We start from the raw sequence: 115,343 nt of genomic DNA on the forward strand, positions 1-115,343 counted from the left end.
GCTGGGTGATACCGGGCATTAATCCCTTTAGCTCGTTAAATCGTTTTGTGCCTTCTTTACCTAAATGCCATAAAATAAGCATCTTCCATTTTCCGCCGATTACATGCAGTGTGAGTTCTTTTTCACAATTAAAATCTTTGGCGCAAGTGTGTCCCATTTTAAGTCCTCCTTAAAGTAAATGGCTAATGATGCTTTTCAATATATAACTCAGAAGCAGGCCGTGGCAAAAAAATTACAAAATAAATGATCATTAACTACAAACAAATACTTCTTCACGATACTTGTTGCAGCCCTGCAGTATATTTTAGGACACTATATGAATTTAAAGTGCGTACTTATAACGGAGATATGGAGCCACTATACTAAGGGGGTAGAAAGAACAAACCAATTGAATCAAATGCAAGGAGGGGATTGAATGAAAACCATGACAATGCCTGCTAGTCTCCAAGTCGAAAAAACTGCTCTTGAAGCCATTCAGGAAACAAGGTTGAGCCCAATGACGTTTGTTTTGTTTGGGGCAACAGGGGATTTAGCCAAAAGAAAAATTTTCCCCGCACTGTACAATTTGTTTTTAGATCATAAGCTGCCAAATACTTTTTCGATTATTGGCTTAGGAAGAAAAGAAAGCTCTGATCAGGATTTTCAAGCTCATATAGAGAGAGCGGTCAAAACATTCTCGAGAAGAACTGTACAGGATCACGCTAAGTTAAACGAATTCCTGCTTTACTGCCATTATCAGCAGCTTGATGGAACGAAAAAAGAAGATTATGCTGCCTTGCTTAAAAGCGTTCAAAAGTATGAAGCGGAATTGAATCTGCCGGAAAATCGGCTGTTTTATTTGTCTGTATCGCCGGAATTCTATCATGATATTGCTTCAAACATTAAAGAAAGCGGGCTGGATGCTGTTCAGGGCTGGAAACGCCTTATTGTAGAAAAGCCTTTTGGCCATGACACCATTTCTGCGCAAGCATTAAACAAAACATTAAGCCAGACATTCAAAGAAGAAGAAATCTATCGAATTGATCACTATCTTGGAAAGCCAATGGTTCAAGGTCTTGAATCACTAGAATTTGCAAACCCAATCTTGAAAGCGATATGGAATAACCAATATATTTCGAATATTCAAATAACAGCTAGCGAAACGGTCGGGGTTGAAGAAAGAGCGGCCTATTATGATCAGGCAGGTGCTATCAGAGACATGGTTCAAAACCATCTATTGCAGCTTGTGATGATGACAGCCATGCATCTAACGGAAAAAGTAAGTGCAAAAGAAGTAGTCGAAAAGAAAAAAGAAATTATGCATGCTCTGCGGCCGCTGCAGAAGGAAGACGTAGCAGTTAATGTAATTCGAGGCCAGTATGGACCGGGAGACATACTTGGTGAAAAGGTGATCGCTTATAACGAAGAGCCAGGCGTCGATGCTTCATCGAAAAACGATACCTTTATTGCAGCCCGCTTATGGATTGATGATGACTTTTGGGCAGGCGTCCCTTTCTATATTCGAACTGGTAAAAGAATGAAAGAAAAATCAACAAGAATTGTGATTGAATTTAAAAATCAGCCAGCCAAAGCAGACGCGGATCAAAAGAAAACAATGCCGCCTAATCTTTTAACGATTGAAATCAATCCGTGTGAAAATGTTTCCTTACGTTTAAATATGAAAAATCCGCTGACAAACCGGATTGAACCTGTTTCTATTGATCTTTCATCGGGGAATGAAAATCTGCCGGAAGCGTATGAGCTGCTTCTATTTGATGCGATTGGGGGCAACTCCACATTTTTTGCCCATTGGCAGGAAGTCGAACTTTCCTGGAAGTGGGTTCAGCCTATATTGGAAGCATTTGAAGAAGATAGGGTTCCTTTGTACACGTATCCGGCTGGTTCGATGGGTCCAGATGCTTCAGAAGAGCTGCTGGAAACAGGCGGTTTTCATTGGTGGGAGCCGGAAAAAGCTAATTGGTAATAAAGAATTCGGTAAAGAAGAGGAGATATGAATATGAGAATAGGTTTAGTTGGTTTAGGAAAAATGGGGATAAATCTTGGCCAAAATCTTATTGATCATGATTATGAAGTCGCAGCATTTGATCTTAATCCGGATGCCACTGATGAAATGAGAAAGTACGGGGCTAATGCGTTTTCCAGCTTGCAGGAACTTGCAGCATTTCTACCCCAGCCCCGGATCCTCTGGCTCATGGTTCCACATTCAGCAGTCGATTCTGTTCTTGGCGAACTGACGCCGCTGCTAAGTAAAGGGGATATTGTGATCGAAGCGGGCAATTCCCATTATAAAGAATCGATTCGCCGCTACGATGATTTGAAAACAAAGGGTATTTATTTTATAGACGTCGGGACTTCCGGCGGTACGGCAGGAGCTCGTCATGGAGCCTGTTATATGGCAGGAGGAGATCTGGAGGCGTGGACAATAGTAGAGCCAATTTTTAGGGATACAGCCGTTGAGAAAGGCTTTTTATACGCAGGAAAAGCAGGTAGCGGCCACTACTTAAAAATGATTCACAACGGTATAGAATATGGCATGATGGCAGCGATTGGAGAAGGGTTTGAAATTCTCGAAAAAAGTGAATTCGATTATGATTATGAAAAGGTGGCGAGTGTATGGAACCATGGGTCTGTGATTCGTTCCTGGCTGATGGAATTAACCGAAAATGCTTTTTCGAAAGATGCCCATTTGGATGAAATAAAAGGCGTTATGCATTCCTCGGGTGAAGGAAAATGGACGGTGGAAGAAGCGCTTAATCTGCAAACGGCTGCACCTGTCATTGCCATGTCTTTACTCATGCGCTACCGATCTTTAAACCATGACACCTTCACAGGAAAGGTAGTAGCAGCTCTTCGTAATGAATTCGGCGGCCATGCGGTAGAAAAAGTAAAAGTGTAAGATCCTATCCTGATTTACAGGCATTGAGTAAGAAAATATTTCTTCCAGCAAAAAAGAATATTTTATAACTGGAAATAATGGATGTTTAATAGATTTACAATTGGATGATTTGCCAAAGTACATGAGCTTAGGGGCTTTGAACAGGAGGGACTCATTTGTCGGAAGTGATTCGAAAATCTGCTATGCTGCTTCATGCGCTTCGTTCCGCAGATTATATGGAGAAGGAAGAATGGAGCGCCACCGAAATGGGCTGCAGGCTTAATATGAGTGTTCAAACTGTACACCGATTGCTTTCCTCTTTAGAAGAGTATGGCTTTGTCGCGAAAAACCCAGAGACAAAAAAATTTAGATTAGGTCTCTCCCTGTTAAAGCTAGGAATGTCTATCAAAGAAAATTCGTCTATTAGAAATAGTGCGATTTTAGCTATGGAAAAATTAATGAGCCAGACAAAGGAAAAGGTATATTTAACAGTTCCTGAAGGTAATGAAGGAGTTTTTATTGACTGTGTTCAGCCAGGCTTCACAGCGCTTGATGAGTATATTGGCGTAAGAAGTCCTTTAAGCCTGGGGGCTGCCAATAAAGTAATGTTAGCTCATGAAAGCAGAGAAAATCGTCAAAAAATCATGCAGAACCTATACAAAAAGGGAGAAATCATTGATTTAAAACAATTGGAAAAAAACATAAACATCATAGCCAAATGTGGTGTCTCTATATGTTTTGAAGAAATAAAAGAAGGAAATACAGAGATCGCTGCACCTATTTTTTCCTGGGATAATCGTGTTGCTGCGTCTATAAGCGTGATAAGTCCATCATCTAGGTTAGATGAACAAGAAATTTATATGACTATACAGTATGTTCAAGATGCTGCAGAGGAAGCTTCGAGAAATTTAGGGTGGAGAGCAAAAGAATATAAAGTTTATTCTATTTAAAAGTTATACTGACTGTTATTGATTTTTAATAAAAAGCGAAAGAGCCATCTTTTAAGGTGGCTCTTTCGTTTTTATTCTCTAAAAACAGCTGCTCATTACTAGTATCTGTTTTCATATTAAGTAAAAGGAAGGGAGTCGGCAGGCTATAGCCAATACCCTGCTGCTTTTTCATAAAAAAAAAGAGAAGGGGAGGTCAGCTGTACTGAAACAGGCTGCCAAAATAAAAAACGCCTGTCAGTATTCATACAACGTGGCAAAAACAGTTTTTAGACGAAGATTGTTATTTGTAAGAAATGTTTACAACAAATATTATTTTCTCTCATTTATTAAGAAGACAATATTTTAATAGAAAACTCGTTATGTAAAGATGTTTTCATACCCCATTTCCAAAGTAATTATTAGAATATTCAGAATTATATTGTTTGGGAAACGGTGGGTTAAAAAAATGCGCTGAGGTGAGGAACATGAGTAAAGAAACATTGATCAAAACAGAGTTTAACTATTTAAACGAAAAACCGGGTGTACAGCTGATAAAAGCTGGTACGTATCAAAAAAAAGAATTAAACAGCCTCCTTGGAATTTCAGCGTTAAAAAGTCAAATTATTGATGTTCCGGTTTGTACGAATGAGCGAGCACTGTCAATGGGTTACTTTTCAATGCAGCCTTCAGAAGAATTTGAATTTACTTATACGTACCTGGAAATGAAAACAGTCATTAAAGGGAAAATCGTGGTCCGGGATGAGCGGGGAACCAAATTTGTAGCTGAAGCCGGCGATGTATTGATTTTTTCGCCTGAAACTACCGTTGTGTTTGATAAAGAAAGTGACGGAGAAGCCATTTATACAGCTCACCGTTTGCCTGAACCCTTATTTATGTAGAAACAATCATTTGGCGGATATCAAGGTTTAAAAAAGGAAAGCTGAAGTTTTGCAACTTCTGTTTTTATAAAAATAGAGGAGAGTGAAGCAATCATGACAATTAATCAAGCGGTCGTAGATGAAGGAATCATGCAAATCCCAAGCTGGTGGAAGTGTCCGCCTGGATATGAGGAACTGCAAACAAAGGCTCATGAAATTGGAAAAACAGAGCTGCTTCCACGTACTTCTCTTTCTGATCAGGAAAGTCGGTATCCGCGTGAAAGCCTTAAAGCCATTGCACAAGCCGGCTATGGAGCCGTTACGATCCCTGCGCAAGAAGGAGGCATCGGCGCAGGATATATGGGTTTTGCTGTATTGGCAGAAAGTTTTGCTCATTACTGTTCGTCTTCCACAATGTGCTGGGTCATGCATACGGCTGCAGTGCAGACGCTATATTCAGCAGGCTCACCTGAACAGCGCCAGCGTTTTATACCAGGTGTATTAAGCGGAGAGGTTGGTGCGCTTGCCTTTAGTGAGCCGGCAACAGGAAGCCATTTCTGGAATGTGGTAAGTTCAGCTCCCAGAAGCGGCGAGGGCTATCTTTTAAACGCCAGCAAGTCTTTTGTGACAAGCGGCGGCGAGGCAGACTGGTATGTCGTCTGTACAAACTATCCTGACAGTATTGAAACAGATAAACTTATGTTTTTACTCGTAGAAAAAAACCAGGAAGGTGTTGAAAGCTTCCCGTTTTCTGCAATGGGACTGCGCGGCAATTCAAGCGGTCCTATGAAGTTTACGAATGTGTTTGTTCCTGCTGAAAACCGCCTCGGCAGTGAAGGCGGCATGAATTCCTATAATGATAATGTCATTGATCCATTGTTTTTGCTAGGAACCAGTGCCTGCTGGATTGGGATTGCCCAAGGAGCACTTAATGCAGCTATTGACAGTGCAAAGAAAAAAGTTCACCAGGATACTGGAAAGTCTGTTTCTGGTTATCAGGTTATTCGTCATGAATTAGCAAAAGCACAGATCTTAATTGACAGCGCTAGAAACATGCTGTACCGCACAGCCCAGGGAATGGATGAATGCAGCGAAAAAGGGCTTGCTTTATCAAGTTGCCTTTACCCTTTATGGGAACTGAAAACACATGCAGCGGATATTGTTATTCAAGTAACCAATCAAGCATTACAGGTATCGGGTGGCAGGGGCTATCTGACAGGGCAGGTAGAAAAGTACCTTCGTGATGGCCGGGCTGGAGCACTAATGGGCCCAACCAATGAAATCCTGCGAGAATGGGTTGGCCGCACCTTGGTTGAAGTTCCGTGGTTTGAATAAGCGAAGGGCTGGCTTGAGACAATGTGGCAGTAGAAATTTGTAAGTAAACAGTTAATAAAAAAGGATTAGAAAGAATTGAGATGGAAAAGAAACCATTTTGGATTGGCTAAAAGTATTGGTCAATCCAAAATAATCTTTATCCTTTTCTCATCATACCGGAGGAGGATTTCAATGAACAGAACAATGAATAGTATCGCTTTGTTTTTAGCAGTAGTTGGATGTTTGATAGGTTTTCCCTTGAATTCATTTGCCGCGGAAACTTCTGTAATCGATACAGGAGATACTGCTTGGATTTTATCTGCGAATGCTATCGTTGTCTTTATGCTTATTCCCGGGCTGGCCCTTTTTTATGGCGGGCTGATGAGTAATAGAAACGTTCTTTCTACGATGATGTACAGCTTTTCCAGTCTTCTTGTTGTAAGTATCGTTTGGGTATTATGGGGATACAGTCTTACTTTTGGTACTGATATTGGAGGACTTATTGGAGGCATGGATTATCTAGGGTTTAAAAATGTAGGGGAAGAAGCTGCATTTGGTACCTTAACCATTCCGCATTATCTTTATGCTGTTTTCCAAACTTGCTTTGCAGCCATTACTGTAGCCATTGTTTCCGGGGGAATAGCAGGCCGCATCTCTTTTCCTGCTTGGATTCTTTTTTGTATTCTATGGCCTACTGCAGTCTATGCTCCAATAGCGCACTGGGCATGGGGAGGGGGCTGGCTTTCAAAAATAGGGGAGCTTGATTTTGCTGGGGGAACAGTTGTTCACATCCTGGCAGGTGTGAGTGCCCTAGTGGCTGCTCTCATGATTGGACCGAGACGTTTAAAAAATGAAGAATCACCGCACAACATTGTGTATTTTTTAATTGGGGCAGCTACTCTTTGGTTTGGCTGGCTGGCTTTTAATGGCGGCAGTGCCCTGGCAGCTGGCGGATTAGCTTCTCTCGCTTTTATGAATACACACATTGCGGCATGCGCAGGAGGGATCGGCTGGCTTGTAATTGAATGGGCAATTAGAAAACGTCCGACACTAGTAGGAACGATGACTGGAGCGATTGCAGGACTAGTGGCTATAACTCCAGCTGCGGGTTATGTGACGGTTTTGTCCGCTGCTCTTATTGGCCTGCTGTCAGGTCCAATTGGATATTACGCTATTCACTTTATCAAAACACGGTTTAAATATGACGATACGTTAGATGCTTTTGGAATCCATGGAATTTGCGGGATTTGGGGCGCTATGGCTACCGGAATTTTTGCTACAAAAGAAGTAAATGAAGCCGGAAACAATGGCTTGTTGTACGGCAACCCTGAACAGTTGGTGAGCCAGGCTATTGGAGTAGGGGTTACAGTTCTGCTTGCTGTTATTGGAACGTATGTAGTGTTACAGGTGATACGTTTGTTTGTTCCGTTGCGTGTAAGTGAAGAAGATGAAATTCTTGGACTTGATTTAAGTATTCATGACGAGTCAGCGTATCTGAAAGAAGAAGAGGTTCCGCCTGGGCGAATTCAAATGGAAAACTCTTAAGCTTTGGCTTCCGTGACCAATGGATACAATAGACGCCTTCATTCCAAATAAACGAATGGAGGCGTAACTAAAAAATACCAGGAAAGGGGCGGCCAAAGGTGGAAACGATCTATCTTTGTCACACAGATGCTCCACAGTATATTTCAGACGAGCCTGTTGTTATGGCGTTAGGTTTCTTTGATGGAGTGCATGCCGGCCATCAGCGTTTAACTCAAACTGCAAGAAAAATAGCAAAAGAAAAAAGAATGAAATTGGCTGTTATGACTTTCTATCCTCATCCTAGTGAAGTGATCCAGGGTTTAGAACCTATTAAATACTTATCACCCCTTTCAGTAAAACAGAAGAAATTTGAAAAACTGGGTGTAGAAAAATTATTTGTGGTGAAGTTTGATCGGATTTTTTCTAGGCTTTCCCCTGAAGAATTTATTAAACAATATATTGTAGGAATAAAATGTAAGCATGTAGTAGCAGGATTTGACTTTACCTATGGCTACAAAGGAACTGGAAATGCGATAAAGATGAAGGAAGAAGCATCAGGTGGAAAATTTGATGTATCCATTGTACCGAAAGAAGAACGGAACGGGTTAAAAGTCAGTTCTACCCTCATTCGTCGTTTTATTTCAACGGGCAGTGTTCATGTAATTCCGAACTACCTTGGTGATTATTATGAAGTCATGGGTAAGGTCGAACAAGAAATGATTGAGAGAGAAGAAAGCCTTCTCTATAAAATTTCCACAAATAAAAAATACATCCTTCCAGAAACCGGTGTATATCAAATTGAGGTTGAAAGTGACAACAAACGATTACAAGGCATTTGCCTAAAAATTGACCAATGTGATGAAAAAAATATATTAACCGTTAAGCTGCTTCATTATCTTGAAAATAAAAAAGAAGAACATATTCAAATTAGATGGTTGAAAAAAATAGCTGCTGATCAGTCCATTTCAAATCATGTGCAAGAGCAAACAATATTCATTTAAACCTTGAAAGGAGTGTCCTGATGCATTCAATGACGATGTTATCCTGCTCTGATTTTTCAATAGAAATTCAAAATCAGCGAGCTTCAATAGATGACTTATTCCCTGGATTGAATGAAAAAGACCGGATTGGATTTATTGTTCATCAAGCTGGCGGGAGTGTAGGTGCAAGTGCTCTTCTGTTAGCTTCAGTCACAAGATTCTATGAATTTTACCGTGAGAAGCTGGGGGATGGACCAGGACAGCTGAGAATTTACCCCGAAATATTTATGTTCCATATAGGAACGCAGCACTTAAACCATTACTGGCTGGATGTATGGCCACCTCATAAAGAAGTGGTTGTAGAAGACGACCCAGAACAAATCTTGGAAGCAGTAAATGACCGGGGTATTACTCGTTTAATCGTTGAAGACCTTCCTGCTGTGTCCAAGATCGAACTAAATAAACCGATGTCCTTTCATAATATCCCTTCGTCAACGGCCATTTTTTTGCGAGAGACGTTGGCCAGTGCTGAGCAGCGGATCATCACGGCCTTGGCGTATTCTCATACGGGAAGAGTGGACCAGCCAGACGTTTCTTTTTTTAGTTGTCACAATGCAGAAAAATTGTTATCGGCCTCTTTGGAAAGTTCAAACATGCTGACGGAAGAAATAAAGGAGAAGCTATGGCTTAACCGGCAGGCCCTTCAAAAGGATGGACGCATCAAAGAAACGTTTAGGCGCATCAAGGTAGCCGATGCTCTCTGTATGTTAACTCAGACTACTCGAGTAAGTGAAGCTACAAGACAATATATTTCCATGCTGGAAAGCTAAAATTGTTCACAGCCCTTTCGCATGCAACACACTTAACCGTGTTATTTTTTTAAAACTATTAAATGTCAGGGGAGTTAATACGGAATGAAAAAAGTGACAATTTTATCGGGTAGTCCATCTACGATCTCCAAACTAAATGAGGTTTTGAAATACATGGTAATCCAGTTAGAACAAAGGGAAGTCCAGGTGGAATTTGTTTCAGTTTGTGATTTGCCAGCAGAAGATCTACTACACGCACGGTATGAAAGCGATAGTATTCAAACAGTGAATGCTCTGCTGGCAGAATCTGATGCGGTCATTGTTGGAACTCCTGTTTATAAAGGTTCATACAGCGGGATCTTAAAGACGTATTTGGATTTGCTGCCGCAAAAAGGTCTGGAAAACAAACTTCTTTTACCAGTAGCTGTCGGAGGGACCATGGCTCATCTTTTAATGCTGGAATACAACCTTAAACCCTTGTTGTCGGTGCTTGGTGCAACTCGGATAGAAAAAGGCCTTTTCATTCAGGACACACAGATTATTTGGAATGAGCAAAAGCAAGGAGTAATTTCGGAAGAGATTATAGCTCGATTAACTGCGTGTATTAATCAATTTTCAAACAAATTAATGAAAGACGAAGCAGTTTGCTCCATTGAGGTGAGCTAGTCGCAGCATATTGGCAGATGACTAATTTGAACGTAGGCACGGCAGCAGTAATACAGAATGGGAAGGCAGGCAGGAATCAATACTGTAGATTGAAAAACATCGCCGTATTATTGGATGAAACAATCCATGAAATTCGGCGTTTTTTGTGCTGTTCCATTCTGTAATACAAAGAAATAAATATGAACAGCCTGATCCGCTGTCAATTATTTTTAGTTAAATTCTTTTCATTAGAGAAAGAAAGGCAGAATTTAGTCGGACAAACAGAGGGAAAAGGTACATAAATTCTTGGAATAAACCAACTTCATGCAATTTAAAGGCGGATCTTTTTAGAAGTTTAGAATAGTGTTCACCTATCCGATGGGGAGCATAATTCCTTAAATTTTCTGTTCTCATTGGAGAATACGAAGGGAAGAGGTTTGATAAACTTATTATCCTTTTTCAAATGATATCAAGCATTCTGGGGAGATTAAATTTCTCTTCCAAAATGCTTGATAAGTCATTATAAAATCTTAATTGAAATTCCTTTCATCGGTTACCTCCTACATAAACATGGGTTCTGGAAGACGGTGCCCTGTGTAAATAGCCTCTCCATCACTTTCTTTATCAAACACAACGGTTGTGTCAGGAGTAAATACTAATACATCACCAGCTTCGGCTATGTATTTGGTGCCCTGATCATCCCGCACAATAATTTTTCCATTAATAACGACTTTGATTTCCAGGTACGTATAAGTAAATTCAAATTCTTCGGATGGCTGCATAGAGAAATAGCCCAATTGCACGGCATTTTCCTTGTCTGTAATAGGGACGTCAATAATTTGACTTTTTAATGCAGGTATATTTAGTGCGTCATTCAATTCTTTCTTTTTATACGTTCCGGCTTTAATTAACTGAACACCTGGTTTTTGACTTAAAAAAGTGTACGCTGTTTGGATCATTGTGTTTTCGCTCATTTTCTTCACCTCATAAATTATTTTTTATAAAATCAATTGACGTCACTTTTGATGTAACTCAATCAACTTTATATGTATTTCGATTTCTATCATCACATAAATACAAAATGAAACCCAGATTGATATCCTGAATAGTGGGAAAAATCAGAAAATTTTGTTATATAATCTTACGGGTTATTTTATGTATGAAATTATGTTTAAAGAAAGGTTCGTTTCTTACAATAAAAGTTTAATAAGCAGGCATTATGATGATAAAAATTGTATGTTCCTTTATTTAAAAGAAACCCATTTATAAAAAGTCAGCTTGCTGCCAAGCCGGTTTAATACAGGCATTGGAAAGGGGAGAACAAAGTGTCTGAAGTGATAAGAAAGTCTGTTTTATTGCTGCACGCCATGAAGCCAACGGAAGAAAGAGAAGAATGGAGTGCCACAGAATTAAGCAGGGATTTAGGCATTCCCGTCCAAACTGTGCATCGGCTTCTTTCCTCTTTAGAAGAACAGGGTTTAGTATATAGAAGCGCTGAAACAAAAAAATTTCGGCTGGGGCTGTTGATTTTACAATTAGGCCTGGCTGGAAAAAACAATTTGTCTGTTCGAAAGCAATCTGTTGATATAGTGCAGGAGTTAGTGAGAAAAACAAAAAATCCAGTTTTTATTACAGTCCCAGAGGGAGAAGAAGGGGTGCTCATTGAGTATATAAGTCCAGGCACGCCCAAATCGAAAGAACTGACAGGAACTCGATTTTTTCTGTTTGAAGGTGCTTTTAACAAGGTGATGTTAGCTTTTATGAAAAAGCAGAGGCAGCTGAAGATGTTTGAAATGCTCTCTGGAACGCAAGAAAGTAACAAATTAAAAGAACTGGAAGATGAATTAACGATCATTCAAAAAAAGGGCTGGGCTGTGTCATTTAATGAAATTCAGCCAGGAGCGGTTTGTATATCAGCTCCTATTTTTAATTGGGAAAATGAGGTTGTAGCTTCTGTAAGTATGATGGTTTGGGAAGAAGCTTTTGCAGAAGATACAAAAGGAACGAATATAAAGAGTATAAAAAAAGCAGCAAAAGAAATTTCATCAGAATTAGGATGGCTCCAAAACATCCGGCAAGTTTTTTAAGCTCATCAGCACAAACTGTTTCATCATTTCGAAAATGAAAAGAGAGCCCCTCATTTATTTTTTGTACAGATGAGAGGCTGTTTTTATTTAGCTGTATCGTGAAACTGAAAAGGATCTTATCCATTAAAAAATGATAATTGTGCCTTCTGTTAAGCAAGGTTAGAGTACATGGCGAGTGTTTCTTTATACTGCTTTGGGGTAACGTTCATTAGTTTTTTAAAATCTTTTATGAAATGCGGCTGGTCATAGTAGCCATTTTCATGTATAACATCATGCACATCTACATGATCCATTTTTAAAATGCAGCTCAAAGAATTTTGAAACTGGACGACTTTACAAAACTGTTTTGGTGAAAAACCGATATACTCTTCGAATTTCCGGCGGATATACTGCTCCGAATATCCGATTTCCGCAGATAATTGCTTGATATTCAGCATTCCTCCGGACAAATAAATTTTTTTAATTGAATAATCGATGAGATCAAGCCCATTGCCCGACATCTCTGCACTTTTATGTATAAATTGTTTAAACAGCGTGATTCGTTCGCCAAATGAGGCTGCTAAGCTGATTTGTTCAATAAGAGATGGATCAAAGAGTAAAACATCCGCTAGCGGAATAAGCTGATTTAAAAGCTCTTTCATCGGGTAGCGAAGCTTCAGCAGACTTTGTTCTGGAAAAAAACGAACCCCAAAATAATCACAGCCATCTACAAATTCCGGTTGTTTCAGCCTGGAGACCGGGCTGGTCCAAAGAAAAGCCGAAGGAGTATTGGCATCACAGCAAAAAATGATATCAAAGCATCCATCCGGGATGAGTGAAAGAGACGTTTTTTGTCCTTTTTTCGTTTCAAATTGATAAAAAAGTGCAATGTTTTTACTTTTAGAGTAATTAGCTGGCATCAATTCTCGATAGCCGGTTGTGGTCATTGGAATTTCAGGCTGAAAAGGAAAGTAGATGGTTTCTTTCATAATGCTTACCCCTTTACTCTTAATTTGTCAGGAATAGTAACATTATGAGGAGTATTTCAAGTTAAAAACAATTTATTTGTAAGATAATGTAACAAGTTTTCTGAAAATTTAAACTTTGTTTCGTTTTTTACAATAAAAATATTGAAAATCTGACTACTCTATGGATAGTCAAAGCAAAAAGAAACAGATTTGATGCTTTAAAGATCATTTCTTTAGCGATACAAAAGAAGGGAGGATTATAAAATAAGCATATCTTTAGAATAAAATCCTGATTAGTTGACGTTTAGTTTCCAGGGTGAATCGCTTTATGTATTGAGAATAATACATAAAAGTTTTGATGATTAAAATCAATAAAAGGAAATAATTTCATTAATTTTCAGTTGACTTACATGGTACATGGTAAAAACAGGGGCGAGAAGCATGTATAAATGAATTTTACAATGAAAAAGCTGCTGAGTCTTAAAACTTACTGCTAGAAATTAAAAACTTTATAATTTTCTTTTTAAGAAATTATTGACACATGTATGCGCTTACAGATAAAATTGCATTAAATCTTGCATGGTACATAGTACATGCAACAGATGAGATGTGAGGTGATTATTGAAATAGGTTCTTTTAATAACACAGAGTGCTTATACACGGAACACTAATGTGAGGGAAGCGAATTTTAAACGAGAGATTAATGAAAAGATTAAAACAGGAAGTTTAACGATGATCAGCTTGTCTGAAAACGGTGTTTCCATTTCTATTTCACTAAATGAAATAAAAAGGACATTGAGGAAAATGATCAAAGAGAGACTTGGAGGGGAGGTATGGTTGAATATGTTATTCACATAAAACATGTGCATTAACAAGTATGAAAAGCCGTCATACACCTCAAGGGATTTAAATTTTAAACTGAGACAAGGATAATATGATTCATTCCGTAAGTGTTAAAACTCATCTTTCACTGGAATATGTCTAATCCAGCACAGTGTTGTAGTAGTTGTTTCATTAAGGTGCAGGTTATTATGCTGAAAAGGCAGGTAGCTAAACAGGAACAGCATCCCTTTTAAGATACGGCAGTGTTCCTCTTGCATTAAGTAAGTCTTACAATGTAACAATTACGGATCAAAGAAAAGATAAATATGTTAATAGTTTTCTGATATTTCGTAATATTTTGTTTGCATTTACTGTCAAACTGCGGATTAATAGGGAGCGTTTAGTTTGGAATAATTGGTGAGTAAGAAAAGTTTATGAAAACCTAGCAAACTATTTCATATAGCCTTATACACCTGTCCACCGAAATACTTCTAATTACAAATTCACTTAAAGGGGGAAATTCAGTGAAAGTTGAAACACGTACTATTGAGTATATCCCAGCAGAAGAAAGGCATGGAAAAGCTAAAGATTTATTCCCAATTTGGTTTGGAGCAAACATGCATATCACAACCCTTGTAACAGGGGCATTGCCAATCAGTTTAGGGCTTAACTTGTTTTGGAGCTTTGTAGCCATCATTATTGGTACCTTATTAGGCGCCATTTTTATGGCTTCCCATTCTGCTCAAGGACCTAAGCTAGGAATCCCGCAAATGATTCAGAGCAGAGCGCAGTTTGGAGTTATTGGCGCTATTTTCCCGTTATTTCTTGTTATGTTTGTTTATTTAGGTTTTTTTGCCAGCAGCGGCTTGCTTGCGGCTCAAACTTTAAGCAGTTTAGTATCTATTGATCAAACATGGAGCATTTTAATTTTAAATATTCTTTGTTTTGTAGTAACTATTTTTGGACATGACTTAATTCACAAAATGCAAAAAATACTTTCTTGGTCATCACTTATCATTTATCTTGTGGCGACGGTTATTATTTTCCAGCTGCCGCTTCCATCGGGTATTTGGTCAGCTGGCAGCGTCGATTGGCCTGTATTTTTATTAGCGGTTAGTATTGTGGCTACGTGGCAATTAGCCTATGCCCCATATGTTGCGGATTATTCCCGCTATCTTCCGGTTACAACCTCGACGGCTCAAACATTTTGGTACAGTTATGCGGGTACAGTAGTTGGAACTATTTGGATGATGGTGTTAGGTTCAACGCTAACTGTTGCGATTCCAAACTTTCTTGATCATTCAGGAAGCAATTTGGGACAGCTGTTTGGAAGTTTTGCCATAGTGATGTATCTCATCATCATCTTTGGACAGCTTTCCATTAATGTGTTTAATTTGTATGGTGCATTTATGTCAACAATTACAACGATAGAACCTTTCGTTAAATTGAAGGTTACACCAAAGGTGCGCGTGGGAATGATTTTTGGTGTGACCGTAATGGGCACTATACTATGCTTGTTAGGACAAAGTAATTTTCTTGCGTTTTTCTTAAATTTTATCTTTTTTATTAGTTATTTCTTAATTCCATGGACTTCCATTAATCTTGTTGATTATTATCTGCTGCGCCATGGTCAATACAATGTAAAAGATATTTTTGACATAAATGGCCAATATGGAAAAATCAATTGGATCACAACCATCGCATTTCTTGTATCAGTCATTGCAGAAATTCCTTTTATAAACACCTCTTTCTACGTAGGACCTATAGCTACGGCTTTAGAAGGTGCGGATATTGCTTGGTTAATTGGATTGGTTGTCCCTGCTGCTTTGTATTATTTCCCAATGAAACGGAAGTTAAATAACTCTATGTATACGATTGAAAACCAAGAAACAGCTGTTGTAGAAAACTTGGATAATTTGAATAGCAAATCCTAGTTAACTTCAGTTCATGTGAGTTGCTGCTAAAAATAAACATGTCTCAGTACAAAAAATATTTATATTGCATTGAAACCATACAAAATATAGTATAAGGAGCTTTAAGAATGCACTCAAAAAAATTTGATGAGGGACTCGAGGTTCGCAGAGCAGTTCTAGGCGCTGACTATGTTGACAATTCTATTAATAATGCTACAGACTTTAACCGGCCTTTACAGGAATTAGTAACTGAGTATTGTTGGGGTGAGATCTGGACAAGACCGGGGCTGTCAAGGAAGAGCCGCAGCATGATCAACCTTGCAATGATAACAGCATTGAATCGTCCGCATGAACTTAAACTGCATATACGTGGAGCAATTACGAATGGTTTAACTATTGAAGAAATCCATGAGATCTTTTTGCAATGTGCCATTTATTGTGGTGTACCAGCGGCCATTGACAGCTTCAGAACCGCACAGGAAGTATTAAAGGAAATGGAGCAAAGTGAAGTTTAATATGCTGTAGAGGGGTACTTTGATTTCTTGATTGTATGGAGATAAAAATGAGTGTTATCTAAAAGGAAGTTTTTATTTTTTGAAAAAACATAAAATATTTTCTAAATTTTCTGTAACTTTCATTGACAAAGATTACTAATATAAGTAGAATTAAGCCAACAAATAACTTGCATGGTACATGGCACAGAAGGAAGAACAAATATAAAAATTCTTAAAATTTTTATATTTGTTCGCCATTGCACCATGCCCCATATAGGGAGGCGGAAACAACTACCATGATTTTAACAACAAGTATAACCACACAAGTAACAAATGCGATCCGTGAAGCAATTGTGACCGGAGAATTTGAGCCAGGCAGAAAATTATCAGAATTTGAACTATCAGAACACTATAAAGTAAGCCGGACTCCTGTTAGAGAAGCATTTAAGCAATTGGAAAGAGAAGGTCTTGTAGAAATTATTCCACGGGTTGGCACCTGTGTGACAAAACCTACAGAGAAAGAGATTGCAGAGCTATTTACAGTAAAAGAAGTGCTTGAAGGACTCGCAGCCGGCCTTTTGGCCGAAAACAGACATGTGAAGGAAATTGATGATCTTCAAAAAGCGGTTCAATCAATGGAAAAAGCAGTTCAGTCCTCTGATCATAAGCAATTTGTTGAAGCAAACAATGCTTTTCACGAAGCAGTGATTAACGGAGCTAACAATTCAAAATTAAGCTTTATGCTCAATATGTTGATCAATCAAATTCCATATAACCGCTATGTTTACTTGAGTATTGAGGTGCCGAATCGCTTAGAAAAGTCACTTAAGGAGCATCAATTTATCCTTGAAACCATTCTAAGCGGAAACCGGGAAGCTGCAGAAAAAGCTATGCGAGAGCATGTAAGAGCAAGCGCGATGCAGCTTCAAAAAGGAATCAGTCAAAAATTACGAGAGATCAATCTAAAGGAGGAAAATATATGAAATTTGGAATTTTTGCTAACCTGGCAGGACCTGGTCGTATTGAAGACTATGCAACAGTGCTGGATGAAGCTCGCGAGCAAGCAGTATACTGTGATGAAAACGGTTACGACTCTATCTGGTACACTGAACATCATTTTGGACATGAGGGAAATGAACTAATTACCAACCCTATTTTAATGGGGGCAGATATTGCAGCCCGGACAAAGAATATTCGAATTGGACAAGCTGCAAATGTCGCAACATTTTGGCATCCGCTTCGTTTAGCAGAAGACATTGCCATGCTTGACCAGTTAAGCAAAGGGCGTGTAGAAGTTGGGCTGGCGCGTGGATTATATGGAAGGGAAGCGGCTAATTTAAACACACTTTCTGACCCAACCAATCAAGCGCAAAATCGGGCTTTGTTTGAAGAAACAGTTGAAATTATGAAAAAAGCCTGGTCTAATCGATTCTTCTCACACGAAGGAGATATTTATCAATTCCCGCCAAAAGGATTAAAGTGGAATCATCCGATGAGCCCTCCTTCTGAAGAATACATGGATATGGAAAAAGGCGAAATCAGCAAAATTTCTTTAGTGCCTCAGCCGTATCAAAAACCATTTCCACAACTTTGGCAAACCATTGATTCACCGCGGTCGATTGAGCTGGCAGCTGAAAACAACATTAAGGGAATTTTCTGGATGCCTACCGTGAAAGAATTAAAAGGCCGTTTTGAATTGTACCGGGAAAAAGCATCTGCAGCACGTGGATACGATGTACCGCTTGGAGAGGGTATTGCACTTGTGCGGGATGTATATGTGGCGGAAACGATGGAGCAGGCAAGAGAAGATGCGGCAGAAGCTGTACTCAATACGTATCGTTGGATTTGCCATTGGCGTGGACTGGGCAACTTAATGGATCCAGGTGAAGCTGTGAAAGAAGGCCAGGAATTAAACTATGATTTTCTTCATCCGCGTAACTTATTATTTGGAACACCAGAGTATGTAACAGAGAAAATCAAAGAGCTGCAGGAAGAATTAAACTTGCAAAATCTTTTGTTATGGGTGAACCACAGTCACCTGCCTCATGAAAAAGTAATGAAAAGCTTGAAATTATTTACAGAGCAAGTAATGCCGAACTTTACAAATACAAATCAGGAGGTATACCTATAATGCTAGAAGTGAGAAAAGTGTACACAGCGGTTGAAGAAACTCGGATCGATGGCGGAAAAAAACTTGATACTCCAATTAAAATGATTACTACAATGCTGGTGATGAAAAATCCTTGGGCAGGCAGAGGGTACGTGGAAGATTTGATGCCGGAAATTAATGCCTACGCTCCTGAAATCGGTGAAATTTTAGTGTCGGAACTATTCAAGCATATTGATTCGGCAGCGGATGTAGAGGCATTTGGAAAAGCGGCTGTCGTAGGTGCGGATGGAGAAATGGAGCATGCCTCGGCTTTTATCCATACATTGAAATTTGGAAATAAATTCAGAGATGCTGTGCAAGGAACAAGTATTTTAACTTTCACCAATAAACGCGGCGGACCGGGAACAGCTGTAACGATTCCAATGGTGCATAAAACTGATGAATCAGAACGGTCTCACTTTATTACATTTGAGGCAGCGATTCCTGATGCGCCACGAGCTGATGAAATTGTAGTAGCTATCGGTGCTTCCACAGGCGGGCGTCCTCATCCGAGAACAGGAAACCGTCACCTGGATATGATTGAGATGGGGCTTGTCTGATGCCTATAGCAGGGACTACTTATTATAAAGAAATAGGGCAGGGTGAGCCGCTTATTCTTATTCATGGAGTAGGTCTAGACCATTCTATGTGGGAAAAGCAGGTTGAAGCTTTATCCAGCCAGTTTCGTGTCATTGTGTACGATATGGTTGGGCATGGAGGATCAGAGCATCCTCCAGCCCCTTATTCTATTTCCCAGTTTGCGAAACAGCTGTCTGATTTAATGGAGCATTTAAACATTAAGAAAAGCCACATTGTTGGGTTTTCAATGGGCGGCATGACGGCTCAAGCCTTTGCCTTAGCGTATCCTGAAAAAGTCAAAACATTAACGATTATGAGTGCAGTGGCAAACCGAACGAACGTGCAGCGGGCGGCAATATTAAGTAGAGTTCAAGAACTAAAAGCCAAAGGACCTTCAGCTACGATTGAACCAGCTATCCAGCGCTGGTTCAGCAAAGCGTTTCAAGAGCAAAACCAACGCATAGTTCAACAAATAAGACAGAGGCTTCAGCATAATAACCCCGAGTCATACTTGGCAGCATATACGCTTTTCGCAACCGCTGACGAGGAATTATGGACAAATTTTCATGAAATAAATGTCCCCGTTTTCATCATAACGGGAGAAGAAGATGTGGGTTCAAACCCACAGATGTCAGAGCAAATGCATGAAAAATTATCACAATCCAAGCTTACCATTGTACCGGGCATGAAGCATATGCTGCCCGTAGAAGGCGCAGCTCTTGTGAATGAAGCGCTTTCTTCATTTATTCATTCGCAAGCAGCAGTAAAATAAAGGAGGAGTCTCATGGAACAGACAGTAAAGGGAATGAGCCTCGATCGTTCTACTGACTTGAAAAAATACAATTTATATATAAACGGAGAATGGGTGGAGCCAGCGAGTCATGAATATTTTCCAAGCTATAACCCTGCAACGGGTGAAGCATGGTGTGAAGTCGCAAAAGGAACAGCTGAAGACGTTGACAAAGCTGTACAGGCAGCTCACCATGCTTTTTTGCATTCAGACTGGGCAAGCATGACGTTCACTGAAAGAGGACGCCTTGTTTACAGGCTGGGGGAGCTAATTGCCGAAAATATCGAAGAATTGGCACGCTATGAATCTATTGATAACGGTAAATTAATCAGGGAAATGCGCGGACAGCTCCGTTATTTACCAGAGTTTTTCTACTATTACGCCGGACTTGCTGATAAGATTCATGGCCATACACTGCCGATTGATAAACAAGATATGTTTACCTTCACATCAAGAGAGCCGCTTGGAGTCGTTGCGGCCATCACACCATGGAACTCGCCTCTATATTTAACAACCTTAAAGCTGGCTCCTGCACTTACTGCGGGAAATACGATTGTTATTAAACCTTCTGAAATGACATCTGCTTCATTACTAGAACTTGTTAAGCTTGTTGAAAAAGCAGGTTTCCCGCCTGGAGTCGTAAACGTTGTGACTGGGTTTGGGATGCCTGTAGGAAATACGTTAACTGCTCATCCGCTTGTTCGAAAAGTAGCGTTTACCGGAGGTGCTGAATCGGCCCGCCATGTGGTACGGAATACAGCGGAAAATTTTGCGCAGCTTTCCTTGGAGCTTGGCGGTAAGTCACCCAATATTGTTTTTAAGGATGCCGATTTAGACAATGCGGTCATGGGCATCATTGCAGGCATTTTTGGCGCTTCTGGACAAAGCTGTGTAGCGGGATCAAGAGCACTTTTACACGTAGACATTTATGATCAAGTAATAGAAAAGTTGATTGACCGGATTTCCCGCATTAGAATTGGTGACCCGCTTCATGATGACAGCGAAATGGGCCCTCTTGCCACTCCAGCTCAGCTAAAGCGTGTAGAAGAATTTGTTGCGCTTGGTTTGGCAGAAGGCGGAAAAATACTGTATGGCGGCAAAAGACCAGAGCATTTACAGAATGGCTGGTATTTTGAACCCACTATTTTTGAATATGCGGACCAAACTTCCCGCCTGACACAAGAAGAAATATTTGGACCTGTTCTCAGTGTCATTCCTTTCAGGGATGAAGCAGAAGCCATTGCCCTTGCAAACGGTACAGAATACGCGCTTGCAGCCGGCATTTGGACAAGCGACTTAGCAAAAGCACATCGTGTAGCAAAAGCAGTGCAAGCTGGCATCGTCTGGGTGAATACATACCGCAGCATTTCACCAATGGCGCCAATAGGCGGATCAGGTCTAAGCGGGTACGGACGGGAAGGCGGCTATGAAGCGATTTATGAATATACGCAAAGCAAGACGGTTTGGATAAATTTATCTCAAGAGTCAATGCCTGATCCTTTCATTATGCGGTAATGTGACGAGAAAGCGCGATCATTTACTAAAGGAGGAAGAATTCATGAAATTGCTAGGTATCTCAGGAACGATTACGGGCTCAAAAACACGGGTTGTCATCCAAAAAATGCTGGAAGACATTAAGCACAGCCATCCGGAGGTTGATATTGAACTGCTGGATTTAAAAGAATATAATCTTCAGTTTTGTGATGGGCGCAATCCGGCAGATTACACGGGCGATACTAGAAAAGTCATTGATATGGTTTCCTCAGCTGATTTTTATCTGATCGGTACGCCAATTTTTCAAGGATCTATCACAGGGGCATTAAAAAATTTATTTGATTTAATCCCGCCTCAACATTTTCGCAATAAAGTCATGGGTTTCGCAGCAACAGGGGGCACGTACCAGCATTACCTTGTTATCGAAAATCAGTTAAAGCCGATCGCCAGCTATTTCCGTGCTTTTGTGGCACCTGGCTCTGTCTACGCCCATAATGACCATTTTAATGCTCAAAATGAAATTGTTGACCCAGAAGTGTTGAAACGAATGGCCAGCCTTAGTGAAGAATTGGTTTTCATGCAAAAAATGCTGAAAGAACCTCAATACAGCTAAAGGTGGCTCACTATGAAAAAACAAAGCAGCATGTCCAAAACGTTTTGCGGCAAAGTGGTTTCTGGAAATCAAATCGGGCGAACGATCGGGTTTCCAACGGCTAACCTTTCCATTGATTCGAGCACACCGTTCTTGGAAAAAGGTGTATACGGTGTCAAAGTAAAGTATCGGGATCAGGATTATTACGGAATTATGAACGCTGGAAATCGTCCGACGATTAATAAAGAAAATCTTCAGCTTCATTATGAAGTGCACATATTTGACTTTTGTGAAGAAATATATGATCAGGAATTAACGGTGGAAACATGCTTTTTTATAAGAAAAGAAATGTCTTTTCAGTCTCTTGAAAAGCTTGTCCGGCAAATTAACCGAGATGTTCAATATGCCAAATGGAAATTTAGTATAAAGCATGATATAGAAAATATTTTTTGGGGCTAGGAGAGATAAAATGAAGCGGCATGTCGAAGAAATTATTCATTTGCCTGATCTGGCATTTATTCATTTTTGCTGCGAGCATTATGGTATTAATAGAGGCGTTTATAATACTATTGATTCCTGGTTCTACGAGCAGGGGGTTGAACATGTCATTGAGCGCCGCAGACAAATCCTTTTATGTCTTAGATTTATCAAAGAAAAACAGGAAGATAAAAACGGTCGGTGTAAGTTTGGGAATGGAGGCTTGAAGATAAAGCTGCAGGAATACATCGCAAGCGAAAAAGAAGTCTCGAAGAAAGCAGTAACCGTTTAATCTTTGCTGAGAAAGGAGTGTCTATCTACGATGCCAAATATTAAAAGTTTAATAAAAAAAGATTTAATCATTAATGGAGAACAAATTGAAACAGAGAAGTATACAACGCTTTACGCTCCTTATTCAGGAGAAGCTATTGCAGAAATTGCATCTGCCACGGGAATCGAAACAGAGCAAGCCATAACAGCAGCTTATAAGGCGCGTGAAACGATGGCATCTATGCCAGCCTGGAAGCGTGCAGAAATTTTAGAAACGGCAGCACAGCTTTTAAAGGATCGGACAGAAGAAGCTTCCAGCATCATTGCTTTAGAAGCAGCCAAGCCTTTAAATACAGCTCGGCAGGAAGTGGCACGGACTGTAGAAACATATAAATTTGCGGCAGAAGAAGCAAAACGAATTCATGGAGAAACGATACCGCTCGATGCAGCGCGCAGTGGAGAAAACAAGCTTGCTTATACAGTTCGTGAACCAATTGGGGTAGTAGGTGCGATTACACCGTTTAATTTTCCAATGAATCTAGTTGCTCATAAAGTAGGTCCGGCTATCGCAAGTGGAAATACGATCGTTTTAAAGCCCGCTTCGCAAACACCACTCTCTTCTTTTTTTATCGCAGAGCTTTTTGAAGAAGCAGGGCTTCCGGCAGGCGTGTTAAACGTGATAACGGGAAGCGGCCGTATCGTTGGGGATCAGCTTGTAACAGACGAGAGAGTCAGCATGATCACTTTTACGGGCAGTCCGGCTGTTGGTATTGGCATCCGCAATAAAGCAGGATTGAAGAAAGTCACATTGGAGCTTGGATCTAACGCTGCTGTTATAATTGATCAGCATACAGCACTTGATCAAATTGCTTCCCGCTGTGTTACCGGTGCATTTTCCAATCAGGGCCAAGTATGCATATCACTTCAGCGCATTTATGTACATGAAAAAGTTTATGAAGAATTTGTTGAAAAATTGATCATTGAAACAAAAAAGCTGGTTCTCGGTGACCCCCTTTGCTCAGAAACCAATATTTCTGCGCTCATTTCGCCGGAAGAGACGAAACGTGCGCTCAGCTGGATTAAAGAAGCCGTAAAAAGTGGTGCAAAACTAGTAACGGGAGGAGAGGTTGAAGGAACAGTGCTTCAGCCAACGATCCTGTTAGAAGCAGGCCAGTCCATGAAAGTTTCCTGCCAGGAAGTTTTTGCGCCAATCGTGATCGTCAACAAAGTAACAACAATAGAGGAAGCGATTGAAAAAGTAAATGATTCCCGATATGGCCTCCAAGCAGGCATTTACACAAATGATGTGCAAACCGCTTTGACTGCAGCAGATCAATTACACGTTGGCGGTGTAATGATCAATGATATTCCCACATTCCGGGTAGACCATATGCCGTATGGAGGAGTAAAAGAAAGCGGAACCGGGCGGGAAGGATTAAAATACGCGATTGAAGAAATGACGGAAATGAAACTGGTTGTCTGGAGCCGGCAGTAAGGAGGAGTGTTATGGCTTATTATGCGGCCTTGCTTCATATGATGGACCCAGAAAAAAACCAAGAAGTACTCCCGCGTCATATTGAATATTTAAACCATCTTGATAAAGAAGGAAAAATCCTAGCGAGGGGCCCTTTTGGAGACGGCTCTGGCGGACTTGTGATCTATCAGGCAGACTCTTTTGAAGAAGCAGCAGTGCTTGCGGAAAAAGATCCGCATGTGCTTGAAAAAGTGCGCCGCCTTGAACTAAAAGAATGGAAAGTCTGGACGCCCCCTGATAGGGCTTAAACAAAGGGATGTGGAAGGTTTCTTAAGCAGCCGGCTGCTCGCCGCCAATGGGCAGCTGGCTGTTTCGTGTGGGTTTAAAGACAGGTCTTCACAGCGGGCCAGCTTAAAACGACCAAATAAAGACATGAACCTGGGTATCTCCAGGTTCATGTCTTTATTTTTTGGGGGCTTGATCAACGCCAGCCCAGCAAAACTTCCAGGATGAAGTCTCAGTCGGGAAAAAGGGTTTTTATCTATTACTTGAAAGTCTATTTTCTCTGTCAGAAAAGTTAACAATCTCCCTTAAATTAGTCAATTTGTTTCGTTTTTTACAATCAACGAGTCCGAAAACGGCGTATTCTATGGATAAGCAAAGTGACAAGCGAACGATTAGTCATTTTGAAAGAAAAATATTCGGAACGAATTAAAGGAGGATTTATTTATGCAAACACCTGAATTGAAAACTCAAACAATCTTACATCCACTTGAGCCCCTAACAGCTGAAGAAATAAGAGAAGCGGTGGCGCTGATTAGACAAGATAAAAGTTTGACAGAAACGTATAAATTTGTTCAGGTGGTGTTGTATGAACCATTGAAAGAAGAAGTAGCCAGCTTTAAAGAAGGCGACCCGATCGACCGTAAGGCATTTATCATTCTGCTTGACAGCGCTGAAAACAAAACATATGAAGCGATTGTATCGATCACAAACGAGCAGGTGCTCTCTTATGTACATATTCCAGATGTACAGCCAAACTTCTTGCTGGATGATTTTGAAATTGAAGAGCTGATTAAAAATGATCCTGAATATCAAAAAGCCCTTTTAAAAAGAGGCGTTACCGATCCAAGCCTAGTCATGATCGACCCCTGGTCAGCCGGCCATTTCAATGATCTGGATAATCCAGACACACGTGTAACACGGGCGCTTGCCTGGGTTCGCAAATCGGAAAAAGACAATGGCTATGCATATCCATTAACGGGTCTTTACGCAATCGTCGATTTAAATAAAAAAGAAATTGTCCGTATTGAAGATTACGGCGTAAAACCGCTGCCGCCAACAGCTGGCAATTACGTGCCGGAATTAAATGAAAACATTCAGGTGCGTACAGACGTAAAGCCGCTGGATATCATTCAGCCGGAAGGCCCGAGCTTTGAAATCAACGGCCATCATATCAAGTGGCAGAAATGGGATTTCCGCATCAGCTTTACGCCGCGAGAAGGGCTTGTTATTCACTCTGTCGGATTCGAAGATAAAGGAAAAAGAAGACCGATTTTATACAGAGCTTCCTTGTCTGAAATGGTTGTTCCATATGCAGATACATCGGAAATGCACGGCCGTCAAAATGCGTTTGATGCCGGAGAGTACGGAATGGGCCAGCTGGCGAATTCATTAGAATTAGGCTGCGACTGCGTTGGGCATATTCATTATTTTGATGCGGTCATGGCGGATCATAAAGGAGACGTCCGCACGATTCCAAATGCGATCTGCCTGCACGAAGAAGATTACGGCATTGCCTGGAAACATACGGACTGGAGAACAAATGAAGTGGAAGTGCGCCGCTCACGCCGTTTGGTCGTTTCCTTCTTCTCGACTGTAGCCAACTATGATTACGGCTTCTTCTGGTCCTTCTACCAAGACGGCACAATTGAACAGGAAGTGAAGCTGACAGGAATGCTGAATACCGGCGCGCTGGATGAAGGCGAAGTTCCGAAATACGGAAATTTAGTAGCGCCGCAGTTAAATGCAACGTTCCACCAGCACTTCTTTAACTTCCGTCTCGATATGGAGCTTGATGGAGCGAAAAACTCTGTTGTAGAAACGGAAACTGTGGCGGAAGAAAGAGGGGAACACAATCCGTTCAATAATGGATGGTACCCTGTGTCCAAAACGTTTAAAACGGAAAAAGAATCGGTCCGTAAAATGAATTTGGAAACCGTACGCACATGGAAAATTATTAACCCAGAATCAAAGAATTTTGTCGGACAGCCGGTGGGCTACAAAATTGTAACGGGCGAAAACTGCCTTCCGTTTGCGAATGACGATTCCAGCTTGATCAAACGGGCCGGCTTCTTGAAAAACCACCTTCATGTCACGAAGTTTGACCGTAACGAGCAATTTGCATCTGGCGCTTATCCCAATCAGCATCGTGGTGGAGACGGCTTGACGAAATACCTTGAAGCGGACCGCAATATTGAAAATGAAGATATTGTCGTCTGGTACACAATGGGTCACCATCACATCACTCGTCCGGAAGACTGGCCGGTTATGCCGACTGCGTATACAAACTTCCAGCTGAAGCCGGTTGGATTCTTTGATCACAATCCAGCGCTTGACCTGCCGCGTCCAGAATCAAAAACCAAGTGTCAATCAAACACAAGTGCTTCTTCCTCTTGCGGGCATTCAACAGAGATTTAAATCGTTTTTGGAGGCGGGCTCTTGAGCCTGCTTCTTTTTTATAAAAAATGGAGGTGCAGCAAAATGATCCTGATCAGCAGCTTTATTGTCCTTATGTATACCGTCTTTTTTGCTCTCAGCCTTTACCCGGTCAAGCAGCAGGTAAGCGCGGTGTCCGGAAAATGTATTGTTATGGCTTTCAGCATGGTGACTGCTACCCTTATCGGGCTGCTGCTTGCTTTTTCCATGCAGGGCCAGCTGGCGGTTTCCACCATTTTGTCCATTGTAATCAGCAGTATTTTCGCTTATGTAATTGGGCGCCCGTTCGGATTAATGGGGATTGTAGAAGCGCTGATGTCGGGTTTTATGGGCGGCATGATGGGAGCCATGCTTGGTGAAATGATTCCTGTAAACCAAATGACGATTATGATGGCTGCCATGGACCTTTTTTATTTTTTTACAGCAGCCGTGATTATTACGATGATCCGCCGGGAAGTTTCCGCACAAAAAAAGGGGTTGTTCAGTACGCGCCGGCTTCCTTTTGCTTTGCTGACCACTTTATCAATCTGCATTATAGGCGGTGCCGCTTTATTTGACAGTGTGAAAGCAGCTGGCAGTGAAGCGGAAGAAAACGTACAGACCCATGATCACCATAACCATTGAATGGATTAATAGGACGAGTGAGACAGCTTCCAAAAAAGGAAAGCATGACGGGTGATTCCTCACCCCTTTTTTATTGCACGGTATATAAAGAAAGAAGCTCGAAAACTGATGAATAAGAAAGGCGGAAGAAACATGACCCGACATTATGAAAAAGAAGTAAATTGCGACAAAGAATTAACCTTATCCCTAATCAGTGGAAAGTGGAAAATGTTTATCATTTGGACACTGAATGAGAAAGGAACGGTTCGCTTTAATGAAATGAGAAGGCTGATTCCAGCCATTACGCAGCGTATGCTCGTGAATCAGCTGCGGGAACTCGAGGCAGATGGAGTGATTCAGCGGAAAGTATATCCTGTTGTGCCTCCGAAAGTTGAATACTCGTTAACGGAAATCGGCCACAGCTTAATGCCTATCTTGAAGTTAATGTACGACTGGGGGAAAAATTATCGGGCAACAATGGATCAGCACAGCCCGACTTCATTAACCTCCATCTCACAATAATGGACTCAAAAAAGCATCCTCCTCTCAGGGTGCTTTTTTGTTTAAAGAGAAAGGGAAATTTTTATCTTTTCTGTTGAGAACTTCTGTGCTTTTTTAAAGAGAGAAAAAGAAGGCTGCCCAGCCAGACTACAGTAATGCTTGCAGTGCTAATTAAAAGGAAGTACCAGCCATCTCAACGGTTAATGGCAGAGAAGAGAAAATATGTAAGGCAAGGTGAGGCATGATACATTGATAAACAAGGAGAGCTGAGGCTCTTAACAGCCGGCAGTTTGGGTCCTCTAAAAACCAGCTGCCATGTTACATAGTCAGCTGGTTTTCTTAATGAAGACCTGTTTTTTTCCTTGTTGCTTGCTTTGAGAACTATTTAATATCACAATACCGGCAATCGTAAAAAGCAAGCCCGCCGCTTTTAAGCTATCAATGCTTTCGTGAAACAATAAGCTTCCTACAACAGCTGTACAGACTGTACCAGTGCCTGCCCAGGTTGCATAAGCGATGGACAAGGGGATTGTCTTAAGGGCAAAACTTAAACAAGTAAATGTAGCAAGAAAGCCGATTGCAGCCCCGACAGACGGCCATACAATCGTAAAGCCGTTCGACAACTTCAGCATAGTAGAACCAAACACTTCAAACAAAATAGCGGCTCCTAAAAACACCATTCCTTTCAAGGCACTTCCTCCTTTATTCAGTGATATTCAGCAACACAAGCCCCATAAGTAACAGGCCAATGCCTGCAGCGCCTTGCTGGCTGATTTTTTCCCGAAACAGTAAAATGCCAGCTAAAGCGGTTAACATGATGCCAAGTCCGCTCCAGGTAGCGTAAACGATACTGAGAGGAATTGATTTCATCGTAATCGATAAACAGTAAAACGTAATGGTATAGCCGGCAATAGTTCCTGCAGCCGGCAGCCATTTGGTAAATCCATTTGAATATTTCAGCATCGCAGCAGCAAATACTTCAAAAATGACGGCTGTTACTAAGAATAAATAAGGCAGCATACGCAATGTCCTTTCTGTTTGAAAAATAAGGAAGGAAATAAAAGAAAACAAGAAAACAGCCCGGCTTCTCACATGAAAGGTAAAATGCCGGGCTGGCCTTATCTCGTTATAAGTCCAAAACAAGACAGTCTGTCTTAGCACGGGATACACAAGTGAGCATCACATTTTCTTCAGCTTTTTCTAAGTCGGTTAAAAAGAAATCACGGTGGTCTACTTCCCCGCCGCTCACGGGAACAAGGCAGCTTCCACATCCTCCGACTTTACATGAATAGGGAGCCTTCACTCCATGAGCAAGCAGTGCATCGAGTACAGTTTCGTTTTCAGAAACAGGGATTGTTTCCCCGCTTTGCTTCAGCTTGACCTGAAGAGGATGAGACGGACCAAAATCAGGAGGAGAAAAACGTTCAAAATGAATGCTTTTGTCCAGGTAGCCGTATTTTTTGGCTGCTTCCGCAAATTCGTTCATCATGGCTTCTGAACCGCAAAAATAAACGTGCGTGCCGATCGGCTGCTGTTTCAATAAGCTGGTATGCATTCTTTGCTGTCGGTCCGAAAAGTAAAAATGGGTTTGCTCCGGATAAGCCTGTTTTAAAAAAGAATAAAATGCGCACTGTTCGTTTGAAGGCGCAGCATAGTGCAATTCAAACGATTTTTCTTTTCGTTTTAAATCTGCTGTCATCGCTAAAAACGGTGTAATGCCGATGCCGGCTGCAAAAAAGACATGATGTTTTGCCTGAAAACTGAGCGGAAAATGATTTTTGGGATAGCTGATCTGCAGCCGTGCTCCTTTTTGAACCTTGCTATGCCAGTAAACAGAGCCTTCTTTTGAAACGGCCTGACGCCGAATCGCAATTTGGTAAGCTGACGTATCAGCTGGATGGCTTGTTAAAGAATAGTGCCGCTCCAGCACTCCATCTTCTTTGGGGAGAAACGTTGTAATATGCGAACCCGCACTAAATCTTGGCAGGGGAACGTTTTCTGCTGGTACAAGTGTAAAACTTTTAACAGAAGGCGACTCTTCTTTTATATCAGCCACAAAAACATCGATTACAGCATTCGTCATCCTCATCATCCTTTCAAAAAAATCAAACACGGATATATCCTAAATAAGCATCATGCCGTTTGGAGTAGTGGGAAGAAACATCCAATTCAGTACGGCAGCTTGGACAAACAAAAAATTCTTTTTCATTTCGGTCATGGCGTGAATAGCATTTTACACAGAAGACAGTATCTTTTTGAGAACCGATGACTTTTAGCTGCATTTCTTCATCTGAAAATCCGGCTGTTTCTGCTTCACTTCGAACTGTTTTAACAAAAGACGAACTTCCGGATACCACCAAGCGGGTGCCGATAAATTGAATGCGTAATATGGATAAAAGTCTTTCCGAAGAAACGGTTACCAGGCAGTCGAGCGGGTGAGAAGAAAGCTCCGGGTAAGAGGAAAGGATTTGTTTCTTTTTTTGTTTTGTTTGAACAATAAAATGCACTCGGATATCAGTTGAAAAAAAAGGCTGTAAAGATGAAAAGCCCTCTGACAGGGCCGCTTCATCTAACACGATAAGCAGTTTGGCTGTATGGGACGGGATGGAAAAATAATTGATTTCTTCTGCTTCTATTATTTCGAATAAAGGGGTCATTTTATTGCCTCCTCCTGTATGGATAGATGTTTCTCCAAAAAAGCTAGCAAACTTCCTTTATAGGAAATAAAGCCTTTGTACTCAGCAATGTAGTCCGGCAGGTCACTTAATACCCGGTAAAAGCGCTCGGTCCATTCGGGCTTTTCGAGAAGAGCATTTAAAGATATCAAGTGGCTGTGAATACTAAACAAAAGTCCATTGCTTTCAGGTAGGCGAAATAAACGCTGGTCTTCTGTACGCAGATAAACGAGCTCTCCGGCTGTTTCGGCTGTCACTGCTTCTTTTTTGCTGCCCCAGTCACTGAATGTTTCTGGAAATGTATCAAGGATAGGTTCAACTGTTAACGTCCAATTCAGCCGTGTCCAGGGTTTGCCGGCTTCCATGCGCATTAGGAACGACCGTACTTTTTCCGCTAACCCGCTGTCAGAAAAAACAGGGACAGGGGAATGGAATTCCAGGTAAGACATCCCCAGGTTAAAGTGGATAGACCAGTTGGCAGGAAAGCAAAGCTGGCCGGCATCCATAAAAAGATCACTGTCTTTTTGTGAGATGTAAATTAAGTCTTCCTGTACATGGCGGCCGATAAAGTCTAATGGTTCATAAGGGAGGGTGGAAGCATCTCCAAAACGAAACACTTCTTTTTCTTGAAGCAAATAGTTGTGAAACGTCCAGGTATCTTCTTTTTTGGCTACGTGAAAGTAATCGGGATAATGGGCGGTAAGCTGGTTGACGACAAGCTCTAATATTTCCCACTGAGCATTGATAGAATGGGAGAAAGATTGAAAAGCCCGTTCAGGCGTTTGAGATAAAATGCGCCGTTTTAATTGGATTTCCTCATAATATTCTGGCGTAATCGTAATGGCGGGTGAGGAAGCTAGCGTTTCGGAATTATTAGAATAGCGGTATGAATCTTCTTTGAACGGAAACGGAAAACGATTGACTAAAGGGCTGTTTGGAATATCGACCATATGGTTTGACATGATTTTATCCCTCCAATGAAATAAGATAGCGGTATTTAATCGATTTACCTGTACGCCGATCATGTCATAAAACGCAAAAACCAAGCCAGACCCTTTTCTTGACTATCGGGAAAAATGATACTTTTATGTAAGAAAATATATCATTAAAAAGAAAACAACAAAAAATCTTGTCAGATAATTTTCCAATTTGCTTTGAAAGAAGAATTTAGTTTCGTTTTATACAATTGATAAAAGAAAAAAAGAATTATTCTGGAGGAAATATAACAAGAAAGGAGAGAGAATAATCTGAAGCATTCCATAAACCCCTGTTTTCACCAGAAGCTGTTTGGCCAAAAGAAAGTGGATAGAAAAAATGGACATGGTGATGACGGTCGCTTGTCTATTGACTGTTTAACGGATGACCAATTGAATGATTTGGTTGAATCAATCAAAAAAGCAGCCTGGAACGTTTCCAAAAAACTTGGCTGAATCGGGCTTGCCAAGAGACTGCTAGAAGAGATATTAGAAGACACAATCAAGTTCTCCTTATTGGTAAAAACAGATGGGCTTGTATCAGTATCTGCAGAATGTTAAAAGAAGCAGGCTAATCAGGTGAAACGTCAGAAAAGAAGGCGATTAAATTTCTGAAAATTCAATTAAATAGAAAGGGGTTTTCTTCATGAATCTTTTCGGAAAACGATCAAAATGTACTTATTTGTTTTTTCTTTTGCTGTTGTTGATTCCGGGTAATGCGCTTGCGGCAACCGAAACTCCGGCTATAGATACGGGGGATACGACCTGGGTTTTAATTGCAACAGCCCTTGTTCTTTTTATGCATGTGCCAGGACTTGCGCTTTTTTACGGCGGGCTTGTAAGTGAACGAAATGTCGTATCGACCATGATGCACAGCTTTGTCAGCCTGCTGATTGTCAGTATCGTCTGGGTATTATGGGGCTATACGTTAAGCTATGGAACAGATCTTGGCGGCGGCTTAATTGGCGGCTTGGATTATCTCGGTTTTAAAGATGTAGGCGGGGAAGCAGCCCTTGGCAGCTTGACCATTCCGCATTACTTGTTTGCGATGCTGCAGATTGTTTATGCAGCGATCACCGTTGCCATCATTTCAGGCGGTATTGCCGGCAGAATTTCTTTTAAAGCATGGGTCGTTTTCGCAGCAGTGTGGCCGACTCTTATTTACGCACCGATGGCTCACTGGGTTTGGGGCGGCGGCTGGCTGTTTCAAATGGGAGAGCTTGACTTTGCCGGCGGGACGGTCGTTCATATTTTGTCAGGTGTCGGAGCGCTTGTAGCGGCGTTGATGATTGGTCCAAGACGGGGGTATTTAGAAGAGGAGCAGCGTCCGCATAACATCGTATTGTTCTTGTTTGGTGCTGCGACACTGTGGTTCGGCTGGTTTGGCTTTAATGGAGGCAGCGCTCTTGCATCAGGCGGCATTACATCACTTGCTTTTATCACGACACATACTGCAGGAGCAGCAGCCGGTCTTAGCTGGCTGATCATCGAATGGTCGCTGCGCAAGCGTCCGACGTTAATTGGAACAGCAACAGGGGCCATTGCCGGGCTGGTTGCCATCACGCCTGGAGCAGGATTTGTTACGGTTCCTTCCGCTTTAATCATTGGCTTGCTGGCAGCACCTGTTTGTTATTTCAGCATTCACTTTTTAAAGGCCCGTTTAAAATATGATGACACACTGGATGCATTTGGCGTACATGGTATGGCAGGGATCTGGGGGGCTATTGCCACTGGGCTTTTTGCAACCAAGTCAGTGAACCCGGCGGGCAATAACGGTTTGTTTTACGGAAATCCGGAGCAGCTTCTTCACCAGCTGACGGGGGTGGGCACGGCCGTACTTTTATCTGGCATTGGCACGTTTGTGATCTTAAAGGTAATGGGTATGTTTATGCAGCTTCGTGTAAGCGAAGAAGAAGAAATGATGGGGCTTGATTTAAGCTTCCATGAAGAACCTGCGTATAACAACGAGAACCTAGAAAAAGTGGAAGAACATAAAAATATCTCAGGTATGTGAAGAAAGATGTACTCTATAGGGTACGATTCCAGCTTGCAGCTACTCTTCAACTTGAGGAGTGCCTGCGGGCTTTTTTTGTGCTATCTATTGTAAATATCTGGACAAAATGCTGAACCTAAACCGTATTTTCACTTTAAAGGTCTGTTAGTGGAAAGAATACTTTTTAGGTTATCCACCGAAATGCCAACGTGAATTTACGAAGAAAATATTTTGTATGATCCTTCATATGTACAGGCACTCATAAAATTTCTTTATAAAGAAATGCAAAGAAATCCTTTTTTTAAACAAACGCCCATACCAGCTGTCATCCACTTGAATACAGTAAGGAGAAAGTCAAATGGATGGAGGGTTTAATGTTGGAAGATCAAAATGTATATCCGGAAGAATTTTTCTCTCATGAACAGGGCGAGTTTGATGAAGCACTAGAGGTACAGCAGCCGTATCACTACTATCCAAGACCACGGCAGCCGCGTTACCCGTACTATCCATTGTTCCCTTTGTTTCCATTTTATCCGTATTACCCGTACCCTCGTTATCCGCGCTATCCGCGCTACCCGCGTTACCCTCAGTACCCTGGATACGGCGGCGGATATGGTTACGGTGGAGGACAGTCAGGTGGATATTCTGGCGGCGGATATGGCTACGGTGGAGGGCAGTCAGGTGGGTATACTGGCGGCGGAGATGACTATGATAGAGGGCAGGACAGCTAAAAATACTGTATGTAAAGTAAATTAGAAAATGAGCAAGCATCCATGAAGAAATTCATGGATGCTTTTGTTGTGTTAAATGTCTGTTTTTCTATAAAGGAAAATGAATAAAGTTATTTACCGAATGCTTTTTTCGGCGATTCGCTACAGAGGGGGTCATATAGAGATGTTTCATCATACAGGCATAACCGAGATTGTATACCGAGTTAATGCAGGTGAAGATACATTTCCAAGCGGGAATTTAAAAAAAACGAATAAGTGCTAATCGTGTTTGTAAAAATAACTTAAAGGCAGGTGAGGCGAAATGAACTTAACGGAAAAGCAAAAGGCGTTCATCAGTCATTATTATGCCACCTTAGGTGAAAAAAGCGAGATTGCAACCGTTGAACAAATGGTTGAAGTATTCGTTGTTCTGTACTTAGAAGCGAATGATAATTATGAAAGAGAAAAAGCGGCGTATTCTATTTTGATGATCCATCCTAAGGAAAAGCTGACCGCCTTCGAAGAACTGATCGACGTTCAGGAGTTATACAAGTATGCTGCAGCTAAGCAAAAGAGAGTGAAGAATGGAGCAAAAGAGGCGCAGGAGAGAAGGCACCGGGAGCGGGGCGATTTTTCTTTGACAGATTCCGAGTGGGAGAAAGCCGTCCATCATTTCGGCAATGAATGTGCGTATTGTGGAAAAAGAAATAAATTAACCTTTGAACACGTTGTTCCGTTTTCAAAAGGCGGCAGTTTTGACAAGAAAAATATTATTCCGGCTTGTACCGTATGCAATTCCAGTAAAAACGATATGGACTTTTCTGTTTGGTATCGAAATCAGCTGTTTTACGATGAAATAAGAGAGCAAAGAGTCATAGCATATTTAAATCAGGTAAATGAGCTAAGTTCTTCGTTGAGCAGTTAATTGAATAATTATAGAGAGAGCTGCTTAGAGTTCTCTTTTTTTCATTTGTGTAAAACGTATCCCTGCTAAATGAGGGGTAGGCTTTATGTGAGTTTATATTAAAGACATTGCAACAATGGTGTGACGACTAACCCGATCGTTACGGGCGCCAGATTTCTTCTCGCGAGCTCCAACAGGTCAACACCGCAGATAGCAGCTGCAGAGATCAGCGCCCATGACAACAGTGTGCCGCCGCCGACCCATATACTGCTTACAGAATATGAAGTGAATGAAGCTCATCTGGAGCGCCAGTGGACACATAAATGGATTATGTTTTATGTATCGGACCAGTTAACTGAAAGTGTGATGTGTGAGCGTTGCGGTGAACGAGAAGATAATATTAGAGCATTCTTTTCGGACAAAGAAATGGGAAAGGACGAGCAGCGGCTGTGCTGGAGCTGTTATGAAGAAATGACAGCAGTTAAATCTGACTGGTCGTTTAGTGAATGGTATATGTATACGCAAGAAGAACAGTGGTCAGTAAACAGCAAGCTAACAGGAGAATTAAAAGAGGGATATGAAGCTTACTGCAAAGGTGAAGGAGTTGTTCCTTACTGGAATGATAGAGTACTGCAGGAAGAGAAAGACGAGCAGGACGGATGCTTAACCGATACGGGAGGGTTTCTCTTCCTTAACAGTATACCGAAACTATTAATTGATCAAACAAAAAAGGAGACATTGCTGGTCTCCTATAAATTAAGATTAATCCCATTCTTCGGGTTCGTGAATGATCTCTATTATTTGTTTCATTGTATTTATTTTTTGCTTGAAATCGAAGGTATTGCTATGAGTTTCGAAAGTGTCTTTCTCGATTGAAAAAGTTACGACGGCTTCATTTTCGTGATCTAAAACAGCGAATTTATTGTTGTTATCTTGACTTGCATATAATGAATACGATTCGTGGATTACAAGTGTCCACCCATATGGTAACGAAACTTTTTTTGTTGTCATTGTTTCTCTCCTGAAATTTAAAAATTTATTGATGCACAAAGCGACTAAAAGGGGAAAAGCGACAAAGCTTACTAGACTCAATAAAATATTAGTCTCATTAAAGGCATAACGGAACAATCCATAATACAAAGGACCAATTGTCACAATAAGAACAACAGTGATAAAAATGCTTCTGAGAGGTTGAGGCATATCATCAAGCGTATCATCACCACTGTAATATTTACTATTAAAGCTAAAAATGACATCCCAGAGCAAAGCACCGACGAATACAAACTTCCATACTAACGGAGTGAGAATTTGATCGTCTGTTACATACCCAAATAAGCCAATCCAAGTAATGACGGAAATCACAAAATCAATTTTAGCAGCTGTAGTCTTATAACTACCTTTAACAAGAAATCCAAGGGAAGAAACAGCTAAGATCCCTAAGTAGATTATCCAAAAAATTTGCAGCATTATTCAAATCCCTTTTCTTAAGATTAAACCAATTATACAAAATCTAAAATCAAATGGAAGTGTGTTGTCGAATTAATAGAAATTATTTACTAGAAAAGTGTAAGTTGCTAAACAGTACGTCTAAAAAATTGAATAAAAGGGGTCATAGTCTTGATATAAGGGGGAGGATGGGAAAGTTCTGTAGAAAAAGGAAGAAAATCGAGATGGTGATGTTTAATTAATAAGGAGGGACCTTCCCTCCTTAACATTTTACTTGCTGGTCAATCTGCCATCTACAAAAGTGAATTTTACACCTTTTAAATGGGGCTCTGCATCTAGCCAGTAGAACTGAGTTTTTCTTACTTGTCTAACTTTGTATGGATCTGGACCAACAACTAATTCACCTTCTGAACCGATAATTTCGACGATCTCCGGATATGTCATTCCACGTTCAATTTGATCGTATTTTTCTTGTATGAGGGTGCCTTCCGAATCTTTCTCAGAAGTTTCAGTTGGTTCCTCAACGCTTTGAGTAGATGAAGTATCTATATTCCTCTTTCGGCTGATCACAGGCGGTAAGAGATAAGGTTAAAAATAACAGAGTAAAAGAAATTTTAAGATGCATTTGTTTGTGAAACGTCCTTTCATCGAGATGTAATAACCTATTTTTTACAGTCCTTTATACATTACCCATACAGAAGTAGAAAAAACAAAATGAGGAAAGCACCTTGGAGAATGGATGCTTAGTTACTTAATAGTTCATCCAAAAGCTACATGTAGAGGTGTATGCATCAGCAAATTTTAAACATATGTTAGGCTGCTACCTCATACATTGGTTTGAAAATTTAGAGGTCATCGAATGTGGAGTAAAAATCGTAACGGAAGAAACCTTGCCAGACTAGGTGCTCGAAGAAGAAATTCCCGCCAAGCCAGAAGAGCCGCAATTATCCGGTCAGGTAAAACTTTTCTAAAGGGGTGGCAGAGTTGCGATTTTTAAAGGGAGATTGGGTCATTGCTGATGTCAATGGAGGATACAGCAAAACAGTCGGTTATGTAACAAAAGTGGGTTATTGGGGTGAATACATTCAGATTATGCAAGTAATCCGGCTCACAAACAACCGATGGGAATGGATTAAGCCAAAGGTGAGTTCCTATATGTCGGGCCAACTAGTATCAGCCGTTGAGTTATTTGATCAATATCAAGACAAAACAACACTTATTGACTTAGCACTTCAGACAAAAGACAAAGAATGGTTTGAAGAATTGACGGGAGGATTTAAAAATGTCATACCGTAGAGCGGTAATTGTGCAACAGTGGACGCCAGAAGAAGTATAGGCTTATTGCGCTGAAAAGTTTGGTTCAAAGTGTCCAATATATGTAAAGAAGGCAGAGGAGGAAGATGATCTTCGTTTTTCTAAAAACCGTGAGAGAAAAAGAAATGATCTTTGTCTGACAAGGCCGAATAAACAAAACGGTATCTGAAACAGGGTTTAACCGAAGAAAATATTATTAACCGATATCTTCAGCTTCCATCTGGCGGGCTACAGGAATCAAAGAAACGATGGGGATTTGCATAAAAAAATCCCGGGGTACGCCCGGGTTTAGAGTTAGTATAGTGAACTGAGGTGCCTGCTTGGAGTAGGCATTAATAAAGTGTATTTTATCCCAAGAAAAAATATGCGTGATAGAAATTGAAAACAAAAAAGCAGCCAGGTGTGAGTGACCGGCCAAAGAAACTTCAATATGTATGATTAGTCAGCTATTTTGAAGCTGAAACTGAATAAATAATTTATCTAATTCCTGACTATAAGCCAAGACTTCTTTACTTTCAATATGAATGTTCCGGTTGTAGGTTTTACATAGTACTCTAATCCATAAATGTTAGATTAACGGTGAGCCGACAAGCAAGAAAAATTCTAATAAATAGAGCGTTCGAAAACTGGATAACTTGATATTAGGCAAAACCACTGCACATTTTCCTTTCCTATCTATACCTTATAGGGAGGAAGGAGTGTTGGAATGTATGATAAACATGTATCCAGTAGTTATTGAAGGAAAACAGTTTACCGCCGTAACGATTAACTTTCCGAAAACATATTTCTCGGCTGTTACAAATGAAAAAGGCTATATTATGTGCGGAGCTTTAGATGTGGAAATACTGAATAAGAAAAAAGAGAGAGGCATTATTGCAGGCCGTGCATTAGGTGTAACCACAATTGAACAATTGTTGGAAGCACCGTTGGAATCGGTCACTGATGAAGCGAAAAAGCTCGGCATTGCGGCAGGGATGAAAGGGAAAGATGCACTGCTCCTGATGGCTGAGGATTAATGTTGCACATGGATAAAATCATGACTAAAACAAGATAAGAGCACACGAAAAGGACACAGATATCCGTGTCCTTTTTCTGCTTTACAGCGATACAGGTGCCAAAAAAGCGCCTGTTTCTGTGTTTCGTATGATTCCAAATAAAAGTGCCAGAATGGCTGCGCTGACCATTAAGCGTTCAGCCCATACTCGATTCCCCTTGTAAGACCAGTATATATAAAGTCCAAAGAAAGGGATTAGGACATAAACGAGCATATTATAGCGGAAAGATTGATACAGATTCCCATCAATCAGGGCTAAAGATGCTCTTGTAACACCGCAGCCGGGGCAGTAAAAGCCTGTTACTTCCCGGAACAAACAAGGAATATGCAGACCCCATTTTGGAGAAAGAACTTTAAGGTAAATAAGGGCTGCTATGAGAAATGCGGCCCCTATCAAAAGTTTTCTTTCCCACGCTTTTCTATTAGTCCACGAGCTTATTAATCTCTGCCTGAGCGATTGCCATGGATATAATCCCAAATCCAAACACCCCTAAAATGACAAATAGAACGCCTTGATCCGAAGAAGAAACGCCTTTCGTTTCTTGTGCTGCTCGTAAAGCCCGGCCGATTTTATAGTACCAGTATAACGTATAAAGTCCACACGTAATCAGCCCTAAAAGAATGGCCATTCCTCCAGATAAAGAGTAATCGCGGCTGAGTTCACGAAGATCTTCTGACAATGTGTACTGCCAGTACAAAGTGTACAGACCGCATGTAATTAAGCTAAGAATGATTGCAATTGCAACGCTGCGTTGCTTTACCATGATGACACGTCCTCTTTCAGCAATTTTATAGCAAGTTCATTCCTGCCAAGCAGGTAAGGGTGAACGACTATACCTCAAACTCATGTCCTTCAATCTTTTCTGTTCGAAAGAATATGTACAAAATAAAAAAGCAAACTGGGATAAAAAGATTGATTCAACAGACCTAATCTATAATAAATGAAACAAAACTATAAGTAAAATGGAATTTTGAAAAGAAAAGTATGAAATAGGAAAAATTGAATTTGGGTGCTCTACAAACTTCTTTTCCTCCAGATTAAGCCGATTCGTCCTCTTTAAAATTCAGTAGTCCATTCGCTAAATATCCCTATTTAAAGGGGGATAAAAAGTAAAAAAAAGAAGCATAAAGCTTTGCTTTAGACTTTTAAACTATAATTTCATTTAAGGTTAAGCTGTATATTTTCGTCATTTCAATTGAAGGACAGCCATTAAAAATATTAAAGAAAAATCAAATAGGTATAAATGAGTAATAACGCCATTGACACTCATATAAAGAATACCTATAGTAATTATTATAATAACTACTAATTAAGGGAGAAGCTAATGGAGGAAATCTACAAAGAATTGCAAAAACTAGGCTTTTCCCAATACGAATGTAAAGCCTATATTAATTTGTTGAAAAATTCACCTGTAACAGGATACGAGGTCAGCAAGCGATCTGGTGTGCCCCGCTCTATGATTTATGAGGTTTTAGGCAAGTTGCTGGATAAAGGTGCTATTTATACTGTTCCTTCAGAGCCGGTGAAGTATGTGCCTCTTCCGGCGAAAGAATTAATCCAGCGCATGCGGAAAAGCTTTGATGAGTCTTTCGATTTTCTAGAAAAGAATCTGCTAACGTTAGAAAATGAACAAGAAACAGATGTAATTTGGCGTGTAAATAGTGACGAGAAAGTGATGACTGAAATTATAGAAATGATTGATGAGGCTCAAGAAGAAGTCTGGTTATCCATTTGGAACCCTCAAGCCGCAGCTGTTAAGAAAGTGATAGAGAAAAAAGTTAGTGAGAAAATCAAGGTATTTTCAATGCTTTTTTCAGAACCAAACACGAAACTAGGTATCACGTACCATCATGATTTTATGGCTCACGATATATCAGAAAAACGAATGGGCGGACACTTAACGATTGTTGTCCGGGATAAGGAAGAAGTATTAATTGCCAATTTCTCTCCTGATACAGCTGCTTGGGCAGTTAAAACAAAAGACCCCGCCTTGGTTTTAGTGGCAACCGAATATATCAGACACGATATTGCATTTGGGGAGCTTGCAAAAGAAGTAGGAATCGATAAAGTACAATCTTTTTGGAGAAATGACCCAGATCTGTACTACGTAGTTACAGGAAAACGGTTCGAATAATGAGCCGTCTTTTCTTTGCTTTTTTAAATAGACGTTAGGCTTATAACACCTAAAATGAATACGGAAAAGAATTAAAGAGGAAAGGACTGAGAAGAGTGATGACCCATACTATATCAATTCTTGTACAAAACCAGCCGGGCGTTTTGGCTCAATTATCGGAATTGTTTAGAAGCCATGGTTATAATATTGAGAAGATTAAAGCGGGGAAGAGTAAAAAAACAAGCCTCACTAAAATTAAAATTGCTGCTACGGGAAGCGATGAGTCATTCGAATCTCTTGCTGTACAATTAGGGGACATATCACATGTAGTAGATGTAGATATATCTAGACAACGACATTACTCTTTTTGGCTAGTAGCCTATTGCTTGTGTATTACGTTACTTGGCACTAATCTTCCCGCTCCTCTTTATGCGGTATACCGATCAGAATGGCAAATGTCTTCAGGAATTATTACTTTTTTGTATGCACTCTATGCGCTCATTGTAATTCCAACTATTATTATTGTTGCGCAGTTTTCTAAACAGTGGGGAAGAAAAAATGTATTATTTGCAGGTGTCATCTTTTCTATTTTAGGTTCTGTTGGTTTTGCCTTATCAAGTGGTGTAAGTGGATTACTTATCGCCCGTTGCTTTCAAGGACTATCAGTTGGAATTCTAAATGGGATCGCCGTTACGTATATGACAGATTTTCATCCTAAACATGACAAGGTGAAAAGTGCATTTGTTGCTGCTATTGCCGGAACCCTAGGAAATGCGGTGGGGCCGCTTGTTTCTGGTTTCCTTGGAGATTATTCACCCTATCCTATGCAATTTTCTTACGCTGTCCATGTTTTACTTGCTGTTGCAGGGCTTTTGGGCCTGAATTTTATGTTGGATAGCAAAACTGCTACAAAACATGTAACCGTCCTTCAAATACCAGTCATTTCAAAATCTTTAAGAAAGCCTTTCTTGCTGGCAGCTTCTGCCTCTTTTCTCTCCTGGGGCGTTATGAGTTTAATGCTGTCGGTTATACCGACCTATCTTAATCTTTTCTCCAACCAGCCTAGTCTTAGTTTTTCAGGGGCCATGGTGGCTTTAGTTCTAGGTTTGTCAACTATTCATCAAGTCATATTGAGAAAACAGCCTGTATTTCGTTTAATCGTAATAGGTTATGTTCTTTTAATTCTTGGATTACTGTGTTTATTTCTCACCTTATGGTCAAAATCCTTATTATTGCTCGTTTTAACGACTATTTTTATCGGATTGGGGAATGGACCGAGTTATGCAGGCAGCTTAGCTTACCTTAATCAAATTTCCACAGACGACAATCGAGCAAATATGACTTCTTCTTTTTTCGTGGTGACATATTTAGGAGTCAGTATTCCGGTCATAACGCTTGGTTACGTTGGACAATGGCTGGGTCTTACTCATGCCATTCAGGGGTACTCTTGTATTATGATTGCTTTAATTGTTATCAGTCTTTTTAGTTGGTTGAGAAAAAACAAAAGTGAAAATTAAGATGTACACAATTCTGAATAGTTCAATTGGGTGTTTTCCTTCATTCTTTCTAACCATTTAATAGCCCAACAAGTTCCATATAGTGCTGCAATCTTATCGGAATTATAAACACGTAATAAGCAAAAAAAGAACCTAGGCTCAATCCAAGGTTCTTTTTTATCATCTTCGGCGAGAACACCCCTACTTCAAGCTTGCTAAGTGGGGGATGAATCGCTGCTCTTTCAGTCATTCTTTTTCCTTGAACGCTCTATTGCTAAAATGGTGTAATTAGGTATAGAACAAACGTTCAGGGATGGGGGAAATGATGAAAACCAAAACAGATGAAACAAAGAACCTTCATTTTAAAGCCTTTCGGTTTAAAATCCATCCAAGTGACGAGCAAAAACAACGGATTAACCAAACGATCGGCTGCTGCCGGTTTGTCTACAATTATATATTAAATGAAAACATCAAGAGTTTCGAAAAAACAAAAAAACGGTATACAGAAACAGCTGCCAAAAAGCTTCTCCCCGGGCTAAAAGAAACATTCAAATGGATGTCTGGTCCTGATAGTATTGCTCTTCAGGCAAGCATCGAATATCAGTACGAAGGATTCAAAAAATATAAGGATCAGCCGAAAAAAGAATTAAAAAAACGAGCCGCTAAAAAATGTGCAGAAGGCTATACGCCAACGGCGTATGACTTTAAGGGCCATCCGACATTCAAAAGCAAGAAAAACCCGGTCCAAAGCTACACAACCAAAATGACAAATAACAATATTAAAATCGTGGACAATCGCATTCAGCTGCCAAAACTCGGCTGGATTCGTTTCTCCAAGTCCCGAAACATCGAAGGCGACATTAAGCGTGTCACCGTGCGCCGAAGCAGCACCGGCCGGTATTCTATTTCGGTCATATGCGAGATGCCTTATTCTCCGTACAAACCAAGCACCAGCGATGCCGTTGGCATTGATCTAGGATTAAAAGAGTTTGCCGTGCTCTCCAACGGTGAATCCATTGCCAACCCGAAATACTATCAAAAATACGAAAAACGGTTAGCCTTTCTTCAGCGTGCGTTTGCACGTAAAAAAGAAGGGTCGAAATCGTGGGAAAAAAATAAAGCCCAGATTGCTAAACTGCACGAAAAAATCAAACACACAAGAGAAGATTTTCTTCACAAGCTGACGACCAGGCTCGTTCATGAAAACCAAGTGATCGCAGTGGAGAATTTGTCAGTGAAGAATCTCGTCCAAAACAAAAAGCTAAGCAAGGGGATTCACGATGCGTCATGGTCGAGGTTCAACGAAATGCTCGCCTACAAAGCGAAGTGGTACGGACGGACGATGATAAAAGTCGATCCGTTCTTCCCATCAAGCCAGCTCTGTTCCGGGTGTGGCCACCAGCATAAGGATGTAAAAAATCTTGCTGTCCGGGTGTGGGAGTGTCCTTCCTGCGGCGTGCGTCACGACCGGGACCTGAATGCGAGCCTGAATATTAAAAGAGAAGCCCTTCGGCTTCTTTCACTTCAGTCTATTTAAGCTTAATCATAAAACCGTTGGAATACGGGATTAGCCTGATTACTGAGGGTCGAAGATCCTCTTGCCCAGGAATCCCCCACTTCAACCGTCAGGTAAGTGGGTGGTAGTTCAATGATCTATTTACCAACCATAGCTATAGAGACTCTTTTTTACTCGTTTAAAAATCACAGCAGTATGATTAAGCTTATGAAAAAATTATACTTCTAAACCGGCAATTCCGAAGGCACCAGGACCGCCATGGGTGGAAATAACGGCACCAGCTTCGATCCATGTAACATGTTGAAAACCCGCTTCTTCAGCGATGTTATCCATCTGCTTCTTAATACTCTCATCAAGCCCGATTGAATAAAGAAAATAGAGCTGTCCTTTATCGATATTATACTTATTTAAATAATCATGCATCATTTTCACTGTGACGCGGCCCATACTGCCACGATATTTCTTTGTTGATACAAGTTTACCATCTTCTAATTCAATGAGTGGTTTAATTTTCAATAAAGATCCGCTGAGATAAGCGGCATTTGAGACACGGCCGCCCGCTCTTAAAAAATCAAGGCTGCCAGGAAGAAAGGCAAGACGCGACTTGGGAACCTGTGATTCGATTTTTTCGATCAAATGAGCAGGGTCTATAGCAGGTTCTGCTTCCAGCAGGGCAACCGCATACATGACAATCGCCATAAGGCCGCCTGACACATTTAAAGCATCAATCAAAAAAATATCGTCAAATTCCTCGGCCGCGATAACCGCGTTTTGAAAGGAAGAAGAGGCACGTGATGTGTAGCCGATATGAATAATAATGCAGCCGGGAAAATCTGATTGGATTTTCGTGAAAAATTCGTGATATTCATTGGAATTGACAGAGGTGGTAGAAGGTATTTTTTTTGTACGTTCATAATAGTCATAAATATCACGAACAGGAATGAGGCCATCCAAGTAATCCTGTCCGTCCATAATGACATGCATGGGCACGACTTGAACACCGCACTTTTGTGCTACATGAACTGGTAAATCGGCTCCGCTTTCAGTAGAAAAAATAACTCTTCTCATTAATATCTCCCCTTTTCCGTTCTGCGGCCACTTTTTTATGTTTATTCTATTTTCCAGCTATATCATATGGTGAAAGTATGAGATGATTAATAAAAAGTGTATATGATTTTGAATGTTTTTTAAAGATGAACAGTCACTGGCTGTTCATTTTGCTCTACATTAGCGCCCGCTTACATGATGATTTCCATAGAGATTTTTATCAACCATTGATTAGTGAACTGTCTCTTGTGCCTGCTTTTACTGTTCAGAATGGCAAAGGCGTATCGCTACAGGTTCGCCAGTCTGAAGAAAAAGACTTTATTTTCATGATAAATTTTACAGAAGCAGAACATCAAATAACGCTTGAAACAACAGTAAAAGATATAGTGACCGAAAAAGAGCTGGCAGGGGAAATCACCCCGGCAAAATATGAAGTGAAAATAGTGGAGAAGATAAAAGTTCATTAAGCTTTAGAAGCATCCAATTTATGCGGTAAAACCGCTAAAGTGGATGTCTTTTCGCATTTTTTAGAAGATGAGCACATTTTCTTGCAAGCGATTACTTGAGAGAATTGTCGCTTTGAGAGATACTAATGAAAGGTGTGAAAAAGGAATGAAAAGAAAAAGCCGTAAACTTTCAGTTTTAATTATGCTATATGTACTTGTCGTGACATTTACTTTAAGCGGATTTCAGACAACAAGCGGCCTTGCTGCTGGGGTGGCAGAATCCCCTAAAGCTGCTGACATCTTTGTGAAAAAAGTAGAATTGAACAATCTATCTATGTTTTTGCAGGGCAGGGATGCACACAAATCGAATATGTATGTATGTGCCCGGAGAGGTGAAAAAGAATATTAAGTACATAAGACTGTACAAGGTTGGACAAACTGGAACAGCCTTATAGTGAATAATATTCTTATTGAGGATGGAGCAGTTACAATTGGCGCCAGAATAAAGTATCAGTTTTTGGCAATGAATAAATCAAAGAAATAGACAGAAGACAGCGTGGATACAGCCATGCTGTCTTTTATATAAATCAATGATTAAAATCTGTATAAAAAGTAGATCATAATAAAAAAAGTTGATTAAGTGCTCCTTGATTCATTATGGATGAATAAATATGAATTTTTCAGAAGTAATAATAAGAAAATAAAACAGAGGGGTAAGAAAATGAAAAATAAATTACGATTTCAAGTCGGTCAATGGGTGGAAGGAGAAACGTGGGACAAACAAAGAATTTACGGTTATGTGGTAAAGGTAGGAAAACCTGCAGATATCACAAAAGTATATATTGTCGATTCAGCCAATGAAGAATTACGTGGAAGAATGATTCATGTTTTGTCCAAATCGCTTCAAAAAGTTCCCGAGCAGACACCAGTTGAAGCGGCAATTGAACAGCTGATTGACCTGGCACTTTTAACAAAGGACCAAGGCTGGTTTGAGCATTTGTCAAAGCAGCTTTGTCAGTTGAGAATGCAATATTCATAGCTGTATCTATTTTCCTTTATATTGAAAAATCAATTTTAAACAGAGAAGTGGAGTATACAGCCAATGAAAAGGAGCTCACTGTGAAAATAAATAATGATCAGATTTAAGCAGCATCCACTTTGCACATTAAAAGGGCTGGAGTGGATGCTTTTATTATATTAAAAAGGCGATGAAACAACGGGATCTAAGCTGTTTTTATACCTATGTTTACAGCATTTCTCTTCTAGTTATGAAAAGTGATTGAAGATGAATTGTTTAAATTGAAGCGCTGCAGGTGATAAATATCTTCCTTCCACCCAGGCAATGCCAATGTTCCGCTCACAGCGCGGCTGTGATACGGGTATTTGCGCGATTTGGCTTTGATCGGTTCCTTTTAAATCAGGCAGAATCGAAACACCCAGTCCTGCGGCGACAAGCCCCGCTACCGTGTCCGCTTCTTCTCCTTCAAAAGTAATCCTGGGCGTAATGCCTGCTTCTTTGCATAATTGTTCAATCGCAATCCGAAGAGAGTATCCTTGTTTCAGCATAATAAAGGATTCATCTGCAATTTCGTTTAATGTAATGCTTTTATGCCCCGCTAACGTATGGTTTTTTGGCACAATTACAAAAAGTTCTTCACTCCAGAGCTGTCTCCACTGAACAGGAGATTTAACTTCCGCTGGAGCTATTAAACAAAGATCCAATTCTCCTGATTGTAATTGCCGAAGAAGGGTGTGAGAAGAGCCCTGTGTAAGCTGAAAGTCAATTTTAGGATAATGGGTACGAAAGGAAGCGATAAAATCCGGAATGAGATTGGTACTTAAAGTATGAAGAAAACCGAGCGATACCTGGCCTTGATCAGGCTCAAGCAAATCCTGAATTTCTTGTTTTCCTTCTTGAAATTCTGCCATAATCCGGTCTACCCGCTTTAAAAACAAACGGCCATATGAGTTTAACTTGATTGAGCGTCCTTGACGTTCAAACAAAGGAACCCCGATCTCCTCTTCAAACCGGGCAATGGACCGGCTGAGAGCAGGCTGGGAAATGGAAAGAGCCTCTGACGCCCGTGTTACATGCTGCATACGGGCAAGTGTTTGAAAATATTCGAATTGCTGCCATTCCATTGGGTAACACCTCTTTTACTATTGCTGTCTTATTACATAAATGTATTAAAAAAATGATTATAATCAATTATACATTATAAATGATCGGTGATACCATAGGAAGCGAAAACACACTCGAGGACGTTTTTGCACAAAAAAGGGAACAGGCCTGTTTCAATCTATTCTTTTACTACCGAAAAAAGAGGCATGATTTAATATGAAAGATAGAAGAAGTATAAACATGAACGAGCTGATGCTATGAGTTATATAGGGGAGGGAACCCCGGTTTTTCGCAAAACCAGTTTTGCTTTTTTTGCAGCTGGTTTTAATACGTTTGCGATTCTTTACTGCACACAGCCTTTAATGCCTGAATTCACAAAAGAATTTGCAGTTTCTCCCACAGGTGCAAGCCTGTCGCTTTCCATTACAACGATAGCGCTGGCGGTAAGTATGCTGGTCTTTGGTTCCTTATCAGAAGTCTGGGGACGCAAGCCGGTTATGGTTTATTCCATGCTGACAGCTTCAATCCTTTGTTTATTGACTGCCTTCAGTCCTACGTACCCTTTCTTACTAGTACTTCGAACCGTTACAGGTGTTGCTTTGGCGGGTCTGCCTTCAGTAGCGATGGCCTATCTTGGAGAAGAGATAAAGCCTGGCAGCCTCGGGTCGGCAATGGGTTTATATATTAGCGGCAATGCGATTGGAGCTGTATTTGGACGGGTATTCTCGGGCTTGCTGAGCCACCACCTTGGATGGCATATCGCTATAGGAGGAATAGGGGTCATCAGCCTGGCTGCTACCCTGATTTTTTGGAAGAGTCTTCCGCCATCACGACATTTCAGGTCCAGTCCACTGCAAATTGGACAGCTGGGAAAATCATTAGCGTACCATTTAAAGGATCCAGGGCTGATTTGTTTATTTGGATTAGGTTTTTTGCTTTTGGGAAGTAATGCAGCCCTATTTAATTACATAGGGTATCTTTTAACTGACCAGCCTTACTCATTAAATCCATCTCTTGTAAGCTGGATATTTATCATTTTAACCATTGGCATGTTTAGCTCTATATGGAATGGAAAGCTGGCAGACCGTCATGGCAGGCAAATGATCCTGCTATTGAATCTGTTCCTGGCATCCTGTGGTGTCCTTTTAACGTTAGATCCTCATTTGCTTAGTAAAATATTCGGCTTAGGACTATTCACGTTTGGCTTTTTTGGCGGTCATTCCATTGCAAGCAGCTGGGTGGGGCAGCGTGCTTTAAGAAATAAAGCACAGGCTTCTTCACTATATTTGTTTCTGTACTACACTGGATCAAGTATAGGAGGCACGGCTGGCGGCATGTTTTGGACCTCTTTTGGATGGAGAGGAATTGTCACCATGATTATGGGCTTTTTACTCTTTGCTTTCATCCTATTAGCCTACCTTTCAAAAATGGATGTTAAGTCGAAGCAGGTCGCAGAATATAAAATTTAAGTTGAAAAAGCCTCCTGCCAGTGACAGGAGGCTTTTTTTGAATTAAGAAGAAAGAGATAAAGCTTCGCTTTGCACACTTGCTTCGATATTGCGCAGCATGGAAAACAAAAACTTTTGGGAAGCCCGGCAGTTTTGCCAGGAAGACAGCATAGCTTGAGGGGATTGAATAAATGGGCCTTCTTTCAAAGAAGGATGCAGATGTTTTGCAATATATTGTACGCTTTCAGGCGTGAATTCTGGATGAAATTGAAGACCAAGCACCCGGTTGTTTACAGAAAACATCTGCCTTGTGCATGCCATGCTGCCAGCTAAGAGAACCGCTTTGTCCGGTAGTTCAAATGTATCTTGATGAAATTGAAAGAAAAACTCAGGGATCACAACATCTCTCAAAAACGGATGCTTCCGGGCGTGTGGATGAAAAGCGACCGGCCACCAGCCTGCTTCACTATATGTGTGCTGCCGTACTTCTGCGCCAAGTGTTGAGGCGATAAGCTGGGCTCCCAGACAAATGCCAAGCACATGTTTCCCGCTGTCAATGACGTTTTTCAGCCATTGTTTTTCTGTTTTAAGCCATGGATACTTGTTTTCTTCATAGACAGACATGATGCCGCCGAGCAAAATGACTAAATCAAATTCAGAAGGGTCGGGGAGGTGTTCTCCTTTATGCAGCCGTGTAGATGTAACCAGCTGATCGGTTTCTTCAAGCCATTGATGTATTGATCCTAGTCCAAGCAAATCCATATGTTCGATAATGTGTACTCTCACAGCCCTCACCCCTTTTATATTTCTTTTTATTATAAGAATTTCAGGTGGAAAGAGGAAAGAAAGGGTTAGATTTTCTGACAGGATTCTTAAAAATAATTTTAAAACGAGAAAGTCAGAAAGGAACTAACTGAAAGAAACTTGAATTGGCTTATTACAATACCATTTTTATTGCATAATGATCTTCAGGAGCATATGTAACAAAAGCAGATTCTCTTTTTGGTTATATCAACCAAAAACTGGCAACGTGCACAAAAAATAAAACCGAAATTTCGTCACTTTGTTACATAACATATTTTCTGAAAATTTAATAAACTGAAACTCATCAAGATTGAGGAGGTAATACTTTGGCAGAACTTAAACTAAATCACATTTATAAAGTGTATGATGGAGACGTTACAGCAGTACAAGATTTTAACTTAAGCATAAAAGATAAGGAATTTATTGTTTTTGTAGGGCCCTCAGGCTGTGGAAAATCTACAACACTGCGTATGATTGCTGGACTCGAAGACATTTCAAAAGGTGATTTTTTTATGGATAACAAAAGAGTAAATGATGTGGCGCCAAAAGATCGCGATATTGCTATGGTATTTCAAAATTATGCACTATATCCGCATATGACAATTTACGATAACATGTCATTTGGTCTTAAGCTTCGTAAAACACCGAAAGCAGAAATCAAACGGCGTGTGGAGGAAGCTGCACGCATTCTTGGTCTTGAACCGTATTTGGATCGAAAGCCTAAAGCTCTATCTGGAGGTCAAAGACAGCGTGTGGCGCTTGGACGCGCAATCGTTCGAGATGCAAAAGTGTTTTTGATGGATGAGCCGTTATCAAACCTGGATGCTAAACTTCGGGTTCAGATGCGGTCTGAAATTTCTAAGCTTCATCAAAAATTGCAGACAACCACAATTTATGTCACTCACGACCAAACAGAAGCAATGACAATGGCAACCCGTTTAGTTGTAATGAAGGACGGGGTTATTCAGCAGGTTGGAACACCGAAAGAAGTCTATAATCGTCCAAACAATGTTTTTGTTGCAGGATTCATTGGATCGCCTGCCATGAACTTCTTTAAAGGAAAACTTGAGAAAGACTTTTTTGTGGTGGGTAATGTTCAAATTAAGCTGCCTGATGAGAAGTCAAAACGCTTAAAAGCACTAGGCTACGCTAATAACGACATCATACTCGGTATACGGCCAGAAAGCATCTATACCAACCCCGATAAATCTCCCGCTGGCTCCGTTGTCGATGTAAAAATTGAAGTGGCAGAATTACTGGGTGCAGAAACACTTGTATACTCATCTATAGGAGGAACCAACTTTGTTGCAAGATTAGGTGCAGACATAGCAGTAAAGGCTGGTGAAATTATGCCGTTAGTGCTTGATATGAAAAAAGTGTATTTTTTCGATTCTAGTAGTGAGGAGTGTATAGATTTAAAAACAGCTCATACACCTAACTTACTGGCAGAATCAATTTAAAAGTGAAAGGAGAGAGACACTTAATGAAAAGACAGCGTTTCGGACTATGTACAGGCAGCCAGCTGACTTATAGTAGTTTCTTCTTCAGTTAGAAATAAAGCAAAATAATACTCAATTCAGGCAGAGAGAACACAGTGAGATTATATAATAAATAATTTTTAGAAAATTTAAATAAATAGTAGACAAATTAATCATTCTCTTTTACTATAAAGGAGAAGTTACGGATTTAAAGATTTGGATTATCGTTTTGTAGGGGGTGCTTGAAAAAGTTTAATAGAGGAGTTTCTTGCCGTATAATAAAGTTCCTTTATTTATATTCAAATTTATGACGTCATATGATGTATACAAATTGTCTTATTTTTTTAACCTAATATATGACGTCGTATGATGTCCTAAAAATATCACTTACTCTAGGGGGAATAGATCAATGCCAATTAACGTACCGAATTTAAATGAAAACGTAAAAACCATATTAAATGGATTGGAAAACCGTAATATTACTGATGTGTTTTTTGTAGCATGCGGTGGATCGCTTGCTGTGATGTATGCGAATAAATACTACCTTGATCGTTATTCTAGAGCTTTGAGAGCCAATTGCTATAATTCTGATGAATTTGTTTACCGCAATCCTGTTGCTTTATCGGAACATTCTTTAGTGGTTTTATGCTCGCAAACCGGTACAACGAAGGAAACAGTAAGAGCAGCTGCTTTTGCTAAGAGTAAAGGGGCAATTACGGTAGGAATGACAGTCGATAAATTTTCTCCACTTGCCAAAGAGGTTGATTATATTCTTGAATACGAAGCATCCTATACGACTGGCATTCCTATTGATGCAGTAAAGAGTAATTATTCTGTGATGTACCAGTTAGATGCAGGTCTTGTAAAGCTCTTTGATGGTGTAGACCGGGTGTCTAAAACCGTTGAAAGTTTAATGAACCTTCAAACGGTGATTGATAAAGCCCAAGAGCAATACGACGAAATGGGAACTGATTTTGCCCATGCATTCAAAGATGAAAAAGTGATTTATACCATCTCAAGCGGCTTAAGTTATGGATCAGCCTACTCTTATGCTATTTGTGTACTGATGGAGATGCAGTGGATCCATTCCCAAGCAATTCATGCCGGTGAATTTTTCCATGGGCCATTTGAAGTGTTAGATGAAAGTGTACCATTTATTCTCTTAAAGGGGATTGACGAAACAAGACCTATAGAAGACAGAGCTCATGACTTTTTATCAAAATACGGCGGCAAACTGATGGTTTTAGACGCCAATGAGATTGATTTTTTAGGAATCGATGAAGAGATGCGGGCATATGTAACGCCGCTAGTTTTCTTTGAGGTTCTATGGAAGTTTTCTTATAAACTGGCGGATCTCAGAAATCATCCAATGCTTGAAGGAAGAAGATACATGAAAAAGTTTGCTTACTAAGCATCGGTTTAAACAGCTTGTATAACAGAGCAAGGGGGATGAGTGGTCAATGAAAAAAGTTTTAGCTAGTTTGGTATCGATCTTGATGATAATCAGTATGTTGGCAGGGTGCTCCGCAGGCAGTTCTTCTGGAAACGGCTCAGGGCAAGAAGATGGCATTACATTAACCTTGCTGCATCGGTGGCCTAATGAACCCTTTAAAGGATACTTTGATGCTGCTATTGAAGAATTCAAAAAAGAAAATCCAGAAGTTAATTTTAATGTAATAAGTGTTCTGAACGAGGACTACAAACAAAAAATTAACGTTCAATTAAGCAGTGATACACCACCAGATATTTTCTTTACATGGGCAGGTGAATATGGAGACAAATTCATCCGTGACGGAAAAGCCCTGGATATTACAAAATACATGCAAGAAGATGGGGAATGGAAAGAGACAATTATTCCTTCTGCTTTAAAACCATTTACTTCAGAAGAGAAAATTTACGGTGCACCTGTGCTGATGGACGTTCGAATGATGGCCTACAATAAAGACATTTTTAAAGAACTGAATCTGACTCCGCCTAAGACGTGGGATGAATTTATCAAAGTGTTAAAAGTGATCAAGAAAACTGAAACGACTCCTCTTGGCTTAGGAAACAAAGCTCCATGGAATGGCGGTTTGTATGTTACAAGTTTAAATCAGCGGATGGTAGCGCCGGAAGTATTAGCAGCTGACAATAACCGGGCTACTGGAGAGTTTACAGACCCAGGATATGTGGAAGCGCTTAAAAAATTGCAAGAACTAGTTCCTTATATGAATGAGGATCCAAATGCATTAAGCCGCGAAGAAGAAAGAAGTTTATTTGTAAATGGCCAAATTGCGATTATGCCATTGCATACGATTGAATTCCCTTACGTTAAAGATGCTCCGTTTGAATGGGGAACGTTTAATTTCCCAACGATTGAAGACGGCAAGGGGAAAGAAGCAGTGGTAACAGGAGCTCCCGAAGGATTTATGGTTTCATCCGAAACGAAACATCCAGAAATGGCAGCTAAGTTTCTAAAGTTTTTAACGTCTAAAGAAATGGCAGAGAAGTGGGTAGAGACAACAGACGTAATCAGTACAACAAAAGGAGCAGTCAATGAGAACAACTCTTCTCCAATTATGTTGGATGTAACAAAAGAGGTAGAAGAATCAGACGAGATGGTAATCTGGCTTGATACAGCTCTCGAAGGAAAAGTGTTCCAGCCTTACTTGTCTGGTATTCAGGAATTGCTGAATGAAGAAAAAACGCCAAAAGAAGTTATGAAAGAAGTACAAAGCGCCGCCAAGGAAGTCCGAGAAGCAGCAAAATAATAGAAATAAAAGGTGCAGCGGTCCGCGGCATGCTGCTGCACTTTTATTATTATAAAAGGGAGGTATAAGGTAAAAATGAAGACAAATCCGGCAGTCCCTTACTTGTTTGTGACCCCTGGTCTTCTGATTGTCTGCTTGTTTATTTACTATCCTGTAATCGATAATCTTCAATCCAGTTTTTATAGCTGGAATTCCTTTTCACCAAACCGAGAGTTTCTGGGGATTGCTAACTATACAAGAATCTTTGAGGATACAGTTTTTCAAACTGCATTAAAAAACAATTTAATTCACGCCTGTATTTCTCTGATCATTCAAGTGTTTGGAGGATTGGTTATTGCCGCTGTTTTAGAAGATACGATTTTCAGAAAAGTGGCTCCGCTTCTTCGTACCGTGTATTTTATTCCAGTTCTCATTTCTATCACGGTCATCGGCCTACTCTTTTCATTTATTTATAATCCGCAAATAGGGCTGTTAAATAAGTTTTTAGAAGTGATTGGCCTGGGCGAATTGGCAACAGGGTGGCTTGGAAACAGTGATACAGCTTTTTATGCGGTCGTTGCGATGGGCCAATGGATTGGAACGGGATATATTGCTATGTTATATATTGTGGCTATGCAAAAAATTCCTGGTGAGTTGTATGAAGCGGCAAAAATGGATGGGGCAAATAAAATTCAAACCTTTTTCAATGTAACCGTTCCACAGGTTAAGGAAATGACTTTTGTAGCCGTTATTTTCACGCTGAGTCAGTCTATGCTGACTTTTGCCGATGTGTATGTTTTAACACAGGGGGGTCCCGGAAATTCTTCGCAAGTCTTAAGCACTTATCTTTATGATAAGGCTTTTGTGGATAATGAAATGGGCTATGCTTCAACGATTGCAAACGTTATTTTTGCGATTTCAATTATCTTTTATATCACTCAATCCAAAATTCTTAAAACGGGCAAAGGAGATTGAAGATGGCAAATAAACTGGTTCAATATAATGTCGTCGGAAAAAAAGAAACGGTCAGAAGCCTTACGAAAAGCGGCAAAAAAAGCTGGCTTTCCTGGTCAGGTATTGCCATTACTTCAGCTCTGTTGCTGCTTTACTTTTTAGCGGTAGCTTACCCTTTATTTTGGATGGTCATTAATTCGTTTAAAGAAACAAACGAGATCTTTCGCAGCAGCTGGGCGCTCCCTTCAAAATGGATGTTTTCCAATTATCAAGAAGCATGGGCTACAGGTGTATCAAAATTCTTTTTAAACAGTGTATTCGTAACCGTTATGACTGTTCTATTTACTGTTATTCTCAGTGCACTTTGTGCATTCGGTCTAGCAAGGTTTGAATTCAAAGGAAAGCTGATCATCTTAGGGCTTTTGACTGCTGGTTTAATGTTTCCTCCACAGGTAAGCTTAATCCCGCTCTATAAATTAGTTCAGCTGATGGGGATTTATGATACACATTGGGCATTGATCATTCCTTATGTTGCGTTTAGAATTTCGCTGATCATGCTTCTTATTCGATCTTTCTTTCTTCAAATTCCGAAAGAGCTGGAAGAAGCGGCTTATTTAGAAGGGTGCTCCATATTTGGCGTGTTTTTTAGAATTTATCTACCGCTGAGCAAACCTATTTTGGTTACTTCGATGCTTTTGACAGCGTATTGGGCATGGAACGAATTTTTATTTGCCAACTTGTTTATTGACAGTGATGCACAAAAAACGATTACAGCAGGACTGCTGGCATTCCGTGATGCACTTTATACAAACTGGGGTGTTTTAATGGCTGGACTGGTTATTTCTTCTCTTCCGCTGATTATTTTATTTTTGTTTATCCAAAAATCTTTTGTTCGCGGGCTTGCAGACGGCGGTGTGAAAGGATAATCCGGCTTACAGATTGGACAGTTTACAAGACAAGGAGATTCTATTATGAAGATATTAGGTATTGGGGATGGAGTAGTTGACTACTATCAAGAACAGGCACTGTATTATCCCGGGGGAAGTGTCGTAAATGTAGCCGTTTTTGCTAAACAAAATGGAGCTGAACAAGCTGGCTACATGGGGATTTTAGGAACGGATCAAGAAGGGGACCATATTCTTCATTCTTTAGAAAAAGAAAAGGTAAATACTGAACGGGTCAGACGGGTACATGGCGTGACCGGAAAAGCCGTTGTCACATTGGATGAAGAAGGGGACCGAGTATTTGTCGGTACAAATAAAGACAAGAGAGTTCAATCGCTGGTTTCCCTTCGCCTGAATCAAGACGACCTAAGCTATATTGATCAGTACGATTTAGTTCATGCTACGATCAGTATCAATCATGGCATTGAAGAAGAATTGCCCAAAATAAGCAGCAAAATGATTTCTTTTGATTTTTCTACAAAGGAATACTGGACAGAAGAGTACGTGAAAAAGGTTTCTCCTTATTTAGATTTTGCTTTTTTTTCAGGCAGTGATTTAACAGTTGTTGAAATTCACCAGCTGATTCAACAAGTCCATGCGTTAGGCGTGAAAGTGGTCGGCGTCACAAGAGGAGCACAGCCGGTCATTTTTTCAGAAGACGGAATGATTTTTACTCAATCACCCCTTGAAGTTGAAGCAGTCGATACGATGGGAGCTGGGGATTCATTCATCGCTTCCTTTTTAATGTCCTATACTCAATCAAAAGACATGGGGGCGGCCCTTCGAACAGCGTCCGAGTTTGCTTCAAAAGTATGCGGGCACTATGGTGCTTTCGGATACGGAGCAAAAAAATAAAGGGAAGAGGGAACGGAGAAATGAATTTTGCAAACATGAACCTGGCCTACCAGCGGTATCCCATTGATTATTTTTTAGACTCTACCGTTCAGCTTGACCTGCAGGCAATTGAACTTTGGGGAGGGGAGCCGCACTTACATGTGGAAAAGGTAACGGCTTCAGAAGTTCAGTCCCTTTTTAAAAAAATTAAATCAAGAAATTTAGAAATCATATGCTTTACACCGGAGCAGTGCAGCTACCCGGTCAACTTAGCGGCTCCAGACAATGAAACACGAAAAAGCAGCATCCGCTACTTTGAAAAAAGTTTAGCGATTACAGATTCCCTGGAGTGTCCATATCTTCTGATTTCAGCTGGATACGGTTTTTTTAACGAACCTGAAGAAAATGCTTGGAAAAGAGCCCGAGATTCTATTTATCAGATCGCCCAATTAGCGGAAAAGAAAGGAATCACTTTGCTGTTAGAACCCTTTTTTTATCCTTATTCAAATGTAGTCATCAATGCAAGAACAGCAAAACGAATGCTGGCGGAAATAAAAAACCCCTTTTTAAAGGTGATGATCGATATACCATGTATGATAGTTGCTGGCGATACGATTGAAGATTATAACACCTTATTTGCGGATGATTTGGTACATATTCATTTTGTTGATGGACAATGGAACAATTCTTCCCACCTTGCTTTAGGAAAAGGGGAATTTCCTTTAGGTTCATTGAAAGAAAGCTTGGAGAATATAGGGTATAATGGGTATTTAACCTTGGAAGTCTTCGGAAACCAATATAATGCGGATCCTGAAAAATGCGTGCAGGCCAGTTTGGACTATGCAAGGAAAAAGTGGGGCAGTGTAAATTGATGGACAGGAATTTAGGAAGTCTTTATGATTAAATTGAAAGGGGTTGCTCATGATGCGGATTTCTAATCGTGCTGTTAAAATGCTTATTTCAAGTAGGAATGATAACACTATTGTATCGTCTAGAAGATTAAAGAGAGCTAACCCCAAAGGCTCTTTGACAGTTGAGGTTGTAATATGAAAACTAAAGTTAAAAGATATGCAAAACCACTATATGTTCAATTAAAAGAAACAATCAAAAAAAATATTGAGAATGAACAATACACCATAGGAAGCCAGCTGCCGACCGAAGCAGAATTGTGTGAACTGCATGGGGTTAGCCGTATTACGATACGAAGAGCGATTGCAGAGCTCGAAGAAGAAGGGATTGTTCAAAAGCAGCACGGTATCGGAACTTTTGTAAAATCTGCTGGGAAAATTAAACGGGAGCTTGTCTCAGTGGGTGGGTTTTCAGAGTTTCTGGTCCAGTCAGGTAAACAGCCTAAAACGAAAATTCTTTCGACTGCCGTGGTGACGATTGCAGATGTAAATATTGATTCCTTGCATGTAGAGCTGGAAGAACCGATACTAGAAATTAACAGACTGCACTTGATTGATGATGAACCTATTCATTTAGAAAGCAGTTATTACTCATTAAAAAAATTTCCTGATTTAGATAAGCATCTGGAAGAATCAAGCTCTATTTATAGCATTATTAAAAACAGATATAAGGTTGACTTAGTGAAAAATCAAAAAACACTAAATGTCATTAATCCAACCATGGAACAAGCCGCCTTACTGAAAAGTTCCCCGGACCATTCATTTTATGAAATTGAGAAAGTAGCATTTGATCAAGACGATATTCCGATTCATTTTGCTAAATCCTATCTGCCGACACATAAAGTTACGTTTACTATTACAACTGAATGATCAATCTGGAGTGTAAGAATTCAGCTTTAAGGTACCGGTCACCCGCCGCTTTTTTGTAGCTGCCGTTTTGTCCCGGACGAAACGGTTGAATAATTTTACTTGTACTATATAAAGTTACTTGAATACATTGTCTCTGATCGGATCATCAACTATTCTCCCCGCTTGCTGAACTGCATAAAGTGCTGTGAACTATTTAAGGTTTCGGCTGAAATTTGTAAACAAACATTTAATACTTCCTTATCAAATCAGATATATCCCAGCTTCTCTCTAATAGAGTCGTATTTATCTTGTCTGTTGAAAGGCATGTTATAAAGGACTCTATTCTGATTCATTAAAAGTAGTTAACATGGATGATGTAGATATTAAATGAATACCGGCAAAACCGGTTTCAATTATATGGACTTATCCTTTTAATCTAAACTGCAATAAGTAAAAAGTAACTGTCTATAATATACAAATGAAGCCGCTAATCCATTCGGGATCAGCGGCTTTTTAATAGTGAATCTTTTTTTCTATTTAAAAGATAAAAAGGTAGTCATAAAAGCACGCTGCTCTGAATAATAATAGATTTTATAAAAAGGGTTTGGTAGATCTGCAAAGAAAGGAGAGGGTTGAATGTTTTTAAATAATGGGTATACAATCAGGTGATTCTGTTCTTACATTTAGCTGGCTGGAAACTAGCATCCTATCCTATAGAGCAACTTATTAGGAATTTATATGAACTGGGTAGGTTGATTAAATTGGAAAATATTTTATAAGATTTAGTGCAAAAAGACTACTAGTAAGATATAATTCATTTAAGTAAATTGGGAATTTATTCATTTTACAAGTTGTACATAAAGGTGAGAAATTAGAAGGAGCTTTATGCGTCTTAGACATCATAGCTTCTTTTCCTCTAAGAGCAAGATTCCTCAAAGGAGTAATGATGAACATGAATGAAAAAACAGTTCCTGTAGATGCCCTGCATCCAGAAATCGCTTCTTCTCTTCTTAATCATATACCGGATGCTGTGATGCTCCTCTCTGTTGAGGGTGAGATGTTTTATCGCTTTGCTTTCATCAATGACGCAGCAATGGACTGTTTTAATTGGCCTGCAAATGTATGTGGAATGCTTTTACACCAGATGTGGCCGGAAGATTCGCAAGGCATAATCCTAAAGCACTGCAGGGAAGCGGCAGCTTCTCGAAGCAGCATAACCTTTAATGAGCTAGTTTGTCTGCCTCAAAATAGAACGGCCAGACAAATGGTTTTGACGCCTCTGTTTAATGAAAGAAATCTTTGTACTCACCTCATCTTCACTATTCAAGGAATCAGCAAATCATCCATCCAGAAAACACAAATTGAGATGGATCATTCTTTTTTTGAAGCATTTTTTACTCATTCGGTGGACCCAATTTCGTTATGGACGGTGAAAGGTGATCTTTTGGAATTAAACCCTGCTTTCAAAAAAGTGTTCGGTTGGGAAGAGGGGGCATTTAAAACAGAAACAGCTCTTCATACGTGCGGCTTTATTCCCGAGGATAAAGGAGAAGAAGCAGAGATTTTTTTTCAGCAAATGATTCAAGGACATACTATTTCTCATTATGAAACGCAGCGGCGGCATAAAGATGGAAGACTGCTTGATGTAGCCATTACCTATCTGCCTATTAAAAATCAAAAAGGAAATGTAACAGCAGGAGCTATCAGTTTTTGTGATATTTCTGAGACGAAGAAGCTTGAAAGAGAGCTGCGTCATGTAAAAGAACAGCTTGAGCTCGTTTGGAACAACACGGCGGACGCGATTGACTTATTTACACTTCAAGGACGGCTGCTGCATATCAATCCTGCTTTTACTTCTCTTTTTGGCTGGACAAAGGAAGACACAGAAGGGGAAAGGCCAGCCATTATCTTCACGCCGCCTCATTTAAAAGAAGAGCTTCAGCAAATACGCAGCCAGCTCCGAAAAGGACAAACAATTGTTAGTTTAGAAACCGAACGACAAAAAAAAGACGGCAGTATACTGGATGTACTGGCGACTTACAATCCTCTTAAAAATAAAGCAGGAGAAGTATGGGCTGTAATTGGGGTATACAAAGATATTACGAAACTAAAGCAGGTACAGGCAGAGTTAATGCAAAGCGAAGAACGGTACCGCATCATTGCTGAACATTCACATGATATTATTAAAGTTCTTCATTCAAATGGCCAGATTACCTATGCTTCTCCTTCCCACGAGAAGGTACTTGGTTTTAAGCCGGATGAGTTAGTAGGAAAAATATTTTTTAATACTGTTTATAAAGAAGATGTCGAGCAGGTAAGGAAGCAGTTTGAGCGTTCAATAGCGGAAAACAGCATGTGCCAGGTACAGTTCCGCCAGTGTACAAAAGACGGCTCATGGATCTGGGTAGAAGCCATTTTTTCACCGGTCAGTGGAAAAGAAGGGCTTGTTCAACAATACATAGTAGCGGCCCGGGATATCACACAAAGGAAGCGGGACGAAGAGGAATTGCAAAACTATGCATCATTCGATTCATTAACGAGTGTATACAATAGACGAATGTTCACTGAATTTATCGATAAGGAAATTGATGCAGCGAAGCATTCCTGCCGCAGTTTTGCCGTTATGTACATGGATATCGATAAATTTAAAGAGGTTAATGATTCATATGGCCATGAAATAGGAGACGAACTATTAAAACAGTTTGTCCAAAGGCTGATGAAAGCAACACGCAAAAGTGACATGATAGCCCGCATGGGAGGAGATGAATTTACGATTTTGCTCTCCGATATCAACAGCTTAAAGGAAGTAACGGAAGTAGCAGAAAGAATTCAGCAGGAACTCCGGATGCCATATCACCTTCAGGGGCACATGATCAGGGCCACATCAAGCAATGGCATTGCTTTTTATCCGCATCATGGCGAAAGCACACAAGTATTACTGCGTCATGCAGACAGAGCATTATACAAAGCCAAAGAGAATCGTAATACGTATCATATTTATGGATAAAAGCAGCGCCTGTTTCATTTTCCTCGTAAGCAAGTTTATAAAAGAGCAAGGAAAACAACAAACACCTGGTAAGTGAACCTCTCCAGCTAATTGCTGCGCAATTTGATGGAGCATCTCTGTCAGAAGCATAAAAAAGCATCCTCTAACTTCATTGATTTTCCTGCTTTATCGATGTCTGCCCTGTTCTTCCGAACAGGGTCTTACATCATCTCCACAGGCGTTGTTTTATACTGTTCGGGCGGGACCTCGACCTACAGTTGTAAAGGAATTATATTGCCGGAATGAGTCCTATCTGGGCCAGCCCGGCTTTTTCAATGTTCAAGGCGGCATTATGGTCGCGGTCCAGCACAAGACCGCAATCCGGACATGCATGTGTTCGGACGGAAAGGGATTTTTTCACCCTTTTTCCGCAGCCTGAACAGTCCTGGGTGGTGAAATGCGGCTTCACTTTAACCAGCTGGCCGCCATTGCGCTCACATTTATATGCCAGAAACTGGCGGAACATTCCCCACCCTGCATCATGAATCGATTTGGACAGTTTCCGGTTTTTTACGAGATTGCGGATATTCAGATCCTCCACACAAATGACGCTATAGGTGTTTGCAAGGCGGAACGCTGTTTTATGCAGGAAATCCTTCCGTTGGTTCGCCACCTTGGCATGAAGCTTCTGCAGCCTGGCCGCTTGTTTTTGCCAGTTTGAGAAGCCCTTTTTCTTTCTCGAAAGTTTCTTCTGGGCACGAATGAGTTTTTTCTCCTCTTTACGGAGAAAGCCTGGGTTTAGAATCTCTTCGCCGTTCGACAGAACGGCAAATTTCTTGATGCCGACATCAATACCGGCTGTTTTAGAGCCTTGATGGACAGCCTGCGGCGGGTCTGCCTGTCTTTCGACACAGAAAATAGCAAACCAGCGCTCATTCTGGCGCTTAATGATCACCTGTTTGACTTTTCCATCCAGTTTCCGATGGAGGCAGATATCCACTAAGCCCAGCTTAGAAATGAGGAGCTTTCCCCCTTTTCCGAAGGAAACAGCCCGCCGGACGGTATGCATCTTGCCTTTTTTGCCTTTTTGTTTGCCCATGCCAAACTGTGTAAATGTAATCGAGTGGTAGTCTTTATGCTTTTTCATCTTAGGGTAGCGTGCTTCTTTTTTTAAGAATTGATCAAACGCTTTTCCCAGCCTGTCCAGTGTTTCCTGAAGGGGCTGAGAAGGCACTTTTTTAAGGTATGGATGTTGTTTCTTGGATAGGGTTAACAGGGCACTGAGATCAGATTTAGTCAGGTTTTTCTTGTTATTTTGATAGGCTCTTTGTTTGTCGAGAAGAGCAGAATTATACTGATGGCGGCAGAGATTGACCCATGAGTGAAGCGTGCTTTTTTGTTCTTCAGTCGGAAAAATTTCGAAGCGGTAATTCAGCATCATCTCGATCCACCTCCAGTATTTAACAAATACAGTATACCAAAAAGGAAACATACGTTTCAACCACTAAGTAACAAACACAAAAAAAGCGGCCATTCATCTCCCACTAATTGCGAAGCAATTTGAAGGAGTCTTCTGGCCTGTAATGCGATAAATATGTAAAACCATAGACAAAACTGCTTACCAATCTTAGATTGGTAAGCAGTTTTGTCTTTTTTGCTTTCTACTCTTAAAAATAAAAAAGTACAGATAATCTTAAAAAATTATAGAAAAACAAGGCGCATAAACAGCCTATAATCAATATTGTTAACGCTTACATAAGGTTGACCTCTCATAAGAAGCAGGGTGATTTGTTCAACGGCTGTTATGTTTATTCCTATATTTAGGCAGTTTTCAGAAAGGTTTAGCGTATCTGTGTTTAAAACAGCAGTTTGTGAAGCGAAAAACTACTTTTAAGCAGGGGAACTTAAAAATGGGAGGTATCATAATGGGAAAACAATTGAAGAAAATCAAAAAGACATCACAGCTGAAACGGTTCGCCGCTTTATCTGCAGTCGGCGTGTTATTGGTTACTTCTAACGCTGGAGGAATGGCTTATGCACAAACATCTGCAGCAGAATCCCTTCAGGCCGCTGTCTCTGCTGACTCCCAGACTGAAACACCTCAATTAATAAACGCACAATCAATCGATTCTGTTATTCAAGCTATGACCCTGGAGGAAAAAGCAAAACTTGTAGTAGGGACCGGCATGCCTGGTATGTTCGGCACACCAAAAGCAAGAGTGGCCGGTGCGGTTGGACAAACGTATGGCATTCCGCGTCTTGGTATACCAAGCTTGCTGATGGCCGATGGACCGGCCGGGCTGAGAATTAGTCCAACAAGAGCAGGTGACGAGAAAACCTACTATGCGACGGCTTTTCCGATTGCCACATCTCTGGCTTCCACATGGGATACAGAGATCGTGCAAAAAGTGGGGCAAGCACAGGGAAATGAAGTAAAAGAATACGGGATTGATATTTTTCTTGCTCCTGCTCTTAATATTCATCGAAACTTGTTAAATGGCCGCAACTTTGAATATTTTTCAGAAGACCCGCTGGTGGCTGGCAAAATGACAGCGGCTCTTGTAAATGGAGTAGAATCAAACGGGGTCGGAGCTACAATCAAACACTTTGCAGCGAATAACCAGGAAACCAACCGGATGACGATTGATACAGTAGTTTCAGAGAGAGCTCTAAGAGAGATTTACCTAAAAGGGTTTGAAACGGCCGTAAAAGAAGCTCAGCCGTGGGCCGTGATGAGCTCTTATAACAAGCTAAATAGCCTGCCGGCTTCTCAAAATAACGATCTGCTTACCAATGTGCTTCGAAATGACTGGGGATTCAAAGGGTTTGTCATGACAGACTGGTTCGCCGGGACGGACCCAGTTGAGCAGATGAAAGCGGGCAATGACCTGATTATGCCAGGTATGGGACAAGCGGAGGCGATTGCTATTGCGGTAATGAATGGACTGTTAGATGAAGCAGTACTTGACCGTAATATTAAACGAATTCTGCAAGTGGTAATTGAAACACCGACTTTTAAAGGATATGAGTACTCCAGTCAGCCGGATTTACAGGCACACGCTAAAGTGGGAAGGCAAGCCGCGGCTCAAGGCATGGTATTGCTGAAAAATGAAAATGGAACATTACCTCTTCGTTCAAAAGAAAAAGTAGGGTTGTTTGGAAACACACAAATTGAAACGATTAAAGGAGGTACCGGAAGCGGAGATGTTAATGCAGCCTACACCGCCTCTATTGCGGATGGATTAGAGGAAGCGGGCTTTCATCTAAATCAAGATTTGCTGAACAGCTATAAAACTTATATAGCAAACTTGAGAAGTATGGATGAGTATAAAATTGTCGACAGTCCATGGGGAAGCGACTTTGGAAAGCTGACGCCGCCGATTCCAGAAAAGACACTGGCAGCAGACGAAATTCAGTCAACGGTAAAGGAAACGGATACCGGGGTTATTGTGATTGGAAGAAATTCTGGCGAGAGCGCAGACCGAAAAAATGAGAAAGGGGATTACCTTCTGACAGATCAAGAGCAGGCGATGATTGCAGAAGTAGCAGAAGCTTATCATAAGGAAGGCAAGAAAGTGGCGGTTGTCCTAAATATTGGCGGACCGGTTGAAATGGCCAGCTGGAGAGATAAAGTGGACAGCATTCTTCTAGCCTGGCAGCCTGGACAGGAAGCCGGGGGTGCAGTAGCAGATGTGCTGTCAGGAGCCGTGAATCCGTCAGGAAAGCTTGCAACCACATTCCCAGTTGCTTATAGTGATGTACCTTCAGCAGATAACTTCCCGGGTGACCCGGCTGAAAATCCAGAAAAAGTGGTCTATGAAGAAGGGATTTACGTCGGCTACCGTTACCATTCAACATTTAATGTAAAGCCTGCTTACGAATTTGGCTATGGCCTGTCGTATACAACATTTGATTATAGTAACATTCGAGTGAACCAAAAAGAATTTAACAAAAAAATAAAAGTTTTTGCCACAGTAGAAAACACGGGTAAAACAGCAGGAAAAGAAGCGGTTCAAGTTTATGTGTCCGCACCAGATGGAAAGCTGGAAAAGCCAGCACTGGAATTGAAAGCATTCGGCAAAACAAAAGAGCTTCAGCCAGGTAAGAAAGAAAATATGATATTTGAGCTTGATGCCAAGTCGCTTGCTTCTTTTGACGAAGATAAGTCTGCCTGGATTGTAGAAAAAGGGACGTATACGGTAAAAGTCGGTGCTTCTTCCGAAAATATTAAAGGAACTGCTTCCTTCCAGGTAAACGATGATATTGTAGTAGAAGAGGTGGAAAACGTTTTGTCACCAAAAGAACCAATAGACGAACTTTCAAAGGAAAGTAACTAAGCATGCTGACACGATAATTTTGCCTGCAGAAGAAACGAAGAAAACCCTGTTAAACAGTTGTTGACTGTTTAACAGGGTTTTCTTCGTTTCTATGTGAAATATAGCTGTGTGAAATCATTCCGATAATTACAAAAAGGATACCACACCAAGCTAACATAGAAGGAGCAGGAATTGCTAAAAACAGAAGCTCCCCGGCTAAAGCAAAAAGAACTTCCATCGATTGTGTGGCTTCAACTGAAGCCAGCTTTTGCATATTTCCTCTTACCATATCCGTTGCTTTAAAAAACAGTACTGTTGCAATCACACCTGAACAAAGGGCCACTAATAAAGATTGGAGATTTTGTTCTTTGCTTGGCAGGCCGACGGTATAAAAGCCGTACAAAGAAAGCAGAAGCCAGAATGGAAGACTGGCCATGGTCATGCCTAACACCCTCTGAAAAGCATCCAGTCGTCCTTCACATACGTCCATCATTTTCCGGTTTCCTAAAGGATAGGCAAATGAGGCGATCAGAACAGGAACCACACCCAGCAATATGTTTTCGGCAGAAAACTGCTTTGCGTGTTCCATTTGCATGAATAAAATTCCCAGCAAAATAATGAGTGACATGATCAAGCCTTTAAAAGGAATTTCTCCCCTTACCTGCAAAGGACCGTCCTTTGTATACACTGTTTCAAAAAATAAAGGGGCAAGTAAAGCGCCGGAAATAATGGTAATTTGCCACGTTCCGGCGATCAGCCAGCCCGGTGAATAAGCAGCGGCATAACATAACGGAGCATAAAAAAGGCCGAACCCAATAAAGCTCCATAAAAGCCATGTTCCGGGCTGCTTTTTCATTTCCACCAGGAGCGGACGTAAATTTTTTCTTATCATCACAATACATAAAAGAAAGGGTACCATAAAAATGTAGCGGAGCGATGCACTCCATATCCAGCTGCCGCCGGACAGCTCCATGGATGCATTAAGCACAAAAGTAAAAGCAAAAAAGAAAGCAGCGCAAATTCCAAGAAAAATAGGCTTCATATGACTATCACCTCGATGCTGTTTGCTGTGTAAGCAGTGTTCCAAGACTTAGCCAGTTTTCCTCTACAAGATGAACCGCTTTTTCAAACTGTTGATTTTCACATGCTAATATAATCTGATTGTGCTGATCGATCGAGTTTAATGCTTTTAATGTAGCGAATTGTGAAATCTCTAAACGGTGAATTTTTGGCTCGCTGCGTTCTAAGGCCAGGATAATTTCAGGATTTCCGGCCGCATCCAAAAATACCTTGTGAAAAGCGGTATCTGCTTCAATTGCTCCAATCACATCTCCTTTTTCAATTGAAAGCTGCAGCGTTTTATTGATTGATTTTAAAGCTTCCATATCAGCTTGATTCAATAAAGGGCACGCGAGCCGGGCGGCGAGGGCATGTAAAACAGCTACCACAGTAAAAGCGTGCTTCGCTTCCTCTACATTTAGTGGAGCCACACGTGTAGAAGAACCGGGAAGTGATTCTACCAGCCCTTCATCTTCCAGGCGTTTTAGCGCCTCCCTGACAGGAGTACGGCTAATGCCAAACTGTTCAGCTAATTTTTTGTCGTGCAGCCGTTCTTCCGGCTGAAATTCTAATGTGACAATCGATTTTTTTAACGTTTCGTACACTTCATCTCTAAGGGACAAACGCTTAATAGGTTTTATTATATTTTTTTCCATAAAACCAATATATCGCATATTAATTTTTAACACAACCTCATTTTTTAACACAAAATAGCTCAGAAGATGCAATGGCAATTTATGCGATGAGCTCTGATTTAAAGTGAAAGGGAGAACAGCGATTTATTTCATCCAGGCACTTTTTTAAACTCATCAATAAAAATTGCTATATTAAAATCTTTTTAGTCCAGGGACAGATGATGTAGAACTTAATCCAAGCACGACGGTTTGGAAACTAAGAGAGCTTCAAAATCATTTATTCCCGGAAGACGGCCTGCAAAAAGAGCTTCTTTCGAGCCTTATTACTTTGTAACAGACAATCTTCCATAGCAGATTATGCTAAACAACTTGTATAATGGGCAGGGAGGGTACGCTCATGGAAACATGGCTCCCTGCTTAATCAGCATATCAAAGGGGTAGGAACAATGACGTTTATTGAAGACCGGCGGGCTCTAGTGAAAATGGCACACATGTATTACGAAGAAGGAGCCACACAATCAGAAATTGCAAAAGAAATGGGCGTAAGCCGCTCATTGATTTCAAAATATTTAGCAAAGGCAAAAGAGCAGGGCATTGTGAAAATTATCATTCACGATGATGTTATTCATCCGTTTCGCCAGCTGGAAATGCAGGTGGAACGTTCTTATGGCATTCGGGAAGTGGTATGTATTCCGAGTTTTGGCGGGGAATCGTCTAAAAGCAGGCTCGGTGCGGCAGCAGCCAAGTATTTGCTGCGCATTATGCAGGATGGTCAGGTAATTGGTGTTTCGTCGGGAACCACACTGTTTGAAGTAGCAAAAGCAATGACTTCCAACCAAACATATCCTTCTGTTCGGTTTGTCCCGCTTGTGGGCGGAATGGGGAATGAACGTGTAGATATTCATGCGAATCATATTGTAGCGACGATGGCTGGACAGCTGCATGCGGAATATAAGCTGCTTCACACACCAGTTATGGTGGATTCTAAAGAAGCCAAAAAGGTATTTATGAGCCAGTCTTCTATTAAAAGTGTATTTGATCTTGCTGCTCAGTCCGATATTGCGGTTGTCGGCATTGGCGGAACGCCTGAACATTCCACAATGGTACAGTCTTATCTTGGACAGGAGCATCAAAATCATTTTGCTGATCAGGATATTGCAGGAGATATATGCTATAACTTTATCAGCAAAAATGGAACAACTTCTCAAAGTACTTGGAATGAACGAATTATTGCTTTTGAGGCTGAGAAGCTAAAAGATATTCCTCTTGTTATTGGAGTAGCGAGCGGCAAAGAAAAAGTACAATCTATACAAGCAGCCTTAAAAGGAAAACTGATCGACGTGCTGATCACAGACGAGGAAACAGCGAAAGACCTTGTTGCGGAACAGGATAAAAACTAACCCTTTCTATTTTCCGTTCTAATGAAACTTGACTCATTCAAATTTGAATGAGTAGTATAATGTGAGCGTTTTACAAAAAAAAGAAATTGCGGGTGGGAAAAGAGATAGACTTCCTGGTTAAGTTCGCAGAAGGTTTTATTGGAATGTTCTAAAGAGGCGGAGAAACCTTTATGGATATGTTCGCCGGTATCATAAAGTAAAAAAGCTGGCCTGAGGATTTGAACTGCCCCGTAAATGTTAGACACCAAACTAACATTTACGGGGTGTTTTTATGGCCAAATTTACAATGGAAGAAAAGATTCAAATTGTATTAAGGTATTTAAAAAGAAATGAAAGTATTTATACAATTGCTGAAGAAGCCGGAGTCAGTTCTCCAATCTTAAGTGGATGGATTCGTCTTTATGAACAATTCGGTGCAGAAGGGTTTTTAAAATCCTATACAAGCTATTCTGTGGAGTTTAAACTTAATGTACTCAAGTATATGAAAGACACGGGTACATCCTCTTATGACGCAGCTGCCATTTTCAATATTTCTTCACCAGGCTTGATCCGAAACTGGCGAAAGTTATTTGAGACTGGAGGAATGGATGCCCTGTATCCAAAGAAAAAGGGGCGATCATTCATGAAAAAAGAAACAAAATCTACTGTTAAAAAACAATTACCAGTTGAAGGATCAATGGAGGCTCTTCAGGCTGAAAATGAGCGTTTACGCATGGAGAACGCCTACTTAAAAAAGTTGAACGCTTTAGTTCAAGGACAGGAAAAATTACAAACAAAGTCAAAGCGCAAGTAATTTTTGAGCTAAAGAATGAATTTGATATCGTGGAATTAGTTAAAGTCGCTGACATTCCACGCAGTACATATTATTACTGGGAAAAACAATTAAATCGAGAAGATAAATATGTGAGTGTAAAAGAGGTCATTGAGGCCGTTTATCATGAACATAAAGGTCGTTATGGCTACCGCCGTATTCACAAAGAATTAACGAAAAGGCACATTCACCATGACCCAAAGACCATTCATCGCTTAATGAATGAGATGGGCTTAAAATGTGAAGTGCGTATGAAAAAATACCGTTCATATCGTGGAAAAGTAGGTAAAATCGCCCCCAACATACTGAATCGCGATTTCAGCACAGAAAACATGAATGAAAAATGGGTAACCGATGTAACGGAATTTCACTTGTTTGGAGAAAAACGATTTTTATCTCCTGTTCTAGACTTATGTAATGGGGAAATTATTGCGTATAAAGTGATGAAACGTCCTGTTTATTCACTGGTTGAAGAGATGTTAGAAGAAGCAGTGAAGCGAATACAGCCTGAAGATAAGGTCATCCTTCATTCAGATCAAGGCTGGCATTATCAGATGGCCAAATACCAAAAAAAATTAAAAGAATATGGTATTCGTCAAAGCATGTCCCGTAAGGGAAATTGTTTAGACAACGCAGTCATGGAAAATTTCTTTGGCTTATTAAAATCAGAACTTCTTTACTTACAAGAGTTTGAGAGTATGGAACATTTTGAACGAGAATTAGAAGAGTATATTTATTATTACAATCACAAACGAATGAAGGCAAAATTAAATGACCTAAGTCCAATAGAATACCGGACTCAGGTCTTGGAAGCTGCCTAAACTTTTTGTCTAACTTTATTGGGTCAGATCAATTCTGGCCAGCTTTTTCAATTGCAATCAAAGAAAGCATGGAAAATTTTTAAGTAACAGCTAACCCTTTACGCGCTTGCTTTACCTGCCCGGCCGGCTGTTTGGAAAGCTGGGCACATTCTTTAAAGGCACGCTGTCTGCAGCCGAGGCACGTTCCGGCATTTAAACGAGCTAACGCATAGTTTAACGCTTTTCCGGTACGGTCAAAGAAATATTCTTCACCGAGATGCTGATAAAAACCAGTGCTTGAAAGCAATTCTTTCGGCTGTCGTTTCAATCCTGACAGCAGCAGTTGTCCGCCTTGTTCTTTCAACTGATTGGCAATGGAAACAAGAAGCGCTTCACCCGAGGTGTCAATAAAAGAAACGTTGCTCATGCGCAGCAGCAGCACTTTTGGTTTTGACTCTAAAATGTGGTCAATCGCTTCTTCAAACTTTTCAGTTGATCCAAAAAACAACGGCCCTTCAATGGTATACATGCCGATTTGAGGACAGTTTTTACCTTGAGCAACCATTTCTGGCTTTACCAATTTGTCTTCTGGATCCGGAAGTACTTTAGAGACCTTTAAGCCGCGGCTCATTTTAACCACAAACATTAGCAGAGCCAATAGTAATCCGGCTCCTACCCCAGTCGTTAAATCGGTGAAAACTGTTAACAAAAATGTAACAATCAGGACAGCTGAATCTGCACTTCTTGTTTGTACAATGTGACGGAATTCTTTTCGTTCACTCATATTCCAGGCCACGAACATTAAAATCGGCGCCATGCTCGCCATTGGAATATGGGAAGCGTAAGGAGCTAACAAAAGCACGACGAGCAGCACGACAAGGCCATGCACAATGCCCGATAAAGGGGAAGCCGCCCCGTTTTTAATATTGGTTGCCGTTCTGGCAATGGCACCTGTAGCGGGAATGCCGCCAAACAAAGGGGTCACCATATTGGCAATTCCTTGTCCAACGAGTTCTTTATTACTATGGTGTTTTTCTTTACTCATATTATCAGCCACAACGGCTGATAAAAGAGACTCGATTCCTCCTAAGGCGGCAATTACAAGCGCAGCAGGCAAGAGCATAATCACTGTTTCCCATGTGATCGCTGGAAATTGAAAAGCCGGCAGTCCGCTTGGAATCGATCCAAATGCCGTGCCGATGGTCTCTACCTGACCGCGAAAAAAGAAAAAGGCGACAACACTTGAAACTAGCAAGCCAGCCAGAGGCCCGGGTATTTTAGGAACATATTTTGTCATTAAAATAATCGTTCCCAGGCAGATGAAGGAAATCAGCACGCTAATTGGATTAACTGATCCAATGTGCAGCATAATCTCTATCATGTTTAAGTGAAATTCTTCATGTTTCTTAATGTCTCGCAAACCAAGAAAGTTAGCAATTTGCCCGGAAAAAATAATGACGGCGATGCCAGCTGTAAATCCTATTGTAACAGGGCGTGGAATGAACTTAATAAACCGTCCTGCTTTCAAAAGACCGGCCAGAAGAAGCAGGATTCCGGCCATGAATCCGGCAATCAGAAGATTTTCATATCCATACTGGGAAACAACCGCAAAAAGAATAGGAACAAAAGCTCCTGTAGGACCCGCAATCTGGAATTTGGAGCCTCCTAAAAGCGAAACCAAAATGCCAGCAATAATGGTCGTGTACAATCCATACTCCGGTCTTACACCAGAAGCAATCGCAAAAGCCATTCCTAATGGAATTGCGACAACCCCTACTACCAACCCAGCAAGCAGATCTCTTTGAAACCGGCTGATGCTGTATCCTTCAAATCTTCTTAAAGCGATCATGCGTTCATTCCTTTCTTTTATAAAATTTAGATATTAAACGTAACTATGGAATATTATAGTTAATTATTGTAAATAAAATGTTTCTATACCATTACTATCCATAGGAACATTGTTCCTTTTTTCGTAATAATCAGAAAATATAACAAAAGACCAAAATTGGGGAAAGAGAAGGGTTTTAGTTCATAAAAAATTAAAATTAATGTATAAAATTTAATATTTAATTAAAATAAAAGGATTAATTACTTTAAAATGATAAAAACTACCTGATTGTAAAATAGCCCTATTTAATAAAATTTTAAAAATAAATAAAAGAAATTAAAAATTAAGAAGGGGAAATGGGAGTACCGCCAAAATTAGGTAAGTGGGTGGCAGTTCAATTAAAGACAATTACTCAGTTTATCACTTAATTAAAGTAGAAAAAGCAGCCGATCGGCCGCTTCAAAGTTCATATGATTTTGTTTCTATCATTACTTCTGTCCTTTTCAAGAGTAATCTGTCTGATTATCGTTAATGACCACGTTTGACCTTAACCTTCTGTATGCTCCGGGTGCGGTTCCATACTTTTTCTTAAATACTTTGCAAAAGTAGGAATAAGAACCAAATCCACATTCGATCGCAATATGTTCAAGTGTCATATTCGTGTATATCATTCGGTCAATGGCAGAGGACAAACGGATCTCTTGAGCATATTCAACCATCGTTTTTCCAACACAGCTTTTAAAGAGATGGACAGATCGTGATAGACTGAGTCCTGCATGTTGTGCTACATCGTCTGCTTTGAATGTTGTCAGTGCATGCTCCTCAATATACCGCATCATACGTGTCACTGAGTAGGGACGAGAAAAAGCAGGACTCGTTTCAGTGGAGGCCCGTTCGAGAGATAGACAAAGCGCCCGCAGCAAATAGCTGGTGATCATTTGGTTATCACTGGATGAGGGCCTGCGTTCTTCAATGATGATGTTCTGCCACAAGGAAATGAGGGTTTCATTAATCCCAATGTGTGAAATTGTCCGCTTTGCTGATCGGGACCACCATTCATCAAGCCAGGCGTCGTTGCAAATGAGGTAATAATCCCCGCTGCCAACCTTTTCTTTAACAAAAAGTTCGTAGTGGTCCTCTGGATGAATCATTAAAAGATCCCCTTTTTTGATCAGAAGTTTCTCCCCATTGATTTTGGCTTCACATGACCCTTCCGTTTGCAAACGAAACAAATAACTTGCAGACCCAGGTTTGTGCTGAGAATAAAACCCCTGTGTGTGATAAGAGTAACCGCATACATGTATATCCATATCATTCACTCGCTTTTTTACATAATAGCAAAATTGTACATGTTTTAATTATATCATTTATGTTCATTTTTAATTGTCCGTTATATGCTGTAGTCAGATTAATCATATGACAAGAAAAGGAGAAATAAAATGAAAGCGATTCCGGTAGCGGTTCAAATGTTTACTTTGCGTGATGAAAGCGAGAAGGATTTTGCCGGCACATTGAAAAAGGTGGCAGAACTTGGCTACGATGGTGTTGAATTTGCAGGATATGGAGGGCTGTCCGCTGCTGAAGTCCGTACATTGCTGGATGAACTGGGGCTAAAAGCCGCTTCAAGCCATGTACCGTTGGACGAATTGAAAACAAATTTGGCACAAGTGATTGAAGATCAAAAAACATTAGGCAGTAAATTTGTGGTTTGCCCATATTTACTGCCAGACCAGCGAAGTGAAGAAGATTACAGGGCGCTTATTGCCTTGCTGAATGAAGCTGGGGAAACATGCCGCCAGGAAGGTATCACGCTTTGCTATCACAATCACGATTTTGAACTGGACCGCTTATCAGATGGCCGGACGGCGCTTGAAGCCATTTTTGATGATACGGACTCAAAAAATGTAAAAGCAGAATTTGATGTGTATTGGCTGACTAAAGCTGGGGAACGGCCGATTGACTGGCTTCGTCGTTATAACGGAAGAACACCTCTCGTTCATTTAAAAGATATGACAACAGATGAGGAGCAGTTTTTTGCGGAGCTGGGCACAGGCGGTGTGGATCTTGATGAGGTCCTGGCAGCAGGTGAAGAATCCAATGTGGAGTGGTGGATAGTAGAACAAGATATGACTCGTAAGTCTCCGTTTGAAAGTATTGAAATCAGCATTAACTATTTAAAAACGAAACTGCCGCATCTTACAGGCAACTAAAAAGGGGGATAAGAATGGCAGTAAATGTTGGCGTCATCGGCTGTGGAAATATTAGTGGCATTTATTTGGAAAATAGCCGCCGCTTTCCGCAGTTTAATATTATTGCTTGTGCGGATTTAGACAAGGCAAAAGCCGAAGAAGCAGCTCGTAAATATGGTGTTGAATCTGTATACAGTGTCGAGGAAATGATCGCTTCACCGGACATTGATATGATTTTGAACTTAACGGTTCCACACGCTCACGCAACAGTAGCACTCGAAGCTATTGAACAAAAGAAGCATGTATACTCAGAAAAGCCTCTTGCTGTTTCATTGGAAGATGGAAAGAGGATTATGGAAGCTGCACGTTTAAACAATGTCACAGTCGGTTCCGCACCGGACACTTTTTTAGGCGGCAGCATTCAGCTTGCCGGCCAATTAATGAAAGATGGAGTTATTGGAAAACCAGTTGGTGCAACCGCATTCATGATGTCACGGGGGCCTGAATCATGGCATCCGAATCCCGAATTTTTTTACCACGCAGGCGGCGGGCCGATGTTTGATATGGGTCCGTATTATCTTACGGCACTTGTCAGCCTGATGGGTCCGGTAAACCGCATTACTGGATCCGCTCGAATTACGTTCCCAGAGCGTACCATTACAAGTGAAGCAAAATACGGAGAAAAAATTACCGTTCAGGTTCCAACTCATGTTACCGGAATTTTAGATTTTATAAATGGGGCCACGGCAACGATTACAACGAGCTTTGATGTATCTGCAGCACGCACGCCATTCATTGAAATTTACGGCGAAGAGGGCACGATTAGCCTCCCGGATCCTAATCATTTCAACCAGCCTGTTTTAGTGAAAAGACACGATGAAAAAGAATGGAAAGAAATCAAACCAGAAGGAGATGCTTTCGATAACCTGCGTGGAATCGGACTTGCAGATATGGCAGAAGCGATTGAAACAGGCAGACAACCACGCGCAAATGGAGAGATGGCACTGCACGTTCTTGAAATTATGCATGGCATTCATCTGTCATCCGAACAGGGAAGGCATTACATAATGGAAAGCAGCTGCAATTGTCCGCCGTTAATAAAACAACCAAATGCAGCAGTATAAGACTGGGGAGGAAAAGAGAATGAGTAAATTGAGGGTAGCGGTTATCGGATGTGGGAGTATTGCAAAATATCGTCATCTTCCTGAATATAAAGCGAACAATCAGGTAGAGGTCGCAGCGGTATGCGACATTGTGGCAGAACGTGCAGAAGAAATGGCAGCAATGTACGATGCTAAAGCCTACACCGATTATAAAGAGGTAATAGCTCTTGATGATATTGATGCCGTCAGTGTATGTTTGCCTAACTATCTGCATGCGCCTGTATCCATTGATGCGCTAAATGCAGGCAAGCATGTTTTATGTGAAAAGCCGATGGCTACTTCAAAAGAAGAAGCAGAAGCCATGATTGAAGCGGCAAAAGTAAACAATAAAAAGCTGATGATTGCCCACAACCAGCGTTTCGTGTCTTCCCATCAGACGGCAAAAGAGATCATCGGCAGCGGCAAGCTTGGAAAGATTTACAGCTTTAAAGCAACATTTGGCCATCCGGGGCCTGAAGCGTGGAGTGTAGATGGAGCTGAAAGCTGGTTTTTTAATAAAGAGCAGGCATTTATCGGCGCAATGGGCGATCTTGGCGTACACAAATCAGATTTAATGCGTTATTTGCTTGGCGAGTTTTCAGAAGTAGGTGCGTTCATTGAAACAAATGCAAAACAAAACACGGAAGTGGATGACAATGCGGTTTGTATTCTAAGAACAGAGAGCGGCATTATCGGCACGCTTTCTGCAAGCTGGGCCTACGTTTCGGGCGGCGACAATTCTACGATTATTTATGGAGAAAAGGGGGTGCTTCGTCTAGAAGCGGATCCGGAATATTCCCTCGTTGAAGAATACCGCAACGGTAATGTAGTGAATCATAAATTGGATAAAATCCAAACCAATGAAGAAGGCGGGCAGACAAACTCGCATGTAATTGATCATTTTATTGAAAGCATTCAGGAAAACAAGGAACCGCTTATCAGCGGCGAAGAAGGCTTGAAATCTCTGCAAATTATTTTAGCGGCACTTGAGTCACAGGAGACAAAGCAAATTGTTTCACTAAGACAGGAAGTGCCACTCGGATAAAATTAGGTGTTTTTACGACAGCCGAAAAATATTGTAAAATCAATCACTAAAAAACAGTTTAGCTTTCCATAAGTTTGAGCTGCTTCCTTTTTCCGGAGCGGCTTTTTTATATTTCTTTCATAAAAAGAAAAAGGTCTTGGGAAAAATTCTTTATTGTACTTGAGGTAGTAATAGATTACTATAGTCAAGCGGCGTATACTAAAAGATATGTGTACAGCAGGCTTGTAGTGTTTACACTGTAAAGCTTTCCCATTCTCTTTTACAAAGTTCAAATTTACTGTTGGTTTTAAGCCAAACGGCAAAGTAAAATACAAAAACTGATGAAAAAGTGAACGCAGGTTTGCATAAATATTAGCATTAGGAAACAAAGGAAAAAACGTAACGGACCGTGCGGAAGCATTCAGGCTAAAAGCCAAAGCGGCTTCTAAAAGGTGTAGTTAAAATAAAGAACAGAAGAGGGGAAGATATGGACTGGGAGATGGAACTATGGATGATTGGAAAAATTGCATTTGCGGCCTTTTTAGGTTTCTTGCTCGGTGTTGAACGGGAATTTAAACGAAAGCCTGTCGGCATGAAAACTTCTATTGTAATCGCTGCGGCAGCCTGCCTGCTTACCATCGTGTCGATTGAATCAAGCTTTCGTTATGCAGAAGCGGCGATCCGGCCGATGGATCCACTGCGCCTTGCAGCTCAGATTATTTCGGGTATCGGCTTTATCGGAGCGGGGGTTATTCTACGCCGGAGCAATGAAATGATTTCAGGCTTAACAACGGCAGCTATTGTTTGGGCATCGGCGGCAACAGGAATCGCGGTCGGCGCAGAATTTTACCTGGAAGCCGTTGTGATGGTCATCCTCGTGATTTTCGCGGTTGAGATTATACCGTTTTTAATGAAGCTGTTTGGTCCAAAAACACTTTTGATGAAACCAATCTACGTGAAAATTAAGGTAGAAGACAGCGTGAATTTAACTCTCTTGCTGAAAAGTATTAAACAAACTGGCGTGAACGTAAAAAATTTGCGGCTTAAAGATCTAGAAGATGACTGCAAAAACATGTATCTGGAAGCCGAAGTAGAAAAGCGGCGGTATACAACGGACGTTTATGAAAGCATCCGGAGCATTGAAGGCGTAATATCTGCTGAAGTACAAGGAACATAACGTTCTCGTACTTCAGTTTTTTTATGAAAAAAGCGCAACACACATACATGTCCGAGTTTTCTGACATGATACACGTGGGTGTGAATACATCCGCTGACTACGATGTGGAGGGAGATTCCATTGAACGTTCGTGAAGGTTTAATTCCAACTGTATTGGGTTCAGCTGTTACGGCCACTGGATATGCCCTAAGACAAAGAGACGGGACCAATAAAGCCATTGCAAACACTGTGTTTGGTTTTGGAATAGCCCACATAGTATTAGGCGCCATTGACCTCGTGCAGCATCGTCGTTAGTTTAAAGGCAGGCACAAATTTGTGCCTGTCTTTTTAATTCTAAAGAAAAAAGAGTCTGACATGCGGCTTAGCTGGTTCAGTTTGAAGGGCAGAAAGAAATATGAAAAATCTTTCAGTACAATCAGTTGACAGACCGAAAAGAATCAGGTATATTTATCTTGAATTCAAGATAATTTATTTTAAAGTGGTAACTATTTAGAAAGAGAAAGCAGCATTTTTTAAAGAAGTTCTTGCCCTTACTCAATTTTAAAACAGAAGGTTTATCATCTTTTATACATTAATATCTCGAATTCGAGATGTTTATCCGAAGGGGGATGTGAAAATGACCGAGTTTACACAATTAGTAGAAGAACGGCGCTCGGCGAGCAATTTCCTGGCTGATACACCCATTACCAAAAACGAATTAAATGACATTTTCTCGCTCGTCAAGCTGGGACCATCGGCTTTTAATCTGCAGCATACGAAATATATAACCGTAATGGAGCCAGAACTGAAAGAAAAGATAAGAACGGCTGCCTACGGGCAATATAAAGTGTCAAGCGCTTCAGCCGTGGTTATTGTGCTTGGAGACAAAGGCGCATTTAAGCAGGCTTCACAAATTTACGAGGGTTTAAAAATGCTTGGAATTGTGAACAAGCAAGAATATGATCAAATGGTTGAAGATACCGTCTCCTTTTATGAATCAAGAGGACGAGAATTTCAGCGGGACGAAGCAATCCGGAATGCTTCTTTATCCGCCATGCTGTTTATGCTAGCGGCCAAAGAAAAAGGCTGGGATACATGTCCGATGATTGGATTTGATCCTAAAGCGGTAAGAGAGCTGTTAAATATACATGATGAAGATGAACCCGTTTTAATGATTACGATTGGAAAAGAAAAGACAGAGAGCAGAAAGCCGCGCGGGTACCGAAAACCTGTCAGTGAATTTGTGACGTACTACTAAGTCGTTCAATCAAGAATTCGGTGCATAACGAAACCGAACCAATCACATCAAAAAGGAGCAGGTAAAATGAACAAACAAACAGCAGGCATTCACCATATTACAGCGATTGTCGGCCATCCACAGGAAAACGTTGATTTTTACGCAGGTGTACTGGGGCTGCGCCTCGTTAAACAAACGGTGAACTTTGATGACCCCGGAACGTACCACCTTTACTTTGGCAATGAAGGCGGAAAACCGGGAACAATCATTACATTTTTCCCTTGGGCAGGCGCCCGCCAGGGGACGATAGGAGATGGCCAGGTAGGGGTCACTTCTTATGTTGTTCCAAAAGGAGCGATCGTATTTTGGGAAGAACGGCTGGCGAAATTCAATGTGCCGGTTACCAAAATGGAGCGCTTTGGGGAGCAATACCTCGAATTCGACGATCCTCATGGACTTCATTTGGAGATTGTGGAGCGGGAGGAAGGCGAAAAGAATACATGGCAGTTTGGAGACATTACACCAGACACAGCCATTAAAGGGTTTGGCGGGGCTACTTTATTATCAGCCCAGCCGGAAAAAACGGCTCACTTACTGGAGCAGGTGATGGGGCTAAAAAAAGTAAGTGAAGAAGGAGACTTCGTGCGTTTTCAGTCTTCAGCCGACATTGGAAATATCATTGATTTAAAAAGAACGCCGATTGGGCGGGGAACAATGGGTGTTGGTACTGTGCACCATATTGCCTGGCGCGCCGAAGATGATCAGGATCAGCTAGAGTGGCAAAAATATGTGGCTGAAAACGGATATGGCGTGACGGCAGTACGGGACAGAAATTACTTTAATGCCATTTACTTTAGAGAGCATGGTGAAATCCTATTTGAAATTGCGACCGATCCTCCAGGGTTTGCGCATGATGAGACATTTGAAACGATGGGAGAAAAGCTGATGCTGCCGGAGCAGTATGAACCCCGCCGGCAACAAATTGAACGGGTGCTGATCCCTTTCCAGGTAAGAGAACTCGATTAAATTCTGATTGGAGTGAGTGCTTTGCTTTCCATTGACCCATCTGCAAACACAGAACGAGAAAATTACAAGTTTCTAATAGGGAGCATTATCCCGAGACCGATCGCTTTTGTAACGTCGATGTCAAAAGAAGGAACGCTGAACGGCGCCCCGTTTAGTTATTTCAATATTGTTTCGTCTAACCCTCCGATGATTTCTTTAGCGATTCAACGAAATCAGGGAGAACGAAAAGATACTGCCCGAAACATTGTCGAGTCAAAAGAATTTGTCGTTCATATTGTAGATGAACAAAACGTAGAAAAAGTGAACGAAACGGCTGCCAACCTTTCTCCTGAGGAAAGTGAAATAGAACGGGCACAGCTGACGCCGGTGGAAAGTGTGAAAATTTCCGTTCCAGGCGTAAAGGAAGCAAAAATTCGAATGGAATGCCTGCTGGAGCAGTCATTGGAACTAGGAGGCTCTGATGCTCCTGGGTGTGATTTGATCATCGGAAAAGTCGTGCAGTTTCACATTGCTATGGATATTTATGAAAACGGCAGAATCAATCCAGAGGGATTAGGAGCTGTAAGCAGGCTGGCGGGAAATGATTATGCAAAAATCGGCGAAATCTTTACCATTGACCGCCCAAGCTGACAAAAGCAGAAACGGGGTGTACAACATGCAAAATACAGCGGGCATTCATCATATTACTGCGATGGTGAACGATGCACAAAGAACGATTGATTTTTACGCAGGGGTGCTTGGGCTGCGGCTCGTAAAGAAAACAATCAACTTTGACCGACCAGAAGTATATCATCTGTATTTTGGAAACGGATCAGGAGACCCGGGAACAGTCATTACATTCTTTCCGTGGGCTAAACAGCCGAAAGGCCGTATCGGTACAGGACAGGTGGGCAGTATCAGTTTTGGCATCCCAGCCGGTTCAATGGAATTTTGGAAGAATCGGTTACAGAAGTTTGGTGTAAAAATTTTTTCATCGGTCCGTTTTGGCGAAAAACATATCGCTTTTCAAGATCCAGATGGCCTTGAACTGGAACTGGTGGAAAGGGAAGAAGTATCATCACATAACGGATCCTTTGGTAGTATTTCATCGGATAAGGCGGTTCAAGGATTTAGCGGGGCGATGTTAATTTCTGTGCAGCCCCATAAAACGGCGGAAGTACTTGAAAACATAATGGGCTTCGAATGCCTGGGACAGGAAGATGGCTTTCTGAGGTTTAAATCAGAAGCATCGGTTGGAAACACGGTTGATATTAAGCTGACTCCTTCTGTCCGCGGGCTGATGGGAGCAGGAACGGTTCACCACATTGCCTGGAGAGCAAGAGATGAAGAAGAGCTTCTCAAATGGAGAGCGGTTCTTGAGGAAAGGAACTTCTATCCGACCGAAATTCGTGACCGGCATTACTTTAAAGCCCTTTATTTTCACGAAGGGGGTGGCATTTTGTTTGAAATCGCCACTGACCCGCCAGGCTTTGCGGTGGATGAACCGATCGAGAAGCTGGGGCAGAAGCTGATGCTGCCGTCCTGGCTGGAATCAAAACGACAAGAATTAGAAAAAACCTTGCCTCTTGTAGAGGTTCGCGTTTTGGAAGGAGACCAGAAATGAAACACCTTTTTCAAAAAGGCAAAGACCCCTCAAAGCCTACACTATTACTGCTTCACGGAACAGGTGGCAACGAATTAGATCTGCTGCCTCTTGCCGGGAAAGTAGATGAGGAGGCTTCCATTTTAAGTGTAAGAGGAAACGTACTGGAAAACGGTATGCCGCGTTTTTTCCGGAGACTGGCGGAAGGGATATTCGATGAAGAAGACCTTATTTTCCGCACAACAGAATTAAATGCATTTTTGGATGAAGCGGCTGAAACGTACGAATTTGATCGAAATAATATCATTGCGATTGGCTATTCAAACGGAGCCAATATTGCAGCAAGCTTGCTTTTCCATTATCAGCATGCACTAAAGGCGGCGATTCTTCATCACCCTATGGTGCCTAGAAGAGGCATAGAGCTTCCTGATTTGACTGGAACGTCCGTTTTTATCGCAGCCGGTACGAATGATCCGATTTGTGCCCCGATGGAATCAAAGCAGCTTCAATCTTTACTGGAACAAGCAAACGCATCCGTAGACGTTCACTGGGAAAATCACGGCCACCAGTTAACGCTGACTGAGGTAGAAGCAGCTGCTGACTGGTATCGCAATTTATCACTTTAAATAGATCGGTTATCGTTTCGAAATAAAGGGAAGAAGTGATGATAATGGAACAGACTTATAATGAGCTAAAAGCCGTTACGGTGATTTTGCGTGCTTCCCAGGCGATTCAAGACGTCGTTCGAAAAGATGTAGCGCTCTATGGGTTAAATCCAACAGAGTTTGCGGTTTTGGAATTGCTGTACCATAAAGGCGATCAGCCGATTCAAGTGATTGGCAAAAAAATATTAATTTCAAGCGGCAGTATCACATATGTGGTCGATAAACTCGAACAAAAAGGGTATGCCGTTCGAAGAGGCTGTCCGAAAGACCGCCGTGTCACGTATGCAGCAATTACACAAAAGGGCAGGGAGCTAATGGAGGGAATATTCCCTAAACATGAACTTACGATGGGAAAGGTATTTGAAGGCTTGAAACCTGATGAACTCCATACTGCTATTGAACTGATTAAACGAATTGGCTACCGAGCACAATCGCTTGAATGAAATAAAGAGAAAAGATCTTTTTAACGTTTATATCTCGAATTGAAGATAATTGAACCTAATTGGTTAGGAGGAAAAAGAAATGAATCATTTAAAAGGCATTCACCATGTGACAGCTATTACAAGCAGTGCAGAAAAAAATTATGAGTTTTTCACCTATGTACTAGGTATGCGGTTAGTCAAAAAAACGGTAAACCAGGATGATATTCAAACGTATCATTTGTTCTTTGCTGATGATAAGGGAAGCCCTGGAACCGACATGACGTTCTTTGATTTCCCTGGTATTCCAAAAGGCGTGCATGGGACAAATGAAATCTCAAAAACGTCTTTCCGGGTACCGACCGATGCGGCGCTTGATTATTGGGTCAAACGATTTGACCGCCTAAACGTGAAACATACAGGCATTAAAGAACAGTTTGGCAAACAGACACTTTCGTTTGTTGATTTCGATGATCAGCACTATCAGCTTGTTTCAGATGAACATAATAAAGGAGTGGCTTCTGGTACGCCTTGGCAGAAAGGGCCAATCCCTTTAGAATTTGCGATTACAGGTTTAGGCCCTCTGTTTGTCCGCATTGCTGATTATAAGTATTTCAAACAAATGATGGAGCAGGTGCTGTTATTTAAGGAAATAGCAGCGGAAGGTTCCCTGCATTTATTTGAGGTAGGCGAAGGCGGAAACGGGGCTCAGGTTATTGTAGAACATAATACGGTGCTGCCGCAGGCGCGCCAGGGATACGGTACTGTTCACCATGCAGCCTTCCGTGTAGAAGACCGGGCCGTGCTGGATGAATGGACGGACCGCCTTGAAAGCTTTGGCTTCCAGACATCCGGTTACGTAGACCGTTACTTCTTCGAATCTCTTTATTCCCGTGTTGCACCGCAGATTCTATTTGAATTTGCAACGGATGGACCTGGATTTATGGGCGATGAGCCGTACGAAACAGTCGGTGAAAAGCTTTCGTTGCCGCCATTTTTAGAGCCGAAACGTGAACAGATTGAAAAGCTTGTGCGGCCGATTGATACTGTAAGAAGCACTGTTGAGTTTCAAAAAGAATACGAATAAATCAATATAAAACCAGCAGCCCAGTCAGTCATACACTTGATTGGGCTGTTGATTTTAAAGCGTTCGTTTATTACTTTTTCTGAAGCATCAACTCTTTTAAATGCTCCATTGCTTTAATCAGAAAATCTGATTCACCAAAACTGACTGATTTTAATACGACCAGCATATCCCGCCCAAAAGCAAGGCCAGAAGGGATACCAACTGCAATTTTGTTCAAAATAAAGTTGCCTTTAATGCCCAGCTTTCGGCTCATGGTGCCAGACGTATCGCCGCCGGCATATTAAGAAGGCTGTACTAAAGTAAAAATCAGAAAGAGCTTAGGAACAAAGAAAGAGCGATTTTATTCAAAATTAGAATACATAATCATGAATTATCACTATTTTTCAAAGGATTTATGGATCGAGTACACTTTAATCAGAGAAAACAAATCTTCATTTACAAAAAAATGAAAGCGTTATCTCAACAAGTGAAAGGAGGTTTGTTCTATACTTCAATCCTCAATAGAGGTTGATTGAAAAAATAGTCAGGTGAGCTTGGCTTGGCTCTCTTCAAAACTTAAGAGAGTAAGAGGCACACTAAGGGAGAAATAAGCGTTTCAAATCAAGTCCGTCGCTTTTAAAACAGAACAAAAGAACCAAAGAAATTTTACTGATTATTCAGATAAATAATTGGGGGGATTTTGATGAAAAAGTTGATGGTACCTATTCTAGCTGCTGCTTTAACGCTGGGAACGGCCGCCTGCAGTAACAGTGGAGGAGAAAAAGCTGCCGGTGGACAGGGCGGATCAGGCAGCAGCTATCCGGAAAAAGCGATAACCTTTTCTGTTCCATCCGGTGCTGGAGGCGGGCTCGATACAACAGGAAGAGCGCTGAGCAACCTTTTTTCTTCTGAAGGAATTGTAGACAGTACCATTACCGTTGAAAATAATCCAGGCGGCGGACAAGTTGTCGGCACAGTTGATTTTGCCAATAAAGATAAAGGGAACGACTACCGGCTGCTGATTGCGTCTACACCCTTTATTTTGAATCACATTAAGAAAGAAGGAAACAGCCCGGTGTCTTTCCGGGACATTACGCCGATTGCCCGGCTGGTGACAGAATACGATGTACTGGCAGTCCCGGCAGATTCTAAATATGACACATTGGAAGTTTTATTTGCGGACTTGAAAAAAGATCCAACGTCTATCTCATTTGCGGGCGGTTCCGGTCCAGGCTCTTTTGACCACTTAAATGCGATTTACCCGGCTATGAAAGCCGGCGTAGACGTAAAAAGGCTTAAGTATATTTCTTTTGATGGCGGTGGAGAGGCGCTCACTTCTCTGCTTGGCGGAAACGCTGACGTTATTTCTTCTGATGTCTCTTCCGTATACGAGTATGTAAAAGCCGGCAAAGTGAAGATTTTAGGCATTTCTGCTCCTGAACGCCTGGAAGGAGAATTTGCAGAGATTCCAACGTACAAAGAGCAGGGCATAGACGCCGAATTAACCAACTGGCGCGGTATTTACGGACCGGCTGATATGTCAGAAGAAGCGAAAGCCTACTGGGAAGAAAAAGTAGCCCAGCTGGTAGATACAGAAGCCTGGAAGAAAGAACTTGAAAAGCAGGGCTGGCAGGATGGCTATATGGCATCCGAGGACTTTATTAAGCTGATGGAAGAAGAAGAAGCGATGTATAAAGAGATTTACGAAGATCTCGGCATGGCAAAATAATGATCCGCAATGAGAAAAAAAGCAGCGGCAAAATATTCCCTGGTGGGCTGCTGCTTTTTTCGAGACAGGGAGGAGGAAAACAATGAGCAAAACATTTGACCGTTATGCAGGCATCCTATTTCTTGCGATCGGCGCCATGTTTGTAGTGGAAAGCTTTAAACTTTCTCAAAGTGCCTATGGCAGTGAAATTGGTCCGAATATTTTTCCGATGTCTTTAGGCATTGCCTTAATCTTGCTGAGCATCCGTCTTGTTTATGAGACATTTCGCTACACAGAAGTGAAAAACAGCGGTACGAAACTGGATTATAAGCGGTTTGGCATTATCTTGACTGCGGCCATTTTATATGCGGCACTTTTAGAAACACTGGGGTACGTGATTACGACTTTCTTGTTTTTGCTCATTGGTTTCCAAACGATGCAGAAAGGAAAGGTTTGGGTATCTGTTTTAATTGCTGGAGGGTTCTCACTAGGAGTTTACTACTTATTTGTCGTCATTTTGCAAGGTTCGCTGCCACCATTTCCATCATGGATGAGTTTCAGTTAGGAGGGGTTAGATGGGCACGCTGGATTACTTACTGCAGGGCTTTGCAACAGCACTGCAGTGGCACAATCTTTTATTCGCTTTTTTCGGAGTGTTGATTGGGACGGCTGTTGGCGTTCTTCCTGGGATTGGCCCCATGAGCGGAATCGCTCTTTTAATGCCTATAACCGCATCCATTACAAGCGGACTTCCTGCCGAAGCAGCAGCCACAAGCTCTATTATTCTACTGGCTGGCGTATACTACGGAGCTATGTATGGCGGGTCTACTACGTCCATTCTCTTGAACACGCCAGGTGAATCATCCTCGGTTGTAACGACACTTGATGGGCATCAAATGGCTAAAAACGGCCGGGCGGGAATCGCTTTGGCTATTTGCGCAATCGGCTCTTTTGCGGCCGGATTAATTGCCTTGATTGGTTTGATTTTGCTGGCTAATCCGCTGGCCAGTATTGCGTTAAAGTTCGGTCCGGCAGAATATACGTCTCTTATGCTGCTTGGCCTCCTGGCTGTAAGCGGTCTTGGCGGCAAATCTATAACGAAAGCCTTGATGATGACCGTCTTCGGCCTGCTTCTGGCGACAATTGGCATCGACTCTGTATCGGGTGTTACCCGTTTTACATACGACATGCCGGTTCTTTATTCAGGATTAGAATTCTTAACGATCGCAGTAGGTCTTTTTGCGGTAGGAGAAGTGTTTAAAGCCATTTTAGAAAGAGAAAGCAATGACGGCGAGATTGCCAAGATTACCCGGATCATCCCGACTAAACAGGATTTAAAAGACAGCTCTCTTCCGATTGCACGAGGATCGGTTTTGGGATTTTTCATCGGCGTTCTTCCTGGTGCCGGGGCTACTCTTGCTTCTTTCTTTTCTTACATTATGGAAAAGAAATTAAGCAAAAATCCGAAGAAGTTCGGAACGGGAGCTATTGAAGGAGTAGCGGCTCCGGAATCTGCAAACAATGCGGCGGCCGGAGGGGCCATTGTTCCTCTGCTGACACTAGGTATTCCGGGATCCGGTTCCACAGCCATTTTAATGAGCGCGTTTATTATGTTTAATATTACCCCTGGCCCGCTTCTTTTTGAAGAACACCCGGATGTTGCCTGGGGATTGATTGCCAGCATGTTTGTTGGAAATGCGATTTTACTGATCTTAAATCTGCCTATGGTTAAAGTGTTTGCCAAAGTAGTTGAAACACCTGCCAAATACTTGATTCCGTTAATCATCGGTTTTTCTTTCTTTGGCGTTTATGCGGTCCAGTTTTCTGTTTTTGATTTAGGTCTGCTGATTGCCTGCGGAGTAGCCGGCTATTTTCTTTCAAAAAATGATTTTCCGATTGCTCCTCTTGTACTGGGCCTGGTATTAGGGCCTATGATTGAAAATAATTTGCGGAGAGCGCTGACGCTTTCTAACGGCGATGTAATGATTTTCTTCCAAAAACCACTTTCCCTGGCTTTTATTATTGTCGGGATTCTGTGGATTTTAACGCCTCTGTTTTTAAAACTGAGAGGGAAAAAACTAATTTTAAATGAAGAAGGATAATTAAAGGAGAGAGAAAAATGACTGTTGAAAACCAAGTGAAAATGAATATTGTAGAACAATTTGAGGACGTTCCAACGACTTGTATTTCAGATGCGCTGCAAGGAATGAACAATTTGTCATCAGCGATTCAGCCGCTCAAAGAAGAATACCGTGTTGCCGGGCGGGCTTTTACAGTAAAAATGCCGGTTGGTGATAATTTAGTCGTGCTGAAAGCAATCAGGGAAGCAAAACCAGGCGATGTTTTGGTCATTGACGCAAAAGGAGACACATACCGGGCGATAGCGGGTGACTTTATTGTTGGGATGGCGCAGACGCTTGGCATTAAAGGTATCATCGTAGATGGCGTGATTCGGGATGTAGTCGGCATCAAAGAACTAAACTACCCCGTTTTCTGCAAAGGGACAACCATTGCCGCAAGCGGAAAAGCAGGGCAGGGAGAAATCAATGTACCGATTTCCTGCGGCGGTGTAACTATTCAGCCAGGTGATATTATTGTGGGAGACGCGGATGGAGTCACCGTTATTCCACAGGAAGCAGAAAAAGAAGTGTTAAAACAATCGATAGAGAAAGCAGACAAAGATATTAAACGAGCTCAAAAAGTATCAGGCAAGAGAGAAGAAATTATTGCGTATTTAGATCGCTTCTTATCATAAGAAAACAGGCCGAAACTGGCCTGTTTTTCTTTTTAATGACAGAACAGCCTGCTGCATGTGTGTAAATATTTTTATGATTAGCCGCTTCACCTTAAAAGCAAGAAATTGACTGTCTTTATAAAACATCGTTTTACAGAATGGCATAAAGCGATTAAATAATAAGGCGGTTAGAATGTGTTTAAACGCCGGAATAAACTATGATCAATGGAAATTGGTGATGCTTAACTATGAAAAATCGCTATTTTTACAGAGAAGCGAGATTCAGTATGATAGAAATGAGCCTGCTTGATGCAAAAACAAAAGAGGAGAAGGGGGATAAAAACAAGCAAACACGTCATAAAAGAAGTTTGAAAATGGTACATAGAGCTGGAATTGTCCAGTTTCAGGTTTAGATGAAGCAGCCATTTAATAGAATAAAAGACTTGCAAACAATGAATGGATGGTCAAGATCGGCTTGTTGCGGAGCAGGATAAATTGCATTTTATTGTAAGCGTATACAAATGAAACGGGAGGGATTGGATGGTTTCGTTATTGGGTTTTGTCATGATGCTGGTATTTATTGCTTTAATCGTTACTCGAAAGATGTCCGCTTTACTTGCTTTAATTGTGGTGCCTTTGTTTTTTGCGATCATTGGCGGTTTTGGAAAAGACCTTGGCCCTATGATACTGGAAGGGCTTAGCGGGGTAGCACCGACAGGGATTATGCTGATGTTTGCGGTTATGTATTTTGGCATTATGATTGATGCCGGATTGTTTGAACCGCTCATCAAAAAGATATTAGCTATCGTTAAAGGAGATCCTTTAAAAATTGTCATCGGAACAGCGGTTCTTTCTGCTCTTGTTGCTTTTGACGGTGATGGGACAACCACTTATATTATAACCGTTTCAGCGATGCTGCCTCTTTATACGTACCTTGGGATGAACCCGCTTATTTTAACCTGCGTATCTATGATGGCTTTTGGGGTGATGAATATGCTGCCGTGGGGAGGGCCAACGGCGAGAGCTGTAAGCGCATTAAATTTAGATGCGAATGATGTGTTTCTTCCTCTTGTTCCAATCATGGCGGTAGGTTTGGCTTGGGTGTTTTTTACAGCGTATGTGCTGGGGAAAAAAGAACGTACTAGATTAGGAATCATGGACTTAGATATGTCTAAGCTTCCGCTGCAATTTCAGGAGGAAGCAGCTACTGTAGTGGATTCAGAGTTAAAACGGCCTAAGCTAATCTGGTTTAATTTTCTTCTTACGCTGTCGTTAATCACAGCACTAGTGATAGGGGTTCTTCCTCTGCCTGTTCTTTTTCTGATAGGGTTTGCTTTAGCGCTATTAGTGAATTATCCAAACCTTGAAATTCAAAAAAAAGTATTAGCTTCTCATTCTGATAGTGTCCTAATCGTAGTCGCGTTAATTTTTGCTTCAGGCGTTTTTACAGGTATTCTATCTGGAACGCATATGGTGGATGAAATGGCGAACAGCCTCATATCCATTATCCCTGAAGAACTTGGCTCGTCTTTTGCTTTAATAACTGCCATCACCAGTATGCCTTTAACGTATGTCATGGCAAATGATCCATATTATTTCGGTGTAGTACCTATTATTGCGCAAACCGCGGCAGCGTACGGGGTGGACCCGGTTGAAATTGCCAGAGCATCTGTGCTTGGCCAGCCGCTACACGCAATGAGCCCGCTTATCGCTTCCACCCATCTATTAGTCGGAATGGCAAAAGTAGATTTTGGAGAGCACCAAAAATTTATTTTAAAGTGGGCAATCGGAACTTGTGTGGTCATGATTATTGCAGCTCTATTAACAGGAGCCATTTCTATGTAAATACCCGGTTGCAGCTACTTTTGTTCACATAAAAAAGCAGGCCAGTTTTTTCTGGCCTGCTTTTTTAGTTCTTATAAGCGACATGCTGCTTAATAAAATCAGCGAAAGCTTTCACGACGTTTAATTCTTCAGCTTCTGGGTGATACACCATCCACGTTTTTTGTGTCAGTGCCTGTCCGTCTTTGGTCTGAAGCGGAATTTTGTAAATAGGATCCGTTTCATTAAAAAATAAAGATGGCAGAATCGCATACCCTAAACCGTTTAACACCATTTCTTTACATGTATCAGCCCGGTCTACCGTGATGCCGATCGAAGGCGGGTGTGAGTAGTGCTCAGCCCACCAATTATCTGTCATATGTTTATAAAGCTGGTCCGTTTGATAATCAATCCTGGCCAGATGAGGCAGATCTTCGAGTGTGACCAGCTCATTGGAAAACACACATAAATTTTCTTCAAACAGCTGCTCTTTATGGCCGGGCCAGTTGTATTCTCCGCGGATAAAGCCAATATGGATATCATGATTGTAAGCAAGCTGGTAGATTTGCCTGCTGTAGGCGGTTTCAATTTGAAATTCAACGTCCGGATACTGTTCCTTAAATTGTTTTAACCAGCCGGGGAGTTTATATTTGCTGATAAAGTTTGAAACACCAATTCGAAGCGTGCCGGCTACAATATGGTTAAAATTATCGACTTCTTCTTTAATTTCACGAAATGTATCTAAAAGTTCTTCAGCCCGTTTTGCTAAATATTCTCCTTCAGGGGTAAACTGTACGCCTTTAATGCCGCGGTTTACAATTTTAACCCCAAACTCTGTTTCAATCTGCTTCAGCCGTTTCGTTAAGGTCGGCTGGGCAATAAAAAGGGTTTGTCCCGCTTTTGTAATACTTTTTTCATGAAAAAGCGTATGTAAAATTAACCAGTCCCGATCGTCCATATGCGCCCTCCTTTTTCTACAACATATCATACCCTTTATGGTTTCTAAAGAAGAAAGATGGAAATCGTTCATGTTTAACTATGAAAAAATGCTATTTTTTCGAAAAGAAACGATTCAGTATGATAGAAATAAGCTAATTTCTATTTAGAACAGAAAAGGGGAAACGGCATGAAGACAAAAGGATATATCGAGCCAGTCAGCCTGAAAGTAAATGAAAACGAATACAAGTATTATCCCATTCATCAATTAGACAATCAAAAGTTTCAGCATATAGCAAGACTCCCTTATTCCATCAAGGTACTATTAGAAGCAGCCATCCGTACATTTGATGGAACCTCCATCACGGAAGAGCATATTCGGAAGCTGGCGGACTGGACAGTGGAAAGAGAACCGAATGAAGAAGTTCCATTTAAGCCTGTGCGCATTTTATTGCATGATACAACAGGGCTTCCGGCCATTGTGGATTTAGCCGCCATGCGTGAAACGATGAAGCGCTCAGGAGGAAATGTTTCGGCTGTCAATCCTTTGATTCCAGTTGATCTAGTCGTGGATCATTCGGTAACCGTCGACTATTTTGCCCGGCCAGATGCCCTGGAGCTCAATGAGAAAGTCAACATGGAGCGTAATGGTGAGCGGTTTCGTTTCCTGCGCTGGGCACAGCAGGCATTTGATAACCTGAACATTATCCCGCCTTCTTCGGGTATTATGCACCAAATTAACATGGAGTATTTGTCCACTGTCACGGCGGTAAAACAAGAGGAAGGGCAGGCTGTTGTTTATCCTGATTCACTTGTTGGAACAGACTCTCACACAACCATGATAAATGGTCTTGGGATTGTGGCATGGGGAGTAGGCGGTATAGAAGCGGAAGCAGCGATGCTTGGACAGCCATTGTATTTTGCTACGCCAGAAGTGGTCGGTTTCCGGCTGACTGGATCACTTCCAGAAGGAACAACATCCACAGATCTTGCCCTAACCATTACAAACATTCTTCGTCAAAAAGGCGTGGTTGGAAAGTTTGTAGAGTTTTTTGGCAAAGGTGTGCGTTCCATGAGCGTAGCTGACCGCGCTACAGTTGCGAATATGGCGCCAGAATACGGAGCCACAATGGGCTTTTTCCCTGTAGACGAGCAGACCATTCACTACCTGCGGCTGATCGGACGTGACGAGGAGCAGGTCAACCTGGTTGAAGCGTATTACAGAGCCCAGAGCATGTTTATGGAAAAGGACAGTGAAGATCCAGATTATCCTGAAGTGATTGAGCTGGATTTATCTACCGTTGTCCCTTCCTTAGCTGGTCCGAAACGGCCACAGGACCGAATCAGCTTAACAGACATGAAAGAAAATTACCGGGAAATCATCCGCAAGCCGGTGGTTGAGGGCGGCTATGGCGTTACCGAGGAAGCGCTGAAAAAAGAAGTTCCGGTTACGCACGAAAGCGGGGAAACGTCGGTTATAAAAAATGGCTCCGTCGTACTGGCAGCTATCACAAGCTGTACCAATACGTCCAATCCAACCGTTCTCATGATGGCAGGGCTGCTTGCAAAAAGGGCAGTTGAGAAGGGATTGTCTAAGCCTGCTTTTGTAAAAAGTTCCTTAACGCCAGGATCACGTGTAGTCACCGATTATCTTCAAGAATCAGGGCTGCTTCCATATTTAGAAAAACTGGGCTTTCACATTGCCGGGTATGGATGTGCTACTTGCATCGGCAACTCAGGACCGCTTCCTTCTGAAATAAGCGAAGCGATCAGCCAGCACGACTTGACGGTAGCAGGCGTTCTGTCAGGAAACCGTAATTTTGAAGGCCGGGTCCATCCTGAAATCAAAGCCAATTACCTGGCTTCACCGCCTTTGGTAGTCGCTTATGCACTGGCTGGCACAGTTGATATTGATTTTGCAACAGAGCCTCTTGGGCACGACTCCAGCAATCAGCCTGTTTATCTGCGTGATATTTGGCCGTCTTTAGCGGATACACAAAAATGGCTTGGGGATGCCCTGCGGCCTGAGCTGTTTCAAATGAGATATCAAAATATACTCAAAGCCAATGAAAAATGGAATGGGTTAGAGATTCCAGAAGGACCGCTTTTTGACTGGGAAGAATCCTCGACCTACGTACAAGAGCCGCCATTCTTAAAAGATTTGCCTGCCCAGCCAGGAAACATCGCTGATTTTCAGCATGCCCGTGCGATAGCCGTATTAGGGCACTCGGTCACAACAGACCACCTTTCGCCGTCTGGCGTAGTGCCAGCTAACAGTACGGCTGGTTTATATTTAAAAAGCCGTGGTGTGAAGCCGAGAGATTTGAATTCTTATCCTTCACGGCGCGGCAATCACCAGGTCATGATTCGGGGAGCGCTGGCTAACCATCGAATCCGCAACTACCTGGTTCCCGGCTCAGAAGGAGGCGTAACAAAATACCTGCCGAGCGGGGAAGTGATGTCGATGTATGAGGCGTCGCTAAAATACAAAAAAGATCATACGCCACTATTTATTATCGCCGGAAAAGAATATGGCACAGGCAGTTCCCGTGACTGGGCGGCGAAAGGTACAGCACTGCTCGGTGTTAAAGCTGTGATTGCCGAAAGTTTTGAACGTATTCACCGCAGTAACCTGGTTGGAATGGGTGTGCTTCCTCTTCAGTTTGAGAGGGGGGAAAACGCGGAGTCTTTAGGCATTGAAGGAACAGAAATCTTTCAGACAATCGGCTTATCAGATGAGATTCAGCCCGGACAAAAGATTAGAATTAAAGCAACAGGTAAAGACGGAAAAGCTTTTGAATTTAATGTGACCGTACGTCTTGATAATGTTGTAGATATCGAGTATTACCAGCACGGGGGTATTATGCAAAAAGTAATCCGGCAATTAATAAACAATTCGTCGACAATAATCATGAAATGAGACATTTACTCCCCGGCGAATTAGAAAGCCGTATTGCTGCAAAACGAAGAAAAATCGAAACGCCAATTTTAAAAACCGTCTGTAGGATTTTGAGAAAAGAATGCTGCTTACAGGCTTGGTATAAAATGTGTGTTTGAAGGAGAGACGAGCATGGAAATAAGCAACACATTTGCCGAATTAGTTGTTGCGATCAATAAAACGGCGCAAGAATTCCAATCCAGCATTGTCATTAAAACAGATCGTAAAAGTTTTGATGCAAAAAGTATTCTTGGGCTGACGTATTCTGTTTTAAGCTCTAAAACCTTTGAACTTGAAATTCATGGACCGGACCAGAAAGAAGCAAAAAAAGCGATGACCGATGTATTCTTTCGTCATAATGTGCCCGTACACGTGAATGAATAACAGAAAAGCCTCTGATGCTGTTGAAATGTAGAAATGGCAAGCGATAGATTTTCAAGCTTGTAGTACATTTAATGAGCCAGCTTATTGGAAATAACTAACGGAAGTTTTGATAAAAGATTCGATTATTCTACAATAAGATGAGTTCAAACAGCTTGCTGCCTTATATCAAGCAGCAGGCTGTTTTATTTTGGAAAAAAGCTCGTTTACTCTTATTTTAAAGCAAAATAGTGCCCCTTTTTTACTCCAAATGAACAAAATAAAGATATAATAGATAGAAAATGATGAAAGTGAGATGGATACGATGTTGTGCAAACCTTTATTTGAGCATGATGTACCAGTCGCTTTTCTTCCTTAACGGTGGAAAACGACATCTCCGTTAAGGACAGGAATTGTCTAAAAAAACGGAGGGTGCAGAATGAAAAACACTTTGTTAGGTTCATTATATTTAGCTATTGCCGCCAGTATTTGGGGTGGAATGTATGTAGTTGTAAAGGTCGTAGTAGAGGTCGTTCCACCGCTGGAATTAGTCTGGCTGCGGTATGTGATTGCGATTTTTGCTCTGTTAATCATCAGTCTCATCAAAAAACAATCCTGGCGAATTGAAAAAAAGGATTGGCTGATGATCTTCCTAATTGGGCTTATCGGTAATACTATTTCTATTGTGACTCAGGAAATTGGCACGATGCTTTCAACCGCCCAAATGGGAGCTATTATTACTTCAACAACACCTGCTTTTATGGTGCTGTTTGCACGTCTCATTTTAAAAGAAAAGATTACCGTTAAAAAAGCCATTTCTGTTTTTTTAGCTACAGTGGGTGTCAGTATTATCGTAGGAAACGCTCAAATTGATCCATCTTATCAACTTGGCGGTCTTTCCCTGCTTGCTGCAGCTGTAACATGGTCACTCATGTCTGTATTGGTTAAGCGAGTGCCCGGACAATATTCTCAAATTGTCGTTACCGGTTATGCGGTTCTTGTTGCTATTGTTCTATTAACGCCTTTTACTGTTGGACGGTTAGCTGAGCTTGATTTTCACGCAATGATGCATCCTTCTGTCTGGGGTGGTCTCTTATATCTCGGCATCGTTTCAACAGCATGTGCTTTTTTACTATGGAATCGAGGCCTGCAGATGCTTAACGCTTCAAGCGGCGGGTTATTTTTCTTTTTCCAGCCAGTGGTCGGAACATTACTGGGCTGGCTGCTGCTGAATGAACAAATTGGTTTTTCTTTTTGGATAGGCACCCTGTTTATCTTTGCGGGTGTTATACTGGTGATTCGAGAGAAGTAAAAAGCAGACAGGAAAAGAGCTGATTGGCTAAGGTCCAATCAGCTCTTTTATATGACGAAACATGCAGGCAGAAAAACACTTTAATATTTGGGTTAGGAAGAAGCTGGTTCACTTGCCCTGTTTATACGCTCAATGGCATTGATCAAAAGAGCGGTCGTTTTTTTGGACAGCTTCATGACTGTGTCTAGTCTTGTGTGATTTAAAGAATGAACAGGGAAAAAGGGATCGAAATGGTTGACGACCGCTTTTAAATGATAATCACCGACGGGTGGTAATGCTTGATGGACAGCATTGCCAGGACGGAAAGGTCCTTCATTAAAATGAATGGAACCAATCTGGTGAGAATCTCCCAAGCAGGCATCGATGGCAAAGATAAATGAATGAAGTTTCTTTTTTTGAATGTCTTTTAATACTGTTTTTAAATTAAGAGCATGTACCGGATCACTGAGTGTGCCAAATACTTGATACGGCACTTGATGTTCCTTCAGCATGGTGCCGACTAAAGGACCGAAAGAATCTCCTGTAGAACGGTCAGAACCGATGCATAAAAACACAGGATCTACTGGGGATGATCGAATGATTTGAGCGATTTGTTCAGACATCTTTTCCGTTTCTTCATCTGCCGTCACAATATGAGGATATAACGCGGTATCTTTCCCCGAACAAACGGATTTCCTGCTTTTAAAAGGATACATTCTTGGGCCTCCCTTTAACTGCTCGCTTTTTAATGGCTATATATAACTTTCTTAAGTAGTCACAGTATACCCTCTCTTTGTAGAATATCTTCTTTTTCGAAAATATAAAACCATAAGCCTTGCTTACTCAAAGCCTGGTTGATTAAAATTTAAAAGGTAAAGCGTTTTAAAAAGGGAGGAGCGAGAAGATGAAGGCATTGTTTATCGGAGGAACCGGGACAATTAGCAGCGCCGTATCAAAGCTTGTCGTGGAAAAAGGATGGGACTTATACCTTTTAAACAGAGGGAACCGTTTGGATCAAGTACCTGAAGGCGCAACGGTTATCAAAGGAGATATCCAAAATGAAAAAGCGGTTGCCGAACTCATCAAGGATTTCCATTTCGATGTGGTTGTGGACTTTATCGCCTTTAAGCCAGAGCACGTTGAGCGTGATATAAGGTTGTTTACAAACAAAACGAAGCAGTTTATTTTTATCAGCTCCGCTTCCGCTTATCAAAAACCACTTTCTTATTATCGAACAAGTGAAAGTACACCATTAAGAAACCCGTACTGGGAGTATTCGCGGGACAAAATCGCCTGTGAAGAGGTGCTGATGGCGGAATATCGCAACAATCAGTTTCCAGTCACAATCGTGCGTCCAAGTCATACATATGGAGAACAAAAGGTGCCGGTAGCCTTCTATGGGAAAAACGGCAGCTGGCAGGTTGTAGAACGGATCCGACAAGGAAAGCCGGTTATTATTCATGGTGACGGTACGTCGCTTTGGACATTAACGCATAACACCGATTTTGCTAAAGCATTTGTCGGACTGATGGCCAATCAAGGGGCTATAGGGGAAGCGGTTCATATTACATCGGATGAGGCCCTTACCTGGAACAAAATTTATGACTGTATTGGGTCTGTTTTTGATATGGAAGTGAAAAAAATCCATGTAGCGACTGATTTCCTCGTTGGCTGCCGACCGGATCTAGAAGGGCCATTACTCGGGGACAAAGCTGGGTGTGCTGTGTTTGACAACAGCAAAATCAAAAGACTTGTCCCGGATTTCATCGCAACGAAACGGTTCGATGAAGGAGTAAGAGAAGCAATTGAACATATCTTGGCCTATCCGGAACTGCAAAAGACCGACGAGGAATTTGACCGTTTCTGTGACAAGCTGATTAATGTGCAGCAGGCAGGTTTAAATATGTTCAAAGAATTATTCTGAAGAGAGTGAGAAAAAGTAAAAAATAAAAACTGAAGGATTGCAGAAGAGATGGATTTGAAAACGGATTAAACATATAAAATTCAACATAGTGAGTGGTTAACACTTTGATGAAAAGAGCATGTTTTTTCATAACATGCTCTCAGGCTGTTGACACACGCCCGCTTTCGGCGTCACTTGCCGGCTGTGAATGCTCATGACCCCGAAAAGGTCACTCCGCTTCCCAGCCGGCGGTGTTCCTGGAAAGACAGACGTTTTCAATCAGCCTGCTTTCTTACTTTATCTACATTCTCAGAGCATGTTTTTTCGAGTATGCTCTTTTTTAATGACATAAATCTATATACATAACAAAAAACTAAAAACCTTAAAAGTGATTAGAAAAAAGTTAGCTTAAGAGCAGTTTATATAAACTTGGTGGTTTTAACATAAGCAATTGATAAATCAATGCAAAAATGTATCCGGATACAAAAAAACAAATTTTTTGAAAAAAAGGTGTAGACAAACGCTTTCAACAGTTGTATAGTGTTCACATAAGCTAGTTGTCATACAAGTACACAAGTTAACAAGTAATTAAGTTTACATCTTAAATTATGACAGAGGTGATTGTAGTGAAAGAAGTAAGTGTTGCGGAACTACAAGAAAAAGCGATTGAGCTTAGAAAAACAGCCATTACAATGATTTTTGAAGCTCAGTCCGGACATCCAGGGGGGTCATTATCCGCTGCAGATATCATCACCGCCCTTTATTTTAAAGAAATGAATATAGATCCCCAAAATCCGAAATGGGAAGACCGGGACCGTTTCGTTCTCTCAAAAGGCCATGTAGCCCCTATTCAATATGCTGCCTTGGCGCTCCGAGGCTTTGTTCCATATGAAAACGTATACAAGCTTAGACAATACGGATCGCCATTCCAGGGTCATCCTGATATGAAGAAATGCCCGGGCATCGATATTTCAACCGGTTCACTAGGCCAGGGACTTTCCTGCGGCGTCGGTATGGCACTTGCAGGCAAACGAGACGAAAAAGATTATCGGGTATTCGCTATGGTAGGCGACGGGGAGTGCCAGGAAGGGCAAATTTGGGAAGCGGTTCAAACAGCCGTAAAATACAACCTGGATAACTTAATTGTCTTTGTCGATAATAACCGCTTGCAAATTGATGGCTTCTGTGAGGAAATTATGCCTCTGCAGGACATCGAGAAAAAGTTTGAAGTATTCGGTTTTGAAACGAAACGAATTGATGGACACTCGATGGAAGAGATCGTGCAGACATTAGATGAAGTAACAAAAGCGAAAAATGGAAAGCCGAAATGCATTGTAGCCGACACGATTAAAGGCAAAGGCGTTTCTTATATGGAAGACGTCTGCTCATGGCATGGTGTAGCGCCAAATGAAAAGGAATATGAGCAAGCACTAGAAGAATTAGCAGGAGGTTTAAAATCATGAGCCTGACTGAAAAAGCAGTAATTACAAAAAAAGCGACAAGGGAAGCTTTCGGTGATGAAATCGTTAAATTAGGAAAAGAAAATAAAAATATTTACGTAGTAGATATTGATATCGGCAAGTCATGTAAAACAGGAGAATTCATTAAGCAGCTTCCTAATCAGCATGTGAACGTCGGGATTGCGGAGCAGAACGGTGCCGGCCTGGCAGCAGGTCTTGCAACAACTGGTAAAATTCCATTTGTAAGCACTTACGCTGTTTTTGGCTCGCTGCGGATGGCAGAACAAATCCGCCAGGAAGTATGCTATCCAAACTTGAATGTAAAGATCGCCTGCTCACACGGCGGACTGACTCCAGGAAATGACGGGGGAAGCCATCAGGCGATTGAAGATATGGGCGTTTTAAGATCATTTCCAAATATGACGGTCATTATGGGTTCTGACTACTATTCAACAAGAAAACTGATCGAGCAGGCAGCGAATACGTATGGTCCAATGTATCTCCGCTTTACGCGTGACGCGGTGCCGGTTATTTATGACGAAAATGAAGAATTCATCATCGGAAAAGCCAAGAAATTAAAGAACGGAAAAGATATTGCAATTATCGCGAATGGTGATACCGTATACCTTGCCTTAGAAGCGGCCAAGCAGCTGGAAGAACAAGGGGTTTCAGTAACGCTTTTAGATATGCATACGATTAAGCCTCTAGACAGGGAAGCAGTAGTAGAGTGCCTTGATATCGGAAACATCGTGACTGTGGAGGATCATAACATCCTGAACGGTCTGGGAAGTGCTGTATGTGAAGTAGCAGCGGAAGAAGGACGAGGCCGAGTGAAACGAATTGGAGTTCAGGACCAGTTTGGAGAATCAGCTCCTTATGAAAAGCTGATGGAAATCAACGGCATTACCATTGAAAACATTGTTCAAACAGCAAAAGAAATGCTTTAAAAATAAAATATGAAAATAGGAGTACGCCATGTTTACATTAAATGATAAAGTAGCTGTAGTGACTGGAAGCGGTTCCGAAAAAGGAATTGGACGGACGATTGCATTAACGCTTGCGGAGCAGGGTGCTTCGATTGTGGTAGCTGATATGAATCCAGCCGGTATTTGGGATACAGTAGAAGCGATTACGGAAAATGGCGGAAAAGCCATCGGGGTAGAAGTGAATGTAACAAACAAGGAATCAGTTGACCAAATGGTAGCCAAAACGCTTGAGGCGTTCGGACGTATTGATATTTTGGTGAACAATGCTGGAATTTCTCAAAAAGTAACCGTTGAAGATATGACACTCGAAGATATGACAAGAGTATTCAACGTCAATATGTTTGGTTTGTTCTTGTGCACACAAGCTGTCTTGGCCACAATGAAAAAACAGCAATATGGCCGCATTATCAGCTTATCTTCTGTATCTGCCAAAAGAGGCGGCGGCGTCTTTGGCGGGGCTCATTACTCCGCTTCTAAAGCAGCTGTATTAGGTTTTTCTAAAAACCTTGCCCGGGAAGTGGGGCAGGATGGCATCACAGTAAACTGTGTAGCTCCCGGCCTTGTAAATACAGATATATGGAAATCACTTCCTGAAGAAGATGCGAAAAAGGTCATCGACAGCATCCCAATGGCACGTCCGGGTGAAACAAAAGAGATTGCTGCAACGATTGCGTTCCTGGCCTCTCAGGAAGCGTCTTACATTACTGGTGAAGAGATCGATATTAACGGCGGTTCACATATGGATTAAGGTTCAACGGAGCAGGCATATTCTATATGCCTGACCCGTTTCTTTCCTGAAAACAAGTCAATAAGCTGGCGGTTTTCGACCCATGAAAAAAGCAGTTTTTGTAAGCGCTTAATAGGAATGCCATTACATCTTTTACTTCCCGGTAAAGGAATCTCGCCTTTTCAAAAAAGAACGGATAATTAGTTAGTTTATTTCTAAGCTTTGGAACATGGCAACAAGAAGGAAGGCAAAACAAGCTTAAGGGGGAATTATAATGGACCAACTCGCATTAGAGCGTTCCACTACTCGTAAAGTAACACTCCGATTGATTCCATTTTTGTTCTTATGTTTTATTATTGCTATTTTAGACCGTGTTAACATCGGGTTTGCTGCCCTGCAAATGAATGAAGATTTAGGATTTTCCAATGCTGTATTTGGGTTAGGAGCCGGAATTTTCTTCATCGGGTACTTCCTATTAGAAGTACCAGGAAGCGCAATGATGACTAAAATTGGAGCTAGAAAATGGATTAGCCGGATCATGGTCACATGGGCTGTTATCGCCATATTAATGGCGTTTGTTAAAGAGCCGTGGCAGTTCTACACAGCCCGCTTTTTATTAGGTGTAGCAGAAGCAAGCTTTTATCCATGTATGGTGTATTACTTAAGTGGTTTTTACCAAACAAAACACCATGCAAAAGCAATTGCTGGTTTTATGCTGGCCATTCCGGGTGCTAATGCACTGGGTTCTCCGCTTTCCACCTTTCTTTTAGGAATTGACTGGCTTGGTATGGCCGGCTGGCAATGGCTGTTTATTTTAGAAGCGATTCCAGCGCTTATTCTCGGTGTTATTGCATTTTTCTACCTGGATGACAAAATAGAGGATGTAAAATGGCTGAATAGAGATGAAAAGAAGTGGCTTATCGACATAACAACAAAAGAAAGATTGGAAAAAGAAGAGGTTAAGCATTATACATTCGCCCAAGCTTTAAAAGATCGTGATGTGTTAATTCTATCGATTGGTTACTTCTGCTGGATGGTTGGCTACTACGGCATTAATATGTTCCTGCCGACTATTTCGCAAGGATTATCCCAAACGACTTCTTTAAGCACGCAAGGTATGGGCTGGCTGTTAGGTCTTATGTATGCCTGTGCAATGGTCGTGATGATTTTGGTCGGCAACCATTCTGATAAGAAAAATGAAAGACGCTTGCATGTGGCCGCTTGTTTAACAGTTAGTGCCATTGCCATGATTGTCAGCAGTTATGTAGCAGATTCAAATGTTGTATTAGCATTTGTATTTTTAACTATTGCGTTATGTGGCGCATTTGGTGCCTACTCTCCATTTTGGGCGATTCCGCCTTCTTTCTTAACAGGAGCTGCAGCAGGTGGTGCCATTGCGCTAATTAACAGTATTGGAAATCTTGGCGGATTTTTCGGACCATATATTGTTGGCTACATTAAAGATGTAACTGGCTCATTTAATACGAGCATGATTTTCTTAGGCATTAGCATGATTCTTGCTTCGCTTATTATTGTTTTCCTGGTTAAACAATCAGGGAAAGCGCTAAAAGTAGAAAATAGCTCAGAGAAATCCGGCCTGGAAAAGTCTAGCTGAAAGAATCGATTTTAACAAGACATACGGTAGAAATCTTTCATATTCTGGCCCATCTTCGAAAACAAAGAAAAATTCCTAATCTTCTAAGAGGTGTGTTAATCATGAAAAAGCTGGGAGTCTTAACAAGTGGAGGAGATGCTCCAGGAATGAATGCGGCTATTCGAGCTGTCGTTAAAGCAGCCCATCACTACGGGGCAGAGGTTATGGGGATCCAAGGCGGCTATCAAGGTTTGATTGACGGGACGATGTATCCTCTGACTCTTTCAGGTGTCGAAAACATATCGAACAAAGGCGGTACGATCCTGCAAACCTCCAGATCTTTAGAATTTATGGAGGACGCCGGGAGAATGAAGGCAGTTCGCACATTAAGGGAATGTGAAATAGATGCGGTGGTCGTTATCGGCGGGGAAGGTTCTTTAAAAGGAGCCCAGAAATTGCACCAGCTGGGCGTAAAGATAGCTGGCATCCCGGGTACAATTGATAATGATATGCCATATACAGATTACTCCATTGGATTTGACACTACACTAAACACAGTGCTTGACTGCGTCGGGAAAATCAAGGATACAGGATTTTCTCATAGTAAAACGACTATCGTGGAAGTGATGGGAAGATACTGCGGCGATCTGGCTCTTTATTCCGCTCTGGCAGGGGAGGGAGAAATCATCTCCACTCCAGAAAGAAAACTGGACTTTGAGACAATCTGCCGCCAATTGCAAGAAAGAATCAGCAGCGGGAAAAAGGATAATGTCGTCATTATTACAGAAAGAATGTATGACCTTCCTTCTCTGCAGCAATACATTGAAGAAAAACTGCAGATTGAGGTAAGAACGATGATTTTAGGTTTTATCCAAAGAGGAGGAGATCCTTCTGCTTTTGACCGGGTCCTGGCCAACAAACTAGGTGTAAAAGCAGTGGAGCTGCTGATACAGGGCCAATCTGGACAGGCGGTCGGCATGAAAGAAAACAAAATTATCTGCAAAGACATTGAAACGATCGATCAGGCATCTATAAACAAACGAGATGATTATCAATTACTTGAAATGCTTTTACAGTGAAAATGAAACGTCTATATGTCCATCAGATTAGTTTAACTTAAGAAAACGTTCAGCATTCTTAAAGGCCTTTTTAAATAAGAGGAATAGAGGCGATAAATCATGGTAAAGGAATTAAAAGTGAAGCAAGATACGATTGTATGCCAGGTTTGTGAAGAAGTGATCGATACAGCTCATAGTCCTGAAGGTGTTAAAGTGTTATATGGAATATGTCCGAGATGCTTGGGATTAGAAAACCAAAAAGAAGCATAACAAGCAAAGGAAAAGGCGTATATCGACAGGCAGCAAGCCTGTCGATATACGCCTTTATTTTATTTGTTTTTATAAAAAGAGGAAGCGCCTTTAACAAGGCACTTCAAATAACCAGATCATAAAGCTCAGCTTTTCCAATAGCGGTCATATAAATTTTGCATATGGGCGGTCATGCGTTCGACTGCTTCTTTTTCATTGCGATCCTCGATCGCTTGAATAAGCAGTTTATGCTCTTGGAAGTTCACTTCCTGATAATCTGACCGGGTAACGGTCCGGTCCCGAATAAACTGCCACATTTCCTGCTGCTTCATTGCACTCGTAATGGAAGACATAAACGTGATAAATAAATCATTATGCGACGCTTTAGCAATGCCCATATGTAGTTGTTCATCCGTTTCGGGAACATAGATGCCAGAACGCGTTTCCTCTTCCATTTTTTTAATCGTCTGTTTTAGTTCCTCTATATCCTCATCCGTCGCTCGTAAAGCAGCAAATTTGATAATTAATGGCTCGATATTCATTCTCGCTTCTACGATATCCTCTGGAGATACCGACTCAAGGGATTGTGAATTTCCATTTATGATATGCGTGCTTTTCACAAATACCCCTTCTCCCTGGCGGGAATAAATGATACCATTCATTTCCAATGCACTAAGAGCCTGTCTGACAGGTGCACGGCTGACGCCGAACTGGGCGCACAATTCTCTTTCCGAAGGAAGTTTATCTCCTACTTTAAAAGAGCCTGCCTGAATTTCCGCAAGAATTTGGTTATAAATTTGAATATATAATTTTTTGCTGGATACAGGATTGAAATTAATAAAAATCACTTCTTTCAATGGTTATTAGTTGTCATACAAGTACTATTATTATATACTTTTCCCTTTTGTAGGGCAAAATAATTATGTGATTCTTGACTAAGAAGGCATTTAAAAAAGAGGAATTGAAACAGCTTTTTCTTGCTCTCAAGGAAAGGGATAAATCGCTTTAGCCAATAATAAAATAAGACTTACCAGAAAAAATCATTGAATCATGAAAGCCCTATCAAAAACAATTGACAGGTCTTTGATGTTTAGTTATACTTTAATTGCGGTAAACATAGTATACAAGTAGACAAGTTATGGAGGGAGGGAATAAATTGGGAACTTTAATCTGCTACACTTGTAATGCCACAATTGGTCACTTTGAGGATGAAAAAGTTACGTTTCTTTATTCTAATTGCGAATGTGAGAACTGCAGCCAGAACAATGAAGATAACGAATGAATAGATAATAACAGTGCGCGGAGTTGTTTTTTTGATATTTAATGAAAGGGATTACAAAAAGCAGGATTGGCTTATAAAAGCCAATCCTGCTATAAAATTAAAGGAAATGAAAGTACATAATGAGACAGCCAGTTAAGAAAAAACCATTTTAAGAGGAGAGAATCGCATGAAAATCGTCATTGCATCTGACCATGGAGGGGTAACGATTCGAAAAGAGATCGCCGCTCTTTTAGAAGAAATGCAGGTAGAATATATTGATTTAGGGTGTGGCTGCGGGGCTTCTGTTGATTATCCCGACTATGCACGCCTGGCCGCAGATAAAGTCGCCAGCAGGGAAGTGGATCGGGGCATTTTAGTATGCGGAACGGGTATAGGCATGAGTATTGCGGCCAATAAAGTAAAAGGAATCCGCTGTGCCCTTGTACATGATACTTTCAGTGCCAGAGCGACACGGGAACATAATAACTCGAATATGCTGGCAATGGGTGAACGGGTTATTGGTCCGGGGCTGGCCCGCGATATTGTGAAGATTTGGCTCGAAACGCCCTTTGAATCGGGAGGACGGCATGAAAATCGTGTAAATAAAATTGAGGAAATGGAACAGGTGTGACCTTAAATTTAGGTTTCATATAACGCTTAGGCCGGTAATAGTAGAAGCTGTTCTGTTCATCTAGCAGCGGATCTGCCACTGGATGTTTATCTTATAATGGATAATCCAGATATATGGATGTTTGTGTAAAAGAAGGAGCAGATGTACTTATGTGTGCTTCATTATATTAATTAAAAAAAGTAAAACAGATTAAAATAATGAAAAATATTAATCTCTCTTTCTAAAATAAAAAGCAGGTATAGCCATTAGCGGTTATCCTGCTTTTTTGTATTGGTGCAAAGGTTGCTGAGCTTTATACAATGAAGTGCTGATTTTGAAATAAAAATTTAGTTAAAAAGAAAAACCGGCTTTGGCAAAAGCCAAAGCCGGTTTTCTTGTACTACTAATTGGAAGATTTTGCTGCCTCGATGGCTGCTTCGTAGTTCGGATGATTGGTTGCTTCAGGGACATACTCTACATAAATAACTTTATCATTTGAATCCAATACGAAAACAGAACGTGTCAGCAGACGAAGTTCCTCAATGCCAACGCCATAATTTTGAGCGAAAGAGAAATCACGATGGTCAGATAAAGTTTTAACATTTTCAAGACCAGCCGCTGCGCACCATCTGCTCTGGGCAAATGGAAGGTCAGCTGAAATGGTCAGCACTTCAACGTTCGCCAAGGCTGCCGCTTCTTCATTAAACCGGCGTGTTTGAGCATCACAAACGCCTGTATCAATAGATGGTACTACGCTTATAATCCGTACCTTGCCGCTTGTATCAGCCAGGGAAACCTGAGAAAGATCATTTGCCAATACAGTAAAATGAGGTGCTTGATCACCCACTTTCACTTCATTTCCAGTTAGTGTAATGGGGCTTTCTTTAAACGTTACATTTGCCATGAATGATTCCCTCCAACTTATGTAAGATAGATTTATTATAACAGGTTGTCTGCTTGTTATACAAGTGAAACCTTGTTAGATGCCTAAATTAAAAGATTAGATTGTCACTTTTTAAAATAAAAGAATTTTAAAGGTTTTTTAAGAAGGATTTTTTTATTTTAAAAAGTTGATCAAATGATTATAGGAGCTGTTTATTACAGGGTACCCTTCATAATTTATCTTTTGAAAGCGACTGTTATAGAGGCGTTTTTTTATTTTTTTAAACTAGTTACATATGCCGCTACCGCAAGAACGATTGGCTCATACAGTACTGTATAACATGAAAAAGGAGGTTAAAGCTATGTCAAGATGTTTTGAGGAAGAAAACGAGTTCAAAAAGCATAAGCGCAAGCACCGTGAAGACAAACATCATGAAGAGAAAGATGAGCATGAGGACGCAGTGGTTGTGCAGGAGGGCATTCAAAAATCAGTGATTGAACAAGAATCTGATGAACTTGTATGGATTAAAAATTCATGCAACGTTGAAGTTCAGTCTACTGATACACAGGCTGCTGTTTCTCTGCAAGTAGGCTTGCAGCTGGCTATTGCGCTCGTTGTCAGCATCACAATTGGTGATTCCGATGAAGGCGAGTCGGTTGCTCAGGAACTGTTCCAGCAATTTGACGCGGAGCAGACAAACAAGCAGAAGATTCTTGTTGAAAATTCAAAAGACGTTAAGATCACAACAACTGACACAGACCTGGCCGTCAATATCCAGGCGCTTCTGCAAGTGCTAGTTGCTTTAGTTGTTAAACTAGACGTTCTGTAATGGGAGTTTAGTAAAAAAATAAGAGAGGTGAATAATATGGCTGAAAAAAAATGGAGAGCACTGGATCACTGTGATGACAATCACAACGGTAAAAACGGTGCAGACGTTTTGCAGGAAGGCGATCAAGTTGTGTCAAACGAGCAAAAATCGTTTGAGTGGATTATCGTAAAAGACTCTGAGGATGTAGAGGTACACACAACAGATACACAGGTAGCAGTTTCCCTTCAGCTTGGCATCCAGGCAGCAATTGCTGTTGTCCTAAGCATCACAGTTGGCGATTCAGATCAGGGCAAATCAGTGCTTCAAGACCTTAAACAATTCATTAAAACAAAGCAAAAAAATACGCAGAAAACAGTTGTTGAAGGCTCTAAGCACGTAAAAGTGACGACAACTGACACAGACTTGGCTGTGAACATCCAGGCATTGCTGCAAATTCTTGTAGCAATCGTTGTGAAACTAGATGTTCTTTAATAGATAAACCAGTTTAGAGAGGGGAGAATGTATGGATACTAAGGGTAAAGACCTGGTTGAACAATTGCGTAAAATGAACGAGAAGTCTCTCCAAAATCTGGTGAAAGATTCTCGGCAAAAACGTAATAACAAGAAACTAAAAGAAGATTTCAAGAAAAGCCAGGCGAAAGCATTGGAAGAGCTGAAAAAGAAAAATGCTCCAGCGACAGATTCAAAGAACACTTCTTTGCAAGACATGCTGGACAAATTATTCTAATAATTTGTAAGAGTTGTAATAGAACGTAACGAGTTGTGAAGGTTTAGCTAAATTTCTTCAATTCTCCTTACTAGAAAAAGAAAAAGGAAATTGAATTCATACAAAAAATGAAGCACGCTGCTGCTAAAAACACCCCGCTTGAGCAAAACAAGCGGGGTGTTTAACATGAGCGCTATTTCCTCCTGGATAAAAAATGGATTTCAGCAGATATAGAAAGAAATCAAAAATTCATCAGATTGTCACCCATTCAGTCCTGATTCGTATACCATTAAAAGTAAATCGTGTTATACTAATTTGTACCAATGCAAAGTATAATCTATTATCCGAATTTCTACTGTTGGATGATGATATTGTACATAAAGCAGCCACGGGTATGCTTGAAAAAAGACTACACTTTCAAAAGGATGATCTTACATGTTACTAGACAAATCAAGAGCACAGGTTGTCGTAGAAATTAACCAGACAGCCAGCAAATTCAAATCAAGTATTGTGATTATGACAGATAACCAAACAATCGATGCTAAAAGTATTCTCGGCCTGACATACAGTATTTTAAATTCAAAATCATTTAAACTAGAAATTCACGGACCCGACGAGGAAGAAGCAAAAGTAGCCATGTCGAGCGTATTTTGGAAACACAGCCTGCCGGTCGAAGTAGTGTAAATAAAACATTTGTAAAAAGTGCAAACCACCAAAGGGTTTGCACTTTTCTTTTTGCCTGTAGTTTTAAAGACATAGTTAAAGTAATAAAAAAACAAATTTCACTTTATGCAAAATTCAATAAATAAAATAAAAGCTTTTTAAGTTTCTAAAAAAATGAATAGGTTCTTTCTTTTCTATTTTTACTTCCTATTTTAAAATAGAAAACGGTGTGAAAAATCGTTCACTGTTTATGTGTTGATAATAAGAAAGAAGGTTTATTTTTTGAAAAAATGTCGTTGCTTCTCTATGAGATTCATAAAAAATGAAAAAGCTGTCTTCAAAAAAATAACAGCCAGTACATTCATTACAAGTATGCTGATTCTGCCAGTAACTCCGTTTTCCTCTCCTGCCGAAATCTCCGCTGTGGCAGATGAAGGAACCAACGATATAGCTACGACGGCTTCTGCAAGAGCAGACAGCGTTCCATCTGCTGATTCGCTGAACCTGCATCTTAAATCAGCTGTACTTATGGAGCCGACAACGGGAAAAGTCCTTTTATCGGTAAACGCCGATACAGCTTATGCGCCGGCCAGCATGACGAAAATGATGACAGAGTATATTGTGATGGACAAAGTAAAAAAAGGCGAAATAAGCTGGAACGATACCGTAACGGTGAAAGCAAATGCGGATCAAACAATTGGTGCCAGTGTGTATCTAGCCGAAGGTGAACAGCACACCGTAAAAGAGCTGTACACAGCGATGGCCCTGCATTCTGCGAATGATGCAGCGGTTGCCCTTGCTGAATTTGCAGCCGGCTCGGAAGCCGAGTTTGTCAAGCTGATGAACGAAGAAGCGAAACGGATGGGAATGACGAAAACCCAATATATCAATGCGACAGGACTGGACCGGTCCGATATGCCTGTTGCATTCCGTCCTGCTGAAGAAAAAGAAACAAAAATGTCAGCAATGGACGTAGCAAAGCTTGTCCAGCACATTATCCAGGACCAGCCGGAATTCAGCGATTTTACGTCTCTTCAAACCTATCAATTTCGCGAGACTGATGCGGAGCCTCTCGTGAATTCAGACTGGATGCTTGAAGCCAACAAAAATGATCCAGAGCTGAAGAAATATGCTTATGAAGGGCTGGATGGATTAAAAACAGGTTACACCACCAATGCCGGCTACTGTTTTGCAGGAACAGCGGAACGCGACGGCATGCGCCTGATCAGTGTAGTAATGGGCGCAGAAACAATGGGCAGCCGCTTTACCGAAACGAAAAAAGTGCTCGATTATGGATTCGATCATTTTGAAGTCAAACAAGTCGTAGCCGCTAAAAGTTCAGCGCAGGAAGAAAAAGCGCCGGTACTGGATGGAAAAGAAGCAGAAGTTTCGGTTGTACCTGACCAAACAATAAATTTTGTGGTGCCAAAAGGCGTAAAGTCGCCCAAATTGGTTGCAGAAATAGACTTTTCAAAGGAAGATTTAACAGCTCCCGTTAAAGAAGGGATCAAAGCAGGAACGGTTACCTACACGTACCGTATTAAAGGGGTAGAAGGTGCCCAGACTCAAACGGTTAATCTTGTTACGGCAGAAGAAATAGAAAAAGCAGGATGGCTCCGTTTAATGTTCCGTTCAATCGGTCATTTTTCGGCAGGCATCTTTTCCGATGCAAATGAATAACTTGTATCGATGCTTCTTTCATTTTCTATGAGAAAACCAGTTTTAAAAATGTTGTTTTCAGATCAAACCAGAGATGATATAGTAGTTAAAATACAGAGATTATTATATGGGGGGTAGCAAAGGGTGTTAGCGAGTTGTAATTATTGTCATCATGGAGTTTTGTTGCCGTCTCTGGATATTGCCTGCCTTTACTATAAAGGACGAACATTGTTTATTCACAACGTGCCATATGGCCACTGTACCCATTGCGGAAACAGAGACTATGATTCTTTGCAAGCGAGCAGAGTACAGGCCTTGGAAGCATTTGAACAATACGGAATCACATCCATTGATTTCGTTCAAAGTCCTGAAAGAATATAAATGAACAAAAAGAACCGACAAATTAATTTTGTTGGTTCTTTTTTTGTATGAAAAGCAATGATATATGGCATTATGCCATATATCATTTACAATAAAACAAAATAGTGATGGAAGGAATATGAGGATGTTAGAAAACCGAGTACGTGAACTTCGTGCACGTTTTAAATGGACACAGCAAGACTTGGCCGACGCAATCGGAGTAAACAAATTAGAAACATGAACATTCACTCACGGTTATGGAATAGGCATTGAGAAAAAGCAATATCCAAAATTAACCTAAGCATAAGTGATAAGTCAATTTGTGTGAAAATCGGCTTTTTTGTTATGTAATTTAATTACTACGATTTTCGCATTAGAAATCATGTACCTCATCTTTTTGTTTATAATACACTATGTGCAAAATTCAAATATATATAAAATAAACAAAGCTGAATATCGAAAAAAGACAAAATCAGCTTTTATTTAAAATCGCTATTCACCATACCATTTAAAAGCTTGATCAATGGCTGGAAAGGGTATAAGAAAATGATTAGAGCAAACATTAATCATGCTTGTAACATGATAAAATAAAGTGCATTGTTTAAATGGAGCGAAAAAGGAAACCAACATAATAAAAGGCACAAAAAGAAAAGGGGATACGATGATAAAGGAAAACAAATCAACCCAAACAGGCTGGAACTTTGACAACAGTTATACCCGTCTTCCAAAAGCATTTTTCTCTGCTATTGATGTAAATCCTGTACGCTCACCGAAGCTTGTCGTTCTGAATGATTCACTGGCTGCCTCTCTTGGACTGGATGCACAGGAACTGAGGAAAGCAGAAGCGGTGGAAGTGTTAGCCGGTAACCAGGTCCCTGAAGGCGGCGCAAAAATTGCGCAGGCATATGCAGGTCATCAATTTGGACACTTCACCATGCTGGGGGATGGCCGTGCATTACTTGTTGGCGAGCAGATTACACCTACTGGTGACCGTTTTGACATTCAGCTTAAAGGTTCAGGCCGGACACCTTATTCACGCGGAGGCGACGGCCGGGCAGCACTGGGTCCGATGCTGCGCGAATACATTATCAGCGAAGCAATGTATGCGCTCGGAATTCCGACTACCCGCAGCCTGTCTGTTGTCACAACAGGTGAAATCGTTAACCGCGAAACCGGCCTGACAGGTGCGGTCATGACCCGTGTAGCGGCGAGCCACCTGCGTGTCGGTACTTTTGAATTTGCGGCTCAATGGGGTTCCGGGGAAGACTTACGCAGCCTGGCTGATTACACCATTGCGCGCCATTATTCACATATCGAGGCAAATGAAGACCGGTATCTTTCACTGCTTCGTGAATTGATTAAGCGCCAGGCTGCTTTAATAGCCAAATGGCAGCTGGTCGGGTTTATCCATGGGGTTATGAATACAGACAATATGACCATCAGTGGAGAAACCATTGATTACGGTCCTTGCGCTTTTATGGACGTATATGATCCAGAGACCGTTTTCAGCTCTATTGATATTCATGGCCGTTACGCGTATAAAAATCAGCCGCCGATCGGTGGCTGGAACCTGGCAAGATTCGCTGAAACGCTGCTGCCGCTTCTGCATCAAGATCAGGATGAAGCCGTCAACCTTGCTCAAAAAGAATTAACGGATTATCCTGAGATTTACCGCTCGAACTGGCTGGCAGGAATGAGAGCCAAACTAGGCATCCTAAACGAAGAAGCAGGGGATGAAGCGCTTATTGAAGAACTTCTCAGCCTGATGCATAAACATCGTGCAGACTATACGAATACGTTCCGTGCCTTAACATCTGATGAGCAGGAAGATACGGCTTTGTTTAAAGCACCGGAATTTACTGAATGGCAAAAACGCTGGCACGAGAGACTGGACAGACAGCCCGAATCAAAAGAGGCTTCGCAGCAAGTAATGCGTAACAATAATCCGGCTGTGATCCCGCGGAATCACCGGGTAGAAGCCGCCCTAGAAGCGGCGGGGCAGGGCGATTACAGTGTGATGGAAAAGCTGGTGAAGGCTCTTTCTCAGCCATATGCTCATTCCCAGGAACAGGCGGAATATACGTGCCTTCCAGAGCCGACTTTACGCCCGTACCGTACTTTCTGCGGGACATGATAAGAAAAGCTTTTTGTATGTTCAACTTAAGATCGGTTCAAAATAAGGATGCCTTTTCTAAAGGCATCCTTATTTTAAGTTTAAGGAGAATATGGCTGATGGAAGAAAAAAAATTTATATATGTGTATTATGACGAAGACGATTTGTTGTGGAAAATCAATGCTTTAAAAGAAGAAGGCTATAAGGAAGAGGATATGTACATTATCGTAAAGGATAAAGAAGAGATCTTGATGACAAAAGGGCAGATGGATATTAATGTGGAATCAGCCGGCCTTCAATCCTGGCGGGATCGCTTTGCCGCATTCCTATTAGGGGAAAAGCCTGTCCGTGACGCTTTGCTTCGTATAGGGCTGTCTACAGGAATGTGTGAGGAAGAAGCAGAAAAACATTATACAGATGTTATCACCGGCGGCATGCTGCTCTACGTGGATACAAATTCACAAAACAATAGTGAGCAATTTAATCCGGCAAGCCAATACACAGGTCAGGATCCGGAAGATTATTCAATCTGAAATAGTGGATAAAGAAAAAGCCTGGATGAGCCCTACACTTATTCAGGCAAATATTAAAAGCAGCCAGTCCTGTTCAAAGTGTTTTCTGCTACCCTTAAAATCTGCTGCTCATTCTGCACGGTTTACTTCGTTCTATGATCCTGCTGCTCCTCTTTTTTTATTTCTTCAATTTTTTTCATTTTTTGTTGGTATTGTTCTTCTACCTCCTTTGTAGCAGGGATAAGCGGCTCCTGGTTATAATCCATTCTCCTGCCGTAACGAAGCATTTCATAAATAATATAACCGTTGTTTGGCTTCCCATTGACCGTCTTCATCGGCACCACATCAAACAACACATAATAAAAAGCATAAAAAATAAACCGGTCCCAAAATGTGGCATACGTTTGCCAATAGCCATTTGCTAAAAGCGAATTAATGGTTAAGGCAGCAACGATGTTTATTAAAATGGGGCCTGCGTATACACAAACATAAACCCATCTATTTTCTTTGGTTAAGGAGTCATAAGAAAACCAGCTGTACAGATGATAATATTTTCTGACGTCAAATAGTCCGATCTTAAATAATCGAGGGCCTGAACCGATAGTAATTCTTGGATTTTGGACCCCAAAGAGAGCACTAACAATGAGGTACCCTAATTCACGTAATAGTATGACCGCTGGCAAAATAATAAAAGCTGAAACAACTAACGATAGTAAGTCGGATAATCCGAACATTGAACACTCACCTTGGTTTCTTGCTGTAGTTTATGTCTTTATTTAACAGCTACCCCTCTTTAAGGTGAACAAACCGCTTTTTTCTTCCCGAATGTTTTCATCTGCAAAATCTATCCCTTTTAATTCTTATGCCAATTTCTTCTTTTTGACTTGCTGGCTAACCTAATGAGCAGCGAATCATACAACAGTTCAGGTTGAAAAAAGCGACCGGCTGCTCCAAGGGATCAATCAGGTTTTGTTTAGTTTATAGTGAAATGTGAAAAAGGAGACATAGGTGTTTTAAAAGATGTTATCCAAAACAAAGAGTGAAAGTTTAAGAATGAATTGAACATAATAGGGTTGTGCAAATATAGGAAGGAGTTTTGACAGTGCCTGATACAAACATTTTATTTCAAAAAGTAAAACTGGGAAGTACAGAATTGGAAAACCGGGTAAGTGTGGCGCCTATGACACGTACGAGTGCAACACCTGAAGGGCTTGCGACTGGCCAAATGGATTCTTACTATACATCATTTGCCCGTGGCGGTTTTGGCCTCATTATTACAGAGGGGATTTACCCGGATCAAAAATACAGCCAGGGCTATTTCAATCAGCCTGGCATCACAGATGAAGAGCAAACAGCGGCCTGGAAGAAAGTAGTCGACTCTGTTCACCAGGCCGGTGCCAAAATCTTTGCGCAGCTGATGCATGCAGGTGCGCTTTCGCAAGGAAATCGTTTTATGGAAGACTCAATCGGTCCTTCTTCAGTCCAGCCCAAAGGGGAGCAAATGGAGTTCTATGGAGGAAGCGGCTCATTTCCGAAACCAAAAGAAGCCTCAAAAGAAGATATTCAGGACGTCATTAAAGGATTCACAGAAGCGGCAGTAAGGGCAAAAACAGCTGGATTTGATGGAGTCGAAATTCACGGAGCCAACGGCTATATCCTGGATCAATTTTTAACGGACTACACGAACCAGCGTACAGATGAGTACGGCGGCTCGATTGAAAACCGGGTGCGCCTGCTTGTTGAGGTATCCAATGCTGTCCGGGAAGCGGTTGGAGAAGATTTTACGGTAGGCATCCGGATCGCGCAAGGAAAAGTGAATGATTATGAACATAAATGGGCGGAAAAAGAAAAAGAAGCCGAAATCATTTTCGGCCAATTGGGGAATGCACCATTAGACTTCATTCATGTGACAGAATATGAAGCGTGGCAGCCGGCATTTCCGGAAGGAGAAGGAACCGCGGCTGTGGATTCTGCTTTTGGTGACGGCGGTCCTTCTTTAGCTGCCCTGGCTAAAAAAT

At 41.2% G+C, this 115,343-nt stretch carries 113 protein-coding genes and 2 pseudogenes (2 of these 115 running past the window's edge); 89 read left to right on the forward strand and 26 right to left on the reverse strand.

All coding sequences use genetic code 11. The features are described 5' to 3' along the window. On the reverse strand, window positions 1–157 hold the 5' end (the start) of the coding sequence (locus RRU94_RS05945; RefSeq protein ID WP_315690877.1) for a winged helix-turn-helix transcriptional regulator. Its footprint begins 218 nt before the window's first position; the window shows 157 of its 375 coding nt (coding positions 1–157); it begins with the start codon at window positions 155–157; the stop codon falls past the left edge of the window. Between the two features lie 330 nt (window positions 158–487). Here RRU94_RS05945 and zwf point away from each other — a divergent pair, with 330 nt between their 5' ends. From zwf to ssuE, 9 genes are all read left to right on the forward strand, one after another. Beyond that, complete coding sequence (gene zwf / locus RRU94_RS05950) at window positions 488–1,963, forward strand: glucose-6-phosphate dehydrogenase (RefSeq protein WP_315691952.1); 1,476 nt, start codon at window positions 488–490, stop codon at window positions 1,961–1,963. A gap of 33 nt (window positions 1,964–1,996) precedes the next feature. After that, the gene (gnd, locus tag RRU94_RS05955; RefSeq protein ID WP_315690878.1) at window positions 1,997–2,896 is read left to right on the forward strand and encodes a phosphogluconate dehydrogenase (NAD(+)-dependent, decarboxylating); all 900 of its coding nucleotides are present in this window, start codon (window positions 1,997–1,999) and stop codon (window positions 2,894–2,896) included. Between the two features lie 164 nt (window positions 2,897–3,060). Beyond that, on the forward strand, window positions 3,061–3,825 hold the full coding sequence (locus RRU94_RS05960; protein WP_315691953.1) for an IclR family transcriptional regulator: 765 nt from the start codon (window positions 3,061–3,063) through the stop codon (window positions 3,823–3,825). A 464-nt stretch (window positions 3,826–4,289) separates the two neighbouring features. Further along, window positions 4,290–4,703 (forward strand): cupin domain-containing protein, encoded by a 414-nt coding sequence (locus RRU94_RS05965; protein ID WP_315690879.1) that lies wholly within the window; start codon window positions 4,290–4,292, stop codon window positions 4,701–4,703. A gap of 93 nt (window positions 4,704–4,796) precedes the next feature. Further along, a complete protein-coding gene (locus RRU94_RS05970) occupies window positions 4,797–6,017 on the forward strand; it encodes an acyl-CoA dehydrogenase family protein (protein ID WP_315690880.1) in 1,221 nt (406 codons plus the stop codon). Window positions 6,018–6,284: 267 nt separating this feature from the next. Next, on the forward strand, window positions 6,285–7,541 hold the full coding sequence (locus RRU94_RS05975) for an ammonium transporter (RefSeq protein ID WP_410492973.1): 1,257 nt from the start codon (window positions 6,285–6,287) through the stop codon (window positions 7,539–7,541). A 98-nt stretch (window positions 7,542–7,639) separates the two neighbouring features. Next, window positions 7,640–8,521, forward strand: coding sequence for an FAD synthetase family protein (locus RRU94_RS05980; RefSeq protein ID WP_315690882.1), 882 nt, complete (start codon window positions 7,640–7,642; stop codon window positions 8,519–8,521). 20 nt (window positions 8,522–8,541) lie between these two features. After that, the gene (locus RRU94_RS05985) at window positions 8,542–9,330 is read left to right on the forward strand and encodes a hypothetical protein (protein ID WP_315690883.1); all 789 of its coding nucleotides are present in this window, start codon (window positions 8,542–8,544) and stop codon (window positions 9,328–9,330) included. A gap of 84 nt (window positions 9,331–9,414) precedes the next feature. Beyond that, on the forward strand, window positions 9,415–9,975 hold the full coding sequence (gene ssuE, locus RRU94_RS05990) for an NADPH-dependent FMN reductase (protein WP_315690884.1): 561 nt from the start codon (window positions 9,415–9,417) through the stop codon (window positions 9,973–9,975). Window positions 9,976–10,514: 539 nt separating this feature from the next. Here the strand turns inward: ssuE and RRU94_RS05995 are convergent. After that, the gene (locus RRU94_RS05995) at window positions 10,515–10,946 is read right to left on the reverse strand and encodes a cupin domain-containing protein (RefSeq protein ID WP_315691954.1); all 432 of its coding nucleotides are present in this window, start codon (window positions 10,944–10,946) and stop codon (window positions 10,515–10,517) included. 333 nt (window positions 10,947–11,279) lie between these two features. Between RRU94_RS05995 and RRU94_RS06000 the strand changes: the two genes are divergently transcribed. Continuing rightward, entirely contained in the window at window positions 11,280–12,041 is a 762-nt protein-coding gene (locus tag RRU94_RS06000; protein WP_315690885.1) for an IclR family transcriptional regulator, read from the forward strand. Window positions 12,042–12,190: 149 nt separating this feature from the next. Here RRU94_RS06000 and RRU94_RS06005 read toward each other — a convergent pair whose 3' ends face one another. After that, window positions 12,191–13,009, reverse strand: coding sequence for a helix-turn-helix domain-containing protein (locus tag RRU94_RS06005; protein ID WP_315690886.1), 819 nt, complete (start codon window positions 13,007–13,009; stop codon window positions 12,191–12,193). Window positions 13,010–14,334: 1,325 nt separating this feature from the next. Between RRU94_RS06005 and RRU94_RS06010 the strand changes: the two genes are divergently transcribed. The 15 genes from RRU94_RS06010 to RRU94_RS06080 all read left to right on the forward strand — a co-directional run bounded on the left by RRU94_RS06010 (window position 14,335) and on the right by RRU94_RS06080 (window position 27,885). Beyond that, window positions 14,335–15,744 carry a purine-cytosine permease family protein gene (locus RRU94_RS06010; protein WP_315690887.1) on the forward strand — a complete coding sequence of 470 codons (1,410 nt, stop codon included), beginning with the start codon at window positions 14,335–14,337 and terminating at the stop codon, window positions 15,742–15,744. A gap of 107 nt (window positions 15,745–15,851) precedes the next feature. Further along, the gene (locus RRU94_RS06015; protein WP_315690888.1) at window positions 15,852–16,238 is read left to right on the forward strand and encodes a carboxymuconolactone decarboxylase family protein; all 387 of its coding nucleotides are present in this window, start codon (window positions 15,852–15,854) and stop codon (window positions 16,236–16,238) included. A gap of 275 nt (window positions 16,239–16,513) precedes the next feature. Further along, the gene (locus RRU94_RS06020; RefSeq protein ID WP_315690889.1) at window positions 16,514–17,200 is read left to right on the forward strand and encodes a GntR family transcriptional regulator; all 687 of its coding nucleotides are present in this window, start codon (window positions 16,514–16,516) and stop codon (window positions 17,198–17,200) included. Then, window positions 17,197–18,348 carry an LLM class flavin-dependent oxidoreductase gene (locus RRU94_RS06025; protein WP_251273822.1) on the forward strand — a complete coding sequence of 384 codons (1,152 nt, stop codon included), beginning with the start codon at window positions 17,197–17,199 and terminating at the stop codon, window positions 18,346–18,348. The genes RRU94_RS06020 and RRU94_RS06025 overlap by 4 nt, the downstream gene beginning before the upstream one ends. Continuing rightward, window positions 18,345–18,926 carry an amino acid synthesis family protein gene (locus RRU94_RS06030; protein ID WP_410492974.1) on the forward strand — a complete coding sequence of 194 codons (582 nt, stop codon included), beginning with the start codon at window positions 18,345–18,347 and terminating at the stop codon, window positions 18,924–18,926. Before RRU94_RS06025 ends, RRU94_RS06030 begins: the two co-directional genes overlap by 4 nt. Continuing rightward, the gene (locus RRU94_RS06035; protein ID WP_315690891.1) at window positions 18,926–19,717 is read left to right on the forward strand and encodes an alpha/beta fold hydrolase; all 792 of its coding nucleotides are present in this window, start codon (window positions 18,926–18,928) and stop codon (window positions 19,715–19,717) included. Before RRU94_RS06030 ends, RRU94_RS06035 begins: the two co-directional genes overlap by 1 nt. Before the next feature lie 12 nt (window positions 19,718–19,729). Next, window positions 19,730–21,250, forward strand: coding sequence for an aldehyde dehydrogenase (locus tag RRU94_RS06040; RefSeq protein ID WP_315690892.1), 1,521 nt, complete (start codon window positions 19,730–19,732; stop codon window positions 21,248–21,250). Window positions 21,251–21,293: 43 nt separating this feature from the next. Next, window positions 21,294–21,842: an NADPH-dependent FMN reductase gene (locus tag RRU94_RS06045; RefSeq protein WP_315690893.1), complete on the forward strand. Its 549-nt coding sequence runs from the start codon at window positions 21,294–21,296 to the stop codon at window positions 21,840–21,842. Window positions 21,843–21,854: 12 nt separating this feature from the next. Continuing rightward, a complete protein-coding gene (locus RRU94_RS06050) occupies window positions 21,855–22,280 on the forward strand; it encodes a riboflavin kinase (RefSeq protein WP_315690894.1) in 426 nt (141 codons plus the stop codon). 10 nt (window positions 22,281–22,290) lie between these two features. Continuing rightward, complete coding sequence (locus tag RRU94_RS06055; protein WP_315690895.1) at window positions 22,291–22,590, forward strand: hypothetical protein; 300 nt, start codon at window positions 22,291–22,293, stop codon at window positions 22,588–22,590. A gap of 30 nt (window positions 22,591–22,620) precedes the next feature. Then, window positions 22,621–24,063: an aldehyde dehydrogenase family protein gene (locus RRU94_RS06060; protein WP_315690896.1), complete on the forward strand. Its 1,443-nt coding sequence runs from the start codon at window positions 22,621–22,623 to the stop codon at window positions 24,061–24,063. Between the two features lie 11 nt (window positions 24,064–24,074). Further along, window positions 24,075–24,350, forward strand: a complete 276-nt coding sequence (locus RRU94_RS06065; RefSeq protein ID WP_315690897.1) for a YciI family protein — start codon at window positions 24,075–24,077, stop codon at window positions 24,348–24,350. Window positions 24,351–24,771: 421 nt separating this feature from the next. Then, window positions 24,772–26,742: a primary-amine oxidase gene (locus tag RRU94_RS06070; protein ID WP_315690898.1), complete on the forward strand. Its 1,971-nt coding sequence runs from the start codon at window positions 24,772–24,774 to the stop codon at window positions 26,740–26,742. Between the two features lie 63 nt (window positions 26,743–26,805). Continuing rightward, window positions 26,806–27,384 (forward strand): hypothetical protein, encoded by a 579-nt coding sequence (locus tag RRU94_RS06075; protein WP_315690899.1) that lies wholly within the window; start codon window positions 26,806–26,808, stop codon window positions 27,382–27,384. Between the two features lie 132 nt (window positions 27,385–27,516). Further along, on the forward strand, window positions 27,517–27,885 hold the full coding sequence (locus RRU94_RS06080) for a winged helix-turn-helix transcriptional regulator (protein ID WP_315690900.1): 369 nt from the start codon (window positions 27,517–27,519) through the stop codon (window positions 27,883–27,885). Window positions 27,886–28,190: 305 nt separating this feature from the next. On the opposite strand, the gene RRU94_RS06085 is transcribed toward RRU94_RS06080, so the two are convergent. The 5 genes from RRU94_RS06085 to RRU94_RS06105 form a co-directional block, all read right to left on the reverse strand. Further along, on the reverse strand, window positions 28,191–28,553 hold the full coding sequence (locus RRU94_RS06085; RefSeq protein WP_315690901.1) for a DMT family transporter: 363 nt from the start codon (window positions 28,551–28,553) through the stop codon (window positions 28,191–28,193). Between the two features lie 13 nt (window positions 28,554–28,566). After that, window positions 28,567–28,884, reverse strand: coding sequence for a DMT family transporter (locus RRU94_RS06090; protein WP_315690902.1), 318 nt, complete (start codon window positions 28,882–28,884; stop codon window positions 28,567–28,569). Window positions 28,885–28,990: 106 nt separating this feature from the next. Beyond that, window positions 28,991–29,947 carry a PDR/VanB family oxidoreductase gene (locus tag RRU94_RS06095; protein WP_315690903.1) on the reverse strand — a complete coding sequence of 319 codons (957 nt, stop codon included), beginning with the start codon at window positions 29,945–29,947 and terminating at the stop codon, window positions 28,991–28,993. A gap of 22 nt (window positions 29,948–29,969) precedes the next feature. Continuing rightward, a complete protein-coding gene (locus RRU94_RS06100) occupies window positions 29,970–30,521 on the reverse strand; it encodes a dimethylamine monooxygenase subunit DmmA family protein (protein WP_315690904.1) in 552 nt (183 codons plus the stop codon). Further along, window positions 30,518–31,501: a heme-dependent oxidative N-demethylase family protein gene (locus RRU94_RS06105; protein ID WP_315690905.1), complete on the reverse strand. Its 984-nt coding sequence runs from the start codon at window positions 31,499–31,501 to the stop codon at window positions 30,518–30,520. The genes RRU94_RS06100 and RRU94_RS06105 overlap by 4 nt, the downstream gene beginning before the upstream one ends. 757 nt (window positions 31,502–32,258) lie before the next feature. Between RRU94_RS06105 and RRU94_RS06110 the strand changes: the two genes are divergently transcribed. From RRU94_RS06110 to RRU94_RS06125, 4 genes are all read left to right on the forward strand, one after another. Next, window positions 32,259–33,527: an ammonium transporter gene (locus RRU94_RS06110; protein WP_315691955.1), complete on the forward strand. Its 1,269-nt coding sequence runs from the start codon at window positions 32,259–32,261 to the stop codon at window positions 33,525–33,527. Between the two features lie 353 nt (window positions 33,528–33,880). Further along, window positions 33,881–34,237, forward strand: coding sequence for a hypothetical protein (locus tag RRU94_RS06115; protein WP_315690906.1), 357 nt, complete (start codon window positions 33,881–33,883; stop codon window positions 34,235–34,237). Window positions 34,238–34,538: 301 nt separating this feature from the next. Further along, a complete protein-coding gene (locus tag RRU94_RS06120; RefSeq protein ID WP_315690907.1) occupies window positions 34,539–35,141 on the forward strand; it encodes an HNH endonuclease in 603 nt (200 codons plus the stop codon). 120 nt (window positions 35,142–35,261) lie between these two features. Continuing rightward, entirely contained in the window at window positions 35,262–35,996 is a 735-nt protein-coding gene (locus RRU94_RS06125; RefSeq protein WP_315690908.1) for a hypothetical protein, read from the forward strand. Here the strand turns inward: RRU94_RS06125 and RRU94_RS06130 are convergent. Next, the gene (locus tag RRU94_RS06130) at window positions 35,883–36,587 is read right to left on the reverse strand and encodes a hypothetical protein (protein ID WP_315690909.1); all 705 of its coding nucleotides are present in this window, start codon (window positions 36,585–36,587) and stop codon (window positions 35,883–35,885) included. The two genes, RRU94_RS06125 and RRU94_RS06130, sit on opposite strands and share 114 nt — an antisense overlap. Window positions 36,588–37,550: 963 nt before the next feature. On the opposite strand from RRU94_RS06130, the gene RRU94_RS06135 reads away from it, so the two are divergent. After that, on the forward strand, window positions 37,551–37,862 hold the full coding sequence (locus RRU94_RS06135) for an IDEAL domain-containing protein (protein ID WP_315690910.1): 312 nt from the start codon (window positions 37,551–37,553) through the stop codon (window positions 37,860–37,862). A 460-nt stretch (window positions 37,863–38,322) separates the two neighbouring features. On the opposite strand, the gene RRU94_RS25660 is transcribed toward RRU94_RS06135, so the two are convergent. Next, window positions 38,323–38,439, reverse strand: coding sequence for a Spo0E family sporulation regulatory protein-aspartic acid phosphatase (locus RRU94_RS25660; RefSeq protein ID WP_410492975.1), 117 nt, complete (start codon window positions 38,437–38,439; stop codon window positions 38,323–38,325). Between the two features lie 151 nt (window positions 38,440–38,590). On the opposite strand from RRU94_RS25660, the gene RRU94_RS06140 reads away from it, so the two are divergent. Continuing rightward, window positions 38,591–38,896 carry a YunC family protein gene (locus RRU94_RS06140; protein WP_251273141.1) on the forward strand — a complete coding sequence of 102 codons (306 nt, stop codon included), beginning with the start codon at window positions 38,591–38,593 and terminating at the stop codon, window positions 38,894–38,896. 81 nt (window positions 38,897–38,977) lie between these two features. On the opposite strand, the gene RRU94_RS06145 is transcribed toward RRU94_RS06140, so the two are convergent. Then, window positions 38,978–39,331, reverse strand: coding sequence for a DUF2752 domain-containing protein (locus RRU94_RS06145; protein ID WP_315690911.1), 354 nt, complete (start codon window positions 39,329–39,331; stop codon window positions 38,978–38,980). 25 nt (window positions 39,332–39,356) lie between these two features. Next, window positions 39,357–39,698 carry a DUF4234 domain-containing protein gene (locus RRU94_RS06150; RefSeq protein WP_315690912.1) on the reverse strand — a complete coding sequence of 114 codons (342 nt, stop codon included), beginning with the start codon at window positions 39,696–39,698 and terminating at the stop codon, window positions 39,357–39,359. A 561-nt stretch (window positions 39,699–40,259) separates the two neighbouring features. Here RRU94_RS06150 and RRU94_RS06155 point away from each other — a divergent pair. The 3 genes from RRU94_RS06155 (at window position 40,260) to tnpB (ending at window position 44,081) form a co-directional block, all read left to right on the forward strand. After that, window positions 40,260–41,069 (forward strand): TrmB family transcriptional regulator, encoded by an 810-nt coding sequence (locus RRU94_RS06155; protein ID WP_315690913.1) that lies wholly within the window; start codon window positions 40,260–40,262, stop codon window positions 41,067–41,069. A 98-nt stretch (window positions 41,070–41,167) separates the two neighbouring features. Further along, window positions 41,168–42,565 carry an MFS transporter gene (locus tag RRU94_RS06160; protein WP_315690914.1) on the forward strand — a complete coding sequence of 466 codons (1,398 nt, stop codon included), beginning with the start codon at window positions 41,168–41,170 and terminating at the stop codon, window positions 42,563–42,565. A gap of 301 nt (window positions 42,566–42,866) precedes the next feature. Then, entirely contained in the window at window positions 42,867–44,081 is a 1,215-nt protein-coding gene (tnpB, locus tag RRU94_RS06165) for an IS200/IS605 family element RNA-guided endonuclease TnpB (RefSeq protein ID WP_315690915.1), read from the forward strand. A gap of 195 nt (window positions 44,082–44,276) precedes the next feature. On the opposite strand, the gene RRU94_RS06170 is transcribed toward tnpB, so the two are convergent. Continuing rightward, the gene (locus RRU94_RS06170) at window positions 44,277–45,128 is read right to left on the reverse strand and encodes a DegV family protein (RefSeq protein ID WP_315690916.1); all 852 of its coding nucleotides are present in this window, start codon (window positions 45,126–45,128) and stop codon (window positions 44,277–44,279) included. 125 nt (window positions 45,129–45,253) lie between these two features. Between RRU94_RS06170 and RRU94_RS06175 the strand changes: the two genes are divergently transcribed. The 3 genes from RRU94_RS06175 to RRU94_RS06185 all read left to right on the forward strand — a co-directional run bounded on the left by RRU94_RS06175 (window position 45,254) and on the right by RRU94_RS06185 (window position 46,592). Next, entirely contained in the window at window positions 45,254–45,574 is a 321-nt protein-coding gene (locus RRU94_RS06175) for a Beta-galactosidase C-terminal domain (RefSeq protein WP_315690917.1), read from the forward strand. Between the two features lie 145 nt (window positions 45,575–45,719). Beyond that, window positions 45,720–45,962: a hypothetical protein gene (locus RRU94_RS06180; RefSeq protein ID WP_315690918.1), complete on the forward strand. Its 243-nt coding sequence runs from the start codon at window positions 45,720–45,722 to the stop codon at window positions 45,960–45,962. A gap of 312 nt (window positions 45,963–46,274) precedes the next feature. Beyond that, the gene (locus tag RRU94_RS06185; RefSeq protein WP_315690919.1) at window positions 46,275–46,592 is read left to right on the forward strand and encodes an IDEAL domain-containing protein; all 318 of its coding nucleotides are present in this window, start codon (window positions 46,275–46,277) and stop codon (window positions 46,590–46,592) included. A 227-nt stretch (window positions 46,593–46,819) separates the two neighbouring features. On the opposite strand, the gene RRU94_RS06190 is transcribed toward RRU94_RS06185, so the two are convergent. After that, complete coding sequence (locus tag RRU94_RS06190) at window positions 46,820–47,695, reverse strand: LysR family transcriptional regulator (RefSeq protein WP_315690920.1); 876 nt, start codon at window positions 47,693–47,695, stop codon at window positions 46,820–46,822. Between the two features lie 237 nt (window positions 47,696–47,932). Here RRU94_RS06190 and RRU94_RS06195 point away from each other — a divergent pair, with 237 nt between their 5' ends. Further along, on the forward strand, window positions 47,933–49,144 hold the full coding sequence (locus tag RRU94_RS06195; protein ID WP_315690921.1) for an MFS transporter: 1,212 nt from the start codon (window positions 47,933–47,935) through the stop codon (window positions 49,142–49,144). A gap of 42 nt (window positions 49,145–49,186) precedes the next feature. Here RRU94_RS06195 and RRU94_RS06200 read toward each other — a convergent pair whose 3' ends face one another. Then, the gene (locus tag RRU94_RS06200) at window positions 49,187–49,909 is read right to left on the reverse strand and encodes a type 1 glutamine amidotransferase (RefSeq protein ID WP_315690922.1); all 723 of its coding nucleotides are present in this window, start codon (window positions 49,907–49,909) and stop codon (window positions 49,187–49,189) included. A gap of 344 nt (window positions 49,910–50,253) precedes the next feature. On the opposite strand from RRU94_RS06200, the gene RRU94_RS06205 reads away from it, so the two are divergent. The 9 genes from RRU94_RS06205 (at window position 50,254) to RRU94_RS06245 (ending at window position 61,630) form a co-directional block, all read left to right on the forward strand. Beyond that, a complete protein-coding gene (locus RRU94_RS06205; protein WP_315690923.1) occupies window positions 50,254–51,387 on the forward strand; it encodes an ABC transporter ATP-binding protein in 1,134 nt (377 codons plus the stop codon). Between the two features lie 427 nt (window positions 51,388–51,814). Continuing rightward, on the forward strand, window positions 51,815–52,816 hold the full coding sequence (locus RRU94_RS06210) for an SIS domain-containing protein (protein ID WP_315690924.1): 1,002 nt from the start codon (window positions 51,815–51,817) through the stop codon (window positions 52,814–52,816). A gap of 49 nt (window positions 52,817–52,865) precedes the next feature. Beyond that, the gene (locus RRU94_RS06215) at window positions 52,866–54,155 is read left to right on the forward strand and encodes an ABC transporter substrate-binding protein (protein ID WP_315690925.1); all 1,290 of its coding nucleotides are present in this window, start codon (window positions 52,866–52,868) and stop codon (window positions 54,153–54,155) included. A gap of 75 nt (window positions 54,156–54,230) precedes the next feature. Beyond that, entirely contained in the window at window positions 54,231–55,109 is an 879-nt protein-coding gene (locus tag RRU94_RS06220; RefSeq protein ID WP_251273131.1) for a carbohydrate ABC transporter permease, read from the forward strand. 2 nt (window positions 55,110–55,111) lie between these two features. Next, the gene (locus tag RRU94_RS06225) at window positions 55,112–56,014 is read left to right on the forward strand and encodes a carbohydrate ABC transporter permease (protein ID WP_251273130.1); all 903 of its coding nucleotides are present in this window, start codon (window positions 55,112–55,114) and stop codon (window positions 56,012–56,014) included. A gap of 45 nt (window positions 56,015–56,059) precedes the next feature. Next, window positions 56,060–56,887, forward strand: coding sequence for a PfkB family carbohydrate kinase (locus tag RRU94_RS06230; RefSeq protein WP_315690926.1), 828 nt, complete (start codon window positions 56,060–56,062; stop codon window positions 56,885–56,887). A 35-nt stretch (window positions 56,888–56,922) separates the two neighbouring features. Continuing rightward, complete coding sequence (locus tag RRU94_RS06235) at window positions 56,923–57,738, forward strand: TIM barrel protein (RefSeq protein WP_315691956.1); 816 nt, start codon at window positions 56,923–56,925, stop codon at window positions 57,736–57,738. A 174-nt stretch (window positions 57,739–57,912) separates the two neighbouring features. After that, window positions 57,913–58,644 carry a UTRA domain-containing protein gene (locus RRU94_RS06240; RefSeq protein WP_315690927.1) on the forward strand — a complete coding sequence of 244 codons (732 nt, stop codon included), beginning with the start codon at window positions 57,913–57,915 and terminating at the stop codon, window positions 58,642–58,644. 931 nt (window positions 58,645–59,575) lie between these two features. Further along, entirely contained in the window at window positions 59,576–61,630 is a 2,055-nt protein-coding gene (locus RRU94_RS06245) for a PAS domain S-box protein (RefSeq protein WP_315690928.1), read from the forward strand. A gap of 268 nt (window positions 61,631–61,898) precedes the next feature. Here RRU94_RS06245 and RRU94_RS06250 read toward each other — a convergent pair whose 3' ends face one another. Next, window positions 61,899–63,050 (reverse strand): RNA-guided endonuclease InsQ/TnpB family protein, encoded by a 1,152-nt coding sequence (locus RRU94_RS06250; RefSeq protein ID WP_315690929.1) that lies wholly within the window; start codon window positions 63,048–63,050, stop codon window positions 61,899–61,901. 484 nt (window positions 63,051–63,534) lie between these two features. On the opposite strand from RRU94_RS06250, the gene RRU94_RS06255 reads away from it, so the two are divergent. Further along, entirely contained in the window at window positions 63,535–65,946 is a 2,412-nt protein-coding gene (locus RRU94_RS06255; RefSeq protein ID WP_315690930.1) for a glycoside hydrolase family 3 C-terminal domain-containing protein, read from the forward strand. A 49-nt stretch (window positions 65,947–65,995) separates the two neighbouring features. On the opposite strand, the gene RRU94_RS06260 is transcribed toward RRU94_RS06255, so the two are convergent. Then, entirely contained in the window at window positions 65,996–66,967 is a 972-nt protein-coding gene (locus RRU94_RS06260) for a DMT family transporter (RefSeq protein WP_315690931.1), read from the reverse strand. A 7-nt stretch (window positions 66,968–66,974) separates the two neighbouring features. Continuing rightward, entirely contained in the window at window positions 66,975–67,640 is a 666-nt protein-coding gene (locus tag RRU94_RS06265; protein ID WP_315691957.1) for a GntR family transcriptional regulator, read from the reverse strand. Between the two features lie 425 nt (window positions 67,641–68,065). On the opposite strand from RRU94_RS06265, the gene RRU94_RS06270 reads away from it, so the two are divergent. Both RRU94_RS06270 and RRU94_RS06275 read left to right on the forward strand, forming a co-directional pair. After that, window positions 68,066–69,019, forward strand: a complete 954-nt coding sequence (locus RRU94_RS06270; protein WP_315690932.1) for a sugar-binding transcriptional regulator — start codon at window positions 68,066–68,068, stop codon at window positions 69,017–69,019. A 271-nt stretch (window positions 69,020–69,290) separates the two neighbouring features. Next, window positions 69,291–70,651, forward strand: a protein-coding gene (locus RRU94_RS06275; RefSeq protein WP_315690933.1) for an IS3 family transposase whose coding sequence is annotated in 2 segments (ribosomal slippage) — window positions 69,291–69,747 and window positions 69,747–70,651 — 1,362 coding nt in all. Because the reading frame shifts where the segments join, the coding sequence is not laid out codon by codon here. Between the two features lie 79 nt (window positions 70,652–70,730). Here RRU94_RS06275 and RRU94_RS06280 read toward each other — a convergent pair. Both RRU94_RS06280 and RRU94_RS06285 read right to left on the reverse strand, forming a co-directional pair. Beyond that, on the reverse strand, window positions 70,731–72,479 hold the full coding sequence (locus tag RRU94_RS06280; RefSeq protein ID WP_315690934.1) for a SulP family inorganic anion transporter: 1,749 nt from the start codon (window positions 72,477–72,479) through the stop codon (window positions 70,731–70,733). A gap of 482 nt (window positions 72,480–72,961) precedes the next feature. Further along, entirely contained in the window at window positions 72,962–73,768 is an 807-nt protein-coding gene (locus RRU94_RS06285) for an AraC family transcriptional regulator (protein WP_315690935.1), read from the reverse strand. A 129-nt stretch (window positions 73,769–73,897) separates the two neighbouring features. Here RRU94_RS06285 and RRU94_RS06290 point away from each other — a divergent pair, with 129 nt between their 5' ends. The 12 genes from RRU94_RS06290 (at window position 73,898) to RRU94_RS06345 (ending at window position 83,985) form a co-directional block, all read left to right on the forward strand. Continuing rightward, a complete protein-coding gene (locus RRU94_RS06290; RefSeq protein ID WP_315690936.1) occupies window positions 73,898–74,668 on the forward strand; it encodes a sugar phosphate isomerase/epimerase family protein in 771 nt (256 codons plus the stop codon). A gap of 14 nt (window positions 74,669–74,682) precedes the next feature. Further along, entirely contained in the window at window positions 74,683–75,771 is a 1,089-nt protein-coding gene (locus RRU94_RS06295; protein WP_315690937.1) for a Gfo/Idh/MocA family protein, read from the forward strand. Between the two features lie 19 nt (window positions 75,772–75,790). Further along, window positions 75,791–76,834 (forward strand): Gfo/Idh/MocA family protein, encoded by a 1,044-nt coding sequence (locus RRU94_RS06300; RefSeq protein ID WP_315690938.1) that lies wholly within the window; start codon window positions 75,791–75,793, stop codon window positions 76,832–76,834. 466 nt (window positions 76,835–77,300) lie between these two features. Beyond that, complete coding sequence (locus tag RRU94_RS06305; protein ID WP_315690939.1) at window positions 77,301–77,990, forward strand: MgtC/SapB family protein; 690 nt, start codon at window positions 77,301–77,303, stop codon at window positions 77,988–77,990. 120 nt (window positions 77,991–78,110) lie between these two features. Beyond that, a complete protein-coding gene (locus RRU94_RS06310) occupies window positions 78,111–78,284 on the forward strand; it encodes an asparagine synthase (protein ID WP_315690940.1) in 174 nt (57 codons plus the stop codon). Window positions 78,285–78,606: 322 nt separating this feature from the next. Further along, entirely contained in the window at window positions 78,607–79,227 is a 621-nt protein-coding gene (locus RRU94_RS06315) for a nitroreductase family protein (RefSeq protein ID WP_315690941.1), read from the forward strand. Between the two features lie 66 nt (window positions 79,228–79,293). Then, entirely contained in the window at window positions 79,294–80,232 is a 939-nt protein-coding gene (locus RRU94_RS06320) for a ring-cleaving dioxygenase (protein WP_315690942.1), read from the forward strand. 21 nt (window positions 80,233–80,253) lie between these two features. After that, window positions 80,254–80,862: a flavin reductase family protein gene (locus tag RRU94_RS06325; protein WP_315690943.1), complete on the forward strand. Its 609-nt coding sequence runs from the start codon at window positions 80,254–80,256 to the stop codon at window positions 80,860–80,862. A gap of 25 nt (window positions 80,863–80,887) precedes the next feature. Further along, entirely contained in the window at window positions 80,888–81,835 is a 948-nt protein-coding gene (locus tag RRU94_RS06330) for a ring-cleaving dioxygenase (protein ID WP_315690944.1), read from the forward strand. Next, complete coding sequence (locus tag RRU94_RS06335; RefSeq protein ID WP_315690945.1) at window positions 81,832–82,440, forward strand: alpha/beta hydrolase; 609 nt, start codon at window positions 81,832–81,834, stop codon at window positions 82,438–82,440. Before RRU94_RS06330 ends, RRU94_RS06335 begins: the two co-directional genes overlap by 4 nt. Window positions 82,441–82,484: 44 nt before the next feature. Then, entirely contained in the window at window positions 82,485–82,922 is a 438-nt protein-coding gene (locus RRU94_RS06340; RefSeq protein ID WP_315690946.1) for a MarR family winged helix-turn-helix transcriptional regulator, read from the forward strand. A 79-nt stretch (window positions 82,923–83,001) separates the two neighbouring features. Next, entirely contained in the window at window positions 83,002–83,985 is a 984-nt protein-coding gene (locus RRU94_RS06345) for a ring-cleaving dioxygenase (protein WP_315690947.1), read from the forward strand. A 70-nt stretch (window positions 83,986–84,055) separates the two neighbouring features. Here RRU94_RS06345 and RRU94_RS06350 read toward each other — a convergent pair. Beyond that, window positions 84,056–84,250, reverse strand: a pseudogene (locus tag RRU94_RS06350) (four-carbon acid sugar kinase family protein); the annotation flags it as partial. Between the two features lie 417 nt (window positions 84,251–84,667). On the opposite strand from RRU94_RS06350, the gene RRU94_RS06355 reads away from it, so the two are divergent. The 5 genes from RRU94_RS06355 to RRU94_RS06375 all read left to right on the forward strand — a co-directional run bounded on the left by RRU94_RS06355 (window position 84,668) and on the right by RRU94_RS06375 (window position 90,251). Further along, window positions 84,668–85,693 (forward strand): Bug family tripartite tricarboxylate transporter substrate binding protein, encoded by a 1,026-nt coding sequence (locus RRU94_RS06355; protein WP_315690948.1) that lies wholly within the window; start codon window positions 84,668–84,670, stop codon window positions 85,691–85,693. 82 nt (window positions 85,694–85,775) lie between these two features. Next, window positions 85,776–86,237 carry a tripartite tricarboxylate transporter TctB family protein gene (locus RRU94_RS06360; RefSeq protein ID WP_315690949.1) on the forward strand — a complete coding sequence of 154 codons (462 nt, stop codon included), beginning with the start codon at window positions 85,776–85,778 and terminating at the stop codon, window positions 86,235–86,237. A gap of 10 nt (window positions 86,238–86,247) precedes the next feature. Further along, complete coding sequence (locus RRU94_RS06365) at window positions 86,248–87,774, forward strand: tripartite tricarboxylate transporter permease (RefSeq protein ID WP_315690950.1); 1,527 nt, start codon at window positions 86,248–86,250, stop codon at window positions 87,772–87,774. Window positions 87,775–87,791: 17 nt separating this feature from the next. Beyond that, window positions 87,792–88,427 (forward strand): RraA family protein, encoded by a 636-nt coding sequence (locus tag RRU94_RS06370; RefSeq protein ID WP_410492927.1) that lies wholly within the window; start codon window positions 87,792–87,794, stop codon window positions 88,425–88,427. 519 nt (window positions 88,428–88,946) lie between these two features. Next, a complete protein-coding gene (locus tag RRU94_RS06375) occupies window positions 88,947–90,251 on the forward strand; it encodes a CitMHS family transporter (protein ID WP_315690951.1) in 1,305 nt (434 codons plus the stop codon). Between the two features lie 64 nt (window positions 90,252–90,315). Here the strand turns inward: RRU94_RS06375 and RRU94_RS06380 are convergent, their stop codons facing one another. Further along, window positions 90,316–91,185, reverse strand: a complete 870-nt coding sequence (locus tag RRU94_RS06380) for a LysR family transcriptional regulator (RefSeq protein ID WP_315690952.1) — start codon at window positions 91,183–91,185, stop codon at window positions 90,316–90,318. Window positions 91,186–91,353: 168 nt separating this feature from the next. Between RRU94_RS06380 and acnA the strand changes: the two genes are divergently transcribed. The 3 genes from acnA to RRU94_RS06395 all read left to right on the forward strand — a co-directional run bounded on the left by acnA (window position 91,354) and on the right by RRU94_RS06395 (window position 95,773). Continuing rightward, window positions 91,354–94,083 carry an aconitate hydratase AcnA gene (acnA, locus tag RRU94_RS06385; RefSeq protein ID WP_315690953.1) on the forward strand — a complete coding sequence of 910 codons (2,730 nt, stop codon included), beginning with the start codon at window positions 91,354–91,356 and terminating at the stop codon, window positions 94,081–94,083. A 150-nt stretch (window positions 94,084–94,233) separates the two neighbouring features. Beyond that, window positions 94,234–94,485 (forward strand): HPr family phosphocarrier protein, encoded by a 252-nt coding sequence (locus tag RRU94_RS06390; RefSeq protein ID WP_315690954.1) that lies wholly within the window; start codon window positions 94,234–94,236, stop codon window positions 94,483–94,485. Between the two features lie 415 nt (window positions 94,486–94,900). After that, complete coding sequence (locus RRU94_RS06395; protein WP_315690955.1) at window positions 94,901–95,773, forward strand: DMT family transporter; 873 nt, start codon at window positions 94,901–94,903, stop codon at window positions 95,771–95,773. A gap of 92 nt (window positions 95,774–95,865) precedes the next feature. On the opposite strand, the gene yyaC is transcribed toward RRU94_RS06395, so the two are convergent. Further along, window positions 95,866–96,468 (reverse strand): spore protease YyaC, encoded by a 603-nt coding sequence (gene yyaC, locus RRU94_RS06400; protein ID WP_315690956.1) that lies wholly within the window; start codon window positions 96,466–96,468, stop codon window positions 95,866–95,868. Window positions 96,469–96,656: 188 nt separating this feature from the next. Between yyaC and RRU94_RS06405 the strand changes: the two genes are divergently transcribed. The 7 genes from RRU94_RS06405 (at window position 96,657) to RRU94_RS06435 (ending at window position 103,750) form a co-directional block, all read left to right on the forward strand. Continuing rightward, on the forward strand, window positions 96,657–97,676 hold the full coding sequence (locus RRU94_RS06405; RefSeq protein WP_315690957.1) for an SDR family oxidoreductase: 1,020 nt from the start codon (window positions 96,657–96,659) through the stop codon (window positions 97,674–97,676). A 587-nt stretch (window positions 97,677–98,263) separates the two neighbouring features. Next, window positions 98,264–99,118 (forward strand): transketolase, encoded by an 855-nt coding sequence (locus tag RRU94_RS06410; protein ID WP_410492928.1) that lies wholly within the window; start codon window positions 98,264–98,266, stop codon window positions 99,116–99,118. After that, window positions 99,115–100,062 carry a transketolase family protein gene (locus RRU94_RS06415; RefSeq protein WP_315690959.1) on the forward strand — a complete coding sequence of 316 codons (948 nt, stop codon included), beginning with the start codon at window positions 99,115–99,117 and terminating at the stop codon, window positions 100,060–100,062. The genes RRU94_RS06410 and RRU94_RS06415 overlap by 4 nt, the downstream gene beginning before the upstream one ends. A gap of 28 nt (window positions 100,063–100,090) precedes the next feature. Continuing rightward, on the forward strand, window positions 100,091–100,849 hold the full coding sequence (locus RRU94_RS06420) for an SDR family NAD(P)-dependent oxidoreductase (protein WP_315690960.1): 759 nt from the start codon (window positions 100,091–100,093) through the stop codon (window positions 100,847–100,849). Window positions 100,850–101,102: 253 nt separating this feature from the next. Next, window positions 101,103–102,443 (forward strand): MFS transporter, encoded by a 1,341-nt coding sequence (locus tag RRU94_RS06425; protein ID WP_315690961.1) that lies wholly within the window; start codon window positions 101,103–101,105, stop codon window positions 102,441–102,443. A 101-nt stretch (window positions 102,444–102,544) separates the two neighbouring features. Beyond that, complete coding sequence (gene pfkA / locus RRU94_RS06430; protein ID WP_315690962.1) at window positions 102,545–103,501, forward strand: 6-phosphofructokinase; 957 nt, start codon at window positions 102,545–102,547, stop codon at window positions 103,499–103,501. A gap of 99 nt (window positions 103,502–103,600) precedes the next feature. Next, entirely contained in the window at window positions 103,601–103,750 is a 150-nt protein-coding gene (locus tag RRU94_RS06435) for a GapA-binding peptide SR1P (protein ID WP_315690963.1), read from the forward strand. 125 nt (window positions 103,751–103,875) lie between these two features. Here RRU94_RS06435 and RRU94_RS06440 read toward each other — a convergent pair whose 3' ends face one another. Continuing rightward, window positions 103,876–104,577, reverse strand: a complete 702-nt coding sequence (locus tag RRU94_RS06440; RefSeq protein ID WP_315691959.1) for a FadR/GntR family transcriptional regulator — start codon at window positions 104,575–104,577, stop codon at window positions 103,876–103,878. 290 nt (window positions 104,578–104,867) lie between these two features. On the opposite strand from RRU94_RS06440, the gene RRU94_RS06445 reads away from it, so the two are divergent. After that, window positions 104,868–105,011: a GapA-binding peptide SR1P gene (locus tag RRU94_RS06445; protein WP_410492930.1), complete on the forward strand. Its 144-nt coding sequence runs from the start codon at window positions 104,868–104,870 to the stop codon at window positions 105,009–105,011. A 166-nt stretch (window positions 105,012–105,177) separates the two neighbouring features. Next, on the forward strand, window positions 105,178–105,621 hold the full coding sequence (gene rpiB / locus RRU94_RS06450) for a ribose 5-phosphate isomerase B (protein ID WP_315690965.1): 444 nt from the start codon (window positions 105,178–105,180) through the stop codon (window positions 105,619–105,621). 382 nt (window positions 105,622–106,003) lie between these two features. Here rpiB and tpx read toward each other — a convergent pair whose 3' ends face one another. Then, window positions 106,004–106,504 (reverse strand): thiol peroxidase, encoded by a 501-nt coding sequence (gene tpx, locus RRU94_RS06455; protein ID WP_315690966.1) that lies wholly within the window; start codon window positions 106,502–106,504, stop codon window positions 106,004–106,006. 340 nt (window positions 106,505–106,844) lie between these two features. On the opposite strand from tpx, the gene RRU94_RS06460 reads away from it, so the two are divergent. The 9 genes and pseudogenes from RRU94_RS06460 to RRU94_RS06490 all read left to right on the forward strand — a co-directional run bounded on the left by RRU94_RS06460 (window position 106,845) and on the right by RRU94_RS06490 (window position 113,346). After that, complete coding sequence (locus tag RRU94_RS06460) at window positions 106,845–107,312, forward strand: spore coat protein (protein WP_315690967.1); 468 nt, start codon at window positions 106,845–106,847, stop codon at window positions 107,310–107,312. 36 nt (window positions 107,313–107,348) lie between these two features. Then, window positions 107,349–107,783, forward strand: a complete 435-nt coding sequence (locus RRU94_RS06465) for a spore coat protein (protein WP_315690968.1) — start codon at window positions 107,349–107,351, stop codon at window positions 107,781–107,783. Between the two features lie 31 nt (window positions 107,784–107,814). Further along, window positions 107,815–108,039, forward strand: coding sequence for a hypothetical protein (locus RRU94_RS06470; RefSeq protein WP_315690969.1), 225 nt, complete (start codon window positions 107,815–107,817; stop codon window positions 108,037–108,039). A gap of 414 nt (window positions 108,040–108,453) precedes the next feature. Next, window positions 108,454–108,702 (forward strand): HPr family phosphocarrier protein, encoded by a 249-nt coding sequence (locus tag RRU94_RS06475; protein ID WP_242235609.1) that lies wholly within the window; start codon window positions 108,454–108,456, stop codon window positions 108,700–108,702. 285 nt (window positions 108,703–108,987) lie between these two features. Beyond that, window positions 108,988–110,361 carry a D-alanyl-D-alanine carboxypeptidase family protein gene (locus RRU94_RS06480; RefSeq protein ID WP_410492976.1) on the forward strand — a complete coding sequence of 458 codons (1,374 nt, stop codon included), beginning with the start codon at window positions 108,988–108,990 and terminating at the stop codon, window positions 110,359–110,361. Window positions 110,362–110,484: 123 nt separating this feature from the next. Continuing rightward, entirely contained in the window at window positions 110,485–110,721 is a 237-nt protein-coding gene (locus tag RRU94_RS25665) for a YgiT-type zinc finger protein (RefSeq protein ID WP_369335180.1), read from the forward strand. A gap of 124 nt (window positions 110,722–110,845) precedes the next feature. Next, window positions 110,846–110,929: pseudogene (locus RRU94_RS25670) on the forward strand (transcriptional regulator); the annotation flags it as partial. 432 nt (window positions 110,930–111,361) lie between these two features. Next, on the forward strand, window positions 111,362–112,834 hold the full coding sequence (locus RRU94_RS06485; RefSeq protein WP_315690971.1) for a protein adenylyltransferase SelO: 1,473 nt from the start codon (window positions 111,362–111,364) through the stop codon (window positions 112,832–112,834). Window positions 112,835–112,932: 98 nt separating this feature from the next. Beyond that, on the forward strand, window positions 112,933–113,346 hold the full coding sequence (locus tag RRU94_RS06490) for a YflT domain-containing protein (RefSeq protein WP_315690972.1): 414 nt from the start codon (window positions 112,933–112,935) through the stop codon (window positions 113,344–113,346). 122 nt (window positions 113,347–113,468) lie between these two features. Here RRU94_RS06490 and RRU94_RS06495 read toward each other — a convergent pair whose 3' ends face one another. After that, complete coding sequence (locus RRU94_RS06495; RefSeq protein WP_315690973.1) at window positions 113,469–114,059, reverse strand: zinc metalloprotease; 591 nt, start codon at window positions 114,057–114,059, stop codon at window positions 113,469–113,471. Window positions 114,060–114,427: 368 nt separating this feature from the next. Between RRU94_RS06495 and RRU94_RS06500 the strand changes: the two genes are divergently transcribed. Then, window positions 114,428–115,343: the 5' portion of an oxidoreductase gene (locus RRU94_RS06500; RefSeq protein WP_315690974.1), read on the forward strand. The gene runs 224 nt beyond the window's last position; only the first 916 of its 1,140 coding nucleotides appear in the window; it begins with the start codon at window positions 114,428–114,430; the stop codon falls past the right edge of the window.

This window comes from Domibacillus sp. DTU_2020_1001157_1_SI_ALB_TIR_016 (assembly GCF_032341995.1).
Classification (GTDB): domain Bacteria; phylum Bacillota; class Bacilli; order Bacillales; family Domibacillaceae; genus Domibacillus; species Domibacillus indicus_A.

Bases quoted from the DNA above. Each gene is read 5' to 3' on its own strand.
- gnd (WP_315690878.1), top strand. From the start codon at position 1,997: ATGAGAATAGGTTTAGTTGGTTTAGGAAAAATGGGGATAAATCTTGGC.
- RRU94_RS05965 (WP_315690879.1), top strand. From the start codon at position 4,290: ATGAGTAAAGAAACATTGATCAAAACAGAGTTTAACTATTTAAACGAA.
- RRU94_RS05970 (WP_315690880.1), top strand. From the start codon at position 4,797: ATGACAATTAATCAAGCGGTCGTAGATGAAGGAATCATGCAAATCCCA.
- RRU94_RS05985 (WP_315690883.1), top strand. From the start codon at position 8,542: ATGCATTCAATGACGATGTTATCCTGCTCTGATTTTTCAATAGAAATT.
- ssuE (WP_315690884.1), top strand. From the start codon at position 9,415: ATGAAAAAAGTGACAATTTTATCGGGTAGTCCATCTACGATCTCCAAA.
- RRU94_RS06005 (WP_315690886.1), bottom strand. From the start codon at position 13,009: ATGAAAGAAACCATCTACTTTCCTTTTCAGCCTGAAATTCCAATGACC.
- RRU94_RS06015 (WP_315690888.1), top strand. From the start codon at position 15,852: ATGCACTCAAAAAAATTTGATGAGGGACTCGAGGTTCGCAGAGCAGTT.
- RRU94_RS06020 (WP_315690889.1), top strand. From the start codon at position 16,514: ATGATTTTAACAACAAGTATAACCACACAAGTAACAAATGCGATCCGT.
- RRU94_RS06025 (WP_251273822.1), top strand. From the start codon at position 17,197: ATGAAATTTGGAATTTTTGCTAACCTGGCAGGACCTGGTCGTATTGAA.
- RRU94_RS06035 (WP_315690891.1), top strand. From the start codon at position 18,926: ATGCCTATAGCAGGGACTACTTATTATAAAGAAATAGGGCAGGGTGAG.
- RRU94_RS06040 (WP_315690892.1), top strand. From the start codon at position 19,730: ATGGAACAGACAGTAAAGGGAATGAGCCTCGATCGTTCTACTGACTTG.
- RRU94_RS06045 (WP_315690893.1), top strand. From the start codon at position 21,294: ATGAAATTGCTAGGTATCTCAGGAACGATTACGGGCTCAAAAACACGG.
- RRU94_RS06050 (WP_315690894.1), top strand. From the start codon at position 21,855: ATGAAAAAACAAAGCAGCATGTCCAAAACGTTTTGCGGCAAAGTGGTT.
- RRU94_RS06055 (WP_315690895.1), top strand. From the start codon at position 22,291: ATGAAGCGGCATGTCGAAGAAATTATTCATTTGCCTGATCTGGCATTT.
- RRU94_RS06060 (WP_315690896.1), top strand. From the start codon at position 22,621: ATGCCAAATATTAAAAGTTTAATAAAAAAAGATTTAATCATTAATGGA.
- RRU94_RS06065 (WP_315690897.1), top strand. From the start codon at position 24,075: ATGGCTTATTATGCGGCCTTGCTTCATATGATGGACCCAGAAAAAAAC.
- RRU94_RS06070 (WP_315690898.1), top strand. From the start codon at position 24,772: ATGCAAACACCTGAATTGAAAACTCAAACAATCTTACATCCACTTGAG.
- RRU94_RS06075 (WP_315690899.1), top strand. From the start codon at position 26,806: ATGATCCTGATCAGCAGCTTTATTGTCCTTATGTATACCGTCTTTTTT.
- RRU94_RS06080 (WP_315690900.1), top strand. From the start codon at position 27,517: ATGACCCGACATTATGAAAAAGAAGTAAATTGCGACAAAGAATTAACC.
- RRU94_RS06090 (WP_315690902.1), bottom strand. From the start codon at position 28,884: ATGCTGCCTTATTTATTCTTAGTAACAGCCGTCATTTTTGAAGTATTT.
- RRU94_RS06095 (WP_315690903.1), bottom strand. From the start codon at position 29,947: ATGACGAATGCTGTAATCGATGTTTTTGTGGCTGATATAAAAGAAGAG.
- RRU94_RS06100 (WP_315690904.1), bottom strand. From the start codon at position 30,521: ATGACCCCTTTATTCGAAATAATAGAAGCAGAAGAAATCAATTATTTT.
- RRU94_RS06105 (WP_315690905.1), bottom strand. From the start codon at position 31,501: ATGTCAAACCATATGGTCGATATTCCAAACAGCCCTTTAGTCAATCGT.
- RRU94_RS06115 (WP_315690906.1), top strand. From the start codon at position 33,881: ATGTTGGAAGATCAAAATGTATATCCGGAAGAATTTTTCTCTCATGAA.
- RRU94_RS06120 (WP_315690907.1), top strand. From the start codon at position 34,539: ATGAACTTAACGGAAAAGCAAAAGGCGTTCATCAGTCATTATTATGCC.
- RRU94_RS06130 (WP_315690909.1), bottom strand. From the start codon at position 36,587: ATGCTGCAAATTTTTTGGATAATCTACTTAGGGATCTTAGCTGTTTCT.
- RRU94_RS06140 (WP_251273141.1), top strand. From the start codon at position 38,591: ATGATAAACATGTATCCAGTAGTTATTGAAGGAAAACAGTTTACCGCC.
- RRU94_RS06150 (WP_315690912.1), bottom strand. From the start codon at position 39,698: ATGGTAAAGCAACGCAGCGTTGCAATTGCAATCATTCTTAGCTTAATT.
- RRU94_RS06155 (WP_315690913.1), top strand. From the start codon at position 40,260: ATGGAGGAAATCTACAAAGAATTGCAAAAACTAGGCTTTTCCCAATAC.
- RRU94_RS06160 (WP_315690914.1), top strand. From the start codon at position 41,168: ATGACCCATACTATATCAATTCTTGTACAAAACCAGCCGGGCGTTTTG.
- tnpB (WP_315690915.1), top strand. From the start codon at position 42,867: ATGATGAAAACCAAAACAGATGAAACAAAGAACCTTCATTTTAAAGCC.
- RRU94_RS06170 (WP_315690916.1), bottom strand. From the start codon at position 45,128: ATGAGAAGAGTTATTTTTTCTACTGAAAGCGGAGCCGATTTACCAGTT.
- RRU94_RS06175 (WP_315690917.1), top strand. From the start codon at position 45,254: ATGAACAGTCACTGGCTGTTCATTTTGCTCTACATTAGCGCCCGCTTA.
- RRU94_RS06180 (WP_315690918.1), top strand. From the start codon at position 45,720: ATGAAAAGAAAAAGCCGTAAACTTTCAGTTTTAATTATGCTATATGTA.
- RRU94_RS06185 (WP_315690919.1), top strand. From the start codon at position 46,275: ATGAAAAATAAATTACGATTTCAAGTCGGTCAATGGGTGGAAGGAGAA.
- RRU94_RS06190 (WP_315690920.1), bottom strand. From the start codon at position 47,695: ATGGAATGGCAGCAATTCGAATATTTTCAAACACTTGCCCGTATGCAG.
- RRU94_RS06195 (WP_315690921.1), top strand. From the start codon at position 47,933: ATGAGTTATATAGGGGAGGGAACCCCGGTTTTTCGCAAAACCAGTTTT.
- RRU94_RS06210 (WP_315690924.1), top strand. From the start codon at position 51,815: ATGCCAATTAACGTACCGAATTTAAATGAAAACGTAAAAACCATATTA.
- RRU94_RS06215 (WP_315690925.1), top strand. From the start codon at position 52,866: ATGAAAAAAGTTTTAGCTAGTTTGGTATCGATCTTGATGATAATCAGT.
- RRU94_RS06220 (WP_251273131.1), top strand. From the start codon at position 54,231: ATGAAGACAAATCCGGCAGTCCCTTACTTGTTTGTGACCCCTGGTCTT.
- RRU94_RS06225 (WP_251273130.1), top strand. From the start codon at position 55,112: ATGGCAAATAAACTGGTTCAATATAATGTCGTCGGAAAAAAAGAAACG.
- RRU94_RS06230 (WP_315690926.1), top strand. From the start codon at position 56,060: ATGAAGATATTAGGTATTGGGGATGGAGTAGTTGACTACTATCAAGAA.
- RRU94_RS06235 (WP_315691956.1), top strand. From the start codon at position 56,923: ATGAACCTGGCCTACCAGCGGTATCCCATTGATTATTTTTTAGACTCT.
- RRU94_RS06240 (WP_315690927.1), top strand. From the start codon at position 57,913: ATGAAAACTAAAGTTAAAAGATATGCAAAACCACTATATGTTCAATTA.
- RRU94_RS06245 (WP_315690928.1), top strand. From the start codon at position 59,576: ATGAATGAAAAAACAGTTCCTGTAGATGCCCTGCATCCAGAAATCGCT.
- RRU94_RS06250 (WP_315690929.1), bottom strand. From the start codon at position 63,050: ATGATGCTGAATTACCGCTTCGAAATTTTTCCGACTGAAGAACAAAAA.
- RRU94_RS06255 (WP_315690930.1), top strand. From the start codon at position 63,535: ATGGGAAAACAATTGAAGAAAATCAAAAAGACATCACAGCTGAAACGG.
- RRU94_RS06260 (WP_315690931.1), bottom strand. From the start codon at position 66,967: ATGAAGCCTATTTTTCTTGGAATTTGCGCTGCTTTCTTTTTTGCTTTT.
- RRU94_RS06265 (WP_315691957.1), bottom strand. From the start codon at position 67,640: ATGGAAAAAAATATAATAAAACCTATTAAGCGTTTGTCCCTTAGAGAT.
- RRU94_RS06270 (WP_315690932.1), top strand. From the start codon at position 68,066: ATGACGTTTATTGAAGACCGGCGGGCTCTAGTGAAAATGGCACACATG.
- RRU94_RS06280 (WP_315690934.1), bottom strand. From the start codon at position 72,479: ATGATCGCTTTAAGAAGATTTGAAGGATACAGCATCAGCCGGTTTCAA.
- RRU94_RS06285 (WP_315690935.1), bottom strand. From the start codon at position 73,768: ATGGATATACATGTATGCGGTTACTCTTATCACACACAGGGGTTTTAT.
- RRU94_RS06290 (WP_315690936.1), top strand. From the start codon at position 73,898: ATGAAAGCGATTCCGGTAGCGGTTCAAATGTTTACTTTGCGTGATGAA.
- RRU94_RS06295 (WP_315690937.1), top strand. From the start codon at position 74,683: ATGGCAGTAAATGTTGGCGTCATCGGCTGTGGAAATATTAGTGGCATT.
- RRU94_RS06300 (WP_315690938.1), top strand. From the start codon at position 75,791: ATGAGTAAATTGAGGGTAGCGGTTATCGGATGTGGGAGTATTGCAAAA.
- RRU94_RS06305 (WP_315690939.1), top strand. From the start codon at position 77,301: ATGGACTGGGAGATGGAACTATGGATGATTGGAAAAATTGCATTTGCG.
- RRU94_RS06315 (WP_315690941.1), top strand. From the start codon at position 78,607: ATGACCGAGTTTACACAATTAGTAGAAGAACGGCGCTCGGCGAGCAAT.
- RRU94_RS06320 (WP_315690942.1), top strand. From the start codon at position 79,294: ATGAACAAACAAACAGCAGGCATTCACCATATTACAGCGATTGTCGGC.
- RRU94_RS06330 (WP_315690944.1), top strand. From the start codon at position 80,888: ATGCAAAATACAGCGGGCATTCATCATATTACTGCGATGGTGAACGAT.
- RRU94_RS06335 (WP_315690945.1), top strand. From the start codon at position 81,832: ATGAAACACCTTTTTCAAAAAGGCAAAGACCCCTCAAAGCCTACACTA.
- RRU94_RS06340 (WP_315690946.1), top strand. From the start codon at position 82,485: ATGGAACAGACTTATAATGAGCTAAAAGCCGTTACGGTGATTTTGCGT.
- RRU94_RS06345 (WP_315690947.1), top strand. From the start codon at position 83,002: ATGAATCATTTAAAAGGCATTCACCATGTGACAGCTATTACAAGCAGT.
- RRU94_RS06355 (WP_315690948.1), top strand. From the start codon at position 84,668: ATGAAAAAGTTGATGGTACCTATTCTAGCTGCTGCTTTAACGCTGGGA.
- RRU94_RS06360 (WP_315690949.1), top strand. From the start codon at position 85,776: ATGAGCAAAACATTTGACCGTTATGCAGGCATCCTATTTCTTGCGATC.
- RRU94_RS06365 (WP_315690950.1), top strand. From the start codon at position 86,248: ATGGGCACGCTGGATTACTTACTGCAGGGCTTTGCAACAGCACTGCAG.
- RRU94_RS06370 (WP_410492927.1), top strand. From the start codon at position 87,792: ATGACTGTTGAAAACCAAGTGAAAATGAATATTGTAGAACAATTTGAG.
- RRU94_RS06375 (WP_315690951.1), top strand. From the start codon at position 88,947: ATGGTTTCGTTATTGGGTTTTGTCATGATGCTGGTATTTATTGCTTTA.
- RRU94_RS06380 (WP_315690952.1), bottom strand. From the start codon at position 91,185: ATGGACGATCGGGACTGGTTAATTTTACATACGCTTTTTCATGAAAAA.
- acnA (WP_315690953.1), top strand. From the start codon at position 91,354: ATGAAGACAAAAGGATATATCGAGCCAGTCAGCCTGAAAGTAAATGAA.
- RRU94_RS06390 (WP_315690954.1), top strand. From the start codon at position 94,234: ATGGAAATAAGCAACACATTTGCCGAATTAGTTGTTGCGATCAATAAA.
- RRU94_RS06395 (WP_315690955.1), top strand. From the start codon at position 94,901: ATGAAAAACACTTTGTTAGGTTCATTATATTTAGCTATTGCCGCCAGT.
- yyaC (WP_315690956.1), bottom strand. From the start codon at position 96,468: ATGTATCCTTTTAAAAGCAGGAAATCCGTTTGTTCGGGGAAAGATACC.
- RRU94_RS06405 (WP_315690957.1), top strand. From the start codon at position 96,657: ATGAAGGCATTGTTTATCGGAGGAACCGGGACAATTAGCAGCGCCGTA.
- RRU94_RS06410 (WP_410492928.1), top strand. From the start codon at position 98,264: ATGACAGAGGTGATTGTAGTGAAAGAAGTAAGTGTTGCGGAACTACAA.
- RRU94_RS06415 (WP_315690959.1), top strand. From the start codon at position 99,115: ATGAGCCTGACTGAAAAAGCAGTAATTACAAAAAAAGCGACAAGGGAA.
- RRU94_RS06420 (WP_315690960.1), top strand. From the start codon at position 100,091: ATGTTTACATTAAATGATAAAGTAGCTGTAGTGACTGGAAGCGGTTCC.
- RRU94_RS06425 (WP_315690961.1), top strand. From the start codon at position 101,103: ATGGACCAACTCGCATTAGAGCGTTCCACTACTCGTAAAGTAACACTC.
- pfkA (WP_315690962.1), top strand. From the start codon at position 102,545: ATGAAAAAGCTGGGAGTCTTAACAAGTGGAGGAGATGCTCCAGGAATG.
- RRU94_RS06435 (WP_315690963.1), top strand. From the start codon at position 103,601: ATGGTAAAGGAATTAAAAGTGAAGCAAGATACGATTGTATGCCAGGTT.
- RRU94_RS06445 (WP_410492930.1), top strand. From the start codon at position 104,868: ATGGAGGGAGGGAATAAATTGGGAACTTTAATCTGCTACACTTGTAAT.
- rpiB (WP_315690965.1), top strand. From the start codon at position 105,178: ATGAAAATCGTCATTGCATCTGACCATGGAGGGGTAACGATTCGAAAA.
- tpx (WP_315690966.1), bottom strand. From the start codon at position 106,504: ATGGCAAATGTAACGTTTAAAGAAAGCCCCATTACACTAACTGGAAAT.
- RRU94_RS06460 (WP_315690967.1), top strand. From the start codon at position 106,845: ATGTCAAGATGTTTTGAGGAAGAAAACGAGTTCAAAAAGCATAAGCGC.
- RRU94_RS06465 (WP_315690968.1), top strand. From the start codon at position 107,349: ATGGCTGAAAAAAAATGGAGAGCACTGGATCACTGTGATGACAATCAC.
- RRU94_RS06470 (WP_315690969.1), top strand. From the start codon at position 107,815: ATGGATACTAAGGGTAAAGACCTGGTTGAACAATTGCGTAAAATGAAC.
- RRU94_RS06475 (WP_242235609.1), top strand. From the start codon at position 108,454: ATGTTACTAGACAAATCAAGAGCACAGGTTGTCGTAGAAATTAACCAG.
- RRU94_RS06480 (WP_410492976.1), top strand. From the start codon at position 108,988: ATGAGATTCATAAAAAATGAAAAAGCTGTCTTCAAAAAAATAACAGCC.
- RRU94_RS06485 (WP_315690971.1), top strand. From the start codon at position 111,362: ATGATAAAGGAAAACAAATCAACCCAAACAGGCTGGAACTTTGACAAC.
- RRU94_RS06490 (WP_315690972.1), top strand. From the start codon at position 112,933: ATGGAAGAAAAAAAATTTATATATGTGTATTATGACGAAGACGATTTG.
- RRU94_RS06495 (WP_315690973.1), bottom strand. From the start codon at position 114,059: ATGTTCGGATTATCCGACTTACTATCGTTAGTTGTTTCAGCTTTTATT.